This window comes from Caballeronia sp. J97 (genome assembly GCF_905220305.1).
GTDB lineage: Bacteria > Pseudomonadota > Gammaproteobacteria > Burkholderiales > Burkholderiaceae > Caballeronia.
Genome location: NZ_CAJMZL010000011.1, coordinates 56,776 through 169,429 on the forward strand (window position 1 = coordinate 56,776; position 112,654 = coordinate 169,429).

Annotated in this window: 107 protein-coding genes, 2 pseudogenes and 2 riboswitches (2 of these 111 running past the window's edge); of the genes and pseudogenes, 66 read left to right on the forward strand and 43 right to left on the reverse strand. The window is 61.8% G+C overall.

The annotated features are described in order from the left end of the window. The 4 genes from U4Y90_RS16210 to U4Y90_RS16225 all read left to right on the forward strand — a co-directional run. Positions 1-246, forward strand: partial view of an aromatic ring-hydroxylating dioxygenase subunit alpha gene (locus U4Y90_RS16210; RefSeq protein ID WP_321795923.1) — the 3' end only. The gene continues 789 nt to the left of window position 1, outside the view; the window shows 246 of its 1,035 coding nt (coding positions 790-1,035); the start codon falls outside the window, past its left edge; it ends in the stop codon at positions 244-246. Between the two features lie 3 nt (positions 247-249). Continuing rightward, complete coding sequence (locus tag U4Y90_RS16215; protein ID WP_321795925.1) at positions 250-1,038, forward strand: ABC transporter ATP-binding protein; 789 nt, start codon at positions 250-252, stop codon at positions 1,036-1,038. Positions 1,039-1,103: 65 nt separating this feature from the next. After that, the gene (locus U4Y90_RS16220) at positions 1,104-1,889 is read left to right on the forward strand and encodes an ABC transporter permease (protein WP_415749367.1); all 786 of its coding nucleotides are present in this window, start codon (positions 1,104-1,106) and stop codon (positions 1,887-1,889) included. A 13-nt stretch (positions 1,890-1,902) separates the two neighbouring features. Next, entirely contained in the window at positions 1,903-3,324 is a 1,422-nt protein-coding gene (locus tag U4Y90_RS16225) for an amidohydrolase family protein (RefSeq protein WP_321795928.1), read from the forward strand. A gap of 49 nt (positions 3,325-3,373) precedes the next feature. On the opposite strand, the gene U4Y90_RS16230 is transcribed toward U4Y90_RS16225, so the two are convergent. Then, positions 3,374-4,291, reverse strand: coding sequence for a LysR family transcriptional regulator (locus U4Y90_RS16230; RefSeq protein WP_321795929.1), 918 nt, complete (start codon positions 4,289-4,291; stop codon positions 3,374-3,376). Positions 4,292-4,395: 104 nt separating this feature from the next. On the opposite strand from U4Y90_RS16230, the gene U4Y90_RS16235 reads away from it, so the two are divergent. The 6 genes from U4Y90_RS16235 to U4Y90_RS16260 are packed head-to-tail and all read left to right on the forward strand — an operon-like array spanning position 4,396 to position 11,327. After that, positions 4,396-5,838, forward strand: a complete 1,443-nt coding sequence (locus U4Y90_RS16235; RefSeq protein ID WP_321795931.1) for an aldehyde dehydrogenase family protein — start codon at positions 4,396-4,398, stop codon at positions 5,836-5,838. A gap of 14 nt (positions 5,839-5,852) precedes the next feature. Continuing rightward, entirely contained in the window at positions 5,853-6,848 is a 996-nt protein-coding gene (locus U4Y90_RS16240; RefSeq protein WP_321795933.1) for a dipeptidase, read from the forward strand. Positions 6,849-6,894: 46 nt separating this feature from the next. Beyond that, positions 6,895-8,454, forward strand: coding sequence for a BCCT family transporter (locus U4Y90_RS16245; protein ID WP_321795935.1), 1,560 nt, complete (start codon positions 6,895-6,897; stop codon positions 8,452-8,454). After that, positions 8,451-10,193: a hypothetical protein gene (locus U4Y90_RS16250; RefSeq protein ID WP_321795936.1), complete on the forward strand. Its 1,743-nt coding sequence runs from the start codon at positions 8,451-8,453 to the stop codon at positions 10,191-10,193. The genes U4Y90_RS16245 and U4Y90_RS16250 overlap by 4 nt, the downstream gene beginning before the upstream one ends. Beyond that, entirely contained in the window at positions 10,190-10,918 is a 729-nt protein-coding gene (locus U4Y90_RS16255) for a DUF3726 domain-containing protein (RefSeq protein ID WP_321795938.1), read from the forward strand. The genes U4Y90_RS16250 and U4Y90_RS16255 overlap by 4 nt, the downstream gene beginning before the upstream one ends. Continuing rightward, positions 10,905-11,327: a RidA family protein gene (locus U4Y90_RS16260; protein WP_321795940.1), complete on the forward strand. Its 423-nt coding sequence runs from the start codon at positions 10,905-10,907 to the stop codon at positions 11,325-11,327. Before U4Y90_RS16255 ends, U4Y90_RS16260 begins: the two co-directional genes overlap by 14 nt. 49 nt (positions 11,328-11,376) lie before the next feature. On the opposite strand, the gene U4Y90_RS16265 is transcribed toward U4Y90_RS16260, so the two are convergent. Continuing rightward, on the reverse strand, positions 11,377-13,953 hold the full coding sequence (locus U4Y90_RS16265; RefSeq protein ID WP_321795942.1) for a penicillin acylase family protein: 2,577 nt from the start codon (positions 13,951-13,953) through the stop codon (positions 11,377-11,379). Positions 13,954-14,247: 294 nt separating this feature from the next. Here U4Y90_RS16265 and U4Y90_RS16270 point away from each other — a divergent pair, with 294 nt between their 5' ends. Further along, positions 14,248-15,021: an ABC transporter substrate-binding protein gene (locus U4Y90_RS16270; RefSeq protein ID WP_321795944.1), complete on the forward strand. Its 774-nt coding sequence runs from the start codon at positions 14,248-14,250 to the stop codon at positions 15,019-15,021. Positions 15,022-15,054: 33 nt separating this feature from the next. Here the strand turns inward: U4Y90_RS16270 and U4Y90_RS16275 are convergent, their stop codons facing one another. Continuing rightward, complete coding sequence (locus U4Y90_RS16275) at positions 15,055-16,005, reverse strand: LysR family transcriptional regulator (protein ID WP_321795946.1); 951 nt, start codon at positions 16,003-16,005, stop codon at positions 15,055-15,057. Positions 16,006-16,159: 154 nt separating this feature from the next. Between U4Y90_RS16275 and U4Y90_RS16280 the strand changes: the two genes are divergently transcribed. The 3 genes from U4Y90_RS16280 to U4Y90_RS16290 are packed head-to-tail and all read left to right on the forward strand — an operon-like array spanning position 16,160 to position 19,030. Beyond that, a complete protein-coding gene (locus tag U4Y90_RS16280; protein ID WP_321795948.1) occupies positions 16,160-17,323 on the forward strand; it encodes a M20 aminoacylase family protein in 1,164 nt (387 codons plus the stop codon). A gap of 45 nt (positions 17,324-17,368) precedes the next feature. Beyond that, complete coding sequence (locus U4Y90_RS16285; RefSeq protein ID WP_321795950.1) at positions 17,369-18,157, forward strand: ABC transporter substrate-binding protein; 789 nt, start codon at positions 17,369-17,371, stop codon at positions 18,155-18,157. Between the two features lie 33 nt (positions 18,158-18,190). Beyond that, a complete protein-coding gene (locus tag U4Y90_RS16290) occupies positions 18,191-19,030 on the forward strand; it encodes a phytanoyl-CoA dioxygenase family protein (RefSeq protein ID WP_321795952.1) in 840 nt (279 codons plus the stop codon). Between the two features lie 33 nt (positions 19,031-19,063). On the opposite strand, the gene U4Y90_RS16295 is transcribed toward U4Y90_RS16290, so the two are convergent. Beyond that, positions 19,064-20,038, reverse strand: a complete 975-nt coding sequence (locus U4Y90_RS16295; RefSeq protein WP_321795953.1) for a LysR substrate-binding domain-containing protein — start codon at positions 20,036-20,038, stop codon at positions 19,064-19,066. A 158-nt stretch (positions 20,039-20,196) separates the two neighbouring features. Between U4Y90_RS16295 and U4Y90_RS16300 the strand changes: the two genes are divergently transcribed. The 7 genes from U4Y90_RS16300 to U4Y90_RS16330 all read left to right on the forward strand — a co-directional run bounded on the left by U4Y90_RS16300 (position 20,197) and on the right by U4Y90_RS16330 (position 27,459). Further along, positions 20,197-21,276, forward strand: a complete 1,080-nt coding sequence (locus U4Y90_RS16300; RefSeq protein ID WP_321795955.1) for an aromatic ring-hydroxylating dioxygenase subunit alpha — start codon at positions 20,197-20,199, stop codon at positions 21,274-21,276. After that, positions 21,273-22,379: a 2Fe-2S iron-sulfur cluster-binding protein gene (locus tag U4Y90_RS16305; protein WP_321795957.1), complete on the forward strand. Its 1,107-nt coding sequence runs from the start codon at positions 21,273-21,275 to the stop codon at positions 22,377-22,379. The genes U4Y90_RS16300 and U4Y90_RS16305 overlap by 4 nt, the downstream gene beginning before the upstream one ends. A gap of 49 nt (positions 22,380-22,428) precedes the next feature. Next, the gene (locus U4Y90_RS16310; RefSeq protein WP_321795958.1) at positions 22,429-23,556 is read left to right on the forward strand and encodes a DUF2817 domain-containing protein; all 1,128 of its coding nucleotides are present in this window, start codon (positions 22,429-22,431) and stop codon (positions 23,554-23,556) included. Positions 23,557-23,608: 52 nt separating this feature from the next. After that, complete coding sequence (locus U4Y90_RS16315; protein ID WP_321796144.1) at positions 23,609-24,298, forward strand: histidine ABC transporter permease HisQ; 690 nt, start codon at positions 23,609-23,611, stop codon at positions 24,296-24,298. Beyond that, positions 24,295-25,008 (forward strand): ABC transporter permease, encoded by a 714-nt coding sequence (locus tag U4Y90_RS16320; RefSeq protein ID WP_321795960.1) that lies wholly within the window; start codon positions 24,295-24,297, stop codon positions 25,006-25,008. Before U4Y90_RS16315 ends, U4Y90_RS16320 begins: the two co-directional genes overlap by 4 nt. Positions 25,009-25,052: 44 nt before the next feature. Then, a complete protein-coding gene (locus U4Y90_RS16325; protein WP_321795962.1) occupies positions 25,053-25,820 on the forward strand; it encodes an ABC transporter ATP-binding protein in 768 nt (255 codons plus the stop codon). 193 nt (positions 25,821-26,013) lie between these two features. Further along, positions 26,014-27,459, forward strand: coding sequence for a Dyp-type peroxidase (locus tag U4Y90_RS16330; protein ID WP_321795963.1), 1,446 nt, complete (start codon positions 26,014-26,016; stop codon positions 27,457-27,459). Between the two features lie 190 nt (positions 27,460-27,649). Here the strand turns inward: U4Y90_RS16330 and aroQ are convergent, their stop codons facing one another. From aroQ to U4Y90_RS16360, 6 genes are read right to left on the reverse strand one after another with little or no spacing between them, the layout of a single operon-like run. Then, a complete protein-coding gene (aroQ, locus tag U4Y90_RS16335) occupies positions 27,650-28,093 on the reverse strand; it encodes a type II 3-dehydroquinate dehydratase (protein WP_321795964.1) in 444 nt (147 codons plus the stop codon). Positions 28,094-28,112: 19 nt separating this feature from the next. Continuing rightward, positions 28,113-28,946 (reverse strand): shikimate dehydrogenase, encoded by an 834-nt coding sequence (gene aroE, locus U4Y90_RS16340; RefSeq protein WP_321795965.1) that lies wholly within the window; start codon positions 28,944-28,946, stop codon positions 28,113-28,115. A gap of 7 nt (positions 28,947-28,953) precedes the next feature. Further along, complete coding sequence (locus U4Y90_RS16345; RefSeq protein ID WP_321795967.1) at positions 28,954-30,165, reverse strand: CoA transferase; 1,212 nt, start codon at positions 30,163-30,165, stop codon at positions 28,954-28,956. After that, positions 30,165-30,623: a MaoC family dehydratase gene (locus U4Y90_RS16350; protein WP_321795968.1), complete on the reverse strand. Its 459-nt coding sequence runs from the start codon at positions 30,621-30,623 to the stop codon at positions 30,165-30,167. The genes U4Y90_RS16345 and U4Y90_RS16350 overlap by 1 nt, the downstream gene beginning before the upstream one ends. A 2-nt stretch (positions 30,624-30,625) precedes the next feature. Further along, on the reverse strand, positions 30,626-31,018 hold the full coding sequence (locus tag U4Y90_RS16355) for a VOC family protein (RefSeq protein WP_321795970.1): 393 nt from the start codon (positions 31,016-31,018) through the stop codon (positions 30,626-30,628). Further along, entirely contained in the window at positions 31,015-31,965 is a 951-nt protein-coding gene (locus U4Y90_RS16360; protein ID WP_321795973.1) for a ketopantoate reductase family protein, read from the reverse strand. The genes U4Y90_RS16355 and U4Y90_RS16360 overlap by 4 nt, the downstream gene beginning before the upstream one ends. Positions 31,966-32,062: 97 nt before the next feature. Here U4Y90_RS16360 and U4Y90_RS16365 point away from each other — a divergent pair, with 97 nt between their 5' ends. After that, the gene (locus U4Y90_RS16365) at positions 32,063-32,968 is read left to right on the forward strand and encodes a LysR family transcriptional regulator (protein WP_321795975.1); all 906 of its coding nucleotides are present in this window, start codon (positions 32,063-32,065) and stop codon (positions 32,966-32,968) included. A gap of 253 nt (positions 32,969-33,221) precedes the next feature. Here the strand turns inward: U4Y90_RS16365 and U4Y90_RS16370 are convergent, their stop codons facing one another. The 5 genes from U4Y90_RS16370 to U4Y90_RS16390 all read right to left on the reverse strand — a co-directional run bounded on the left by U4Y90_RS16370 (position 33,222) and on the right by U4Y90_RS16390 (position 37,333). Then, positions 33,222-33,887, reverse strand: a complete 666-nt coding sequence (locus U4Y90_RS16370) for a glutathione S-transferase family protein (protein WP_321795977.1) — start codon at positions 33,885-33,887, stop codon at positions 33,222-33,224. A gap of 32 nt (positions 33,888-33,919) precedes the next feature. Further along, positions 33,920-34,801 (reverse strand): NAD(P)H-binding protein, encoded by an 882-nt coding sequence (locus tag U4Y90_RS16375; protein ID WP_321796146.1) that lies wholly within the window; start codon positions 34,799-34,801, stop codon positions 33,920-33,922. Positions 34,802-34,925: 124 nt separating this feature from the next. Next, a complete protein-coding gene (locus U4Y90_RS16380; protein ID WP_321795979.1) occupies positions 34,926-35,498 on the reverse strand; it encodes a TetR/AcrR family transcriptional regulator in 573 nt (190 codons plus the stop codon). Positions 35,499-35,594: 96 nt separating this feature from the next. Then, positions 35,595-36,125 (reverse strand): HPP family protein, encoded by a 531-nt coding sequence (locus U4Y90_RS16385; protein ID WP_321795981.1) that lies wholly within the window; start codon positions 36,123-36,125, stop codon positions 35,595-35,597. Between the two features lie 5 nt (positions 36,126-36,130). Further along, positions 36,131-37,333 (reverse strand): NAD-dependent formate dehydrogenase, encoded by a 1,203-nt coding sequence (locus U4Y90_RS16390; RefSeq protein ID WP_321795982.1) that lies wholly within the window; start codon positions 37,331-37,333, stop codon positions 36,131-36,133. Positions 37,334-37,625: 292 nt separating this feature from the next. On the opposite strand from U4Y90_RS16390, the gene U4Y90_RS16395 reads away from it, so the two are divergent. From U4Y90_RS16395 to U4Y90_RS16405, 3 genes are all read left to right on the forward strand, one after another. Next, complete coding sequence (locus U4Y90_RS16395; RefSeq protein ID WP_321795984.1) at positions 37,626-38,282, forward strand: M24 family metallopeptidase; 657 nt, start codon at positions 37,626-37,628, stop codon at positions 38,280-38,282. 29 nt (positions 38,283-38,311) lie between these two features. After that, positions 38,312-39,253, forward strand: coding sequence for a LysR substrate-binding domain-containing protein (locus U4Y90_RS16400; protein ID WP_321795986.1), 942 nt, complete (start codon positions 38,312-38,314; stop codon positions 39,251-39,253). 253 nt (positions 39,254-39,506) lie between these two features. Then, complete coding sequence (locus U4Y90_RS16405) at positions 39,507-40,736, forward strand: porin (protein ID WP_321795988.1); 1,230 nt, start codon at positions 39,507-39,509, stop codon at positions 40,734-40,736. Here U4Y90_RS16405 and U4Y90_RS16410 read toward each other — a convergent pair. Then, on the reverse strand, positions 40,724-41,560 hold the full coding sequence (locus U4Y90_RS16410; protein WP_321796148.1) for a TetR/AcrR family transcriptional regulator: 837 nt from the start codon (positions 41,558-41,560) through the stop codon (positions 40,724-40,726). The genes U4Y90_RS16405 and U4Y90_RS16410 overlap by 13 nt on opposite strands. A 180-nt stretch (positions 41,561-41,740) precedes the next feature. On the opposite strand from U4Y90_RS16410, the gene U4Y90_RS16415 reads away from it, so the two are divergent. The 7 genes from U4Y90_RS16415 to U4Y90_RS16445 are packed head-to-tail and all read left to right on the forward strand — an operon-like array spanning position 41,741 to position 49,236. Beyond that, positions 41,741-42,931: an alpha/beta hydrolase gene (locus tag U4Y90_RS16415; RefSeq protein WP_415749368.1), complete on the forward strand. Its 1,191-nt coding sequence runs from the start codon at positions 41,741-41,743 to the stop codon at positions 42,929-42,931. Between the two features lie 32 nt (positions 42,932-42,963). Beyond that, positions 42,964-44,658: an AMP-binding protein gene (locus tag U4Y90_RS16420; protein WP_321795992.1), complete on the forward strand. Its 1,695-nt coding sequence runs from the start codon at positions 42,964-42,966 to the stop codon at positions 44,656-44,658. 3 nt (positions 44,659-44,661) lie between these two features. Beyond that, positions 44,662-45,531, forward strand: a complete 870-nt coding sequence (locus U4Y90_RS16425; protein ID WP_321795994.1) for a VOC family protein — start codon at positions 44,662-44,664, stop codon at positions 45,529-45,531. Continuing rightward, positions 45,528-46,685 (forward strand): FAD-dependent monooxygenase, encoded by a 1,158-nt coding sequence (locus U4Y90_RS16430; protein WP_321795996.1) that lies wholly within the window; start codon positions 45,528-45,530, stop codon positions 46,683-46,685. Before U4Y90_RS16425 ends, U4Y90_RS16430 begins: the two co-directional genes overlap by 4 nt. Continuing rightward, positions 46,682-47,161 (forward strand): acyl-CoA thioesterase, encoded by a 480-nt coding sequence (locus tag U4Y90_RS16435; protein ID WP_321795998.1) that lies wholly within the window; start codon positions 46,682-46,684, stop codon positions 47,159-47,161. The genes U4Y90_RS16430 and U4Y90_RS16435 overlap by 4 nt, the downstream gene beginning before the upstream one ends. Next, positions 47,158-47,913 carry an Asp/Glu racemase gene (locus U4Y90_RS16440; RefSeq protein ID WP_321796000.1) on the forward strand — a complete coding sequence of 252 codons (756 nt, stop codon included), beginning with the start codon at positions 47,158-47,160 and terminating at the stop codon, positions 47,911-47,913. The genes U4Y90_RS16435 and U4Y90_RS16440 overlap by 4 nt, the downstream gene beginning before the upstream one ends. A gap of 54 nt (positions 47,914-47,967) precedes the next feature. After that, a complete protein-coding gene (locus U4Y90_RS16445) occupies positions 47,968-49,236 on the forward strand; it encodes an MFS transporter (protein ID WP_321796002.1) in 1,269 nt (422 codons plus the stop codon). Between the two features lie 169 nt (positions 49,237-49,405). On the opposite strand, the gene U4Y90_RS16450 is transcribed toward U4Y90_RS16445, so the two are convergent. Further along, entirely contained in the window at positions 49,406-50,308 is a 903-nt protein-coding gene (locus U4Y90_RS16450; RefSeq protein ID WP_321796003.1) for a LysR family transcriptional regulator, read from the reverse strand. Positions 50,309-50,552: 244 nt separating this feature from the next. Here U4Y90_RS16450 and U4Y90_RS16455 point away from each other — a divergent pair, with 244 nt between their 5' ends. Both U4Y90_RS16455 and U4Y90_RS16460 read left to right on the forward strand, forming a co-directional pair. Continuing rightward, positions 50,553-52,322, forward strand: coding sequence for an adenine deaminase C-terminal domain-containing protein (locus U4Y90_RS16455; protein WP_321796005.1), 1,770 nt, complete (start codon positions 50,553-50,555; stop codon positions 52,320-52,322). Between the two features lie 174 nt (positions 52,323-52,496). After that, the gene (locus U4Y90_RS16460; protein ID WP_321796007.1) at positions 52,497-53,207 is read left to right on the forward strand and encodes a YczE/YyaS/YitT family protein; all 711 of its coding nucleotides are present in this window, start codon (positions 52,497-52,499) and stop codon (positions 53,205-53,207) included. A gap of 81 nt (positions 53,208-53,288) precedes the next feature. On the opposite strand, the gene U4Y90_RS16465 is transcribed toward U4Y90_RS16460, so the two are convergent. Further along, the gene (locus U4Y90_RS16465) at positions 53,289-53,438 is read right to left on the reverse strand and encodes a hypothetical protein (RefSeq protein ID WP_321796009.1); all 150 of its coding nucleotides are present in this window, start codon (positions 53,436-53,438) and stop codon (positions 53,289-53,291) included. On the opposite strand from U4Y90_RS16465, the gene U4Y90_RS16470 reads away from it, so the two are divergent. From U4Y90_RS16470 to U4Y90_RS16490, 5 genes are all read left to right on the forward strand, one after another. Further along, a complete protein-coding gene (locus tag U4Y90_RS16470) occupies positions 53,374-54,450 on the forward strand; it encodes a porin (RefSeq protein WP_415749369.1) in 1,077 nt (358 codons plus the stop codon). The genes U4Y90_RS16465 and U4Y90_RS16470 overlap by 65 nt on opposite strands. Before the next feature lie 73 nt (positions 54,451-54,523). Continuing rightward, positions 54,524-54,589, forward strand: a riboswitch (Fluoride riboswitch). Between the two features lie 77 nt (positions 54,590-54,666). Beyond that, complete coding sequence (locus tag U4Y90_RS16475; protein ID WP_321796012.1) at positions 54,667-55,986, forward strand: voltage-gated chloride channel family protein; 1,320 nt, start codon at positions 54,667-54,669, stop codon at positions 55,984-55,986. 137 nt (positions 55,987-56,123) lie between these two features. Then, positions 56,124-56,185, forward strand: a riboswitch (Fluoride riboswitch). A 161-nt stretch (positions 56,186-56,346) separates the two neighbouring features. Beyond that, positions 56,347-57,954: a MutS-related protein gene (locus U4Y90_RS16480; protein WP_321796013.1), complete on the forward strand. Its 1,608-nt coding sequence runs from the start codon at positions 56,347-56,349 to the stop codon at positions 57,952-57,954. Next, the gene (locus U4Y90_RS16485; RefSeq protein ID WP_321796014.1) at positions 57,951-59,507 is read left to right on the forward strand and encodes a MutS-related protein; all 1,557 of its coding nucleotides are present in this window, start codon (positions 57,951-57,953) and stop codon (positions 59,505-59,507) included. Before U4Y90_RS16480 ends, U4Y90_RS16485 begins: the two co-directional genes overlap by 4 nt. A 214-nt stretch (positions 59,508-59,721) precedes the next feature. Next, entirely contained in the window at positions 59,722-60,879 is a 1,158-nt protein-coding gene (locus tag U4Y90_RS16490) for a branched-chain amino acid ABC transporter substrate-binding protein (protein WP_321796015.1), read from the forward strand. A gap of 15 nt (positions 60,880-60,894) precedes the next feature. Here the strand turns inward: U4Y90_RS16490 and U4Y90_RS16495 are convergent, their stop codons facing one another. Further along, positions 60,895-61,647 carry a GntR family transcriptional regulator gene (locus U4Y90_RS16495; protein ID WP_321796016.1) on the reverse strand — a complete coding sequence of 251 codons (753 nt, stop codon included), beginning with the start codon at positions 61,645-61,647 and terminating at the stop codon, positions 60,895-60,897. Between the two features lie 145 nt (positions 61,648-61,792). Here U4Y90_RS16495 and U4Y90_RS16500 point away from each other — a divergent pair, with 145 nt between their 5' ends. Beyond that, positions 61,793-62,716 carry a GntR family transcriptional regulator gene (locus U4Y90_RS16500; RefSeq protein WP_321796017.1) on the forward strand — a complete coding sequence of 308 codons (924 nt, stop codon included), beginning with the start codon at positions 61,793-61,795 and terminating at the stop codon, positions 62,714-62,716. A gap of 65 nt (positions 62,717-62,781) precedes the next feature. Here U4Y90_RS16500 and U4Y90_RS16505 read toward each other — a convergent pair whose 3' ends face one another. Then, a complete protein-coding gene (locus U4Y90_RS16505) occupies positions 62,782-62,988 on the reverse strand; it encodes a tautomerase family protein (protein WP_321796019.1) in 207 nt (68 codons plus the stop codon). A gap of 20 nt (positions 62,989-63,008) precedes the next feature. After that, positions 63,009-63,794 (reverse strand): SDR family oxidoreductase, encoded by a 786-nt coding sequence (locus tag U4Y90_RS16510; RefSeq protein ID WP_321796021.1) that lies wholly within the window; start codon positions 63,792-63,794, stop codon positions 63,009-63,011. 441 nt (positions 63,795-64,235) lie between these two features. Between U4Y90_RS16510 and U4Y90_RS16515 the strand changes: the two genes are divergently transcribed. The 11 genes from U4Y90_RS16515 (at position 64,236) to U4Y90_RS16565 (ending at position 76,316) form a co-directional block, all read left to right on the forward strand. Continuing rightward, the gene (locus U4Y90_RS16515) at positions 64,236-66,317 is read left to right on the forward strand and encodes a hydantoinase/oxoprolinase family protein (RefSeq protein ID WP_321796023.1); all 2,082 of its coding nucleotides are present in this window, start codon (positions 64,236-64,238) and stop codon (positions 66,315-66,317) included. Between the two features lie 16 nt (positions 66,318-66,333). After that, the gene (locus U4Y90_RS16520; RefSeq protein WP_321796024.1) at positions 66,334-68,049 is read left to right on the forward strand and encodes a hydantoinase B/oxoprolinase family protein; all 1,716 of its coding nucleotides are present in this window, start codon (positions 66,334-66,336) and stop codon (positions 68,047-68,049) included. 14 nt (positions 68,050-68,063) lie between these two features. After that, on the forward strand, positions 68,064-68,534 hold the full coding sequence (locus U4Y90_RS16525; RefSeq protein WP_321796025.1) for a RidA family protein: 471 nt from the start codon (positions 68,064-68,066) through the stop codon (positions 68,532-68,534). A 134-nt stretch (positions 68,535-68,668) separates the two neighbouring features. After that, complete coding sequence (locus U4Y90_RS16530; protein WP_321796027.1) at positions 68,669-69,436, forward strand: transporter substrate-binding domain-containing protein; 768 nt, start codon at positions 68,669-68,671, stop codon at positions 69,434-69,436. 134 nt (positions 69,437-69,570) lie between these two features. Next, positions 69,571-70,410, forward strand: a complete 840-nt coding sequence (locus U4Y90_RS16535) for an amino acid ABC transporter ATP-binding protein (RefSeq protein WP_415749364.1) — start codon at positions 69,571-69,573, stop codon at positions 70,408-70,410. Positions 70,411-70,417: 7 nt separating this feature from the next. Beyond that, positions 70,418-71,089 (forward strand): amino acid ABC transporter permease, encoded by a 672-nt coding sequence (locus tag U4Y90_RS16540; RefSeq protein ID WP_321796029.1) that lies wholly within the window; start codon positions 70,418-70,420, stop codon positions 71,087-71,089. A gap of 10 nt (positions 71,090-71,099) precedes the next feature. Further along, the gene (locus U4Y90_RS16545; RefSeq protein ID WP_321796031.1) at positions 71,100-71,765 is read left to right on the forward strand and encodes an amino acid ABC transporter permease; all 666 of its coding nucleotides are present in this window, start codon (positions 71,100-71,102) and stop codon (positions 71,763-71,765) included. A 45-nt stretch (positions 71,766-71,810) separates the two neighbouring features. Continuing rightward, positions 71,811-73,106 carry an NAD(P)/FAD-dependent oxidoreductase gene (locus tag U4Y90_RS16550; protein WP_321796033.1) on the forward strand — a complete coding sequence of 432 codons (1,296 nt, stop codon included), beginning with the start codon at positions 71,811-71,813 and terminating at the stop codon, positions 73,104-73,106. 64 nt (positions 73,107-73,170) lie between these two features. Further along, a complete protein-coding gene (locus tag U4Y90_RS16555; RefSeq protein WP_321796035.1) occupies positions 73,171-74,193 on the forward strand; it encodes a proline racemase family protein in 1,023 nt (340 codons plus the stop codon). Between the two features lie 82 nt (positions 74,194-74,275). Then, positions 74,276-75,166 (forward strand): shikimate dehydrogenase, encoded by an 891-nt coding sequence (locus tag U4Y90_RS16560; RefSeq protein WP_321796037.1) that lies wholly within the window; start codon positions 74,276-74,278, stop codon positions 75,164-75,166. 124 nt (positions 75,167-75,290) lie between these two features. Then, positions 75,291-76,316, forward strand: a complete 1,026-nt coding sequence (locus U4Y90_RS16565) for a 4-hydroxyproline epimerase (protein ID WP_321796039.1) — start codon at positions 75,291-75,293, stop codon at positions 76,314-76,316. A gap of 127 nt (positions 76,317-76,443) precedes the next feature. Here U4Y90_RS16565 and U4Y90_RS16570 read toward each other — a convergent pair whose 3' ends face one another. From U4Y90_RS16570 to U4Y90_RS16580, 4 genes and pseudogenes are all read right to left on the reverse strand, one after another. Next, on the reverse strand, positions 76,444-77,565 hold the full coding sequence (locus tag U4Y90_RS16570) for a tyramine oxidase subunit B (protein ID WP_321796040.1): 1,122 nt from the start codon (positions 77,563-77,565) through the stop codon (positions 76,444-76,446). Between the two features lie 18 nt (positions 77,566-77,583). Next, a pseudogene (locus U4Y90_RS36160) lies at positions 77,584-77,655 on the reverse strand (hypothetical protein); the annotation flags it as partial. A gap of 5 nt (positions 77,656-77,660) precedes the next feature. Then, positions 77,661-78,872, reverse strand: a pseudogene (gene eno / locus U4Y90_RS16575) (phosphopyruvate hydratase); the annotation flags it as partial. Continuing rightward, positions 78,872-80,281, reverse strand: a complete 1,410-nt coding sequence (locus tag U4Y90_RS16580) for a glycerate kinase (RefSeq protein ID WP_321796043.1) — start codon at positions 80,279-80,281, stop codon at positions 78,872-78,874. The gene U4Y90_RS16580 and the pseudogene eno, both read right to left, overlap by 1 nt. A 55-nt stretch (positions 80,282-80,336) precedes the next feature. Between U4Y90_RS16580 and U4Y90_RS16585 the strand changes: the two genes are divergently transcribed. The 4 genes from U4Y90_RS16585 to U4Y90_RS16600 all read left to right on the forward strand — a co-directional run bounded on the left by U4Y90_RS16585 (position 80,337) and on the right by U4Y90_RS16600 (position 84,477). Further along, positions 80,337-81,851 (forward strand): PLP-dependent aminotransferase family protein, encoded by a 1,515-nt coding sequence (locus U4Y90_RS16585; RefSeq protein WP_321796045.1) that lies wholly within the window; start codon positions 80,337-80,339, stop codon positions 81,849-81,851. 159 nt (positions 81,852-82,010) lie between these two features. Next, positions 82,011-82,856: a sugar phosphate isomerase/epimerase family protein gene (locus U4Y90_RS16590; protein WP_321796046.1), complete on the forward strand. Its 846-nt coding sequence runs from the start codon at positions 82,011-82,013 to the stop codon at positions 82,854-82,856. A gap of 34 nt (positions 82,857-82,890) precedes the next feature. Continuing rightward, entirely contained in the window at positions 82,891-83,094 is a 204-nt protein-coding gene (locus U4Y90_RS16595; protein ID WP_321796047.1) for a hypothetical protein, read from the forward strand. 57 nt (positions 83,095-83,151) lie between these two features. Beyond that, the gene (locus tag U4Y90_RS16600) at positions 83,152-84,477 is read left to right on the forward strand and encodes an MFS transporter (protein ID WP_321796049.1); all 1,326 of its coding nucleotides are present in this window, start codon (positions 83,152-83,154) and stop codon (positions 84,475-84,477) included. 241 nt (positions 84,478-84,718) lie between these two features. Here the strand turns inward: U4Y90_RS16600 and U4Y90_RS16605 are convergent, their stop codons facing one another. Continuing rightward, on the reverse strand, positions 84,719-85,117 hold the full coding sequence (locus U4Y90_RS16605) for a histidine kinase (protein WP_321796050.1): 399 nt from the start codon (positions 85,115-85,117) through the stop codon (positions 84,719-84,721). 18 nt (positions 85,118-85,135) lie between these two features. Next, positions 85,136-85,918, reverse strand: a complete 783-nt coding sequence (locus U4Y90_RS16610; protein ID WP_321796052.1) for a hypothetical protein — start codon at positions 85,916-85,918, stop codon at positions 85,136-85,138. Positions 85,919-86,163: 245 nt separating this feature from the next. On the opposite strand from U4Y90_RS16610, the gene U4Y90_RS16615 reads away from it, so the two are divergent. Further along, entirely contained in the window at positions 86,164-86,367 is a 204-nt protein-coding gene (locus U4Y90_RS16615) for a hypothetical protein (protein WP_415749365.1), read from the forward strand. Positions 86,368-86,443: 76 nt separating this feature from the next. Here the strand turns inward: U4Y90_RS16615 and U4Y90_RS16620 are convergent, their stop codons facing one another. Next, a complete protein-coding gene (locus U4Y90_RS16620) occupies positions 86,444-88,135 on the reverse strand; it encodes an alkaline phosphatase family protein (RefSeq protein WP_321796053.1) in 1,692 nt (563 codons plus the stop codon). 379 nt (positions 88,136-88,514) lie between these two features. Between U4Y90_RS16620 and U4Y90_RS16625 the strand changes: the two genes are divergently transcribed. Beyond that, positions 88,515-88,910, forward strand: a complete 396-nt coding sequence (locus U4Y90_RS16625) for a tautomerase (RefSeq protein ID WP_321796054.1) — start codon at positions 88,515-88,517, stop codon at positions 88,908-88,910. Positions 88,911-88,934: 24 nt separating this feature from the next. Here the strand turns inward: U4Y90_RS16625 and U4Y90_RS16630 are convergent, their stop codons facing one another. Then, a complete protein-coding gene (locus U4Y90_RS16630; RefSeq protein ID WP_321796055.1) occupies positions 88,935-89,882 on the reverse strand; it encodes a GlxA family transcriptional regulator in 948 nt (315 codons plus the stop codon). A gap of 176 nt (positions 89,883-90,058) precedes the next feature. Here U4Y90_RS16630 and U4Y90_RS16635 point away from each other — a divergent pair, with 176 nt between their 5' ends. Both U4Y90_RS16635 and U4Y90_RS16645 read left to right on the forward strand, forming a co-directional pair. Continuing rightward, complete coding sequence (locus U4Y90_RS16635; RefSeq protein WP_321796057.1) at positions 90,059-90,868, forward strand: SDR family oxidoreductase; 810 nt, start codon at positions 90,059-90,061, stop codon at positions 90,866-90,868. Between the two features lie 146 nt (positions 90,869-91,014). After that, on the forward strand, positions 91,015-91,158 hold the full coding sequence (locus tag U4Y90_RS16645) for a hypothetical protein (RefSeq protein ID WP_321796059.1): 144 nt from the start codon (positions 91,015-91,017) through the stop codon (positions 91,156-91,158). Between the two features lie 15 nt (positions 91,159-91,173). Here U4Y90_RS16645 and U4Y90_RS16650 read toward each other — a convergent pair whose 3' ends face one another. Then, positions 91,174-92,220, reverse strand: a complete 1,047-nt coding sequence (locus U4Y90_RS16650; RefSeq protein ID WP_321796061.1) for a LacI family DNA-binding transcriptional regulator — start codon at positions 92,218-92,220, stop codon at positions 91,174-91,176. Between the two features lie 186 nt (positions 92,221-92,406). Here U4Y90_RS16650 and hisD point away from each other — a divergent pair, with 186 nt between their 5' ends. Then, positions 92,407-93,720, forward strand: coding sequence for a histidinol dehydrogenase (gene hisD / locus U4Y90_RS16655; protein WP_321796063.1), 1,314 nt, complete (start codon positions 92,407-92,409; stop codon positions 93,718-93,720). 20 nt (positions 93,721-93,740) lie between these two features. Then, entirely contained in the window at positions 93,741-94,178 is a 438-nt protein-coding gene (locus U4Y90_RS16660) for a thioesterase family protein (protein ID WP_321796065.1), read from the forward strand. A gap of 11 nt (positions 94,179-94,189) precedes the next feature. Here U4Y90_RS16660 and U4Y90_RS16665 read toward each other — a convergent pair whose 3' ends face one another. After that, complete coding sequence (locus tag U4Y90_RS16665; protein ID WP_321796066.1) at positions 94,190-94,621, reverse strand: MarR family winged helix-turn-helix transcriptional regulator; 432 nt, start codon at positions 94,619-94,621, stop codon at positions 94,190-94,192. Positions 94,622-95,020: 399 nt separating this feature from the next. On the opposite strand from U4Y90_RS16665, the gene U4Y90_RS16670 reads away from it, so the two are divergent. The 3 genes from U4Y90_RS16670 (at position 95,021) to U4Y90_RS16680 (ending at position 97,746) form a co-directional block, all read left to right on the forward strand. Further along, a complete protein-coding gene (locus U4Y90_RS16670) occupies positions 95,021-95,392 on the forward strand; it encodes a tautomerase family protein (RefSeq protein WP_321796067.1) in 372 nt (123 codons plus the stop codon). Between the two features lie 71 nt (positions 95,393-95,463). After that, positions 95,464-96,807 (forward strand): MFS transporter, encoded by a 1,344-nt coding sequence (locus U4Y90_RS16675; protein ID WP_321796069.1) that lies wholly within the window; start codon positions 95,464-95,466, stop codon positions 96,805-96,807. 222 nt (positions 96,808-97,029) lie between these two features. Beyond that, entirely contained in the window at positions 97,030-97,746 is a 717-nt protein-coding gene (locus U4Y90_RS16680) for an SDR family oxidoreductase (protein ID WP_321796070.1), read from the forward strand. Between the two features lie 330 nt (positions 97,747-98,076). On the opposite strand, the gene U4Y90_RS16685 is transcribed toward U4Y90_RS16680, so the two are convergent. From U4Y90_RS16685 to U4Y90_RS16740, 12 genes are all read right to left on the reverse strand, one after another. Further along, positions 98,077-98,442 carry a response regulator gene (locus U4Y90_RS16685; protein WP_321796072.1) on the reverse strand — a complete coding sequence of 122 codons (366 nt, stop codon included), beginning with the start codon at positions 98,440-98,442 and terminating at the stop codon, positions 98,077-98,079. Positions 98,443-99,509: 1,067 nt separating this feature from the next. After that, positions 99,510-100,484 carry a ferritin-like domain-containing protein gene (locus U4Y90_RS16690; protein WP_321796074.1) on the reverse strand — a complete coding sequence of 325 codons (975 nt, stop codon included), beginning with the start codon at positions 100,482-100,484 and terminating at the stop codon, positions 99,510-99,512. A gap of 849 nt (positions 100,485-101,333) precedes the next feature. Continuing rightward, the gene (locus U4Y90_RS16695) at positions 101,334-101,726 is read right to left on the reverse strand and encodes a carboxymuconolactone decarboxylase family protein (RefSeq protein ID WP_321796076.1); all 393 of its coding nucleotides are present in this window, start codon (positions 101,724-101,726) and stop codon (positions 101,334-101,336) included. Positions 101,727-101,737: 11 nt separating this feature from the next. Beyond that, complete coding sequence (gene proX / locus U4Y90_RS16700; protein WP_321796078.1) at positions 101,738-102,760, reverse strand: glycine betaine/L-proline ABC transporter substrate-binding protein ProX; 1,023 nt, start codon at positions 102,758-102,760, stop codon at positions 101,738-101,740. A gap of 107 nt (positions 102,761-102,867) precedes the next feature. Then, positions 102,868-103,803 carry a proline/glycine betaine ABC transporter permease gene (locus U4Y90_RS16705; protein WP_321796152.1) on the reverse strand — a complete coding sequence of 312 codons (936 nt, stop codon included), beginning with the start codon at positions 103,801-103,803 and terminating at the stop codon, positions 102,868-102,870. Beyond that, positions 103,796-104,974 carry a betaine/proline/choline family ABC transporter ATP-binding protein gene (locus tag U4Y90_RS16710; protein ID WP_321796080.1) on the reverse strand — a complete coding sequence of 393 codons (1,179 nt, stop codon included), beginning with the start codon at positions 104,972-104,974 and terminating at the stop codon, positions 103,796-103,798. The genes U4Y90_RS16705 and U4Y90_RS16710 overlap by 8 nt, the downstream gene beginning before the upstream one ends. Next, positions 104,967-105,326, reverse strand: a complete 360-nt coding sequence (locus U4Y90_RS16715; protein WP_321796081.1) for an NIPSNAP family protein — start codon at positions 105,324-105,326, stop codon at positions 104,967-104,969. The genes U4Y90_RS16710 and U4Y90_RS16715 overlap by 8 nt, the downstream gene beginning before the upstream one ends. Next, positions 105,323-106,144, reverse strand: a complete 822-nt coding sequence (locus U4Y90_RS16720; protein ID WP_321796082.1) for an alpha/beta fold hydrolase — start codon at positions 106,142-106,144, stop codon at positions 105,323-105,325. Before U4Y90_RS16720 ends, U4Y90_RS16715 begins: the two co-directional genes overlap by 4 nt. A gap of 17 nt (positions 106,145-106,161) precedes the next feature. After that, positions 106,162-107,247 carry an LLM class flavin-dependent oxidoreductase gene (locus tag U4Y90_RS16725; RefSeq protein ID WP_321796083.1) on the reverse strand — a complete coding sequence of 362 codons (1,086 nt, stop codon included), beginning with the start codon at positions 107,245-107,247 and terminating at the stop codon, positions 106,162-106,164. Between the two features lie 31 nt (positions 107,248-107,278). After that, complete coding sequence (locus tag U4Y90_RS16730) at positions 107,279-108,790, reverse strand: aldehyde dehydrogenase (RefSeq protein ID WP_321796085.1); 1,512 nt, start codon at positions 108,788-108,790, stop codon at positions 107,279-107,281. A gap of 14 nt (positions 108,791-108,804) precedes the next feature. After that, a complete protein-coding gene (locus U4Y90_RS16735) occupies positions 108,805-109,785 on the reverse strand; it encodes a flavin reductase family protein (RefSeq protein ID WP_321796086.1) in 981 nt (326 codons plus the stop codon). Positions 109,786-109,878: 93 nt separating this feature from the next. Continuing rightward, positions 109,879-111,723: a helix-turn-helix domain-containing protein gene (locus tag U4Y90_RS16740; protein ID WP_321796088.1), complete on the reverse strand. Its 1,845-nt coding sequence runs from the start codon at positions 111,721-111,723 to the stop codon at positions 109,879-109,881. A gap of 228 nt (positions 111,724-111,951) precedes the next feature. On the opposite strand from U4Y90_RS16740, the gene U4Y90_RS16745 reads away from it, so the two are divergent. Together U4Y90_RS16745 and U4Y90_RS16750 are read left to right on the forward strand one after the other, a co-directional pair. Next, complete coding sequence (locus U4Y90_RS16745) at positions 111,952-112,542, forward strand: amino acid synthesis family protein (protein ID WP_321796090.1); 591 nt, start codon at positions 111,952-111,954, stop codon at positions 112,540-112,542. Positions 112,543-112,581: 39 nt separating this feature from the next. Then, positions 112,582-112,654, forward strand: the 5' portion of a protein-coding gene (locus tag U4Y90_RS16750) for a glyoxylate/hydroxypyruvate reductase A (protein WP_321796092.1). 872 nt of this gene lie beyond the right edge of the window; 73 of the gene's 945 nt are visible here — the first part of the coding sequence; the start codon lies at positions 112,582-112,584; its stop codon lies beyond the right edge, outside the window.

Genomic DNA, 112,654 nt, shown 5'->3' on the forward strand with positions numbered 1-112,654 from the left:
CTCTATCGCAACGACACCGAAGCGCAGTGCTCCACGCAGGCTCTGATCGACTGGGACCGCCCGATCACGGACGAGGACCGCGAGATACTCGAAGCGACGGATTACGACGCCTGCATCGACGTGCGTCGTCAACAGGAGTGTCACATGGTCTCCGATCAGCCCGGCCTGCTGATGCGGCGCATGCTGCTCAAGCTGCTCGAAGATCACGGGGAGAAGGAAGTGTTTCGCATCGACGCGGAGGCCTGAGCCATGAACGATCAACACGATACGGCGCTCAGCGTGCAGCGCGTCGACAAGATCTACGCGAACGGCACCACGGCGCTGACCGACGTGCGGCTCGATATCGGCGCGGGCGAATTCGTTTCGCTGCTGGGGCCGTCGGGCTGCGGCAAGAGCACGCTGCTCAAAATGTTCGCGGGCATCGAAACGCCCACGCACGGCCATATGCGCTGGTGGGGCCGGCCGTTCTCCACGGTCGGCACGCAAGGCCGCCGCATGTCGATGGTGTTTCAGGAGGCTACGTTGATGCCGTGGGCGAGCATCGCGGAGAACGTCCGCTTGCCGCTCGATCTGGCGCACGTGCCGCGCAAGGAAGCCGACGCACGCGTCGTCGATGCGCTCGCCAACGTGGGACTGACGGGCTTCGGCAACGCGCGTCCGCGCGAGTTGTCCGGCGGCATGCAGATGCGCGCGTCGCTGGCTCGCGCGCTCGTCACGGAGCCTGACCTGCTCCTGCTCGACGAGCCGTTCGGCGCGCTCGACGAGTTCACGCGCAACAAGCTCGACGCCGACCTGCGCGCGCTGTGGAAGGCGCGCGGCATGACGGTGGTGTTCGTCACGCACAGTATCTACGAAGCGGTGTATCTGTCGAGCCGCGTCGTGGTGATGCAGGCGCGCCCCGGACGCGTGATCGCCGACGTGCCCATCGACGGCACGCAGGCGCGCGACGATGCCTACCGGGTGTCCGCGCCGTTCCTCGAACACTGCAAGACGCTTTCGGATCTGATCTCCGACGCGCATCAACTGCAAGGAGCGTAACGATGATGAGCGAAACCATTGCCAGCAAGCCCGCCGCCATCGAACGGAAAGCGGTCAGCGCGCGCATGCCCTTGTTGCAGCGTCCCGGCGCGCTGAAGGCGCTTGCGCCCTGGCTGGTCGGCGCACTGATGCTGCTGATCTGGGAAGCGGCGTGCGCAGTCTTCGAAGTTCCGGTGTATCTGGTGCCCGCGCCGCATGACATTGCGCGCCAACTCGTCATCGATGCGCCGATGTTGTTCGCCGCGCTCTTCGCGACGTTGAAGATCACGCTGCTGGCCTTCGCGCTCGCGACGGTGCTGGGCGTGATGGTCGCGCTCGTGTTCGCGCAGAGTCCGCTCATCGAAGCGAGCTTCTTTCCCTACGCGATCCTGCTGCAGGTGACGCCGATCGTCGCCATCGCGCCCCTCATCATCATCTGGGTGAAGGACACGACCTTCGCGCTGGTGATCTGCGCGACGCTCGTCGCCCTGTTTCCGATCATCTCGAACACGGCGCTCGGACTGCGCAGCGTCAATCCGGGACTCGTCAATCTGTTTCGCATCAATCGAGCGACGCGCTGGCAGACGCTCGTGCGCTTGCGCATTCCGAGCGCGCTGCCGTATTTCTTCGGCGGGCTGCGCATTTCGAGCGGCCTGTCGCTGATCGGCGCGGTGGTGGCGGAATTCGTCGCGGGCACCGGCGGGACGGGATCGGGGCTCGCCTATCAGATCTTGCAGGCCGGCTTCCAGTTGAACATTCCGCGCCTGTTCGCAGCGCTGATGCTGATCACCGTCACGGGCGTGGTGCTGTTCGGCATCACCGTCTGGGTCTCGCGGCTGGGCTTGCGCGGCTGGCATGAAAGTGAACTCTGAGGAACGAGCCGATATGACGACTACCCTGATTCGAAACGCAGCGGCCATCATGACGGGCGGCGGCGTGAACCAGCCGGCGCGCCTGGCCGGTCCGGACATCCGTATCGGCGGCACGCGCATTCGGGCTATCGGCGCGCTTGCGCCCGAGCCGGGCGAATCGATCATCGACGCCACGGACTGCGTCGTCTATCCCGCGTGGGTCAACACACATCATCACCTGTTTCAGGCACTCCTGAAGGGCGATCCGGCGGGAATAAACGCATCGCTCACGCCGTGGCTCGCGGCTACGCCGTACCGGTATCGCGCAAGTTTCGACGAGAAGCGCTTTCGCCTGGCGGCGCGCATCGGCATGATCGAGCTGATCCGCTCGGGTTGCACGACCATCGCGGACCACAACTACGTGTATTACCCCGACATGCCCTTCGATAGTTCGGCCATCCTGTTCGAGGAAGCGGAGAAGCTCGGCGTGCGGTTCGCGCTGTTGCGCGGCGGCGCAACGCGCACGCGTCAGCTCGAAGCGGAACTGCCCGGCGCCATGCGTCCGGAATCGCTCGATGCCTTCATGACCGACCTCGAACGTCTCGCGTCGACTTTCCACGATGCCGCGCCACGCTCGATGCGCCGCGTGGTCGCCGCGCCGACCACGGTGCTGTTCTCGATCTCGCCGGCCGAAATGCGATCCATCGCGAAAGAGGCGCGCAGGCTCGGATTGCGTCTGCACAGTCACCTGTCGGAGACGGTCAACTATCAGGACAGCGCGCACGCGATGCATCGGCTCACGCCGGTCGAGTTTTGCGGCGAGCACGGTTGGCTCGGCGAAGACGCGTGGTACGCGCATCTCGTCAAGCTGGATGCGAGCGAGATCGAGCTGCTCGCCGCGACGAAGACCGGCATCGCGCATTGTCCGCAGTCGAACGGGCGTCTGGGCAGCGGCATCGCGCCGGTGCGGGAACTGGCGGACGCGGGGGTGCCGGTGTCGATCGGCGTGGATGGTGCAGCCTCCAACGAAGCCGCCGACATGATTTCTGAAGTGCACATGGCGTGGCTCGCGCAGCGGGCGCGGCGCGGCATGGCGGCGCAGCCCGAATATCGCGGCGGACGCTTCGAAGGCGGCGCGGACGCGGCGTCGGTGGAAGAGGTCGTGCACTGGGGCACGGAGGGCGGAGCGCGCGTGCTCGGCCTGGAAGGCGTCGGCAGGATCGAAGCGGGCGCGGAGGCGGATATCGCCGTCTACCGGCTCGACGATCCGCGCTACTTCGGCTTGCATGACATGGCGATAGGACCGGTCGTCTCGGGCGGGCGTCCCGAACTTGCAGCGTTGTTCTGCGCGGGCGAGTGCATCGTGCGAAACGACGTGCTGCCGAATGTCGATCTGACGGCGCTACGCCGCGAGGCCGCGCGAGAAGTCCGGGCGATGATCGAGGAAGCGGCCTGAAGCCGGGGCGCTCCGGATGACGTGCGCTGGCGCACGGCATGCCGTTGCATCACTCGAACTTCACGCGGCGAACCTGCTTCGGCAGAGTCGAAGCGTCGAGGTTCTCCAGGAAGGTCTCACGCAGCGCGAGCGCCGCGGGACTCAACGATCTTCCGATCGGCTCGACGAATCCCAACTTGCGTTCGACATGCGGTTCGTCGAGCGGAATGAATCGCAGTGTCTCCCGATGCCGCTGTTGCGCGAGATAGGGCAGGACTGTGAGACCGACATCGCCTTCGACGGCGGACAGGAGGGCGGTCGTGTTCGCGATGAAGATATCCGGCTTCCCGATGGCATCGAGCAGCGCGCCCGGCAGTCCGCGCATCGTGCCGTTGCCGATCAACTGATAGCCCGACAGATCCTTCCACTTGATCTTCCGATGCCTGAAAAGCGGATGGCCCGCCTTCACGACGACGCACATCACGTCGGACAGGAGCGGAGTGAAGTTCAACTCCGGTTCCCCTTCAGGCTCGCCGGCGATGCCGAAATCGATCGCGCCCGAGCGCACCCGGTCGTAGATATAGGCGGCGGTGCCGTCTTCCACGTGCAGTTCGATTCCGGGGTGGCGCAGCGCGTAGCGGCTGATCGCGCGGGGCAGCATTTCGTGAGCGATCGACGGCACCGCCGCCACGCGCACGCGTCCGTGCCGTGCCCTGACGACATCGACGGCCGAGACGATCACGCGCTCGTAATGCTCCACGAGCTTGCGTGCCTCGCCGTAGAGCATCGCGCCGAACGGAGTCGGAGACGCGTGACTGCCCTTCTCGAAGAGCGGAGCGCCGAGCGCGCTTTCCAGCTCCTTGATGGACAGCGATAGCGCGGGCTGGCTGCGAAACACGGCGGCCGCGGCAGCCTTGAAGCTGCGATGCTCGATAACGGCCACGAAATGACGCAACTGGGTGATTTTGACGTCGGGGAGGCGTTCCATCTATAGAATAAGAAAAGCAAATAAAAAGATAAAAATATTTGGCTTTGATTATCTTAGCCCGATTTTTAGAATCGCTCACAGGTCAATGAAAAGCGAGATCGGGCATGACGCAGCAAACCTGTTTGAATTACATCGATGGCCGCTGGCAGGCTGGCGAAACGTTCATCGAGAACCGTAGTCCGTCGGACACCGAAGACGTGATCGGCCGCTACGCGCAGGCTACGCCGGCGCAGGTGCGCGAGGCCATCGAAGCGGCGCGCGTGGCTCAGCCGCGCTGGGCGGCGAGCGGTCTGGAGGCGCGTCACGACGTGCTGCGCGCAATCGGCGATGAACTGATCGCGCGCCGCGAAGAACTGGGCCGGCTGCTGTCGCGCGAGGAAGGCAAGACGCTTGCGGAGGGCATCGGCGAAGTCGCGCGGTCGGGACAGTTCTTTCACTATTTCGCCGCGGAAGTGCTGCGCCAGCTCGGCGGCAAGGCCGATTCCGTGCGCCCCGGCGTCGAGATCGATATCCAGCGCGAGCCGCTCGGCGTCGTCGGTATCGTCACGCCGTGGAATTTCCCGATGGCCACCGCGAGCTGGAAGATCGCGCCCGCGCTCGCGTTCGGCAACGCGGTGGTGTTCAAGCCGGCCAACCTGACTCCGGCGAGCGCCTGGGCGCTGACCGAGATCATCAGCCGCCAGGCGCTGCCCGCCGGCGCGTTCAACTTGCTGATGGGACCGGGCGAGGCGATCGGCGGCGCGCTCGCAACTTCACCGGACGTGGACGGCATCACCTTCACCGGTTCGCTCGAGACCGGCCGGCGCCTGGCCGCCGCAGCCGCGCCCCAACTGATCAAGCTGCAGATGGAAATGGGCAGCAAGAACGCGCTCGTCGTGCTCGACGACGCCGACCTCGACCTCGCCGTCGATTGCGCCTTCAACGGTGCTTATTCCGGCACGGGGCAGAAGTGCACGGCATCGTCGCGTCTCGTCGTGACGCCGGGAATCCATGCGGCCTTCGTCGAACGGCTCGCGCAACGTCTGCGCAGCGTGCGCGTCGGGCGCGCGCTGGACGAAGGCGTGCAGATGGGACCGGTCGTCGATCAGCGTCAGCTCGAATCGAACCTGCGCTACGTCGCGCTGGGCCAGCAGGAGGGCGCCCGGCTCGTGTGCGGCGGCGAGGCCTTGCCCCGGCCGGAGCGCGCGTGGTGCATGTCGCCGGCGCTGTTCGACGCGGGCCGCAACGACATGCAGATCAATCGCGACGAAATCTTCGGGCCGATCGCATGCGTGATTCCGGTGCGCGACTACGAGGAAGCGCTCGCCGTCGCGAACGACACGCCGTTCGGGCTCACGGCGGGCATCGTCACGCAATCGCTGCGACACGCGACGCATTTCCGCCGCCACGCGAAAACCGGTTGCGTGATGATCAATCTGCCCACCGCGGGCACCGACTATCACGTGCCGTTCGGCGGCCGCAAGGCGTCGAGTCACGGACCGCGCGAGCAGGGGCCGCACGCGGCGGAGTTCTATACGACGCTCAAGACCGCCTATACACGGGCATGAACGGACGAGGAAACATGATGAGCCTGCACGACTCGCTGGTGGTGATCGACGGCACGCAGTATTCGAACTGGAACCGGCAGATTTTCGAGGAGATGCGCGAAGGCGGCGTGGCGGCTGTCAACGCCACCATCGTCTACTGGGAAAACGCGCGCGAAACGCTGTCGCGCATCGCCGAATGGAACGCGCGTTTCGAGCGCCACGGCGATCTGGTGATGCCCGCGCGCACCATGGACGACGTGCTGGTCGCGAAGCGGACCGGCAAGATCGCCATCCTCTACGGGCTGCAGAACTGCTCGCCGATCGAGGACGACATCGGTCTCGTCGAGGTGTTCCGCGACCTGGGCGTGCGCACGATGCAACTGACCTACAACAATCAGAGCCTGCTCGCGACGGGCTGCTACGAAGCGTGCGACGGCGGCGTCACGCGCTTCGGGCGCGCGGTGATCGAGGAGATGAACCGCGTCGGCATGATCGTCGACATGTCGCACAGCGCGGAGCGTTCGACGCTCGAAACGATCGCGCTCTCAGGGCGGCCGATCGTCATCAGTCACGCGAATCCTTCGTTCTTTCACGCGGCGAAGCGCAACAAGTCGGATGCGGTGCTGCGCGCGCTGGCGGAGCGGGGCGGTCTCGTCGGCTTCAGCCTCTATCCGTTTCACCTGAAAAACGGCAGCCGCTGCACGACGGGCGAGTTCACCGACATGGTCGCGCGCACGGTGGACATGATCGGCGTGGACCACGTCGGCATCGGCAGCGACCTGTGTCAGGCGCAGCCGTACAGCGTGCTCGAATGGATGCGCAACGGCCGCTGGAGCAAGCAGACCGATTTCGGCGAAGGCAGCGCCGACAACGCCGCGTGGCCCGAGCCCGTGAACTGGTTCCGCTCGAACGCGGATTTCCCGAAGCTCACCGAGGCGCTCGCGCGCGCGGGATTCGCGGACGCCGAGGTCGCGAAGATCATGGGCGGCAACTGGATGCGCATTCTGTGCGACGCCGAGCGCCGCGACTAGCGCGCGCGGTGCACTGCACGACACGACGATTCGAACTGGAGGAGACATGGAAATAGACACCACGCCCGCGCTCGCGACCGGACGCGACGAGCGGGAAGCACACGGGCGCAGCATCGACTGGCCCATTTTTCTCATCAGCGGCGGTTTCTTCGTGCTGTTCCTGGTGGCGGCGCTGTGCAATCTGTCCTGGCTGTCGACTGTCGTCGATACCGCCTTCGGCTGGGCGACGCGCGTGTTCGGCTTCTACTGGCAGGTGCTGATGCTCGCGACCTTCGCGGTCAGTCTCGCGATCGCCTTTTCGAAGCTGGGCCGCGTGAAGCTGGGCGGAGCCGCGCAGGTTCCGTCGAACTCGACGTTCAACTGGGTCGTCATCATCATGTGCGCGCTGCTCGCCGGCGGTGGCGCGTTCTGGGCCGCCGCGGAGCCGCTCATGCATTTCATGAGCCCGCCGCCGTTGTTCGGCGCGGCGCCGCGCTCGCAGGCAGGAGCCGTGGCGGCGCTCGCCCAGTCGTTCCTGCACTGGGGTTTTCTCGCCTGGGCCGTGCTCGGCAGCCTGCTCGCGATCGTGCTGATGCATCTGCACTTCGACCGCGGCCTGCCGCTCGCGCCGCGCACGCTGCTCTATCCGCTGTTCGGCGAGCGTGCGCTCAAGGGCCCGATCGCGACGCTCGCCGATGCCACGTCGATCATCGCGGTGGCGGCCGGCACCATCGGCCCGATCGGGTTTCTCGGGCTGCAGATCGCCTACGTGCTGCATTCGGTCTGGGCCGTGCCCGACACCGTCGTGACCCAGGCGCTCGTGATCCTCGCGGTGACCGTGATCTTCACGTCGGCCTGCATCGCGGGTCTGGAAGGGTTGCGCTTCGTCTGCAAGATTCACGTGTGGCTCATGCTCGGGCTGGCGGCGTATCTTTATGTCTTCGGGCCGACGGCCTTTCTGACGAGCGTGTTTTTCCAGGCGTTCGCGACGCATGTCGTCGATTTCGTTCAGACTGCGATGTATCGCGGCGACGACAAGTGGCTCAATGCCTGGACGCTCTTCTACTGGGGCTGGTTCATCGGTTATGCGCCAATGATGGCGATCTACGTCGCGAAGGTATCGCGCGGCCGCACGATTCGCGAGCTGGTCGTGCTGCTGTCCATTGCCGCGCCGGTGATCACGATGCTGTGGTTCACGCTGGTGGGCGGCGCGGGCATCGGCATCGAGCTTGCATCGCCGGGCACGGTCGTTTCGCATGGAAGCTTGCCCGAGGCGCTGCTCCTCGGCGTGGCGCAGGCGCTGCCGCTGCGCAACCTGATCTCGGCGCTGTTCCTGTTCCTCAGTTTCTTTTCGGTCGTGACCAATGGAGGCTCGATGGCTTATACGATTGCCATGGCGATGTCCGGCGATCGCGGCGAGCCGCGTCACTGGCTCAAGATTTTCTGGGCCATCGGCATGGGGCTGGTGGGCGCGGTGCTGATCACGATGGGCTCGGGCGGCGTCAGCGCGCTGCAGTCGTTCATCGTCATCACGGCGGTGCCGGTCTCGGTGCTGATCCTGCCCTCGCTCTGGGACGCCGTGCGCATTGCCCGGAAGATGGCGGTCGAGCAAGGAGTCGACCGATGAACGATGAGGCCATCATTAACGACGAAAGCGTGAGCGTCATGCCGAACACGCATCCCGCGCTGCGCAGCGCCGATCTCACGAACCGCACCGAGCGCCTCGGCGCGATGCACGGCACGCGGCTCAGCTTCGTGCGGGCGCTCGTCAGGCGCATGGCGCGCGACCAGTGGCGGATTCGCATCGCGCACAGGGAGCTGGACGACGAGGGCTACGGCGTCTGCATCTATTCGATCGAAGCCTACGGCGAACGCTACAGCCAGGTGATTTTCTCGCAGCACCTCGATGCGGCGGAGCGCACAGATCGCGTGATCGCGCAGAAATGGGACATCACGTCCGCGCTGATCTGCGGCGTGCCGCAGGCGAGCGACCTCGAACGCCTGCGCGCCAACGTGCCGCTGCAGGAGGCGGGCCGGCTCGATGCGAACGATCTCGTGCTGTGCCGCGCGAACAAGAGCGTGCGCAACTTCGACCAGGTGGTGAACTGCCTCGCCGAAGGCCATCAGCCGGAGCCATCCGTCTTTGAGCGGGTCGGCTATCTGATCCGCACGACCGCCGTGTATGGCAACGGCAAGTTCGGGATCGCCGACTATCCGCGGCTCAGCGGCACACAAGCGTTCCGCTCGGGATTTTCGGCGCAGATGTGCGCGGTGTATCTGCTGCGCGACTTCAGCGTGCGGCTCGTCGAGCATATCGCGGCGCGGCGCAACCCGCGCGCTGCCGTGAAACTTGCGCGGAACTGCCGCCGCTATCTCGGCGTCGGCAACGCGACCGGGCTCGGCATGGCGCCGTTCCTCGCGCGGCATCCGGTCCAGCTCGATCAATGGATACGCGGCCGCGAAACCGCGCTCGCCCGCGTGCTGGCGGTCCGGCGCATCGACGCCGCGACGCTGGCTCGCGCGACGGCGTTGCTGGCTCGCGCAGCCCGCCATATCGCGCAGGTGTACACGGATCATCCGCGCGAGGCCGCGCGCAACGCGCGCATCGTCGCGGAACTGCCGCTCGTTCAGGATGCGCTGCAGCGCCTGTCCGCGCAGTCGGACGTGTTCCGCTGGAGCGCGTTGCTCGAATGGTCGAACGAGCAGATTTCGAGCGCTGCGCAGGAGGTGCTGGTGTCCGTGCTGCTGGAACTGTATCCCGACCTCGTCGACTCGATCGATTGCGGCGCACCCGTTGACGATGCGCTGCGGCTCGACCCCGACATGCGCGTCGGCGAGTTGCTTCGGCTCGTCGAACGCGACTACGCGTGGGTGCTGCGCCAGTCGCCCGAGCGCCGCGACGATGCGCACTTCTTCTGGTATCGCTCGGCGGAGAAGGAGGAGCCGCGGCTCGGCATCCGCGCCGAAGAGCCGGGCGCGGAGCGCGAACTGCCGCTCGACATCGCGCGTCAGGTGGGACGGCTTCACGCGAGCTTGCATGCGCTACGAGACCGGGAGGCGAGCGTCGCGGGATTCGTCGGCGCGCATCCGGAGCATCGCGCGATCGTGCGCCGGGTGCAGACGCTCGCGGGCCGTCCCTATGGCGAGATTCGGGAGAACCTGCTGGCCCGCGACACGCTGCCGATCGATCTGATGCGCGCGAAGCTCTCGATGTTCGGCGCGAGCAAGTTCGACCCGAAATCGAATCTCTGGGTGCGCGTGACGCTGTTTCAGGGCGCGCCGACGCTCGACGAACTGGCGCCCGACATGAACGACGACTGGATCTTTCCGTGCCTGCCGGACGGAAGCGAAAGAGGAATGGCATGACCATGAAGATGGCGATGAACGAACTGATGTCGCTGTGCCGCGCTGCGCTGGAAGGCAGCGGATGGGCGCAAGGCGACTACGAGGATGCCGCCGATGCCGCCGTGTGGCTGCAGGCCATCGGCTTCGACGGGCTCGACGCGCTGAACGGCCTGCTCGGAACGCAGGCGCGCGAGCACTACACGGTCGAGGGCGTGGTTTCGGGTGCGGCGGCGCCCCGCCATGCGCCCGGGCTTGCCGGTTGCCAACTGGCGTTCGAGCTTGCCTGGGCGATGGCGACGAAAGAGGGAATGGGCATGGTGCGCGTGTCGAATGCGCTGGCGCCCCGTCTCGCGCTTCACGGGCTGAAGACGATGAGCGGGCGCGCCCGGCGCCTCGACCTCGCATGGCGCGATGCGCGCGGCCGGCATTACGCGCGCGCGGACGGTCGCGCTATCTACCCGGCTTATCTCGGATACGACGCGAGTTCGGCCGCGGCCATCGGGGACATCATCGTGTGCTGCAGGACGGACGATGCGATTACCTCGCCAGTCGAAATCACCTCCGGTCTCGCAGGCGCACTCGACCCGGCGGAACTCGAAGCGCGGCATCACGAGGCGATCTGGCGCGGCGTCGACGCGCAGCCCGCGCAACTGGCCACGCTGGCCGACTGGAAGAGCCGCGTGCTGGTCGCGGCGACCGAGGCATCGCGCGCGCACGGTGCAGGAGGTTCCGATGACGGTTTCTGACCGAGACGCATCCGGAGCGCGGCGAGTCGTGCCGGTCCGCACCGGACTGCCGCAGCGCGCCGAAGCGCTGTTCTCATGGGCCGTAGCGGCGAACGGTACGCTCTACACCGCGCAGATTCCCGTCGGGGCGGATGGCGAACTGGTGAGCGGCGGCATCGAGGCTCAGGTCGAACAGGTTTTCGCGAATCTCTTCACCACGCTCGAAGCCGCCGGCGCGACGGCCGCCGATGTAGCCCAGGTGCTCATCTACGTGACGGATCGCGCGTGGCTGCCGTTCGTCAACGCGGTGTGGCTGCGGCGCTTCAGTGCGCCATTCCCGAATCGCGCATCGGTGGTGGTGGCCGGTCTTGCGCGTGAGGAGATGCTCGTCGAAATCGTCGCGTACGCGTGTCCGGCGAATAAAGGCTAATGAGTATTCGCCGATATCGCCCGTCGAACGCGTGCTCGTACCGGCGCTTTCAACGGGTGTCCTCTACACGAAGCTTCGTGACTTGCCGCGTTTGCCGGGCGACATCCGCTTCATCGAACCAGAGCGGCTTGCGGCCAAAACCCGTATAGAGCGCGAGCTGATCATCGTAGTGAGGTGAGCGCGTTCCATCGGGGGCGACAAACCCGCTCTGGCCCGGCGCGACGACATCGAACGCCTGCACTTTGCCGCGTGCCGCCGCGCTTCCGAATACGATCAGATCGTTCTCCGTGCCGCGGTTCTGGTACTCCGGCACGCGAACAGCCTCCGATGCATCCGCCTGTGGCACGCCAAAGAAATTGTTCGCGCGAAACGTCAGGCGCACGGCGGGCGTTCGCCAGGCCGCGATGTCGTCGCCCTGCTGCGCGGAGAGCTTCGTCCAGACCTCGCCGAGCGCGGCGCGAATCGCGTCGTCGGGCTGCTCGCCCGCGAACAGGTCCACGCGCTGCGGCACGCCGGAGCGTTCGCCGAGCAGCGCCTCGTAGAGAATCTTGCTGCCCGTGCTGAGATTGAGCGAGCCTGTCGGACCGTCCTGTGTCGTTTCGTAGCCGCTCGCCGTGTACCACTTGTCGAACGGCGCGGGCACGGCTTTGGCAACGGTTCGGGTCAGCATCGCGCCGAGCCATGCGCTCATGATCGCCGAGCCGGGTTGCGCATAGTGGTCTGCGTCCTTCGGATCGTCGTTGATGCCGTTCCACTGGCGCAGCGTGCCGGCGATGCGGCGTCGCGGGTCGTCGGCGTTCAGCGATGCAGTGGCTCGCTCGATGAACGGAAGGAACAGCCGCACATTGAGATCGGCGCGGCTGGTGTCTTTCAGGACCTGCCAGACGTCGTCGCTGTCGAGGGTCGCATGCGCGTCGATGCGCGTGCCGATCTCGTCGACACGGTCGGCCGTGCCCCACAGAAAAGCGAAGAGATCCGAGGCGGGATAGCCCTTCTCCGGCGCGTTGTTCCAGTTCGCGATATAGCCGGCGCGCGGATTGTAGATCTGCGGATTGGTCGAGAAGGGCAGGTTGCCGCGCCAGTCCCACTCGCCGGTGCCGGGCACGGGCAGACGAGGATCGTGCCCGTCGCGGCGATGCGGATAGGCGCCCGTATGCGCGTAGCCGATGTTGCCGTCCCGATCCGCGTAGTACCAGTTGATCGTCAGCGCCTGACGTGCGGCCTGTGCGGTCCAGCTTTTCCAGTCCCGCGCCTGCGCCTGATGCGTCCACGCCAGCAGCGACTGCACTTCGAGACCGTCCCACGCGCGCGCTTTCGCATACGCCGTGTGCGTGGCGTCGTCGCGCTGCATGACGTTGCCGTGCACGGTGCGGTACACGTCGAGGACCACGGGTGCGCCGTTCTTCACGTGAATGATCTCGGTGCGCTTTTGCATCTGCACCCATCGGCCATCGTGCCAGTAGAAATCCGGACGCGTCGGGTCGACGCGCTCGGCATACATGTCGATATCGTCTCCGAAGCCCGCCGTCGAGCCCCACGATATCGTGCCGTTGTGACCGAAGAGCATGCACGGATAGGCGAACGGCGTATTGCCGACGATATCGAAGCCCGCGCCGTGCAGGCCGACGCCGTACGTGTACGCCGGCGCGAACCAGCCGAACTGCGGGCCGTTGAGCATGATCGCCTTCGCGCCGCGTGCGCGCGCCTTGCCGATGATCCACATGTTGCTCGTCGTCGGAAAGCCGGCGAGTCCGTTTGCTCCACCTTGCGCGTACTGTGCGAGCACGGCGTCGCGATTGGCCGCCGGGTCGAGCGCGAGCAGGAGGCCGTCGTCGCCGCGCGCGGGACGATCGGCCATCGGCGGCGCGCCGTCGTAACGCGGCAGCGCATACGCAAGCGATCCGTCCTGCCGCTGCGATCCGACCTTGATGGCATAGGAGCGCTCGCTCGCCGCGATGGTCGTGCGCGCGTTCGGATTCACGAGCCACTTCAACTGGTTGAACAGGTCCATGCCGCGCGTGTCGCCGTAGCGGTCCTTCAGCGCGGTGAGCAGAGCGAGATTGTCGACTTCGCTGGTGCTGTCGGAAAAGCGGTTCGCCATGGTGCCGACGAAGACCATCGCGACGTCGAATGCGCTCCACGTCGACGGCGTGAAGCCGAAGTCGTCGAACTGCTTCGGCATGAGCGTGCCGGGTTGCGCGCGAATCTGCGCGATATAGGCGTTCATGCCGGCCGCGTAGCCGTCGAGGATGTCGCGCTCGCGCTGCGGCAAGCCGGCGATCTGCTTCTCGATCGACGCGGGCCAGTAGTTGCCGCGCGTGGACTGATCGAACTTCACGAACTTTTCGCCGAGCACTTCGGCCACGATGCCCTGGGTGCTGCGCTTGGCCATCTCCATCTGGAAGAGACGGTCTTGCGCCACCGCATAGCCGTAGCCATAGAACAGCCGGTAGACGGAGCTGGCGTAGATGTGCGGCACGCCATACTCGTCCCGCTTGATGACGACTTCGTTCGAAGCGCCTGCCGCGGCGCCTGCGACGGCCGCATGGGCGGCGGGCACGAAGGCGGCGCAGGCGAGTGAAAGTGCGATGCGCGCGGCGAGCGAGCGGCGGATCAGGGCTGGCATGACGTCTCCGTGTCGTATTGGCTTCTGGTGCGCATCCTAAAATCTACCGTCCGGACGGTCAATAGTGTATTTCCGCCCGCCGCGCGGGAAAGCCCGTCAGACGGGCGTCTGCGGGTTCGGTTTAGAAAAACTAAAGGATCCCGCAGCCCGAAGCCCCTGTACGCGTCGATTTTGGGTTCTTACGCTCGACCTCGGACGATGAGACGAAGCGGGCGGCGTGTTTCGAAGCCCGTTCCACCTGTTTTCGTGCGTCGCGGGCAGCCTGCCTCGGGATGCACATGCAAGGGAGCTTCCATGAAGAAAGCGATTGCCTGCCTGACGTTGTCGATGCTTGCGCTGTGCGCCCACGCGAAGGATGCGGCGGAGTTGCGCTTCGGCGTCGATCCTTCTTACGCGCCGTTCGAATCGAAGTCGCCTTCGGGGCAACTGGTGGGCTTCGAGATCGATCTCGGCAACGAGATCTGCCGTCGCCTGAGCGTGCGCTGCGTGTGGGTGGAAACGGCCTTCGACGGCATCATCCCCGCGTTGCAGGGACGAAAGTTCGAGGCGATCCTGTCGGCGATGTCGATCACGCCGAAGCGCGAGACGCAGGTTGCCTTCTCGACGCCGCTCTTCAACACGCCCAGCCGCCTGATCGGCCGTCAGGGCGCCGATATCCGGCCGACGGTCGATTCGCTGAAGGGCAAGCGGATCGGCGTCGCGCAGGGCTCGACGCAGGAAGCCTATGCGAAGGCCTACTGGGCGCCGGCCGGGATCGAAGTGGTGTCGTACGGCAATCAGGAACAGGTCTATACGGACTTGCGCTCGGGGCGCATCGACGCCACGTTGACCGACATGATCTCGGGCAGCGAGGGCTTTCTCAAGACGCCGCAGGGCGCGGGCTATGCGTTCCTGGGCGACCCTGTGACGGATGCGAAGACCCTGGGCAAGGGCGCGGCCATCGGCTTTCGCAAGGACGACGCCGCGCTTCGCGAGAAGATCGACGGCGCGATCGAGGCGATGAAGAAGGACGGAACGTACCTGCGGATTCGCCAGCGCTACTTCGACTTCGACATATCGAGCAGCTGAGCGCGACGCCGATGCCGGGTGCGCCCGGCATCGTCAGATCAGCAGTTCGACCGAACGCAGGACATTGCGCGTCTGCTGCGAGGACGATTCCAGCCCGTCGCGAATCGTGCCGATGAGACAGTCGATGAAGCACTCGGACGCATCGCTCAGCGGATGGCCGCTTCGCGAGATGACGCTGACCATCGCGTCTTCGAGCTGCTCGCGCAGCGGAAACGCGCACAGGCGCTCGCGTGGCGCGCTCAGTTCCACGAGCGGCCACGGAAAGACGCTCACCATGTCGGTCTGCCGCAGCAACGAAATGGCGATCGAGAACGAATGCGCGAGGTGAATCTTGCGGGGCATCGGCACGCCGTGCCGCGAGAACATGTTCTCGACGAGCGGTCCGTCATTGGCCGGGTCCCATGTGAGCACCCAGTCGAGCTCGCGCAGATCCGCGAGCGAGTGACAGCCGAGCAGCGGATGACCTTCGCGGCCCACTACGGCGCAGGTGGAAGAGAAGAGCGGCCGGTAGTTGAATTCGACACCGGATGTGCCCGGCGCCGGCCGGCCGATGAAGAAATCCAGGCTGCCGTCGCGCAGTCGCGGATTGGCGATCGACAACAGGCCTTCGAAGAATTCGAGCCTCACGTCGGGCATTTTCTCGCAGAAGCGCGTGATGGTTTCCGGCAGGAACGTCATGGCGATCCACGGCGTCACGGCGACCGTGAGCTTGCCGCGCGCCGCGCCGCGCAACGCGCCCATTGCTTCGTGCGCGCGCGTCATCTGTCCCACCATCAGCCGCGCATGGACCAGCAGCGCCTGGCCCGCGTCCGTCAGCATGACGCCCGATGACGTGCGGTTCACGAGCGGCATCTGCACGTCTTCTTCGAGCTGGCGCAGGCTCTTCGTGATCGCCGCGGGCGATGCGTCGAGCAGGCGCGCCGCGCCGCGAATGCCGCCGGCATCGGCGACGGCCACGAGCGTTCGGAGTTGATGGAGCTTCATGCAGTCTCGTCGGGTGGGCTGCTGCGCCGGGGTGTTAGCCGTTGGTTGTCACGTTCACGATTCTAGCTCTCCCCCGGCCGATTCTGTCGCGATACGTTAGCGCCATTCCCGTGCTTCGCCTGGCGGATAACCCTGATAACACGAGACGCGAACGATGAATGCTCCAGACGACTTCCTTGCGGTCCGCGATGAAATGATCGCGTTGCGGCGCCAGATTCATGCTCATCCCGAACTCGGCTACGAGGAGTTCATGACGAGCGATCTCGTCGCGGAACGCCTTCGCGAATGGGGGTACGAGGTCCATCGCGGACTTGCGGGAACCGGCGTGGTCGGCACGCTGAAATGCGGCGACGGTCCACGTCGAATCGGCCTGCGCGCGGACATGGACGCGCTGCCGGTCCATGAGCGCACCGGTCTGCCCTATGCGAGCGTCACGCCGGGCAAGATGCATGCGTGCGGACACGACGGCCACACGGCGATGCTCCTCGCCGCCGCCAGGGAACTGGCCCGCACCCGCGCGTTCGACGGCACGCTGCACCTCATCTTCCAGCCGGCGGAAGAAGGGCTCGCCGGCGCGCGGCGCATGCTCGAAGAGGGGCTGCTGGAACGCTTTCCATGCGATGCCGTGTTCGCGATGCACAACATGCCGGGTTATCCCGCCGGTCATCTCGGCTTTCGCGCGGGGCCGTTCATGGCATCCGCCGATCAGGTGACCGTGCGGGTGATCGGTCATGGTGGCCACGGCGCGATGCCGCATATGACGGTGGATCCCGTCGTCGTGTGCTCGGCGATCGTCCTTGCGTTGCAGACCGTGGTGTCGCGCAACGTCGCGCCCCTCGACATGGCCGTGATCACCGTGGGCGCGATTCATGCGGGCGAGGCGTCCAACGTGATTCCCGACGAGGCGCGCATGAACATCTCGGTGCGGGCCTTGCGCCCCGCCGTGCGCGACGAACTGGAGCGGCGCATCACGCAGCTGATCGAGACGCAGGCCGCGGTGTACGGCGCGCGGGCCGAGGTGAACTACGAGGCGAGCTATCCGGTGCTGGTGAACGACGCGGAGATGACCGCATTCGCGCAGGACGTCGCGCGCGAGTGGCTCGGCGACGATCGTCTGATCGCCGATCTCCAGCCGTTCACCGGCAGCGAAGACTTCGCGTGGATCCTGCGCCAGTGCCGTGGCTGCTATCTGATCATCGGCAACGGCGACGGAGAAGGCAGTTGCATGGTCCATAACCCCGGCTACGACTTCAACGACGACATCCTGATGACGGGCGCGCGCTACTGGGTGCGTCTCGTCGAACGCTTTCTGGCCTGACCCGTATCGCGCTCGAGTATTCATCCCCACACTTCGGAAACCGCTATGAAACGTGCATTGCTTCCCGTACTGCTCGCGCTCGCCATGGTGCCCGCGAGCTGGCCCGCAATGGTGCGGGCGCAGGACCCCCAGACGCTGCGCTTCGGCGTCGATCCGAGCTATCCGCCGTTCGAGTCGAAGGCCGCGGACGGCTCGCTCGTCGGCTTCGATATCGAGCTCGGCAACGCGATCTGCGCGCAACTGAACCAGAAATGCGTCTGGGTTGAGCAGAGCTTCGACGGCATGATCCCGGCGCTGAAAGCGCGCAAGTTCGACGCGATCCTCTCCGCGATGTCGGCCACCGAGTCGCGCCGTCAGCAGATCGACTTCACGCATCGCCTCTATAACGGGCCGTCGGCGCTGATCGCGCGCGCGGGCACCAGGCTGCAGCCGGATGCGAAGGCCTTGCAGGGACAGCGCGTCGGCGTCGTGCAGGGCTCGACGCAGGAGAGCTTCGCGCGCACCGAATGGGCGACCAGGGGCGTGACGCTCGTGTCTTATCAGACGCAGGACCAGATCTACCAGGATCTCGTGACGGGCCGGCTCGACGCCGCGTTTCAGTCGTCCGTGCAGGCCGACTACGGTTTTCTGAAGACGCCGCGCGGCAAGGGCTTCGCGCTGGTCGGCGAGGCCGTGAACGACAAGCGCGTCGCGGGCGATGTCGCCATCGGCCTGCGCAAGGGCGACGCGGCGCTCGAAGACCGCCTCAATCAGGCGATCGACGCGATCCGCAAGAACGGCAGTTACCAGCGCGTGGCGTCGAAGTACTTCAACTTCGACATCTACGGGAACTGAGCGCATGACGGACCAACGCAAAAGGAGTGAGCAATGCACGAAAGCCTGAAGGAGCGTCTTGCCCGTGCCGTGACGCCGGCGCTGACGGAAGCGTTTCGCCGCGATGGCGCGGTGTGCGTGCGCAACATCTTCACGGAAGAAGAAGTGGCGTTGCTGCGGAACGGTATCGAGCGCAATCTCGCCACGCCGAGCGAGCGGGCGAAGGTCGCGAGCCGGCCCGACGACCCGGGCTGGTTCTTCGAGGACTTCTGCAACTGGCAGTCGAACGATGCGTACCGGCGCTTCATCGCCGAGTCCGCCGCGCCTGCCGTGGCCGGCGCGCTGATGGGCTGCGAGACCGTGCGGCTGCATCACGATCACGTGCTCGTCAAGGAGCCGAACACGCGCCAGCGCACGCCGTGGCATCAGGATCAGCCGTACTACAACATCGTCGGCGGCGACAACGTGAGCATGTGGATTCCCGTCGATCCCGTCGCGCGCGAGTCCACGCTCGAGTTCGTCGCGGGTTCGCATCGCGGGCCGTGGCTGATGCCGCGCACGTTCATGGAAAACGAGGCGAAGTGGTTCCCGGAAGGCAGTCTCGCGGACCTGCCGGATATCGAAGCCGATCGCGCCGCGTATCCGATCGTCGGCTGGGCGCTCCAACCGGGCGACATGGTGTGCTTCAACATGCTCACGCTGCATGCGTCGGGCGGCGTCGGGGGCAACGTGCGGCGGCGCGCTTTCTCGATCCGCTTCATCGGCGACGACATCCGCCATGCGCCGCGCCCGTGGCGCACGTCGCCCGAGTTCCCCGGACTCGCGTCGAGGCTGGCCGACGGTGCGCCGATGGATCATCCGCTGTTTCCGGTCATGTGGACCGCGCGTGCCTGATGCGACGTTTGCGGCGACCGGCGCCGATATGGCCTACATGTCCGCCGGCGCGGCCGTCTCGCCGATCACGCGCAGCAGACGGTCGTTGAGCCGCTGCTGTTCCTTCGCCTGCGTCAGGAGCCAGCGATGAAAGCTGCGGCAGTGCGCCTTGTCGAACGTGTGAGGCCGCCACGTCAGGAAGTACGGACCGGGCAGCGCGAGACCCAGCGCGAAGGGCATGACGAGGCGTCCGGCCGCGAGGTCGTCGCAGATCATCGACGATTGCGCGAGCACGAAGCCGTGCCCGTCGATGGCTGCCTGAATCGCCACACTCGACAGCGAATGCACCTGACGCGAGTCGTTGACGCGTCCGTTATCCGCTTCGTCGACGCCGTTCGCGCGAAACCAGTCGCGCCACGAAGGCGGCGACGCGAATTTGGGCTGCCAGTCCACGGCAATCAGCGGATAGGCGAGGATGTCGGCGGGTGTCGCGAGCGGCGCGTCCTCGCGCAGAAGATGCGGGCTGCAGACGGGCACCACGCAGTCGCGAAAGAGTTCGACGGCGTTGCTCACGTCGATCACGCGATCGCCGTAGCTGATGCGGAAATCGATCTCATAGCCATCCGGCGACGGCTCCGTATGCGTGCCGTCGAGATAGACGCTCAGATCGGGATGGCGTTGCTGCCACGCGGTCACGCGCGCGGCGAGCCATTTCGACAAGAGCGACGGCAGCGCGCTCACGCTGAGATTGCGCACGTTCCTGGAACGCTCGATCTCGGCGTGCGCGACACGCAGGCTTTCGAACGCGAGCGCGCAGCTTGCGTGGTAGCGCGCGCCGGCAGCGGTGAGCCGCAGCCGCTTGCCGTCCTTCTGCATGAGGCGCAGGCCCAGCGTGTCCTCCAGCAACTTCATTTGCTGGCTGACCGCGCCAGCCGAAATGCCGAGGCGCCGCGCGGCTTCGGTGACGCCGCCGCAGCGGCCCACGGCCTCGAAAACCTGCAGCGCGCGCAAGGGGGGAAGTGTCTGCATCCGCGTCTCCCGCAAGATCATTCTGGTTTAGAAACTCTAAACGAAACGGCAGATTTCCACACCTGTTCTTCGGTGTTTTGGCTCCTTATGCTTCTCACGTGCCCGAAGCGAAGCGGACGTCGGCATCGACCGGGCGAGACCGAACAGGAGGCAGTGCAATGTTCTTGAAGAATGCGTGGTATGTCGCGGCGTGGGATAACGAGGTCACGCAGGATCTCCTGCCCGTGACGATTCTCGACGAGCGGATCGTCCTTTACCGCAAGCAGGACCGCACGCCCGTCGCGCTGGAAGATGCGTGCCCGCATCGCAAGCTGCCGCTCTCGATGGGACGGCGCATCGGCGACGAGGTCGAGTGCGGCTATCACGGCCTGACCTTCGACTGTTCCGGCGCGTGCACGCGCGCACCGGGCGCGGCGCGTATCCCGACGGGCGCGCGCGTGCGCAGCTATCCGCTCGCGGAGCGCTACGGGCTCGTGTGGATCTGGATGGGCGAGCCGGACGCCGCCGACCCCGCCGCCATCGTCGAGGTCGACGAGTGGAACGATCCCGCGTGGGGTTCGAACCGGGGCGATGCGATGACCGTCGATTGCCATTACCTTTACGTCACGGACAATCTGCTCGATCCCTCGCATGTCGCTTGGGTTCACCGTTCGTCGTTCGGTAACGCGGCGTGCGAGGCGGAGCCGCTCCGAACGGAGGTCGCGGAGCAGGGCGTGACGGTGTCGCGCTGGATGCGCGATGTCGAGGTCGCGCCGTTCTATGCGAAATTCGTGCGCTTCGGCGGGCGCTGCGACCGCAAGCAGCATTACGAAGTGCGCTTTCCGTCGCACGCGATCATCAAGGCGGTGTTCACGCCGGCGGGCACCGGCGGCGACGATGCGCCGCTCCATCCGGATGTCTTTCTCATGAACTCGTATAACTTCATGACGCCGGTCGACGCTTCGCACACGCGCTATTTCTGGTTCCAGACACGCAACTTCGCGCCGGGCGACGAGGAGGTCTCGCGTCAGTTCGACGAGGACGTGCGCCACGCCTTCGAGGAAGATCGTGCGGTGTTGAGCGCCGTGCATGCGGGCATGGCGCAGCGGCGCACGCCGAACATCGATCTCGCGATCGACGCGGGGCCGCTGCGTTTCCGCCGTGCGCTCGCGAAGAAGATCGAGCGCGAGCAGGCCACCGCGATGGCGTCGTCCGCCGCGTACGTCGCGGGCCAGACGGCCAACGGAGTTGTTGCATGACGAGCGACGCCACGCCCGCGCCCGGCAGTTTCAGGCGGCTTCGGGTTGCACGGCGGGTCCGCGAGAGCGCGTCGGTCGTGTCATTCGAGCTTGTGCCGACGGACGGCGGCGCGCTGGCGCCGTTTCTCGCCGGCCAGTTCGTCGCCGTGCGTCTCGCGATGCCCGACGGCGAGCCGCTTCTGCGGACCTACAGCCTGTCCGGCGATCCCGCCGACACTTCGCGCTGGCGCATTTCGGTCAAGCAAGAGACGAACCCGCGCGGGCGCGGCTCCTGCCATCTCCACGAGCGAATCGCGGTCGGCGATGCGCTCGAGATCGCCGGACCGCTCGGCGCGTTCGTCTGCGCGGAAGACAGTGAACGGCCCGTCGTGCTGATGAGCGGCGGCATCGGCGTGACGCCCTTGCTCAGCATGCTGCACCGGCTGAGTTCGGCGAGCACGCGGCGCGTGCACTTCGTTCACGCGTGCGAGAACGGCGCAGTGCACGCGTTTCGCGACGAAGTGCGGCATCTCGCCGGGAGGCGCGCGGGCATCGGCGTGCATGTGTGTTATCGACGGCCGCGCGGACGCGAGGACCTCGATGTCTGCGACAGCAGCGGATTGCTGACGAAGGAGACCTTGCAGGCGCTGCTGCCGCTCGATAACTACGAGGTCTATCTGTGCGGGCCGCCTGCGTTCATGCAGGCGAACTGGAGTTTGCTGCGCAGCCTCGGCGTCGCGCGCGAGCGCATTCACTACGAGTTTTTCGGACCTGCGACGGTGATCGATGCCGACGCTTTGCGAGTCGAGCCGCCTGTCGCCGAGACAGTTGCATCGGCGATTGTGGATGCCACCGATGCGGCGCTCACCGTGCGCTTTCATCCGCACGACGCGCCGGTCGCCTGGGACCCCGCGTGCGGATCGCTGCTCGAGTTCGCGGAGCAGTCGGGCCATGCGCCGCCGTTCAGTTGCCGCGCGGGCATCTGCGGCAGTTGCGCGGCGCGTCTCGTCGAGGGGCAGGTGAGCTATGTCGAGCCGCCGCTCGATCCGCCGGCCGAGGATGAAGTGCTGCTGTGCTGCGCGAAGCCATCGACTTCCGTGACGCTGGCGCTTCAGTGCCCATGAGCGCCGCACCGGCACGCGGTTTCAACATGAACAACGAGACGAGGAGCGCATGACCATCGAATTTCCAGTCGAACCCCGGTACGCGAGCCAGCGCGAGCGATTTCTGCAGGCGGCGAGCGCATCGAATGCGGCCGTGGTGTCGTACGAACATCCGTTGCGCGGTCCGGCGGGCGAAACGCTCGCGACGGACGTCGCGTGGCTCGGCCCCTCCGACGCCCGCCGCGTGCTGCTCGCGATTTCCGGGACGCATGGCGTCGAGGGCTACTACGGCTCGGCGTGTCAGACAGCGTGGCTGCGCGAGCTCGGCACACGCGAATTGCCGGATGGCGTCGCGGTGATGATGGTGCACCTGATCAACCCGTGGGGCACGGCGTGGGCGCGCCGCGTCAACGAGGACAACATCGACCTGAACCGGAACTATCTGGATTTCGGCGTGCCGCTGCCGGTCAACGCGCGTTACGAAACCATCCACGAGATTTACACCTGCCGCGATCTGGACGGGCCCGTCCGCGAGCGCGCGGATGCGCAACTCGCCGCGCACGTGCGCGACATGGGCTGGCCGGAATATCAGGCGATCGTGGGCGCGGGACAGTACGCGCATGCGGATGGCCTGTTCTACGGCGGCACGAAGGCCGCGTGGTCCAACGAGACGCTGCGCGCGATCGTCGATCGGTTTCTGACGCCCGCTCAGGTCGCGATCGCGTTCGATCTGCATACCGGCGCGGGTCCGTTCGGCCATCCGATGCTGATGGCGATCGCGCAGGCGCGCTATCCCGCGCTTCTCGATGCGCAGACGCTCTACGGACCCTGGCTGCATACGCTCGTCACGGACGCGCACGCCGCGGTGAGCGATACCGGCGTCGTGGCCCGCGCGACCGGCTATACGTCGCAGGCAATGCTCGATGCGTTGCCCGCGACGCATCTGATGCAGCTCGTGATCGAGTGCGGCACGTACGCCGAAGCACCCATGCACGAGGCCTTGCGCAACGATCACTGGCTGCACCTGCACGGCGACCCGCACGATGTGCGCGGCAGGCAGATCAGCCGCGCGCTGTTCGATGCCTTCCTGCCCGCCGACCAGGACTGGCGCGATATCGCGTGGCGTCGCACGCGGCAGGTCTGGGAACGCGCATTGAAGGCATTGCCCGGACTGGATCGCACGACGCGCGACGTGTGATCCGCGCCCGCCTGGCAAGACGCCCACGAGAAACCCACAAAGGAGACACGCCATCATGCTGGACGGATATGGACCGCAACTGATCGCGGGAACCTGCAGGACACTGGAGCTTGCGCTGTTGTCGCTCGCGGTTTCGTTCGTGCTGGGACTGATCGGCGCGGCGGCGAAACTCTCGGGCAGGCGCGCCTTCGTGAGCATCGGCACCGCTTACACGACGCTGATTCGCGCGGTGCCCGACCTCGTGCTCATGCTGCTGTTGTTCTACAGCATTCAGATCCTGCTGAACCGCGCCACGGATGCGATGGGCATGGAGCAGATCGACATCGATCCGTTCATCGCGGGAGTGCTCACGCTTGGCTTCATCTATGGCGCGTATTTCACGGAAACATTCCGCGGCGCGTTTCTCGCGGTCGCGCGCGGACAGATCGAAGCGGGGCACGCCTACGGCATGACGCGCTGGCAGGTGTTCCGCCGGCTGATGTTCCCGCAGATGATGCGTTTCGCGCTGCCGGGCATCGGCAACAACTGGCAGGTGGTCGTGAAGGCGACGGCGCTGGTGTCGATCATCGGTCTCGCGGATATCGTCAAGGTCACGCAGGATGCCGGCAAGAGCACACTGCGGTTCTTCTTCTTCACGCTGGCCGCGGGCGCGATCTATCTGGCGATCACGTCGCTTTCGAACGTGCTGCTCGCGTGGCTCGAAAGGCGCTATTCGGTTGGCGTGCGGAGGGCCGCGCTGTGATCGACATCGTTCGCGAGTACTGGCAGAACTATCTGTTCACCGACGGCTACCGCCTGACCGGTCTCGCCATCACGCTGTGGCTGCTGGCGGCATCGATCGGGCTGGGCTTCTGCCTGGCCGTGCCCCTCGCGGTTGCCCGCGCCTCGCACAACCGGTTCATCTCGACGCCGGTGTGGCTCTATACCTACGTGTTTCGCGGCACGCCGCTCTATGTCCAGCTTCTGCTTTGCTACACGGGCCTCTACAGCCTGCAGGTCGTGCATTCCCATGCGCTGCTCGATACCTTCTTTCGCAACGCGATGAATTGCACGCTGCTCGCCTTCACGCTCAACGAGTGCGCCTACACGACCGAAATCTTCGCGGGCGCGATCAGGGCCACCGCGCATGGGGAAGTGGAGGCCGGCATGGCCTACGGCATGTCGCGCTTCACGCTGTATCGACGGATCATTCTGCCCTCCGCGCTGCGCCGCGCGCTGCCCAACTACAGCAACGAAGTGATCCTGATGCTGCATGCGACGACGCTCGCCTTCACCGCCACCGTGCCCGACATCCTGAAGGTCACGCGCGACGTCAACTCCGCGACGTATCAGTCGTTTCAGGCATTCGGCATCGCGGCGCTGCTGTATGCGGGCATCGTGTTCGCGCTGGTGTTCGCTTTCCGCAAGCTGGAGGCGCGCTGGCTCGCATTTCTGAGGCCGCGTGCGCTCTGACGGGCGCGCGGCATAACCGTCATCAGGCAGGAGAGTTCGAACCCATGTCCAAGCTGGCCGTGCATGACCTGCACAAGAAGTATGGTGAAAACGAGGTGCTCAAAGGCGTATCGCTCGATGCGAAAGCCGGCGATGTCATCAGCATCATCGGGTCGAGCGGTTCAGGCAAGAGCACGTTTCTGCGATGCCTGAACTTTCTCGAACAGCCCTGCTCGGGCAGCATCGCGCTCGATGGCGAGGCGATTCGCACCGGGCGCGACCGGCGCGGCGCATTGCGTGCATCCGATCCGAAGCAACTGCGCCGGATGCGCGCGAAGCTTTCGATGGTGTTTCAGCATTTCAATCTCTGGGCGCACAAGACCGTGCTGGAGAACGTCATCGAAGCACCGGTGAGCGTGCTGGGTCTGAGCCGCGCCGATGCGATCGAGCGTGCGCGCGGCTATCTTTCAAGGGTGGGGCTGACGCCCGCGATGGAGAACCGCTATCCCGCCCATCTTTCGGGCGGCCAGCAACAGCGCGTGGCGATCGCCCGCGCGCTGGCGATGGAGCCGGAAGTCATGCTGTTCGACGAGCCCACTTCGGCGCTCGATCCCGAACTCGTAGGCGAAGTCCTTCGCGTGATGCAGTCGCTCGCGGAGGAGGGGCGCACGATGATCGTCGTCACGCACGAGATGGGCTTCGCGCGAAACGTATCGAATCACGCGGTGTTCCTGCATCAGGGACGCATCGAAGAGCAGGGCTGTCCGCACGACATCCTCGTGAATCCTCGAAGCGAGCGGCTGCGCGGGTTTCTGTCGGGCAGTCTCAAGTGATGTGAATTTCGGCAGACAGGCCTCGGCAGCGCGAAATGATCTCGTCGCGACCGGTGCGACGCGAAAGTTATCGCGCGTCTTTCAAATCAGCGACTCCATAATCGTCTGTCATCCGGGCGCGTTCCGATTAGCGCGTTGCATTCCGAATGCATCGTCGGAGTGAATCGATCAATCGCTACAGATGAGGGGTCTAATGTCTACTGTCCTTTCCAATCAACTCGAATGGTTGTCGAAGCCGCTCTCGTGGACTGACGCCCATTCCGCCGCAACGCCCGAAGCGGCGGCGCAACTGGCCATGCTCAACGACCTGCAAGGAAACATACTCGACGGGCACGGCCGCGATCACACCAGCAATCTGTTCCTCCGATTCGACCCTTCGAAGAAGAGCGAGGCGCGTGCGTTCGTGGCGCGCATCGGCGGCACGATAGTGTCGGCACTCGACCAATTGCTGAAGGCGCGGGCTTATAACGAGCAGAAAATGGACGGCGGAACCTTCATCGCCCTGATGTTGACGGCGAAAGGGTATGACGCGCTCGGCGCGCCGGACGCAAAGCCGGCGGACGCGGCGTTCAACGCGGGCATGAAAACCCGCGATCTCGGAGATCGCCTCGACGAATGGGAAGCGCCGTTCGCCGGCGAAGTGCACGCGATGATTCTCATCGCGAACGATGACGCGAACGTGCGCAACAGCGATCGCGACGACATGATCGCCGCGATCGACGCCACCGGCGGAACGGTTACGCTGCTCAATCGCGATCACAAGGAAGACGGCAACGCGCTGCGAAACAAGGCGGGCATCGGCATCGAACATTTCGGTTATGTCGATGGCCGCAGCCAGCCGCTCGCGTTGCTCGAACAGGTGAAGAAGGAACTGCCGGCAGGCGGCGCGAAGTTGATGTGGGATCCGACCATTCCGCTCGCGCAATTGCTGCTGCCGTGCCCCGGCGGGAAGCACGACGTGAGTTGCGGGAGCTACTTCGTGTTTCGCAAGCTCGAGCAGAACGTGAAGGGCTTCAAGACGCGGGAAGAAAACCTTTCCCGCCTGCTCGAAACCGATTACGGCAGACCTGCGAACTCGATCGATGCCGGCGCAGCCGTGGTGGGGCGGTTCGAGAACGGCGTGCCCTTCACGAGCACGCAGGACGAAGACGATCCCGCTTTCGCGGGGCCGGTCACGAACAACTTCAATTTCGACGGCGACGCCGGACTCAGATGCCCGTTCGCCGCCCATATCCGAAAGAGCAACCCGCGCACCGACACACCCGATTCGAAGACGCATTTGATGGCGCGTCGAGGTATTCCGTTCGGCACGCGCAGCGACGATCCGAATGACGATCGGCTCGACAACAAGCCCGAAGGCGGCGTCGGCTTGCTGTTCATGGCGTATCAGAGCGACATCGGGCAGCAGTTCGAATTCGCGCAGCAGAAGTGGGTCAACAATGCGTCGTTTCGTCATCCCGGAACGGGCATCGATCCGGTGATCGGTCAGCCCGCGAAGCCGTCGGGGCAACGCTGGCCCGTCGAGTGGGGCGCACGTCTGAGTGACGGCAAGGACGATGAGAGCTTCGCGGGCTTCGTGACAATGCGCGGCGGGGAGTATTTCTTCGCGCCATCGATCTCTTTTTTGAAATCGCTTTGACAGCGTGATTCGCGGTGTTTGGGGCTCGGCCTGTGGACGCAGGCCGAGTCCTGTTCACTGTGCGAAACGAAGCGTGGAGCAGAGCTTCCGGAAAGATGAAGACGGTCCTCGCGTGACCGCTTCGCCCTTGCGAGCAGCGTCGAGCAAGACTATTCATCTTCCGCGGCCGTCTCCCTCACTTTCGTCTCCCTCACTTTCGCTTGATCCGAGCGACCGCCGCCCGCAAGGCCAACAAATAGCTTTCCAGGCCAAAACCGCAAATCTGGCCGTCGACGACCTCCGCGAACACGGAGTGGTGCCGAAACGACTCTCGCGCGTGGATGTTCGACATATGCAGTTCCACGACCGGGCAAGTGAGAATCGCCAGCGCGTCGCGGATGCCATAGCTGTAATGAGTCCATGCGCCGGCGTTGATCAGCACGGCGTCACAGCGTTCCTCGAAGGCTTGATGAATGCGCGCGCACATGGCACCTTCGCTGTTCGTCTGAAACGATTCCACCTGTACGCCGAGTTCAGCGCCGAGAGCCTGCAAACGACCGTCGATTTCGGCGAGCGTGATCGTTCCGTACTGCACCGGATCGCGCTTGCCGAACATGTTGTGGTTGACACCGTGAAGCATCAGGGCATGTTTCATTCGTCTCTCCATCGCACGATCAATCGAGCGGCACCGTGAGGCGGTCGATCAGCGCCCGCGTCGCCGGGCGCACGCCGCGCCACCAGTCGAAGGCTTCCGCCGCCTGTTCGACGAGCATCCCCACGCCGTCCGCGATGTCGCGCACACCCGCGTTTCGCGCGAGGCGCAGGAAAGGGGTCAATCGCTTCCCATACGCCAGTTCGTACGCCGCGCCCTCGGGGCTGAAAACGCTTGGTGGAACGGGCGGCAGATCGCCCGTGAGACTGGCCGACGTCGCGTTGACCACGAGGTCGAAGCGTCCCATTGCTTCCAGATCGCCGTATCCGCAGGCAGAGATCGGGCCACGCGCGCTCACTTGCGCCGCGAGCGCACGGCCATTGACGATGTCACGATTCGCGATGACCATCTCGGCCGGTCGCGCGCCGAGGAAGGGCAGCAGCGCTCCCCGCACGGCTCCGCCCGCGCCGAGTACCAAGACGCGCTTGCCGGCCATCGGCAGGCCGAGATTCACCTCGATATCGCGCACGAGTCCGAGGCCGTCGAAATTCTCGGCGATGATCCGGCCGTTCTCGAACTTCATGGCATTGACCGCTCCCGCAAGCTCTGCTCGTTCGCTGTGCTCGTCGGCCATGGCGAATGCCTTCAGCTTGAACGGAGCCGTGACGTTCATGCCCTTGCCGCCTGCTTCAGCGAAGGCGCGCACGGTGTCAGCGAAGGCCTGCTCGGGTTCCAGCGGCCCTTCGATGGCCGTATAAGCCATGTCCTGCTGCGTTTCCTCGGCAAAGAGCCCGTGAATCAGGGGAGATCTGGTGTGTCCGATCGGATTGCCGATCACCGCGTATTGGTCGGTCATGGTGATCTCACTTCGAAAAGAGTACGCCGTCGGTTTGCATCGCGTCTATCTCGGCAGGAGCGAAGCCCAGCGACTGCGCCACTTCCGCGTTGTGCTGACCGAGGTCCGGCCCGACTTCGCGAATCGTCGTGTCGCAGTCGGAAAAGCGAAACGGCAGGTTGGGCAGGCGCAGCGTCCCGAAGCGCGGATGCTGCTGTTCGACGACCATGCCGCGCGCGATGATCTGGGGATCGGCCAGCACTTCATCGATGCGCTGCACCTTGGCGCAAGGCACATCCACACTGTCCAGCAGTTCGAGCACCTGCGCGACCGGTCGTGCGGCCACCCAGGGCTTCGCCACTGAAAGAATCTCAACGCGATTGGCGTTGCGGCCGTTGAGGTTATGGAAGCGTGTGTCGGTGCCGAAGCCCGCCGGTCCGCCGTTCGCCTCGACGAGCGTGGCGAAACGCTTCCACGCATCGTCCACCTGCGCGGCGATGACGAGATCGCCGTCGGCGGCGCGAAACACGCCGTAAAGCGTCGACGTCGGCATGTCGTGACCCGTCTGTTCGGGCAGGATGCCTTGCATCGTGTAGCACTGCACCGCGTACTCATGCATCGACACGAGCGTGTCATAGAGCGCCATGTCGATGTGCTGGCCCCGGCCGCTCTTCACGCGACCGAGTAGCGCGGCGTTGATCGCGGCGACCGCGTGGATGCCGGTGTACATGTCGCCGAGGGAAATGCGCATCAGGGGCGGCGGCGATCCGGGCTCGCCGATCATCTGCATGATGCCGCTCTTCGCTTCGGCGATCAGGCCAAAGCCCGCGCGATGCGCATCCGGCCCGGTGTGTCCGTATGCCGAGATCGAGCAATAGACGAGACGCGGATTGCGCGCCGAAAGCGCTTCGTATCCGAGGCCGAGCTTGTCGAGCGCGCCCGGCCGATAGTTCTCGATGAACACGTCGGCCGAATCGCAAAGACGCTGCATGAAATCCTTGCCGCGCGGGTCCTTCATGTCGACGCTCACGCCGCGCTTGCCCATGTTGAGCTGCAGAAAATAGGCGCTTTGCTGGTCATCGAGCACGGTGGCGTGCTGCCTGCCAGCGTCGCCGCTGCCGGGACGCTCGACCTTGATGACCTCCGCGCCGAGCGCCGCGAGGCAACGTCCCACATAGGGGCCAGCAAGGAAATGGCTGTAGTCGACGACGCGCATACCTTCGAGAGGGCGGGCTTGCATCAGAACGCTCCCGGACGGCGCGGCACCATCAGGCGATGCTCGCCGCGCTGGACGATCTGGCCATCCTGATCGATCAGCTCCGACGGCAACACGACGATGCCCCATTCCGGACGACTCTTGCTCGCGCGCATCGCGCCCACGCGGAATTTCACATGCAGCACGTCGTCGACCTTGATCGGCAGCAGGAAGTCCCACGTCCACCCGAGCGACATGCCCGGCAGGAAGCGATATTCGCTTTGTGTCTTGAGCCCGTCCGCGATCGACAATCCGAACAGACCGTGAGCGACGATCGAGCCGAAGTGGCTGGCGTTGGCATAGGCCTCGTCGACATGCACGGGCGTGTGGTCGCCCGTGAGGTCGGCGTAGGCCAGGATGCGTTCCTTGGTGACCGTGTAGGTCGGGCTCAGGCATTCGTCGCCTTCGCGGGCGTCGTCCCAGTATTTCCCGATGATCGTCATGGTCACGCCTCCGAGCGTGGGTTGATCGCCAGCGCCTGCGTGACGCATGCTGCGGGTTTCGCCTGAATCAGTTCAAGCGCGAGTCCATCCGGCAATCGCAGCCAGTTGCGCCCCTGCGGCATTTCAGTGACCCCGAACGCTTGCGCTGCAGTGAGCGCGGCTTCGAGGTCTTCGCACATCACGCCCAGATGGGCGAGCCGGCCTTCAGGGCCTTCGTAACTCGAATCGCCGATGAATTGCAGTCCGCCAAGCGTCCAGTACTGACGCGGTGCTTCGACGGTGCCGTCGACTTCGCGCATGGTCATGCCGAGGACTTCTTCGAAGAAGCGAATGTGCCAGTGGATGTCCTTCACCCGGATAGCCACATGTTCCAGATACGCTTTGGAGCTGCTCATGCTGTCGCTTCCTCTCGTTGCTGGTCCGTCATGGCGCGCTCGATGCCCTTGATGCATGCGACCAGCGTCGAGTTGACCGGTGTCGGCACGCCGAGCCGTTCACCCCAGCGCACGACCGCTCCATTGATGAAGTCGATCTCCGTGACCGAGCCTTTCTCCAGGCTTTGCAGCATCGAAGTCTTGAACGCGGGCGGAAGCCCTTCGGCTGCGAGATTCCACGCCTCATCCGCTTCGATCATGGACAGTTCGATGCCGGCCGCCTTCGCGACGGCCATCGCCTCGGACACGGCGGCCAGCGCGGTCGCCTTGAGAATGGGCTCTTTATAGAGTTGGCCGTAGGCAAGACGCGTGATGCCGGTCAGCGCGCCTGTCGCGACGTTGATCAGCAACTTGTCCCACATCGTGCCGAGGATGTTGTCGCTGACCCGGGTTTCCAGATTCGAGGCGTTGAATTCTTTCGCGATCGATTGCGCGCGGCTCGTGATCTGGCCGTCCAGTTCGCCGATGTACGTGAGTTTTCCACTCACGCCGCGCTGGATATGGCCGGGCCCCCGAAGCACGCCTCCGACGTATGTCTTGCCGGCCAGCACGCGGTTTCGGCCGACGATTTCGGCGAGGACATCTTCGTGCCCGAGGCCGTTCTGCAACGACAGCACGAGCGTGTTCGGCCCGATCAGCTCCAGCGCGCCGCGCATGGCCGAATCCGTGTGAAAGGATTTCACCAGGACGACGATCAGGTCAGTCGCGCCGACGTCAGCGGCATGCGTCGCCGCGCGGACCTCGATGCGCCGGGAACCATCGGCGTCGTCAACGAGCAGGCCATCGCGACGCATGGCGTTCACGTGCGCCGGCGAACGGTCGATTAGCCAGGTTTCGTGGCCACCTTCGGTCAATGTGGAACCGATCGCGCAGCCCAGCGCGCCAGCCCCCAGAATCGCGATCTTCATTTGCGTCTCCAGATGTGTTGACGCAACGATAGAAGTCGCCGCTCATGTTGACAATGCAATGGCTACAATGAGCTCATTGCGAAACATAATAATGGTCATGAACCGCGCCGAACTGCCCGACCTGAAGCTGTTGCAGCTTTTCGACCTTCTGTACGACACCCGGAGTGTCACCCGCGTGGCGGAGCAGCTCGGACAGAGCCAGCCAACGATCAGCATCTGGCTCGGACGGCTGCGTGAATTCCTGCAGGATCCTTTGTTCATCCGCACGCCCGGCGGCATGGCTCCCACGCCGCAAGCCGACGCGCTGATCGGGCCGTGCCGCGAGATTCTCGAATCGCTGCGGCGCTTCGCTGCGTGGGAGATCGCGTTCGATCCCGCCACCGCGAAGCGCCGGTTTCGCATCTGCATGACGGATGCGAGCCACATCACGCTGCTTCCTCGAATGCTGGCGCACATTCGGGCGCAGGCGCCAGGCATTCGCCTCGAGGCGGCGAGGATCGATGGAAACACTGAACGGGCGCTCGAGTCAGGGGAGGCGGACCTGGCAATCGGCCATGTGCCGTGGCTCAGCGGCGGCATTTACCAGCAGCAGTTGTACACGCAGGACTGGGTGTGCCTGACCAACCGGCATCATCCTCGGGTACGCTCCAGGCTTGGGTTGAAGCAATACCGCACGGAGGGACATGTCGCCATCGCGGCCGGAACGGGCGCCCAATTGCTGGAACAAGCGCTTTTGCGCGAACAGATTCAGCGCGATGTTGTGTTGGAACTGCCGGGATTCCTCGGATTGGGCGCGATCATCCAGACGACCGACCTGATCGCCACGCTGCCTCGCCACATCGGCCAGACGCTTGCGCAGGTCAACGATCTGTCAGTTCGTGCATGCCCGGTTCCCGTCGAGGAATTTGCTGTGCGCCAGCATTGGCACGCGCGGTATCACCATGAGGCGGGCAATCGCTGGCTGCGGGAGACAGTGGCGCAGTTATTCAGCAGCATGCGCTGAGGCGTCGCTTTCGAGCGGAGCGGCCAGAGTTCACTTTTCGGCCGCGAGATTGTTTCTGACCGTTCGAAGCAGGGTGCCGAGCTGCTGCATCTACTCTGGAAAGAATCATCTTGAGTAGCGGCGTTGTCGAGCATCGAGGGTTTCCCATTCTAGAGTTAGCCCGTGCTCTGAACAGATGCTTAAGCATTTATCGATTGCGTCACGCATGGAATCCAGGTTCATGCGTTGTCTTTGAAGCGCCGACCATGCGCTCTCAGACATCGAATGCACGAAGGCCGCGCGTGACTGCGGGCCTTGCCTCGACCCGTTCATACCAGCGACGCAGATTGGGCAATTGATTCCAGGGCAGATGTTCCTTGACCGACGAGGTGATCGTGAACGCCGCAATGTCCGCGATAGAGAACGCCTCGCCGGCTATGTATCCATTCGCGTCGGGATACCGCTCGGCCGTCGCGACGGTCGCGAGCATGCGCTCGATCAGAAGCGCCCGCGCGTCTGAAGCGCCTGCTCGTCCGAGAAAAAAGGCGGCATGACTCGGAGCGATCACGTCGGTCACGAAGAAGAAGAAGCGCTCATACGCGACGGCGCGCGCTCGGTCGTCTCCCGGCAGCAGGCGACCCGGCCGCTGTTCCGCTGCATAGAAGACGATTGCGTTCGACTGGGTGATGACGAACGGTGCTTCGTCTGTTTTCCTTTCGACCAGAACCGGTACTTTTCCCGCCGGGTTCAGCGCAAGATGCGCGGATTGCTTTTGCTCTTGAATCGCGAGATCGACGAATCGAACCGTGTAGGGCAGTCCGGCTTCTTCCAGAGCGATCGCCGCGCGGATGCAGTTGCCGGTGGGGGCGCCGTGAAGCTCTAAGCTCTTGGTCATTTCAGGATCCCTTGCGCCTATCGCTGAATTTGCGCGAGCGATCATCGACGGGCATGAAAGTTTGCGGACTCACGCAATCATGCGCCAAAAAATCGCCGGTTCGCGCGAACGAATTCCTCGACCGTCTGTGGCGCCTTTCCCGTGACGCGCTCGATGATGTTATCGACGCCTTCGAACACGCCGTTCCGGTAGTCGATGGCTACTTCGATGAAGTGCTGGATCGTGAACTCGGGAAGATCGTATTTCCGCAAATGCTCGCGATAACCGTCGAGCGTGTCCGGGCTGTACGTGATCTTCTTGTCGATGACCTGGCTGATCTTGTCCGCGATTTCGTGGTAATCGTGCTCCGCCGGTCCGCAAAGCTCGTACGTCTTGCCGATGTGGCCGGACGGCTTCGTCAGCACCGCGGCGATGAAGCGAGCCTGGTCCTCGGCCGCGATCGGAGCGTGACGTCCGTTGCCGTAGGGGAGCGCGATCTTTCCATCGTTGACGATCGTATCGCGCACCCACGGGAAAATAAGCCATTCGGAAAAGAACGTCGGGCGGATATGAACAGTCGGTACGCCCGACCAGTCGAGAACGCGTTCTGCAATCCAGTGATCGCGTGCGGCATTGCTCTTCGAGTCTTCACGGGCAGAGATCTGTGACATCTCCACGACGACATCGAGACCGGCGCGCCGCGCGGCATCGGCAAAGTACGCCGTTCCCTGAATGAATCCGGGACGCACCGGGTAACAAAGGTACGCGCCCGACACACCCGCGGCGGCGCGAATCAGATCGTCATGCCTGAGCAGATCGCCCACGACTACTTCCGCGCCCGCGGCACGAAGCGCGGCGCTGCGCTCGTCTTCCGTGCGGACCATCGCGCGGACGGCATGGCCCGCCTCCAAAAGGTTGTTGACCGTATGTACGCCGGTTTTCCCTGTAGCGCCGGTGATCAGGAATTTGCGTTGTTGCATGACGAAGCCTCCAATCGATAAGTAAATGCACCCGCGAAGGTGAGGAAATTTCTTTGCCCAGTGGTCGAAATGTGCATATGCACAATTAGATGCGAGTTTTTCAGTCTCGAATTGCCGGTGAGACTCAAATCGCAGCGACGTGTCGCCTGACGTCTTCCAGCAGCGCTGCCGACGCCGCGGGGTCAGCAATGATTCGGGACATGGTCAGCGCGCCGATCATGGCCGATAGCGCAAACACGGCCTTCGAATGGTTCGGCTCGTCCTCCGAACTTCGAATGCGCTTTGCCAGCATGTCGACAAACTCGTCGAAGCCGCGCGATGCGGCCGCGCGCGTGGATTCGTCCGCCCGCGCGAGTTCGCTGCCCATGCTTGCAAGGGGGCAGCCGCTCGCCGGACTGTCCCGGTGCGACGTCGACATGTAGGTATCGACGAGCGCCCTGAACCCTTTCTTGCCAGTGGCTTTCCCGGCTGCGGCCTCGAGTGCACCGACGATGTCGGCGATGGCCGCTTCACAGGCTTCGGCGACCAGATGCTCCTTCGACCCGAAATGCCGATAGAACCCGCCATGCGAAAGGCCGGCGGCGGCCATCACGTCGGCGACGCCGGTGGCGTGGATGCCGTTCGTCCTGAGTTCTCCCGCTGCGATTTCGACGATGCGGCGTCGGGTCTCCGCCGTTTCGAGTTTGGACTTCTTCATGGTTCTGCTTGCAGTGTGATCGAATTTTTTAGATGATAGACGTCATCTAAAAAGAAATCAAGGAAAGGAATGACATCGCTTGAAACAATGCGCGCGTCATCGATTTCCCTGATTTTTCACAATGCGATGTGGCCATGCGCCACGCTTGACGACTGCCCAATAGAGCCAACCGATCAGCACCAGCGCCACGGCCCCGAACATCGTTGGCAAGGCGAGAAAAGACCAGCCCCGCTGCGTTGCGAAAATGATGACCGGATTGCTGCCGGCCGGTGGATGAACCGTTCGCGTCAGCATCATCAGCATGAGTGCGGACGCTGCGGCAAAGGCCATGGGCATGTACCCCGGGCCGAATAACTGCAAACAGACGAGGCCTGTCAACGACGTCAGGACGTGCCCGCCGATGATGTTTCGCGGTTGGGAGAACGGGCTCGATGGAAAGCCAAACAGCAGAACACAGGTGGCCCCGAACGAACCGAGAATCCATGGTTCCGAGGTTTTCTGTGCCAGCATGCCGACGAAAGCCAAACCAACGAACGCGCCCACGCCAGCAAGCACAATGCTGCGAGTGTGAGCGCGTCTCGTCGAGGCCCCGTTGGCGCCGGCGGAAGCGGCAGACGGGGTTGTCATCGAAATCAGGCCTTCTTGAAGCGGGCCGCTTCTTCCGAGCCCTTCGTCGCGTTGCCGGCACTGTAGGAGTGTGCGCCGACGCCCGCGAGCTTGCCGCCCTGGACAATCAGGTATTCATCGCGAATCGGGCGACCTTCGAAGTAGCATTCGAGAATCTCGCGCGTTCCCGCTGCGTATCGCGCCTGTGCGGAAAGGCTGGTGCCTGAGATGTGAGGCGTCATCCCCTGATGGGGCATGCCGCGCCACGGATGGTCAGCCGGTGCGGGCTGAGGGAACCAGACGTCGCCGCCATAACCTGCGAGTTGACCGCTCTTGAGCGCGTCGACGATCGCGTCGCGGTCGCACAGCTTGCCGCGAGCGGTATTGATCAGGTAAGCGCCGCGCTTGAAATTCTTCAACGTCGCCGCGTTGATCATGTGCTCGGTTTCCGGGTGCAGCGGGCAGTTCAACGTCACCACGTCACACACACGGGTCAGGCTTTCCAGATTCGAGTGATATGTGAGATTGAGCTCCTTCTCAACCGACTCGGGGAGACGATGCCGGTCCAGGTAGTGCAGCTTCATGTCGAATGGCTGGAGCAGTCGCAACACGCGCAAACCGATCCGGCCCGCGGCGACCGTGCCGACGTGCATCCCTTCGACGTCGTATGAACGTTCGACGCAGTCGGCAATGTTCCAGCCGCCTTCGTTGGCCCAGTTGTGCGATGGAATGTAGTTGCGTACGAGAGCGAGTGTCGTCATCACGACATGCTCAGCCACGCTGTTGCTGTTGCAGTAGGTGACTTCGGCTACCGTGATGCCACGGTCCATGGCTGCTTGCAGGTCGGTGTGATCCGAACCGATTCCGGCCGTGACGATCATCTTGAGTTTAGGCGCCTTCGCAATGCGCTCGGCCGTCATGTAGGCAGGCCAGAACGGCTGCGAAATCACGATTTCGGCGTCATGCAGCTCTCGGTCGAGGACGCTATCAGCACCGTCCTTGCTGGACGTCACCACCAACTGATGGTCGTTCGACTCCAGATATTTCCGGAGGCCCAGCTCGCCGGAGACGCATCCCAGCAAGTGGCCCGGCGTGAAGTCGATTGCCTTGGGCGTCGGAGTGGTCTGGCCGTCGGGATAACACGTGATTTCCGGAAGGCTGTCACGGGCGTACTCCTTCGGCATACCGTTGACCGGATCGTCGTACAGCACACAAATAATTTTTGCCACGATATCTGTCTCCACTCTGATGGACGTTTTGTTCCGGGGCCGTTGGCGCCACCGGCTCTTCGATCGCGCTCCTGTGGCGGATCGATGGACAGAGTGTTGACGATAAGAGCAATAGCGATCCAATCGTTTCGCCGAATCACTTGATAAGCGTGGCTTATCACCCTTTTCGACGCCGCCGCTATTCTGGCGTATATCACCCAATCTACTACTAGATAGGCGGCGCACCACTATACGAACTTGGACGCCGGACCAAGTTATCGTTATATTGATGCATATATAACGAGGAGTGGGAATGGCGATGAATCAGCAGCGGGTCGGAGAAAACTTTGTACTCGATTCAATGAGGTTTGCGCGCGACAGAACGTGGGACGTCGTCAATGAGATGAGCGCGCGGGTGCGGCCGGGGATGCTCGAATCCGAGGCGATCGCCGAATGCAAAAACGTCATGACCGCGCTCGGCATGGAGCGGATCTGGCATCCGTCGCTCGTGCGATTCGGTGCGAACACCCTCAAGACGTTCAAGGAGCGCTCGGAGGGCGATCCACGCCTGGCCGAGAACGATATCTTCTTCATCGATCTGGGGATCGTCTGGAAAGGTCATGAAGGCGATGCCGGTGCGACCTTTGTCGTCGGCGACGATCCGGAGATGATCGAATGCGCCGTGGCTGCTCAGCGCCTGTTCGATGAAGTCGAGGCGCACTGGCGCAAAACAGGAACGACCGGCATATCGCTTTACGACTACGCGGAGTTTCGCGCGAACGAAATGGGCTGGCGACTGAACCTGGACATAAAAGGCCATCGTGTGAGCGATTTTCCGCATGCCGTCTACAAAGCCGGCAAGCTCGGCGATTTCGATGCGTGTCCGGATATCGGATTGTGGATTCTCGAAATTCAGATAGCGCACCCGACACGGCCATTCGGCGCGTTCTACGAAGACTTGCTTGTCTGATCATCGTTCAATAGCCCGACACCCACTGAATGTTCATCAGACAACTGAAGTATCTCGTCACGCTCGCAAAGGAACAGCATTTCGCGAAGGCGGCCGAGTCGTGCAACGTCTCGCAGCCGGCGTTGTCGTCTGCGATCCGAAGTCTCGAGTCTGAGCTCGGTCTCGTGATCGTGAAACGCGACCGTCGCTTTATTGGATTTACGGAGGAGGGCGAGCGTGTGCTCGGTTGGGCACGTCAAACACTGGCCGCGCTCGAACACATGCGGCAGGACGCTTCCGCCTCGCAGGTGCGGTTGACGGGCACTCTGCGCTTTGGCGTCATCCCGACGACGATGCCGATCATCGGCCTTCTGCTCGGGGCGTGCCGTGCGAAGCACGACGCAATCCACTATTCGGTGCGCTCGCTGAGTTCCGACGCAATCCTGCGGCAACTCGACGACTACGAGATCGATATCGGCTTCACTTATCTTGACGAACACGTGCAGGCGGGTTTCGAAGTATTGCCGCTTTATCGCGAGCGCTATTTCCTGTTGTCTCCGGCCGACGCAGTGATCGGAACGGCCGCGAGTGCGGGGCCGCGCGCGGCGCGCTGGTCTGAACTGGGCAGCTTGCCATTCTGTCTGCTCAGCACGGCGATGCAGAATCGTCAGGTGATCAGTGCGGCGTTCAGACGAGCAGGTGTCCAGCCGACCGTCGTGCTTGAGACCGACTCGCTTCTTGCATTGCATTCCAACGTGCAGCATGCCGGACTGCACAGCGTCTTGCCGCATAGTCTGCTCAGCGTGCTCGATGCTCAGGCAAGCAAGGCGCGCACCGTTCCGCTTGAACCCGAACTCACTCGTGAAATAGGCTTCATCGCACGTCGCGCGCCGACGATGCCGCCGCTGATATCAGCCATGTGGAGCGCGGCCACTGAACTCGATCTGCAACGGCGCTTCGACGCGCTATTGCCGAATGCCGGTGAAGGTTGATTAGCCTGAAGAACCGGCATACGGGCGTGAATCCTACCTTATTGTCCTCGCCCGGATCTGCGGCGGGGAGCCAACCGCGACATGCGCGGGTAAACGCCAGCACTCGTTGTTGAGCGTATTTATTGACACCCCTAGCAAATCTGATAGATTTCGCATTGATCGACGGCTTAACAGTCCTTCGTGCCAGAAAGATCCACACGCCCGAATGAGGCGAAATCAATCAATTAGTATAACTATGTATGGAGATGCAACGATGAAGAGGAGACATGCGGCAGCTTTCTCCGTTGCTGGCGTGATGGCGGTGCAGGCGCATGCGCAAAGTACCGTCACCCTATACGGCATTGTCGACTTGGGTGTGCAGTACACAAACAGCGCGCAAACTTCACGTGCAGGCGGCGTTCCGCGAGGTGCGTCGCAGTTTGCATTGACGGATGCGCACGCTACCGGCTTGAGCGGTAGTCGCTGGGGTATAAGAGGCGCTGAGGACCTGGGAGGCGGGATGAAAGCGATCTTCGCCCTGGAAAACGGCTTCCTCGCCAATACCGGAGCGCTTGCACAAGGCGGCGCCGAATTCGGACGTCAGGCGTGGGTTGGCATATCCAGTCAATGGGGAACGGTAACCGCGGGCCGGCAATACGATCCGCTCGTCAACTACGTACAGCAGTTCGCGGCCTCTGGAACGTTTGCCGGCTACATGGGCGCGCATCCGGACGACCTGGATAACCTGACCAACACGAACCGCATCAATAATTCAGTCAAGTTCGAGTCGGCCACCTATGGCGGCTTCAGAGCCAGCGCACTTTACAGTTTCGGCGGTGTCGCTGGCAGCGTCACTCAGAACCAGATCTGGGGGTTGGGCGCAGGCTATACAGGGGCAAGTTTCGCGGCAGCGGTGGGATATCTGAACGCGCGCGATCCGAACGTCTCGTTCTACGGCAACACGCCTAACAAGGGCACAGCAACCGCAAACAATCTCGGTTCGGCGGGAAGCGCGACTTCGCCTGAGTCCAATCCCGTCTATGCTGGCTACGCGTCGGCCAAGACGTTGCAGATCATCGGCGGTGGCGCGTCATACACCTTGGGTGGCGCAACGGTCTCGCTGGTCGGCACCAATGTCCGGTTTGATTCGCTAGGCTCGTCGTCGGGCCCGAATCCGCTCGGCTATACGGGCGACGCGATATTCACGAGCATCGATCTCAATGCGCGCTATTTCCTGACCCCGTCATTGCAGTTGGGGGCGGGAATCGACTATACGCATCGCAACTCCGTCAAGGGCGACGAAGGCGCGAAATACCTCCAACTGGATCTGGGCGCCGACTACAGTCTGTCGAAGCGAACCGACGTCTACGCACTGACAGTTCTGCAGCGCGCCATGGGCCGCGATTCGCTCGGACAACCCGCTGTCGCCTCGATCGCAGGGTTTAGCCCGTCGTCGACTGACAAGCAGATCGGCGTGCGCCTGGGCATCCGTCACAAGTTCTGATTTTGACCGGGCTGCGCCGCGCGCTTGCGTCCTGCAGCGCGCGGCGCCGTCTTGTCAGACGCTTTCGCCGGCGCAGCAAGCCACCGTTCGAAGCCCTCCAGAAGCACACGCAGACCTTCATCGAAGGCGCGGTCCGCGCTCAACTCGGAAAACGCCTTGCCCACGAGCTTTGCTGCGGGATACCTGTCGTCCGAAGCGGCCTCGAACTTTCCGCGAATATACGCCGAGTGCTCTGCGGGTGACTGGCGTCCCGCAGCCGAGATGCTCGACGACAACAGGAATTGCGCGAGAAGGTGATAGGCCAGCGCCGTCTGATCCGCCGAAAATCCGCCCTGAAGAAAGCAGGACATCGTGTGATTGAAAAGCGCGAGCCCGTAGTCGATTTCGCCGGGAGCGACGGATTGGAACAGTCGAAATCGGTTGTGCGACGCGATATACAGGCTGATGCCGGGGATATCGAGCGCAATTGAATAGGAAATCCGGGCGATCTTTTCGATGTCCGAACGCCAGTTTCCGGTGAGCGCCGGCAGGGCTTCGAGCCGTCGACGGTAGTGGCTGTTCAGTACGCCGGAGATGAGATCGTCTCGACTGCCCAGGTAGTAGTGAATCAATCCCGGCGCGACCCCCATTTCCTTGGCGATCTGAACCATCGACACCTGATCGAGCGGCATCGTGCGCGCCATGTCGGTCGCACGATCGATGATCACGTTGCGCGACAGGATCGGTTCGGCGCCAATGGCCGAAGCAGCTTTCGGCGGCCGGCCGCGTCGTCGCGGGGCAGTTTCAGCGATCACCTTATCTGTTTTTTTGGATGCAGCCGTCATGGTGTGCAAGCGGTCTCGGGAAAGTACTGACAGTCTACCTAGAAAATTTAATTGACACCCATCGCAATTAAATCCTACCATGCCTCCAACATCTCAATATTTGCAGGAGGCAACGTGGCTGAAATCGAGAGGGCGGAGGTTACCGCGGGACTTCGGGGGGCGAATTGGGACCCCGCGCTGATGCGCCGCCCGTACAAAGTGGTGCCTTATTCGCTTCAGACGTCCGACGGCCAAAAGACGCTTGGTTTCCTCTTCACGAGGTCCGGGAAGGAAAAGACGGTCGTTTCGATCATGCACCCCCGCGAAATGTCGGTGACGCACTACCTCGTTCCGTCGGTGCTCGATGCCGGCTGCGCCTGCTGGGTGCAGGGTCCGCGCTCCATCGGCAACGATCTTCGTCTGGAGCATGAGATTGCGCTTCTCGACGTCGCGGCCGGAATGAACCATCTGCGCTCGCTCGACTTCGAGAACATCGTCCTTCTCGGAAACTCCGGCGGTGGCGCGCTCTATGCGTTCTATAACCAGCAATCGAAGCTGGCACCGGAAGATCGTGTCCGGCGTACGCCCGGAGGCCGCCCGACGGGTCTGCATGAAGCGCACATGCCGCTCGCTGACGGCCTCGTTCTCGTCTCGCCGCATCCGGGGCAAGGGGCCATTCTTCTGAACAGCCTCGACCCGAGCGTGGTCGACGAGAGCGATCCGATGTCCGTCGACCCGTCGCTCGATCCCTTCAGCGCAGAGAACGGATTCGACCTCGATGCTCGTGAAGGACATTACTCACAGGAATTCGTGGAACGCTATCGAGCAGCACAACTCGTTCGAGCACAAAAGCTGGATGCCCACGCGCGTGAGTTGATCGGCCGTAAGCAGGAAGCACGCAAGAGGGTCAAGGAAGGCACCGCCGGCGGTGTCGATCGACGCGTTGCGGGCTATGCACCGATCTTTCAGGTTTGGAGGACCGATGCCGATCCGCGCGCCTGGGACATCTCTATCGACCCCTCGGACCGCAAGGTGGGTTCGCTGTGGGGAAGCGACCCCTTTACTTCGAACTGGGGAAGTGTCGCCTTCGGTCGCGTGGTCACACCGGAGTCGTGGCTTTCGACGTGGTCGGGTGTGTCGAGCAACGCTTCTTTCGCGAAGTGCGCGTCATCCATCGAAGTTCCGACTTTGCTTCTCGAATACACCGGCGATCAATGCGCGTATCCGCAAGACTTCGATCGCATCTACGCCGACATCGCCGCAAAGGACAAGACAAGGGCCAAAGTGCGCGGTAATCACCATGGAATGGCACTGACTCGAGATGAGCCATCGGGTCGCGAGGCGGCGGGTGAGCATATCGGCGCCTGGCTCAACAAGCACTTTGCCGGTTGATGCTGCATTCACAGACAAATACGGAGACGCAATTGAACGAGACGGAATTCAGGCCAAAGGAACTCCTGAATGGAGTTCGATATCCCGATGCCGATCGGCTGGCCCGTTACATGGAAGAAGGTGTACTCGGAAAGCAGTCCCTTCGCGCTGCGCTGCGCGAATCGTTCCGCAACAATGCGAATCGCAATGCGCTGGTAGGCCCCGAAGGAGAATTCACCTACGCCCGGTTCGATGACCTCACAGACAGATTTGGCGCTGCTTTATTGCAGCAAGGGGCACGTCCGTTCGATCCGGTGATTCTCCAGTGCGGCAACTGCAATGAACTTCTGATTGCGTTCATCGGATGTCTGAAGGCCGGGCTGATTCCGCTGTGCGCATTGCAGGCGTTTCGCAAGCACGAGATCTCCTATCTGGGCAATCTGTGCGAAGCCGTCGTGCATGTCGTGCAGGGCGACGATCCGAAATTCGACGACGTTGCGTTTGCAGAAGAAATGCTCGAAAGCGTTCCTTCGTTGCGCCTCATCGTGCAGGCACGCGGAGAGCAGCGCGGCAAGGCGAATACGCTGTGGTCGCTGATCGAAGGTATGGATCGCGCGCAAGCTCGCCGCATGTTAGACGCCATCCCGGATGACCCGTTTCAGGTCGCGGTCTTCCAGTTGTCGGGCGGCACGACCGGCGTACCCAAAATCATTCCGCGCTTTCAGAACGAGTATCTGCTGAACATGCGCGAGGTCGCGAAGTGGAACGGATATCACAAGGACGACGTGCTGTTCATGCCGACTCCGTTCATGCACAACATGAACATGGCCTGCTTCTTCGGACCGATGATGCTCGTCGGCGCGAGCATCACGGTCTCTCCCGACATCCGACAAGAAACGCTTTGCGGTCTTATCGAACGTTACGACCCGACATGGTTTGGTCTGGCGGGGCCGATCTTGTCGCGGGTGACCGACCAGATGCGTCTGGCCTCTGAAGAGGGCAAGCAACGCCGCAAGCTGATGGGGCCGAAAAACGCATCGCGTCTGCGGGAAATGCTGGGCTCACCCTGCTATCACATCTTCGGGATGACCGAGGGCGTGATTATGTTCACTCATCCATCCGACCAAGAGTCGATTCTCGATGAATCGGTCGGACGGCCAGTCTGTGCTTATGACGAGGTGCGGATCGTCGAGCCCGGGACCGAGACCGACGTGCCCGATGGAGAGATCGGAGAAGCATTGTTCCGCGGCCCTTACACGATCCGGGGCTACTACAAGTCGGAGAAAGAGGACGTGCATCGTTTTACTGCTGACGGGTTCTATCGCTCAGGCGATCTGATGATGGCGAAAATCACCGACGGCAAGCGCTATTTCTATTTTCGCGGGCGCACAAAGGACGTGGTGGACCGTGGAGGGGAAAAGATCAACGCTGAAGAGCTCGAAAACGTCATCAACACTTGCCCGCAAGTGCATGCATCAGCGGTTGTAGGCATGCCTGATCCGATATACGGCGAGAAGGTCTGCGCATTCATCGTTCCGATGCCGGGCCACGCTTCCATCACGCTTCCTGAATTGACGAAATTCCTCGAAACCGAGGGGCTCGCGAAATTCAAATGGCCGGAGCGGGTGGAAATCGTCTCCGAGTTCCCCCTTACCGCATCGGGCAAGCTGAGCAAAGTTCTGCTGCGCAAGCAGGTGATGGAGCGCCTCGACGAGGAGCGCGCTCAATCGACCACTACTCAAGGATAAGTCATGAATCGCCCAGAAAAAGCGACCTTCCTCTCCCATCCTGTCCTTCGTGGCGTACATCACACGGCTCGTCCGACCTGGAAGCTCGAAGATACCGTGCATTTTTATCGCGACTTGCTCGGACTGCCGCTTGTCCACGCGATTTCCGCTAAAGGCTGGGGACCTGCAAACCATGCCGACTTCCTCCACTTCTTCTTCGACAGTGGGAACGGCAGCACGATCGCATTCTTCTACTACATCGGTACGGAGCAGCCCGAAAAGCACATTCCGACCGATGACTATCAGGACCGGGCTACTCATACTGCGTGGCTGGTCTCCGATGCGAACGAGCTCAAGGAATGGCGCGCCCGAGTGGAGCAGGCCGGCATCCCGCTGCGCTATCAGGTTCGTCATGAAGTGATCGAGTCGATTTATTTCAACGACCCGAACGGCTATCCCATCGAAATCACTTACCAGACGCGGCCGTTCGAGGAAAAAGACAAGGGCGATGCGATGCGGACCCTCGAGGCAGCGATCGAACTCGAGCGCGCGAGCCGTGATGGCGCGACGTTCGACAGCATAGAGCCCGTCTGGCAGCGCAAAGGCGATCGTCTCAACGATTCCGAACCGGTGACAGTCGCTTCCGTTTTCGTTCTCGACGTGCCCGAGTTCAGTGCGCTCGTAGAAGCAGCGGACGCGACCGATGGCTATAAAACCACGCGCCTGAACGACGGTTACATTCGGATCGATGGAGCGCCGGGCATCACGTTCGAACGCAAGGCGCTGGGATTCAAGCCGGCGGTCTGGTACGGCGCGTTGACCGGAGGACTGGTCGGATCCATCAAGCAGTTCGACACTGACAAGCTGGTAATCAATCCCGCGGTGCATTCATGAAAATAGATATTGTCGGAGGCGGTCCCTCCGGGCTTTTCCTCGCGATTCTTCTCGCGCATCAGGCTCCGCATGTCGAAACGGAGGTGATCGAACAGAACGCGGCTGATGCGACATTCGGTTTCGGCGTCGTTCTTGCCGATACTGGCCTTTCGCGCCTGAGCGACGCGGCACCGGAAGTCTGCGCGGACCTCATGAAAGCGATGAAATTCGGCGCCCAGCAGAACATCGTCCATCAGAGGAGTACGCTTGCCGTCAAGCGCCCGGGACAAGGCGGCGGCGCGATCCCGAGACTGACACTGCTCGATATCCTGCAAGATCACGCAGCGCGCCTCAACATCCCCGTGACCTATTCGTCACGCGTCAACGATATCGATTCCTTGACCGGCGATATTGTCGTGGGTGCCGACGGCGTCAATTCGCTAGTGCGGGCTAGTGACGAAACTGGCTTTGGCACTACTAAGCGATATTTGACGAATCACTTCGCGTGGTATGGAGTGGGAAAGGCGTTCGAATATCCCGCACTCGTGTTTCGCGAGTATCAGGGCGGCTACTTTGTGGCGCACTACTACCCGTATTCCGAGACGATGAGCACCTTCGTCGCGGAGTGTGACGACCAGACCTGGAACCACTTCGGTCTCGAACAGTTATCGCTGGATGAACGGCAGAAGCTTTTCGAAACAGTCTTCGCGTCGGAGCTCGACGGTTTCGGCCTGATCTCGAACAACTCGGTATGGCGACAGTTCCCCGTCATCCGCAACGCCAACTGGTTCAGCGGCAACCGCGTTCTGATCGGCGATGCCCTCGCGAGCGCGCATTTTTCCATCGGATCGGGCACTCGTATCGCCATGGAGGATTCGATTGCGCTCGCTCAGGCGATCGCCACCAGCGGCGAAGACGTTCAGCGTGCATTGTCAGCGTACGTCGAACTGCGCAGGGAATCGAAGGATCGTCTGATCCACGCATCCGAGGCTTCATATCTCTGGTACGAGAACATCCGCGAGTGGATGACGACGTTTTCCTCGCATCAGTTCGTCTACCAGTTCATGACGCGCACGGGCCGGATAGATGCAGCACGCTTGCGGGAACAATATCCCGAACTCGTTCGAGAGCTTGAACGTGCTGGCGCGATACCCGCCAACGAGGCACTCTTATGATCGGCAGTTACGAGTATGTTCTGAGTGAAGTTCCGTTCACCGTGCGCCGCACGGCGCGCTGGGCGGACTGCGATCCCGCTGGAGTGGTCTACACCGGAAAGTTCAGCGAATACGTCCTCAGCGCCGCGGCTCTGTTCGAGCAACACATCGCCGAGGCAACTGGCGGGTCGGGGAAATCGCTCGGCGAACTCTTCAACGTCGGATTGCCTTGCCGTGGCATGACATTCGACTTTACGGGGACCCTGTGGCCGAACGACAGCATCGATATCCGGTGCGGCATCGGGGAGGTCCGTACTCGATCCTTCGACATTCATTTCGACGCCCGCTCGCCGGATAACAAGCCGATTTTCACCGCGACATTCTCGCCCATCTGTGTACGCATCGACGCGCGCGTAGGAACTGACATTCCCGCTGCAATGAAAGAGGCGCTCAAACGATTTGCAAGCAAGCCGCTTCAACAAACGGAGTTGACATGAATTTTCGCATCGGGCAGATCGTGCCCAGTTCGAACATCACGATGGAGAAAGAGATTCCAGCGTTGTTCGCATCCTATATGCAGGCTCACCCCGAGCATCAGTTCACCTTTCACGCGAGTCGCGTGAGGATGCACCGGGTCGTTCCGGAGGAACTGGAGCGGATGAATCGTGATATGGGACGTTGTGCTGTCGAACTGGCCGATGCCCGCGTGGACGTGCTCAGCACCGCCTGCCTCGTCGCGATCATGTGCATGGGTCCTGGATACCACCAGACCGCCGCGCAATCGCTCACTGACGCGCTGATCGAGCATCCCGCGTCGCCGCGCGTCATGACGTCGGCAGGCGCGCTCGTCGATGAGCTAAAGAGCTTCGGCGCCAGGCGTATTTCGCTGATGGCGCCGTACTCGGATGCACTCACGAAGCGTGTGATCGACTACATCGAAGCGGAAGGCATCGAAGTTCACGACGCGATCAACTTTTCGATCGAGGATAACCTCGACGTCGGTGCGCGCGATCCGATGCTTCTGCTCGACGACGTCAAGAAGCTCGATGTGAAGGGCGTCGACACGGTGGTGTTGTCAGCGTGTGTCCAGATGCCGTCTTTGCCGGTCATCCAGAAAGCGCAGGAGATGCTCGGCATTCCTGTCACCTCGACTGCCGTATGTACCGTCCGGCAGATGCTGAAACTGCTCAACCTCGATCCTTCCGCTCTTGGCGCGGGCGCATTTCTCGGGGATACACGCGGGCTCTAGACCTCGTCGAAGACCACCGTCCACGCACGATATAAAAGACATATGGAGACACCCATGGAAAACGCAGAAGTCGCGAGCAGGTCGAAGAGCACTTACGTCCGGAATGTTGTCGGCGCGGCTTTGGGGATGGCAGTCGGCTTTGCTGCCATATTCATTGCCACCAATGGTGTCTTTATCCCATCGATTGTGCGGGACTTTCATTGGGGACGAGCTCAAGCCTCGCAGTCGTATTCCGCATCGATGTTAGGCCTCGCTCTGGTAAGCCCGCTCGTCGGCGTGCTGATGGACCGCTTCGGTGTCAAGAGGGTCGTATTCGTGTCGGCACTCGCATTTGCGATTGCGATGGCATGCATGGCGTTCCAGACCGGCAATACCGTAAGCTGGATCGCACTGTCCCTCTTGATCGGCATGGCCGGCGCCGCTACGTCCGTCCTCGGTTACCTGACGATCCTTCCGCAATGGTTCGATCGGCGGCTCGGACTCGCAATCGGACTCGCGATGGTGGGTCTCGGTAGCGGAACCGTCGTCATGCCGGCGTTGTCGGCCTATCTGATTACGCAGGTCGGTTGGCGCCACGCTTATCAGGTGCTCGCTGCAATCTCGCTCGCCGGTGCGCTCGTCGCGTTTCTACTGCTGCGCGAGAAGCCGGGCATTCAGCGCAAACTTCGGAGGCACACCGGTTCCGGTACTTCGCTGGCCGGTGTTGGTCCGGTACGCCGTCGCGCGCTGAAGGTGTTCCTGATTTTTGCGGGTGCGCTTTGTGCATCGACTGCGGTCCTGTCTCTGGTGCCTCATCTTCCGGCGCTGCTGATGGATCGAGGATTCAGTGCTTCCGAGGCGGCACGCTGCGCATCGCTTGTGGGACTCGGCATTCTGATCGGTCGACTCACCTCCGGCCTTCTCGTCGATCGCATTCATGCACCGCTCGTCGCGTGCATGTATTTCGCGTCGGGTGCAATTGGTTTCGTCTTGCTGCGACAGATCGAATCTTATGAGGGTGCGCTGCTTGCATCGGTTCTCGTCGGCCTGGCTATTGGGGCAGAAGGCGATCTCCTTTCTTACTTGACGCGTGCCTATCTCGGGATGGAGAAGTTCGGACTGTTCTACGGAATTGTCTTTTCCGGCTATTCGCTCGGTGCGGTGTTCGGTCCGATGGCCACCGGCCATTATTTTGACGCCACCAGGTCCTACGTGTTGCCGATGCAGATCGCTCCGATTCTGTTGCTTGCGGCGTGTCTGTTCCTCCTGAGTCTTGGACGCTATTCGAAGCCCGGCACTCACGGAAGCGGATCCTTGAATGGCGTTGCTGTTGCGAGCAAATGAACCGTTGTCGAGGCAAAGCCGAAGGAGAAGAAGGCGAAGCTCGCGAGCAAGAAGAGCACGAAGGCGTCCGCCGGGAGCGAGTCCTGAACTTGTGCGCGTCCGTGTAGTAAAGGTGCCGGGCAGTCATGTCGGCTGCCCGGCTCCGACAAGCGGTGTTCGTCGTGTGGCATCAACCGCTCATCCCACCCAATACGCTCATGATTTCCTCGGCGAGCAGCCGGCTCGCCAGACCGTGCCCCTGCTTTTCGCGGCGCACGAGCGAGAGCACGTTCTTGCTGAAGACACGGTCGCGAATCGGCCGATAGGTGAGCACTTCCTGACGATGCTCCTCCACGATGTCGTACTTGCTGAGGAACGCGATGCTGTCGCTCGCGGCGGCGAGACGCTTCATCGTTTCGATCGAGTTGGTCCGGAAAGCCGGCTCGATATCGAGTCCCGCTTCCTCGAAGGTATCGGCGACGATGCCGTGCATCAGCATGGAGCGATCAGCAAAAATCAGCGGATAAGAGGTGCAATACGCGAGCGGGATCGAGTCCATGCGCGCCAGTGCGTGGCCGGGCGCGATTACCGCGCCGAGGCTCGTGTCCTTTTCCCAGAGGCTTTCCAGTTGTGGAGACGCAGGCAGGTTGAAACCCAGACCCAGATCGGCCTCGCCGCTGGCGAGCGCATCCGCGATGTCTCGCGCGAACATGACTCTGATCGAGATCTTGATGTGCGGATGGTTCGCACCGAATGTCGCCGCCGCCGTCGATGCGATGCCGCTGGCGAGGCCGGTCAGCGTGGCGATGATCACCTCGCCTTTCTGCAACGTCTTGAGGTCGCGGATTTCGGCTTCGACCTGACGGTAGTCGAGGATGGTCTTGCGCACGTGGGCAAGCAGGATCTCGCCTGCCGGCGTCGGCCGCAGCCCCCGCGGCAGGCGCTCGAACAGCGGCTCGCCGATTTCCTCTTCGAGCTGCAGCAAATGCTTGTTGATGGCCGAAGGCGCGATGTGCAGCTTCTCGCCGGCCGCGCGGATCGAGCCGGAACGCGCCACCTCGTCGATATAACGCAGCAACCGTGAATGAAGCATCGTCGCCTCCGTGTCTGGCGCTGATCGTACTCGAAAAGTGCACGCTCCGTGCAAAAAACACTGCTTTTTAGAATCGCTCGATTCGGACTTAATGGCACCAGTCGCAGTCGCCGACGATCGCCTCGAAAGCGCGCCGCTCATGGAATATCCGCGCGGCCCTTTCAGGCAATCGACCCTGACCACGTGTCCGGTTGCGGCGCGGCAATACGCAGGGCTCAGACCAATCGATGAAAGAGAGACAACCATGTACCAGGAAGTCAGCGAGAGAAACGTTCCGGCAGCGGCACAGAACGGCCAGGTGAATGCCCATTACGACCAGGTGAGAGCGATCTTCGACGTGCTCAACGGCAAACGGGAGGCCGATCTGCTCCTGAAGAATCTGAACATCCTCGATGTACACAGCGAGACGGTCTATCAGGGCTCGCTTCTCGTGTATGACAAGCGCATCGTCGCGCTGAATCCGGACGAGGCGGCGATCAGGGTGCGCGAGGTTTTCGATGGTGAAGGCCTGTACGCGATTCCCGGACTGATCGACGCCCACGTGCACTTCGACGCACAACTGGCGCATCCGGCCGCCTTCGGCGAGGCCATCGTCCCCTGCGGCACGACCACGATCTTCTCCGAGTGCCTCGATTTCGTGAGCGCGGCGGGCGCGGACGCGGTGCAGGCCACGGAGCAGCTCTTCAGCAACCACGAGCGGCTGCCATATCGAGTGTACGCATTTGCGCCCGGAAAGAAGACCTCGGTCGAAGTCACGGACGCGCTGCTGAAGATGGACCCGGTGATCGGCCTCGGCGAACTCGCACACCTCACTTACAGCGTGGGTAACGACGACGACTTCCGCAAGTCGGCGCTGGGCCGCGCGAAGGGCGGTTTCATGAACACGCACTGGGGCGTCACGACGCTCTCGGAGATGATGTTGAACTACATGCCCGCGATCGGCGCCTTCGCCAATCACGACGTCTGGAAGGAGGACGACATCGAGAAAAGCGTGCGCTACGGGCTTCAGACGCAGATCAAGTTCGGCGTCGGCAGCAGCGAGGTGATCAAGATCATGTTGCGCGCGATCGTCAAGCGCAAGTGGCCCGCCGAGAACTTCCAACTGTGCGCCGACAACATCTCGGTGGACCGCCTGTTGACCAGGGGCCACATGGACTGGATCGTTTCGCTGTGCGCCGAGATGGGCATCGAGCCGATCAAGGCGATCAAGATGGCGACCCTCTACACGGCGCGCGCCTTCCGCATGGACAACCGCATCGGCTCGCTGACGCCGGGCCGCTTCGCGGACATCGTGCTGACGGACAGTCTGTCGAAGATCAATCCGCGCTTCGTGTTCAAGGATGGCGAACTGGTCGCGAAGGATCGCAAGCTGCTGAAGCAGACCGACATCGACTATTCCGGCATGGTGACGAAGCCGGTTCCCGGTCTCGGCGATCTGACGGCGGAGCAACTGGATCTCGTGCCGCTCGAGATCTCCGCGGATGGCGCGCAGGCGAAGGTGTACCTGTTCGATGTCTATGGCCGCGGCCACGAAAAGTTCTATCAGGAAGTGTGGGTGCCGTATCGCGACGGGAAGGTCGTCGCCGAATCGGGCGGCCTGAAGCTCAACCGCATTTCGGTCGTGCAGCGCCATGCGAACGGCGAGCGTCATGTCGTGAATGGTCTCTTCAAGGGGGTTCATATCGATCGCGGCGCGGTGGCGACTTTCTGGCCGGCGCCCAAGGCGTACTTCGTCGCGGTGGGTCAGGACAGCGCGGAAATGTGCCATTGCCTCCGGGAAGTCGATACGTATGCGGGCGGCTGTGTCGTCACCGACAATAAGGAGGTCAAGGCGGTGTTGCGGCTGGACATCCGCGGCGTGCTCGCCAACATGAGCCTGGCCGATCTGCTGAGCGCGACGCGAGCGATCGATGCGTCGCTGGAAGAGATGGGCAACCGTAACGAAGGCGAGCCCGTGGTGAACAAGCTGCTGACCTTGTTCATCTCGCTCGACCGCTTCGGCTTCATGGTGTGACGCGAACGCGGTAGCCGGACGCGGCCGACGTGCGCCTCGGGCCCGCCGGCCGCGGCCGGCGCGTCGAGAGCGCAAATCCGCGCGCATCCCGGAGGCGCTCCACCACAGCGCGATGCCGCTCAACGACCAGTCGACGGCAACGCATCGAGGCACACAGACAACCAAGGGACAGTAATGGCGCACCACGCAAGGGAAGCTGAAGTCATCGATACCGGAAGTCTGAAACGGCGTTGGGCCACGTATGTCGCCGGTATCTACATTCTGACCATGGGCATCAGTCTGGCGATACGCGCGGGCATCGGCATATCGCCGCAGAGCAGCCTGACCCGAACGATGACGCTCGTCTACACGCCTCTGAGTCAGGGCACATACAACTTCATCCTTGAGTTGTTCATGCTGTTCCTGACCTATCTCGTCGCGCGCAAGGACTTCACGCTCAAGAACTTCGCGTCGCTGATTCCGGCTTTCGTGCTGGCTACGTGCCTGGATCTGAACCTGATGCTGACCCGCTCGATCGGCTTTCAGGACTATTACCTGAAGTTCCTGCTGCTTGCCTTCGCGGATGCACTGCTCGCATTCGGCTTGTTCCTGATGATTCGCGCGAATCTCGTGTTGATGCCCATCGACATGTTCGTCAACACGCTTTTTAAACGCACGGGACTGAAGTGGGGGGACATCAAGACGAGTTTCGACTGCACGTTATTGATCGTCAGTGCGGTGATCGGGTTCACGTTTCTCGGCGGGCCGAAGTTTATCCGCGAAGGCACGTTCATGAACGCCATCCTGGTGGGTCAGTACATCAAGCTCTATTTCTTTCTGTTCCGCAGAATCAGGACGGCCGTCGCATCGCATCAAAGAAGGATTCTGGAACAGCGTCCTTTCTAATCGCAACCGGCTGCTCGCGCATAACACAGTGATCTGACGAAGCACAGCCGGCCTGCGCGACCGGCTTCCTGTCCGCTGCATTCACAACATTTCCACTGCGAGATGTCGATCGACGACGTCGGCATCCACTCGCCATTCGAAAAGCAAAAGAGATCGAATCATGTTCATGGAACGTGCCCGCACGGCTTTGCCGAAAAAGAAATGCCGATTAGCCGCAGCCATCTTCTGCATGGTAATCGGCGCCGAAACACACGCGCAATCGAGCGTGCAGTTATACGGCATTGTCGATAGCTGGGTCGGCATGCAGAAGTATCCGGGCAAGTCCGCAAGCTGGCAGGAAGGAGGCGGCGGTCTATCGACTTCGTTCTGGGGCTTCGGCGGCAAGGAGGATCTGGGCGGCGGCTACAAGACGGTTTTCGCCATCGAGGGATTCTTCCGTCCGCAGAGCGGCGCGTACGGTTCCTTTAACGGCGATCCGTTCTTTTCCCGCAATGCCTATGTCGGACTCGCGACGCCGGCGGGCACGATCACGCTCGGGCGCCAGAGCAGCCTCCTGTATCTGCAGGCATGCCAGTTCAATCCGTTTTATGCGTCGTTCACTTTTTCGCCGACCATCGTGCAGATGTATGCGGGGCTTGGTACTTATCCGGCATATAGAACGGATCAGGGTATCGTCGGCGGGACGGCGTGGAGCAACGCGGTCCAGTATGCGACGCCCGATCTGCACGGCCTGACAGGACACGCGATGTATGCGTTCGGCAGTGGCGGCCCGGATAACGGAAGCCGGCAATATTCGGCGCAGGCGACGTACCGGATCGGTTCCTTCACCGCGGGTGCAGTGTATCAATACGCGAATTTCAATTCGACGGCGGGCGATCTGAATTCGCTGTCGCGTGGATTTCGGAATCAGATGGCGGCACAGCTTGCGGCCTCTTACGAGTTCACCGCGGCCAAGCTGTACGCCGAATACACGTACACCGGCAACGATGTGATCAACAGGAACTTCCACGTCAACATGGTCGAGGGCGGGGCGACGATCGCGGCCGGAAACGGCCGGATTCTGGCGTCGTACGCGTATTCGCGCGATACCGGCGGGCTCGATCAAACTCGTCAGACGGCGTCGCTCGGTTACGACTACACCTTGTCCAAGCGCACCGACATCTATGCCGTCTACATGTACGACCATTTCACCGGTTTGTCGTCCGGGGAGACTGCGGGAGTGGGCATCCGCACTCGATTTTAGGGGCTTCGGTTCGCTGAAGAGCGTGGCCGGCGAGAATGACACCGTCACGCGAAGCAATGCTACCGTGCTACACTGAAATCAAGGAGATGGCATTCCTCCTTCAACCGCCAAAACATCGGCTGATGATGCCTACGAGTTCCTGGGTGCAGGAGGTCGTAGGCTGTCCATATGTGGCGCCTGCCACCCAGGTTTGATGTTCGATCGAATCTGGAAATCATGAAGCGTATTCAATCTGTTGAGCAGTTTGCCATGCTGCCTTACCTGGCACGCTGGCTTTTGCTTTCGTCCGTCCTCGGCGTAATGGCAGGGTCGGCGTCGGCGCTGTTTCTCTACGCGCTGGACTTCGCCACCGACACACGTATCACCCATCCGTGGCTGCTCGGGTTGCTTCCGGTCGCGGGACTCGCGACGGGCTGGATCTACCATCGGATCGGCAAACCCGTGGAGGGCGGCAATAACCTGTTGATCGACGAGATTCACGATCCCCAAAAAATCGTGCCGAAGCGAATGGCGCCGCTTATCCTCGCCGCGACCGTCGTCACACATTTGTTCGGCGGTTCCGCGGGGCGCGAGGGCACCGCCGTGCAAATGGGCGGTGCACTCGCCGATCGCGTGACGCACCTCTTCGGTCTCGACAAGGCCGAGCGCCGGATCTTGCTGATGGGTGGAATCGCCGCCGGTTTTTCCTCAGTGTTCGGCACGCCGCTCGCCGGAGCGATCTTCGGGCTCGAAGTGCTTGCCATAGGAAGATTGCGCTATGACGCACTGCTCGCGTGTCTGGCCTCCGCCATTGTTGCGGACGAAACGTGCCGCCTTTGGGGCATTCACCACACCGTCTATGCGATTGCCTTCACGCCGCCGGTCACGGCACTCGGACTGGCTTCCGCTTTGGTTGCGGGCAGTGTCTTCGGTGTGGTCGGCATGCTCTTCGCGGACTCGACACATGCATTGTCGGCGTTCTTCAAGCGCAAGATTGCGTGGCCGCCGTTGCGTCCCTTCGTGGGCGGCGCAATCGTCGCGATCGGCGCTACTTTGCTGGCGACGCCACAGTTCCTGGGTCTAGGCATTCCGACGATCGAAGCGGCGTTTCGCGGCGACTTGCCGGTGTACGACTTCGCCGGCAAATTTGGTTTCACTGTCGTCACCCTGGCGTCCGGTTTCAAGGGTGGGGAAGTCACGCCGCTCTTCTACATCGGCGCGACGCTAGGCAATGCGCTGGGACACGTTCTTGCTTTACCCGTGCCAGTCCTTGCAGGGCTCGGGTTTGTCGCAGTATTCGCAGGCGCGGCCAACACGCCGATCGCCTCGACCGTCATGGCAATGGAACTTTTCGGCACGCACATCGGCGTTTATGCCGCGGTGGCTTGCGTCGTGAGTTATCTGTTTTCCGGGCACACGGGCATCTATCGCGCGCAGCGAGTAGGACATGCAAAACACCTCGTCTTGCCCGAGGGCATTCGTCTTGCCGACATTCCGGCGCTCCGGCGCGCTCGAAAAAAGCCGGCAACGACGGTGCCTCCTGCCGTGCAATCATAAGATTCTCAATTCTGTTTCGACATGAGCAACCTCGTTTCTCTACGTCTTTTATTTCATGAAGCTGGACCGGTTCTTGCGCTGAGGTTCTCGCAACGTGACGCTTGCTTGTTAGGGATTCGACGCGGCGTCAAGATGCGTTGACTGGTGGAGATGGCATTCTCCCAAACCGCCCGCTCGGGCTGATGATGCCTACAGGCCTGGAAGCAGGCGCTGTGGGCTCGTCCACCGGCCTCGCAGTTCAACGGCGTCGATCCTCAGTGGCGCCTTCTTCCAGTGTTTTGTCGTCGGTGGTCGATTTTTGCCGTGCGAAGTCTCGCACTCAGGCAAACGTCGATTGTCGGCGTGCACGGAAGATCTCCCATGACACAGATCATCGACTCGGTCGAATCACGACACTTGCGCATTGAGCCTGAGCAAGCTGGAGTGTGCCAGACGACGTTCAAGAGCGTTCTCTTTCATGATGGCCGTTCCTTGAAGGAGATCGAGCAAGCGACGCAGCCGGACGTCTTCATCGACCTCAATCTCGATCAGGTAATCGATGCTTTGCTCCGCGGGCGCGATGAATACGAGCTCAGACCGTATTTCAATGTTCCCCTGAACGACACGCGAGCGATTCTTTATCGGCACGAGGTCATGCGCGATCTCGAGCGCACGGAGATCATGTCGGCGGTCGTGGCTTTCGCAGATGACATGAGGCTCGTGCGTCGCCAACTGGCCGTTGCTGCAAAAATGCACTATCGCTGGCAAGAGCGGCGTTACCTTCTCGATGGCGCACGCCACTACGGGGCGTGTGTCGACGCCTTTGCCGACGCGCTCAAAAAAGCAGAACCGCGATCCGCGGGCTTAAGGGCGTTCCTCGATGTGCTCATCCAGTACGCACAGAGTCCGGTGTTTCGAGCGCTTGTCGCGGACGAGTCCACGATCCGGAAAGCCCTGGACGACGTTCGCTACAGCGTGCTCATCAAGGGCAACGCCGTAACGGTCAGGCGGTACGCGGGAGAAGTGGACTACAGCGAAGAAGTACGGCGCGTCTTCGAAAAATTCAAGCAGGGCGCGGTAAAGAAGCGAGAGATCGAAAGCAAAGACTACCCCGACATGAACCACGTCGAAGCGACCGTGATGGATTTCGTTGCGCGGCTGTATCCAGAGGTCTTCGATCCATTCGAGACGTTCTGTGGCTCGCATGCCGACTTTATCGACCCGGTGATCGCGCGCTTCGATCGGGAGATTCAGTTCTATGTTGCCTATCTGGAGCACATGACAAGCACCAAAGCTATCGGATTGTCGTTCTGCTATCCGGTGCTTTCATCGACATCAAAGGGCGTGCGGAGCGTGCAGGGATTCGATATTGCGCTTGCCGAGAAGCTGCGCGCCGCGAAGAAGCCTGTCGTTTGCAACGATTTCCATCTCGAAGGCGAGGAACGGATCATCGTCATCACCGGGCCCAATCAGGGCGGCAAGACGACCTTTGCCCGCGCGTTCGGGCAGTTGCATTACCTCGCTGCCGTCGGCTTGCCCGTGCCGGGAAGTCAGGCGCAACTCTATCTGTCTGACCGAATCTTTACTCATTTCGAGCGGCAGGAAGACATGAAGAACCTTCGTGGCAAGCTGCACGATGACCTGTTTCGCATTCACGAGATACTCGGCGGGGCAACTTCCAGAAGCATCATCATCATGAACGAGATATTCAGTTCCACCTCGCTGAAGGACGCGCTCTATCTGAGCCGAAAGGTGATGGAGCGCATCATGGAACTCGATGCGCTCTGCGTCTACGTCACGTTCATAGAAGAACTATCCACGCTAAGTCCGCAGACGGTCAGCATGCTCAGCGAAGTGAAGCCCGACGCCATTGCATCCAGGACCTTCAGGGTGGTACGCCATCCCGCCGACGGCCGATCTTATGCGATGACCCTCGCCCGACAATACGGCCTCACGTACGAGAGACTGAAGGAGAGGATCGGATCATGAAAGCATATCTGCTCTATCCCGACGCGGACTTCCAGGTCGACGATGAATTGCCGTGGGGTTCAGACGTGCTCACCGCCGATCTCGAGCTGGAGACGCTCTTCGCGACCATGGCGCAAGGTGACGGCTTTCTTCTCGACATTGCTAGACAGACTGTACTCAGATCGCTCGCGACGCCTGATCTGATCTTCTACCGCCAGGCTATTTTGGGCGATTGCGAGAAGCATGTGGACGCAGTCAGGCTTCTTTATGACATTGCTGTCGAAGCTGTCGAGATCGAAAAGAAGACGTACTTTGGAATTTACTCGCATTATCCCGCTGCAATCCTCAGTAGCTCGCGCGACCTGATGCAGTCGTTCATTGCGGTGCTCCGCAAGCTCAGGAACGTTGCAGACGCATCGATCGGCGAGTTTCGCTCCGAGGGCTTCACGCGCTTTTTCGCAATGATCCGGCAAGAGCTATCCGACGAGTATTTCGACACGCTCGCGACGCATCTCAAGGAGCTCAAGTTCGGCCATGGCACGCTGATCAGTGCATCGCTTGGCCGAGGCAACAAAGGTGTCGGCCATACGCTACGCAAGCTCGATGAAGCGGATCGAAATTTTCTCAAACGACTGTTCGAGCGTCACGCACCATCGTACACGTTCCATATTGCCGACCGTGATGAAGCGGGCGCACGAGCGCTGTCTGAACTCGAAGGACGTGGCATTGGCCTCGCTGCAGATGCGGTGCATCAGTCTGCCCAGCACGTGCTGAGCTTCTTTCAGATGATCCGGGTCGAACTGGCGTTTTATATCGGCTGCCTGAACCTCATAAATGCGCTGGAAGCAAAAGGGCAGCCGACGACGTATCCGGTTCCGATGGATGCCGCAGATCGTCAGCACGGTTTCGAAGGCTTGTATGACGTCTGTCTGGCGCTTCGTGTAGAGAAGCCGGTCGTGCCCAACGATGGCGATGCGCCTCAGGCTGAGATCTTTGTGATAACCGGGGCTAACGAAGGTGGCAAGTCCACCTTCTTGCGCAGCATCGGAGTTGCGCAGATCCTGATGCAGGCCGGGATGAAAGCAGGAGCACGGACCTTCAGCGCGAATGTTGCGAACGGCGTCTTCACGCACTATAAGCGAGAGGAAGATGCCTCGATGACGAGCGGCAAATTCGACGAGGAACTCGTACGAATGAACGCGCTTGCCGACCACATCAAGCAGGATTCGATGGTGCTCTTCAACGAGTCCTTTGCCTCGACCAATGAGCGTGAGGGATCGGAGGTGGCGCGCCAGATCGTCCGCGCGTTGGTAGAGCAGCGCGTGAAAGTCCTGTTTGTCACGCACATGTACGACTTTGCTCACAGTTTGTTTGAATGCATGCGTGGACGAGGGGTCTTCTTGCGCGCAGAGAGGTACGAAAGTGGAGAGCGGACGTTCAGGGTCGCACCTGGAGAGCCGCTTGAAACGAGCTATGGCGAAGATCTGTACAGAGTTATCTTCGATGAATCCACGCAGCCGGATGGGAAAGACGAACGCCGTTTTGAAAGCGCGGAGATCCCGAGCGGCAGATGAAGACGTTGTGCCGCTGCGTGGAATTGACTGGTGGCAACTCGTGACCGCGTTGTTCGGAGTCGCGCTGAGCGTCACGGGGTACCGAAGCATAGTGATGTCGCGGCACGCGGCTCGGTCGCTCAAAAGGTAAGAAATCGTTCGGGAAGGAATCGTGGATCGAACTAAAATCGCAGTCTGACGATTGCAGATCCTACCGAGAGTTCAAGAGAACGACATGCCAGCCTCCCGATTCCTCACGCTTGCCGTCGCAGTGGCAAGCGTCAGCCTGTTTGTGATTGCAGATGTGCAGGCCGCCGACGTAAAGACCGTGAAAATCGGCATTGCAGGGCCTTTGACGGGTTTTTCCGCGTCGTATGGAAAAGACGAAGAGAACGCGGCGAGACTCGCGTTCGAAGAAGCGAACAAGCAAGGCCTCGTCATCGGCGGACAGAAGGTCCAGTTCGAAGTCGATGGCCAGGATGATGCCGGGGACCCGCGAACGGCCGTGTTGATCGCTCAACGTTTCGTCGATGAAGGTGTCAGCGGCGTGATCGGTCATCACAATTCCGGATGCTCGGTGGCGGCCTCCGCCATCTATCGGCGCGCCGGGATTGCGCAGATCTCGCCGGCATCCAGTTCGCCCACGTACACGGGGCAAGGCTTCGAGAACGTATTTCGCACGATCAGCAACGACGATCAGATGGCCTTGGTCGCGGCAAGATATTCGGTCCGCGTGTTAGGGGCGAGGCGCGTCGCCGTCATCGATGACAGCAGCGCCTACGGAACGAATCTGGTCACCGAGTATGCGAAGGCGGTACAGCAGGAGGGCGCATCGCTGGTTTCGTGGCAGTACACGACGACGCAGTCCATCGATTTCCGCGCCATTCTCACAGCGATCAAGGCGCAAACACCCGATCTGATCTTCTATACCGGGCAGGACATCCAGGCCGCGGGCGTTGCCAAACAGATTCATCAGCTTGGCATCAAGGCAAAGTTCATGGGCGAAGGAGGCTTCACCAATGACAGTTTTCTCAAGCTGACGGGCAAAAGTTCCGAAGGCATGTATAGCTGGGAATACGGCCTGCCGTTGAGCCGGCTTCCACGCGCCGCCGAACTCGATCAGAAGATGAAGACGCGGTTCGGCGTGGGTATCGTTCAGTTCGCGCCGCTCGCCTACGACGCGGCCTGGGCGATGATCAACGCCATGAAGAACGCGGACTCCACGGAGCCGAGGCGATACTTGCAGGCCTTGCGCGAGCTTCATTTCGACGGCGTCACGGGACCGATTTCCTTTACTTCGAGCGGAGACCTCAAAACGGCTTCAGCGACGCTCTATCAGCAGCAAGGCGGCAAGTGGATCGTGCTCGGAGTCGAACAAACGCAATCGAAGTGAACAAAGCCTGGCCGATCAGGGTTGCTTGCGGCCGCGCGCATTGAGGTTCTTGAGCCGGCCCGTCGATCCCTGCGTTTCACTCGCCGGCGTTTGCGATTCGATGAGTAGCAGATGCGATGTGAGCTTGCCGCCCTCGGTCATGTTGTGTGCTTCCGATAACCTTCCGGCTTCATCGGCATCCTTTGCGAGCAGCGCCTGCAGGATCGGGCGATGCTGATCGACGAGATCTTGTCCATCGCTCGCGAGTTCGTCGCTCGTACGGATAAAGATACGGATTTGCCTCTCGACGATCTCGTATTGCGAGCGGAGCCGACCGTGATCTGACAGATCGATAATGGCCTTGTGGAACGCGAAGTCTGCTTCGGCAATGGCTTGCGCGTCGGAGCCCGCACAGCACTTTTCGAGCGTGGCGAATCTGGAAGCGATTGCCTTCTGCTTGCGCCTGTCGAGTTTCGAGGCGACGAGTTGAGCGGCCAGTCTCTCCAGGCTGGACCTCAACGTGTAAAGCTCCCATGCGTCTTTCGCGGTCAGTGCTACAACCGTCCAGCCTGTGTAGGGCACGAGCTTCGTGAGCCCTTCTTTCGCCAGTTGATGCAGGGCGGCTCTGACCGTCGCGCGTGACAGATCCAGAAGCGCGGACAACTGCAGTTCCGTGATGCGCGAGCCAGCCGGAACGTCGCCTCGCGTGATGGCGTTTCGAAGCACATCCACGGCTTGCGCGCCCATCGATTGCTTGACGATCTTCGGAATGGCAAGTGGGGTTGACATAGTCGGGAGTCAGCCGGGACACAGAGAACAGACTGTCCTCGCAGGCAAAAACGCCGTTGGATCGAGACTGAAATCATTGTAGCCAATATACTTCCCGTGTCGAAAAGCCCGTCTCTCGGGGTCTTCCATAGTCGGCGCAAGCCACATGAGTGCGTTTCGAAGGAGTAGAATTGTCGGCAACATGTCGACAATGCTCCGGCCCCGGAATGCTTCGGCAGGCACACAGGATTTTTTTATGGCAAAGGCAACAGAGCAGCCCGTGGATGCAACCAAGGAAACGGGAACGGCCCGCGTGTACGTGACACTGCGAAATGAAATCCTGACGATGAAACTCGCGCCGGGCACTCACCTCGACGAGCTGGGCGTGGCGGAACGGTTTTCTGTTTCGCGTTCGCCGGTACGCGAGGCGCTCGTCAGGCTTTCCGCCGAAGGCCTCGTCACGATTCTCCCGAATCGCGGCAATGTCGTCACGCCGATCGATTTCCAGCGTGTTCCGGAATTTCTCGACGCACTGGACCTGCTTCAGCGCGTGACGCATCGCCTGGCGGCCGTTCATCGCACGGCCGACGACATCCGTGCGATCCATGCGACGCACAAGGCGTATCTGAAGGGCGTTGCCGAGAGCATCAAAACTGGCGACAGCCTGCCGATGATCGAGCGCAACTACGACTTCCACATGAGCATCGCCAAGGCCGGCCGCAATACGTATTTCGCGGACCTCTATCGGCGTCTGCTCGACGAAGGGCGGCGTATGCTCCACCTGCATCTGAAGTACAAGGCGCTGGACCCGGACATCACGCCAGAAAGCATGGCGGCGCATCACACCGAGTTGCTGCAGGCAATCGAAGAGGGTGACGCCGACCGCGCGGAGGCCTGCGCGCATGAACACGCGACGCAGTTCAAAGGGCGTTTCATGGAGTATCTCGACCGTAATCTCACTGCGCAAATTCCGGTCAAGTTCGCTGCCAAGGGCACATCGCGTCATGCAGCGGCTTCGAACGATCAGCAAGACAAGAGACGGTCGCGAGCGACCCGGGCAACAAAAGAAACGAGTTCGTCGCTCAACTGAACTCTGGCGCGATGCGCCAGAGATGTCGCGCCGATCGGCCGGAAAGACCCGCCGACCGGCCTTTTTCAGCTTCCGCTATTCAATGCTTCCTTGCGCGACGCCAGCTTCCCGCCCACCGCCCAACTGGAGCGCGGCACTTCGCTGAAAACGATCTGCACATCGTGAAGCGCGCACTTTGCGATGCGCGCGGTTTCGCGAGTCAGCACTTCGGCGAGTTCGATCTTCTGTTCTTCAGTTCTGCCCGAAAGCATTTCGAGTGTGAGGATAGGCATTTCCGTTCCTTTTTCAACGTTCACGCGGGTTGCGATGCATAAGCCTGATACGCCGTGCTGACGAGCCACCCGCAGTCGATCGGCAGCGTGACGCCGGTGATGGCGGCCGCCTCGGGCGAACACAGGAAATAGATGGCGTCCGCGACCTCGGAAGGCTTCACGAAGCGGCCCAGCGCCGACTTGCCGGTGACGGCTTCGGGATCGCGCTGGCCAGCGTCGATCCGCGCCTGCATGGCCTGAGTCAGCGTGTAGCCGGGCGCGACGGCATTGACGCGGACGCCCTTGGGGCCCCACTCCGCCGCGATGGTTTCGGTCAGCAGCTTGAGCCCCGATTTGCCGACGGCATAGCCGATCTGCGCCGAGGCACGAAACGTCGTCAACGAACAAAGATTGACGATGGACCCTTGCCCGGCTTCGCACATGTACTTCCCGAAAGCGCGTGACGCGATCAGCGTGCCACGCACGTTGATCTGAAACAGCCGGTCGAATTCGGCCAGTTCGAGATCGAGCAGCCGGACAGCGTTCTGCAGAATGCCGCCCGCGTTCACGAGAGCGACCGGCACGCCCTGTTCCCGGATGACCGCATTGGCGAAGCCGGTGATAGCCGATTCATCGGCCAGGTCCACTTGATAGAACCGCGCATCCGCGCCCGCTTTGCGCAGCGATGCCACCACCTTCTCCCCACCCTCGGCGTTCACGTCCGCGACGGCCAGACGCCAACCGGCTCGCGCGAACCGCTGTGCGGTCGCCTCACCGATTCCGCTCGCGCCTCCAGTCACCACGATCAGGTTCGATTCGTTCGTCATAGATGTCCTTTATCTCGATGGAAAACGACCGCGCCGAGCGAGCTTGTCGGCGTGAAGTCGATCTTATGTCGACAATATTTTCACGATCATTTGTGCCTGTCAAGCGTGTGCTTCTCCAGTTTTTTCCGATCAGGTTAACCACCTATAAGGCGCTGAAACCCTTTTGCGTAAAGGCTCTTGGCACGGCATCCTCCGAAAACAATTTTTTTCGGCTTTGACTTTGTCGTCATTTGATCGACAATGCAACGCATGGATCGGCGACGCGAAGATCATCGGGAAAGAGGATTTTCGCCAGGCAGATTATTGGCGCCAATCATCCATTACTCGTGAAAGCGCGTGTCGCTGTGACGGGCTTCGCGAGATCCGCTGTGGTCTTTCAACTAGGTAACGAGCGCTTCGTCCGGAATCCGGCACGAGGACTCGAGAACATCGGGAATCGATATGGCAAGCGCGAGAATTGGCGTCGACATCGGCGGTACTTTCACGGACCTTGTTTTGCTCGACGACAAGGGCAACGTTCATTTCACCAAGGTCTCGTCCACGCCCAAGGCGCCGGAAGAGGCCGTGCTGACAGGCGTCGAGCGCATCCTCGAGCAATCGGGACTCAAGACGGCCGACGTGAAGGAAGTGCTGCACGGCACGACCGTCGGGTCGAACACGATGCTGCAAAAGGTCGGAGCGAAGTGCGGCCTGATCACGACCAAGGGCTTTCGTGACGTGCTCGAAATCGGCCGCGTGCGCACGCCCACGATGTTCGATCTGTCCTGGGACAAGCCTGTCCCGCTCGTCGAGCGGCGCTATCGCCTCGAGATCGATGAGCGTGTGCTGGCTTCCGGCGACGTGCTGCGCCCGACGCCGGTCGACGAAGTCATCAGGGCGGGCGAATTCTTCCAGAAGGAAGGGATCGAGTCCGTCGCGATCTGCTTCATCAACTCGTACAAGAACGGCGCGAACGAGGCTGCGGCGCTCGAAGCCTTTCAGCGCGCGTTCCCGGACATCAGCGTGACCGCTTCCATTTCCGTGCTTCCGGAGCTTCGCGAGTACGAACGCACATCGACGACAGTCGTGAACGCGTATGTGCTGCCGGCGTTACGCACCTATCTGCAACGGCTGGAATCGGGTCTGAAGCGAATCGGCGTGAGCGCGCCCTTGCTGGTGAGCAATTCGAATGGCGGTCTCTCCAGCGCGCGCATCGCGCAGGACACGCCGGTGTTCTTCATCTCGTCGGGACGTTCGGCGGGCGTGGTCGGTGCGGGTCGCCTGGGCGATGCGCGCCAGGACAAGGATCTCGTCGTGTTCGACATGGGCGGCACGACGGCATCGGCATCGCTCATTCACGACGGGCAACTCGCCCGCACCAACGAATACGAATTCCGCGCGGGCATTTCCACGCCGAGCCGCTTCATCAAGGCGGGCGGCTACATGATGCGCGTGCCGACGATCGACGTCGCGGAAGTGGGAAGCGGCGCGGGTTCGATCGCGTGGATCGACGCGGGTGGCCTGCTGAACGTCGGACCGGTGTCCGCGGGCGCGTTCCCGGGACCGGTGTGCTATGGCATCGGCGGAGAGAAGCCGACGGTGACGGACGCCAACGCGATTCTCGGCTTTCTGCCGCAACGTCTCGCGGGCGGCACGATGGAACTCAAGATCGCCGCGGCGCGCGACGCAGTCGATAGCTTGCTCGCAAAACCGCTCGGCATCGAAGTGGAAGAGGCGGCTGTCGGCATCCGCGAAGTAGTGAATGTCAACATGGCGCGCACGATCAAGGCCGTTACGGTCGAGCGTGGTGTCGATCCGCGTGACTTCACGCTCGTTGCATTCGGTGGATCGGGTCCGGTGCACGCTTGCGATCTGGCGCGCGCGCTCGACATGAAGAAGGTCGTGTTTCCGGCCGCACCCGGCGTGTTCACTGCAATGGGCATGCTGGCGGGCGCGGTCGAACGCTACTTCGTGAAGCCGTCGCTCAGTCTGCTGGATTCGCTCGACATCGACGCGCTGTCGGAACAGGTCGCGCAGATGCGCGAGGACGCACGCCGTGCGCTGGCGGACGAAGGCTACTCGGCGAATCGTATTCAGTATGTCTTCGATCTGGACATGCGCTTCAAGGGTCAGGACTACGAAATTCCGGTCGCGCTGCCGGAACAACTGAACGAATCGACGCGCGAGACGCTGCGCCAGGCCTTCCGCGATGCCTATACCGGCATCTACGGCTACGCATCGAACGATGCGATCGAGTGCGCGAACGTGCGTCTGCTGGCACGCGGCATCGCGACCAGCACGCTCGATTTCAACGATATCCGCAGTTCGAAAGCGGCCATCGTCGAACAGTCGGGAGACACGCGGCGCGTCTACTTCGATCGTCAGACAGGCTGGATCGACACGCCGATCATGCCGCGTTCGAAGCTCGACAAGAGCATCACCGGTCCGGTCATCCTCGAAAGTTCCGACACCACCATCGTCATTCCGCCCGGCTGGCGCGTGAGCACCGACAAGGTAGGCAGTGTCATCGCATCGATCGAATGAATTGAACGGAGCCATCATGACCCAACGAAACGTTGACCCCATTACCTTTGCCGTCGTCAAGAACGCGCTGGACACGATCGTCGACGACATGGCGTTCGCCGTGATGCGTACCGCGCGCTCGCCGATCATCCGCGACGTGCTCGACTATTCGGTCACCATGTGCGACGCCACGGGCCGCATCCTTGCGCAGGCGAAGACCGTCGCGCTGCATCTCGGCGCGGTGCCGGATGCGGTGGACGTGATCATCAGAAAGTTTGCCGCGACGGTCGAACCGGGTGACGTGATCATCCTGAACGATCCGTACGAAGGGGGCATGCATCTGCCCGACATCTTCATGTTCAAGCCGATCTTTCACGAGAAGCGGCTGCAGGGATTCTCCGTCGTGATCGCGCATCACTGCGATGTTGGCGGACGCGTGCCGGGTTCGAATGCAGCGGACTCGACAGAAATCTTCCAGGAAGGGCTGCGCATCCCGCCGACCAGGCTATACACGCGCGGCGAGCCGAACGAGACGCTCATCGACATCATCAGGAAGAACGTGCGCCTGCCGGATCTCGTTCTCGGCGATCTCGACGCGCAACTGGCGACCTGCAATATCGGCGAGCGTGAACTGCTGCGCCTCATCAATCGATACGGCGAGGCCAATCTCCAGGCCTATTTCGACGAACTGCTCGACTACGGCGAACGGCTGACGCGCCGCGCCATCGAAGCATGGCCGGACGGCGTCTACGCTTTCACCGATTACATCGACAACGATGGTTTCACCGACGACGCCATTCCGATCAAGTGCGCCATCACGGTGGAAGGCTCGAAAGTGAAGGTGGATTTCGCGGGCTCGTCGCCGCAAGTGCGAGGCGCGATCAACTCCACGTTGTCGTTCGTGAAGTCGGCCACGTATCTGAGCGTGCGCTGTGCGCTCGATGCCGACGTGCCCAACAACGCGGGCGTGTATCGCTGCATCGAGATCACGGCGCCCGAAGGTTCCATTCTGAATCCGCGCATGCCGGCGCCGGTCGCCGCACGCGCACTGACCGGCTATCGCGTGGTCGACTGCGTGTTCGGCGCGCTTGCGCAGATCGCACCGAAGAAGGTGATGGCGGCAGGCGAGGGCGGCAACACGGTGATCGCGTTGAGCGGCTACGACAAGACGTCCAGCGAGCCTTTCATTCTCGTCGACATGATCAACGGCGCGTGGGGCGGACGCTTCGACAAGGACGGCATCGAAGGCGTGACCAACCCGTCGCAAAACATGTCGAACATGCCGATCGAAACGCTCGAAGCGCGTTATCCGATCGTAATGGAAGAGTACGGCTTCGCGGCCGACTCGGGCGGCGCGGGTGAATATCGCGGCGGCCTCGGCCTCGTTCGCGAGTACCGGATCGAGGCAGAAGAAGTCGTCGCGCAGATTCGCTCCGACCGTGCATCGCATGCGCCGTACGGACTATTCGGCGGCGCGCCGGGTGCGTGCTCGGCCAATTACCTGCGATCGGAGAAAGGGCTCTCGCCGTTGCCGAGCAAGTTCACGCGCACGCTGCATCGCGGCGCGATCATCCGGCACGAACAGGCCGGCGGCGGTGGCTACGGCGACCCGGCGGCCAGAACGCTCGAACGAATCGAAGCGGATCTCGCGAACGGCAAGATCACACGCGAATACGCGGAGCGTCACCACAAGGTCGTGTTCGACGGTGAGCGCATCGACCGGGCGCGCTCGAAAGCGAACGGCGCGCATTGACGCAGGAGTGAGAGATGAGTGAAAGCCTCAAGGATCGCCTGAAGGAACTCGGCATCGATCTGCCTCAGGCCGCGCCCAGGCCCGGCGCGAATTTTCTGCCGGTCAAGCGTGTCGGGAATCTTCTATACGTGTCGGGACAGGTCCCGGTGCGCGATGGTGTCGATCAATACGTCGGCAAGCTGGGACGTGACGTATCGATCGAGGACGGGCAAGCCGCTGCGCGCCTTTGCGCGGTGAACCTGCTCGCTCAGGTCGATCGGGCCGTGGAAGGCGATCTGAGCCGGATCGCCGGATGCGTGCGGCTGGGCGGTTTCGTCAACGCAACCGAAGCGTTCACCGAGCATCCCAACGTGATCAACGGAGCGTCCGATCTCGTGGTCGCCGTGCTGGGCGACAGCGGCAGACATACGCGCGCCGCCGTCGGTTGCATCTCGCTGCCACGAAACGTCGCCGTGGAACTCGAAGGCGTGTTCGAGCTGAAATGACGCGCGCAAGCCAGCGATATCGATTGTTTGCATCTCCTTCTTACCTAACTTCTCAGAGGTCGATCATGCTCCAGATGTCTCGCTTACTTGGTCGCGCGTTGGTCTGTGCGACTGCCCTGGGTGCGCTCGCTGCCATGCCGGTCACGGCACATGCGCAGGACGATGCGACGTGGCAAAACGTCAGGAAGGCCGGCGTGCTCCGGTGCGGTGTGGCGACTTCGCCGCCGTGGACGATGAAGGACCCGAAGACGAACACGTACAGCGGCGTGTTCCCCGACCTCTGCCGCGACTTTGCGGAAAAAGTGCTCAAGGTGAAGGTCGAATATGTGGACACGACATGGGACAACATCGTCGCGGGGCTGCAGTCCGACAAGTGGGACGTGTCGCTTTCGCTGAACGATACGCCCGAGCGTAGAAAGGCGATCTCCTTCACGCAGCCGGTCGTCGACTACAGCGTGGACCTGACCTACAACAAGAACAACCCCAAGCTGCCGAAGCCCATCAAGTCGCTCGCGGATATCGACAAGCCCGGTGTGACGGTCACGGTGATGTCGGGCACCGCGCAGGACAAGGCGATCTCGGCCGCGCTCAAGCAGGCGACCATCATGCGGCTGCCGGGCTTCGACGAAACGCGCCTCGCGCTGATGTCCAAGCGCGCGGACATGCTGGCCGACGACAGCATGACGAATCTGTTGCTCGCGCGTTCGCATCCGGACTGGGCCGAGACCTTCAAGCCGAATCCGGTTCTCGCGCCGCAGGGGATCTGCTTCGGCATTCGCAAGGACACGCCCGCAGCGGATGTCGCGTTGTTCAACCAGTTCATCGAGAAGCAGAAGCAGACAGGAACGGTGAATGCCTATGTCGATACGTCGGTGAAAGAGACGTTGGCCCAGGCGAAGTAATCCATTGAGAGTCGACGGAACTGTGAAACTGCAGTTCCGCCATCGGGTTCGATTTCGGACGTGCGCTCCGGCGCGCTCTTTCATCCGCATGAAGTCGCGAGCGCCAGCGTTGCGCTCCGCTGGAGAAAGTCCTCATGTTTCTATCTCAGACACAAGCACAACCGTTGGCGACCTTGGACACCCCTGCACACATCCCCGTTCGATCGGTTGTTTCGAGCGACTTCGTACAGTTGAGGAAAGTGTACAAGTCATACGGCGAGAACCTCGTCGTGATGGACGGCATGAGCCTCGATATGCGCGCGGATGACCGGCTGGTGGTGATCGGTCCGAGCGGCAGCGGCAAGAGTTCGCTGCTTCGAGTTCTCATGGGACTCGAAGGAGTTCAGGGCGGCGAGATTTCGTTTCAGGGGAAACCTTATATTCGCGGCGCCGACACCCGCGGCTCGAAGCGGATCGATCCGAAGCTGCAAAAGCAGATCGGCATGGTCTTCCAGCACTACACCTTGTTTCCGCATCTGTCGGTGCTCGGCAATCTCATCCTCGCGCCGGTCAGGGTGCACGGCCTGTCGAAGGCGGACGCCACCGAACGCGCGCGCTTGTATCTCGCGCGCCTCGGGCTCGAGAACAAGCTGAATGCTTATCCGAGTCAGCTCTCGGGCGGCCAGAAGCAGCGCGTGGCGATTGCGCGCGCGCTGATGCTCGAGCCCAAGCTCATGCTCTTCGACGAAGTGACATCCGCGCTCGATCCCGAAATGGTGATCGAAGTGCAGAACGTGATGCTTCAGCTCGCGGAGCAGAAGATGGCGATGATCATCGTGACGCACGACATGCATTTCGCGCGCGATATCGCAACCAGAGTGGTCTTCTGCGCGAGCGGCAAGGTGGTCGAAGAGGGCGCGCCGTCAGAGATGTTCAAACGCCCGAAGGAAACGCGCACGCGCGAATTCCTCGAAAGAGTCCTTCATCTGGATTGAGGTCGTCATGGGCTATCACTTCGATTTCGGGTTCCTCGACGGAAGCCTCGATACGTTGCTCAAGGGATTGAAGGTCACGATCGAACTGGCGCTCGCCGCCAATGTCATGGGACTCGTGCTCGGCTTTCTTCTCTGTCTGATGGTCATGAGCCGCTGGTCGCTGGTCCGCTGGCCCGCGCAACTCTTCATCGAATTTTTCCGCTGCACGCCTGCGCTGCTGCAGATCGTCTGGTTCTTCTACTGCATTCCGATGATGATCGATGTATTCATCGATCCGGTGCTGATGGGCATTCTCGCGCTCGGGCTGAATCTGACGGCGTTCAATGCGGAGGCTTATCGCGCGGGCGTGCAGGCGGTTCCGAAGGAGCATCTCGATGCCTGTGTCGCGCTGGGCCTGAGACCGTGGCAGCGCACGTTGTTCGTGGTCCTGCCGCAAGCATTGCGCAGCGCGCTTCCCGTGCTGATGACCAATGGCATCGGCACGTTGCAACAGAGCGCGCTCGTTGCCATCGTCGCGGTGGCGGATCTGATGTATGTTGCAAAGAGTCTCGCGACCGAAGCGTATCGCCCGCTCGAAACCTATTCGATCGTCGCGCTCATTTACTTCGCGCTTTCCTTGCCGGTGTCGCGTCTGGTCCATGTGATCGAGCGCCGGCAGGACGCGGCCGTGCAGCGTTGAGGAGAATGACATGAGCTTCGATGTGTCTATTGTTGCGTCCTACTGGCTGGTGCTGCTCAAGGGTCTCGCGCTGACGATCGCATTCACGAGCGGATGCGCGGTGCTCGGAAGTCTGCTGGGTTTCGTGCTCAGCCTTCTGCGGATGTCGCCCTCGCGCTGGCTGAAACCATTGACGACGCTGTACGTGGAATTCTTTCGCGGAACCCCGTTGCTGATCCAGTTATTCTGGGTGTTCTTCTGCTTCCCGGTCGTCTTTCATCTGCCGATCCCGCCGTATCTTTCGGTCATCATCTCGCTCACGTTGTACATGACGGCCATCACGAGCGAGACCTTTCGCGGCGCGCTCAAGTCGATCTCTTCGGAGCAACATGATGCATGCATCGCGCTCGGGCTGACCGCCAACGTGAAGATCGTGCATGTGATCTTTCCGCAGGCCTTGCTGCGCGCGATCCCGCCTTTGCTCTCGAACATCATCAGCCTGTTCAAGGAGAGCGCGCTGATCTCTTCGGTGGGCGTGGCCGACCTGATGTATGTGGGACAGAGCGCCTCCAATGCGACGGCGAAACCGCTCGAGTTCCTGACCACCGTAGGGATCATCTACTTTCTCGTCGCCTTCCCGCTGACGCGTCTGGTCGGCGTGGTGGAATCCCGATTCCTGCGGCGCTTTGCGTATTGAGCACCAACACAACAAGATCCACCTGAAGCACGGACGACAACCAAGATGAATTCTGTACCTCGCGAGCAATACTTCACCACGCAGGCGGCGCCTGCCACGCGGCGGCATGCGATCGTCATCGGCGGCGGCATCGTGGGCACCTGTTGCGCGCTTTATCTTCAGCGAAGCGGCTTCGCAGTCACGCTCGTCGATCCCGCGCCGCCAGGCGACAGCACGGCGAAATGGAGTTGCGGCCAGATGTCCGTGGGCGAAATCATTCCCTTGTCGAAACCCGGCATTCTCCTGAAGGTGCCCGGATGGCTCCTCGATCAGGAAGGTCCGCTCGCATTGCGGCCCAGCGCGTTGCCGGGAATCTTGCCGTGGTTCATGCGCTTCTTGTCCTGCGCGCGGCAGAAGAAGATCGCCGACATTGCGACGGCCATGGCGTCGCTGACGAGCAACGTCTTCGCGGACTACGCCAGCCTGCTCGAGTCGATCGGCGACGATGCGCTGATCGGTCAGCGCCCGATCATCGAAGTGTTCGACAGCGCCAAAGGCATCGAGCATGAGCGCCCTCATATCGAGCTCAGAAAGTCGCTCGGCTTCGACACGCAGATCATCGGACGCGCGGAAATCGACGACCTCGAGCCCGCGCTGAAAGGTCGCTTTTCGCACGGCTTGCTGCTGCCGCAATGGCGCTTCGTCAGCGACACGGAGGGCTTTCTGAAGGCGCTCACGAATCATTTCGTGGCGAACGGCGGTCATCGCGTGCAAAGCGCCGCGACGCGGATCGAAGAACACGCGGGAAAGGCCACGGGCGTGACGCTCGCCAACGGCGAAAGCCTGCCGGCGGAACATGTCGTGCTCGCTGCGGGCGCGGCTTCACGGCGCTTCTTTTCGCAACTCGATGTCAGTGCTCCGCTGGAAGGCGTCGCAGGTTATCAGGTGCTGGTGTCGAATCCGAATGTCGAATTCACGCACTCGGTGATCTACGCCGACGGCGGATTCTGCTTCACGCCGATGACGCGCGGGCTGCAAATCGGCGGCACGATCGAGTTCGCGGGCCGCGACGCCAGGCCGAACTTCAGGCGCGCGGAAATCATACTGGCGAAGGCGAAGAAGGTGCTGCCTGAACTGAACACGACGAAGCATGAATTCGGCGTGGGATATAGACCGTTTTTGCCCGATACCAAACCGATCATCGACCGCTCGAAGCGTCTGCCGAACGTGCTGCTCGCGCTCGGACATGGACAGCTCGGGCTCACGCTGGGGGCCACGACCGGACGCCTGATCGCGGAGCTGGCTTGCGGGACAACGCCCAGGCTGGACCTTGCGCCTTTCAGCGCGCAGCGATTCGGTTAGCAAGCGGCTTTATCGAAGCGAAGGTTTGCGTGGCTGACGGTCAAGATCAATCGAGAGGATAAGCATGCGCTGGAAAAAAAGTCTGCAACTGGTCGGTGTCCACTGCGAAGGGGAAATCGGCAAGGTCATCACGGGAGGCGTCGTCGATGTTCCCGGCAAGACCATGCTGGACAAGATGAACTACATCAACGAGGTCGACGACAGCATTCGACGGCTCGTGGTTTTCGAGCCGCGCGGATGCCTGCAGATGTCGGTGAATCTGCTCCTGCCGCCGACGCGCCCGGAAGCGCATGCGGGGTTCATCGTCCTGCAATCGGACAAGGCTCATCCAATGTCGGGCAGCAATTCCATTTGCGTCGTGACCGCGTTGCTCGAACTGGGCATGGTGGAAATGCAGGAGCCAGAGACGACGGTCGTGCTGGACACGCCGGCCGGTCTCGTGACCGCGCGCGCGGCATGCAAGGATGGCCGATGCATCGGCGTCTCGCTGGACATGGTTCCCGCGTTCGTGGAGCACCTCGACCTGCCTGTCGAGACCGAAGCGTTCGGCACGATCACCGTCGATATCGCGTTCGGCGGCGTCTATTACGCGCTCGTCGATGTGGAGCAGGTTGGCCTCACGATCGTGCCGCAGAACGCCCGCCAGCTCGCCGATCTCGGCGTGAAGCTTCGCGCGTCGATCAATGAGCAGGTGAAACTGCAGCATCCCTTGTATCCGCAGATCGATCAGCTTGCTTATGTGATGTTCCGCAGCCGCGTGTCCGACACGGAGTATCAGACCTGCACGACATTGCCGCCCGGACGGGTCGACCGTTCGCCGTGCGGAACGGGCAGTTCCGCCAACCTGGCGACACTCGCGGCGCGCGGCAAGGTCGACGTCGGCTCGAAGTTGAAGTCGCGTTCCATCATCGGAAGCGAGTTCAAAGTGGAGATGCTGGGCCGCACTGAAGTCGGCGCGCGAGCGGCCGTCCTTCCGCGCATTCAGGGCCGCGCGTGGATTTATGGCATCGAGCAGATTGGCGTCGATCCCGACGACCCGCTGAGCGCGGGATTCATGTTGAGCGACACGTGGGGCGAAGGATTCTGACCGCTTCAGTTCCTTCCATGACGCTGGTTTTTCATGGGAAGGACGAAGCCTCTATCTCCTCGAAATGAAATCAGGATTGCAAATGAAACATAATTCGATTACCGGAAAGACCAGCGTTCTTTTCATGGTGGCCGATCCGATCGAACAGGTCAGAACGCCCGAGATCTTCAACAAAGTATTTCAAGCGTGCGGACTCGATGCCGTGATGGTGCCGCTTCATGTCGAGCCGGCGAATCTGGAAAGCACGATACGGTCGTTGTTCAAGTCGAAATCGACGCGCGGCATGGTCCTTTCGATTCCCCACAAGACCGCGGCGGCCGGCATCGTCGAGCGTCGTTCGAACGGGGCGATCACGGCCAATGCGGTGAACGCCATCCGCAGGGGCGACGACGGGAAACTGGAAGGCGATGTCTTCGACGGCACGGGCTTCGTCAAGTCGATGGACCGCTACGACATGCAGTATCGTGGCAAGTCGGTGCTGTTGATCGGCGCAGGCGGCGCGGCGAGCGCGATTGCAGCGGCGCTCGCGGAAGGCAAGGCGGCGAGCATCGCCATTTACGATGTCGATGCAGCGAAGGCGCAAAGCCTGGCGCGGTCCGTTGGCGAACGCTATGGCATTGCGACATCGGCGCAACGGACGAACGACCCTTCCGGCTTCGAAGTCGTGATCAATGCGACGCCGCTCGGCCTCAAGACCGATGATCCGCTTCCCACGGCTACGGACCGCATCGAGCGTTCCGCCATCGTGTGCGACATCCTCATGAAAAACCAGCCCACGCCGCTGCTGCGCGCGGCCATGTCGAAAGGCAACACCGTGCTTCCGGGCTTCGATATGCTGATCCTGCAATCTCCGTTGTTCCTCGAATTTTTCGGCCTGCACGAAGCGGCCGATTCGTTGAAACGCGACGACGCCGTTGCGCGCGACATGCTGTTCCCGCCCGAGTTGCGCAATCTGGTGCCGGGCGGCGTGTGAGACGTGTGTTCCGACCGCACTGCGTAGTGTTCACCCGTGCTCCGGCACGGGTTCCCTATTTGGTAATGAACCGAGAGACGTCGTGGATTTATTGCTCCGGCGTCTGATTTTCCAGGAAACGTCGATGACAAAACATACTTTTGCATGCATTGAAGGGCACACGGAAGGCATGCCGGTTCGAATGGTGGTGAGCGGTGCCCCTGAATTGCAGGGCGCGACGATGAATCACCGACGCCTGTATTTCGTCGAAAAGTACGACTGGATTCGTCGTGCGTTGACGCTCGAACCGCGCGGGCACGGCCAGATGTCGGGCACGATCTTTTATCCGCCCTTGAGCGCCAATGCCGATTTCAGTCTGCTCTTCATCGAAACGTCCGGTTGCCTGCCGATGTGCGGCCACGCGACGATCGGCTCGGTGACGTTCGCACTCGAAGCAGGACTGATCGAGCCGAAAACGCCTGGACAGGTGGTCGTCGATGTGCCGGCGGGTCAGGTGACGGCCAAGTACGTGATGAACGGCGACAAGGTCGAATCGGTGCGCTTCACGAACGTGCCGAGCTTCCTGCTTCACAAGGATGTGGAAATCGAGGTGTCGAAGCTCGGCAAGCTCAAGGTGGATATCGCATATGGCGGCAACTTCTATCCCATCGTCGAAGTGCAGGAGAACTTCCCCGGCTGCGAGCATTTCTCGCCCGAGCAACTGCTGGAAATGGGCCGCGAGGTTCAAAAGCAGGTGAATCTCGCGCTCGACGTGGTTCACCCGGACAATCCGCAGATTCGCGGCGTCAAGCATTGCATGTGGACGGGCCGCGCCATTGCCGAGGATTCCCATGCGCGCGCCGTCGTGATCGCGGGTGATCTGATCATCGACCGGTCGCCTTGCGGAACCGGCACATCGGCGCGCGTCGCTCAGCGAGTCGCGCGCGGGCTGTTGTCGGAAGGCGAGGCGTTCCGGCACGAGAGCCTGATTCTCAGCCGTTTCGTCGGCCGCGCCGAATCGACGACGAAGCTCGAAAGCGGTCTGGATGCGGTCTATCCGAGCGTGGAAGGCCGCGCGTACATAACGGGCCGTGGTGAGCACTACGTCGATGATACGCAGCCGTATGCACAAGGCTTCACGTTGTCGGAGTTCTCGAACGCAGGCCTTTGATTTCAGCAGGACGCCCGATTCGTCGGGTGTTTCCGCGCCGAAAGCGCATCGCCCCATGACCGAACCGGCTCGGCATGGGGCGATTGGCTTTGACCCCGGCCGGGCCGGGATCCTTCGCAACGAAACATCAAAGTCCGGCGGGTTTCTCCCACAAGTTCAGCGTCTGGCCGATGCCTTTATTCCGTGCGTTTTCGACCATCTCGAAGCCCCAGCTGATATCGAACACCGCCATGCCGCACGCGATGAAGATCACTCGCTCTTGCGCGTTCTCGCGGCCGGGCTTCGTACCGTTGACCACGTCGCCGAGCCCGGTCGAATCGTGAAGCGCGGGCAGCCTGCCTGCATCGATCAGGCGATAAAACGGGCCGCCGATCACGCCGCTGTAATAGCCTTCCTTGTTGCCCGACGCGATGGCGTCCTCGACATAGGCTTCCTGCAACGGCGTGTGATCGTAGACGATCTTGCAGTGCGTGAGGAAGCGCTCGTCGGTGTTGAACGGGCCCGACACCAGAATGGTCGCGCCTTCCTTGATCCATTCGTCCTTGAAGTAGAGCGGCTTAAGACGTGAAGCGGCAACGGTGATGACATCGGCATCGCGGAATCCTTTCTCGGCGTCATCGACACCGATCGCGCGCACGCCATACTGTTGCTCGACCCAGCGCGCGAATTCATTCGCCTTGTCGATGAACACATCGAAGCATACGACCTGCTCGATCGAGCCGAGCTGGGTCATGATGGCCGTGAAGCACGCCTTGTTGATCGGACCGCAGCCGATGACCGCCGCGGTCTTCGCGTCCTTGTTCACGAGATGCTTCGCCGCGACGCCCGGCACCGCGCCCGTGCGCGCCGCGCTCAACAGGTTCGCGGACATGAGCGCAAGCGGCGCGCCCGTGTCCTTGTCGTTGATCATCATGGTGAGGATCGAGCGCGGCAGGTCTTTCTGCGCATTCGCATGATTCGAGCCATACCACTTGTTGCCGCACACGTCGAAACGTCCGCCGAGATAGCCGGGCATCGCGGCGAAGCGCCGGTCCGGTCCCGCCACCGGCATGTTGGGGAACTTCGTTTCCTTCGGGAAGACGATGTTCATGCCGTGGTTGTTGTGATTGGCGCCGCCCATCAGATAGTCGCCCTTGCCGAGCAGGCTGAAGGTCTCTTCACAGACGGACACGCAACGCGCGGCGTCCAGAACGCCGGCTTCGATCATGTCGGGTTCGGACAGGTAAAGAAAGTCGATCTTGGGGTACATGACAGTCCCTTATTGAGGTCAAGGTGTTCGATTCAGAAACGCAGGAGCGGCGTGATGTCGTAGAGCCGGCACGCGGCACTCCGCGCATTCGCGCGCATGAGGAAATTCAGCTTTTCGATGCGCTCGCCGGAGCGCGGCGCACCGTTCTTCTGAAAAGGCACTTCCAGTCCGACAGAAAAGTCCATGACGACGTCATCGACCACGCCGCCGGAGCGGCCCGAGGGCACGGCGATCATTCCGTGCGCCTGCGCGAAACGATAAGCGTCCATCGCTTCGGTGATCGTGCCGACCTGATTCGGCTTGAGCACGAAGCCATCGACCGCGCGCGTGTCGTGCGCCTTTTGCAGGAGTTCGAGGCTCGTCACCGTGAGATCGTCGCCCAGCACGATGGTGCGTTTCAGGTCGCGCACGGCCTTGCTATAGCCGTTCCAGTCGTTTTCATCGAGCAGATCTTCGATGAAGACCAGATTGAACCGTTCGGTCAGATACTTCGCGTAGGCGATCAGCTCGTCCGAGGAAACCTGCTCGCCTTTTAGCTGATAGCGTCCGGTCGTTTTGTCGTACATTTCGCTCGATGCGCAATCCAGCGCGAAAGCGATGCGATCCGTATAGCCGCATTCGTCGATGGCCTTCTGCATCAACGTGAGGATGAGCTCCGGATCTTCGGACGGCGCCGCATAACCGTATGAACTGGCGACTTGCGGCTTGTGCCCGAGATACGCCGTCAGCACGTCCGCGAGTTTATGAAATACGGCCACCGCCATTTCGATCGCGAAATCGATGCTGTCGGTGCCGTACGGCACGATCAGGAACTCGTTGAACGCCTGCGTGAAGCCCTCGTAGCGGCCACCGTTGACGACGTTGAAGCAGGGCACCGGCACGGTCCAGATGTCGCGCCCTGCAATGTGCTCATACAGGGGAAGGGCGCGTGCGTCGGCGGCCGCGCGAAAGGCGGCGATGGAAGCCGAATAGATGGTATTGCCGCCCAGACGATGCTTGTCCGGCGTGCCGTCGAGCGCGATCATTTTTTCGTCGATGGCGCGTTGATCGAATACATTCATGCCGACGAGTTCGGGACCGATCACCCTGACGGCGTTTTCCACGGCCTTGTGCACGCTCAGGCCTTTATACGTCGAGGGATCGCCGTCACGCAAAACGAAGGACTCGTGCATGCCGACCGAGGTGCCGGTCGGCGCCGCGCCGCGTCCGCTCGCGCCGCTCTCGGTGCGAATCTCGACTTCGACCGCGGGACGGCATTTACAGTCGATGATCTGTTGCGCGCGCACGGAAACGATCTTGTCTTCCATTACTGGTTCTCCTTGAGAGCCGGCACGTAGAGGATGTTCAGGTCGCACAGATTGGTGCCCGTGTTGCCGGTGTAGACCGCCGCGCCAATGGACGACAACGCTTCGAAGCAACTGTGCTCGCGCAACGCCTGGAAAAGACTGATACCTTTCGCGGCGGCCGCCTTGAAGCTGCTCGAATCCGTGATGCCGCCGGCGACTTTCGCGGTGCCGTCCGTGCCTTCGCTGTCGATGGACAGCAGGCACGCGCCCTTGGCCTTTTCCGCCGCGATGGCGAAGCCCACGGTCATTTCCTGTCCCGGGCCGCCGTGTCCCTTGATGACGCTGTTGTCGCCGATATGCGTCGTCACCTCGCCTGAACTGAGCAGCACGCAGGGCGGCTTGACGGGATTGCCATAGGTCTGGATCTCGCGCGCCATCGACGCGAAGAAAGTCCCCGCATCGCGGCTTTCGCCTTCGAGAAACGACGAGACGATCATGGCCGGAATGCCCATGTCCGCGCAGATTTCCTTCGCGTAGATGCATGAGTCCGGCAAGGTGTTGAGCAGAAAATAGGTGTTCTCCGGAAACGCTTTGGGCGTCTCCGCTTCGGGACCGGCGTTCATCAGATAATCGACGACGCTTCTGGGCAGACGGTCCGCCACGTTGCGGTTGACGATGGTCGCGCGCGCATCGTCGAGCGTCGTCATGTCGGGGCCGATCGGCGTGCTCTTGTACGCCGCGTAGGGCACGGCGATATCGCCTGTGGCGGGGGAGCCCACCGCATCGCTGATGCCGAAACCGATCAGCTCAGCGCCGACGGCCTGGATGCGTTTGGCGAGCATGCCGCCGTTGAGCGCGGAAATATGCCGGCGCACCGCATTGATTTCGTAGATGCCCGCGCCGGATTTCAACAGCACGTCGGTCGTGTCGATCTCGTCCTGAAGCGTGATGCCATCGATCGGGCAGGACATGAGCGCGGAACTTCCGCCGCTGATCACCGCGATGAAGAGATCGTCCGGTCCCGCCTGATCGACCAGTTCGATGATCTTGCGCGACGCGCGATGTCCCTCCTCGTTCGGCAGCGGATGACCGCCGACGAACACTTCGGTCTTATTGAAACGGTCTGACTCTTCGTGGATCTTCACGATGGCGATGCCATAGGTCAGCCTGTCGCCCAACGCGTGATCGACGGCCATCGCCATGTGATTGCACGCCTTGCCCGCGCCGATCAGATACACGTTGCGCTTCTTCGACAAGTCCCACGAACGCGTGCCGATATGCAAGGTATCGCCGTCGAGACGCATGAGCGCCTGAATGCGCCGATAGCTGTCCAGTCGTTCGAGCGTACGGTCCGCGATTTCGAGGACGATGCGCCGGGATTCCGCCTCGCCGTGCGAAAGAATCTCTGCTGAATTACGTATCTTCTTCATACGAGTACCGGTGAAAGGGTTGCCCTGTCGCCGCTTTCGAACGGCGGCAGCGTAGGTGCAATTTAGGCAGATACCCTGCACAGATACATGTACACTTTCCGAAGCCGGCGGATTGCTGTATTGGGTCCGTCACCTATACACGCGAACTTGCGCTCCACGACCCGCCATGAAGCCTGTCTTTTCACTCGATCCCGGTTCCGGGATATCGCTCACCATGCAGATCGTCGCGGGCATCGCGCTAGAGGTCGAAGAGAAGCGCTGGCGGCCCGGCGCACGCGTGCCGAGCATTCGATCGTTCGCGAATGCGCACGGTGTGTCGACGTTTACGGTGGTGGAGGCTTACGACCGGCTGGTCGCTCAAGGCGTGCTGGTGGCCCGGCGCGGGTCTGGCTTTTATGTGTCGGAACGCCGCCCTGGCGGCCCGCATAAAGGCGCGGAAAAGCTCGACGAGAAAGTCACGAACGGATGGCTCGTCCGCAATTTTCTGAGCGTCAACGAAGGGGCCATTCACGCGGGCGCGGGATGGCTGCCGGAAACATGGTTCGATAGCGAAGGGATAGCGCGATCGCTCAGGCAACTCGCGGCCCACCCTGAGCAGTTGCTGGGCTATGGCGATGCGCGCGGCTTCGACCGGTTGCGTGAACAGATCGTGCGCCAGCTCGCGGATTACGAAATCGAGACCGACATCGGCGGCGTGATGACCACCCTCGGCGCGAATCAGGCGCTCGATCTGGTGATTCGCCGGTTCACGCAGCCCGGCGATACCGTCATGGTGGACGAGCCTTGCTACAGCGATCTGCTCGTCGCGCTGCGCATGCGGGACGTCGAGACCATCGGCATTCCGATGACGCCCACGGGACCCGATATCGCAGCGATGCAGAGCGCACTGCAAACCCGTGGCCCCAGGCTCTATTTCACCAATAGCCGGCTGCACAATCCGACCGGCGCGAGTTACAGCTCGGCCGCCGCCTACAAAGTGCTCAAGATCGCCGAGCGGCACGATTGCCTGATCGTGGAAGACGATGTGTCGGCGGATCTCGTGCAGGGTGCGCATTTCACGCTCGCATCCATGGATCAACTGCGCAACGTCATTTACGTCGGCAGCTTTTCCAAAACGATCGGCGCGGGTTTGCGCGTGGGTTTCGTCGTCGCGGATCACGACGTGATCGAAAGCCTGCTTTATCAGAAGCTCGTGTCGGGCATGTCGACGCCGACCGTCACCGAGCGCCTCGTCAGTGCGATCCTGTCGGAAGGGCATTACCGGAAACAGACCGAGCAGTTGCGCGACAGGCTCGCGGCCGCGCAGGAGAAGACGTGCCGAAGGCTCGAAGCGAGCGGCTTCGAGGTATTCTGCGAACCACGCTCCGGCATGTTCGTCTGGGCGAGGCCTTCCGATGCCGATGTGGATTCGTCCCGCCTTGCCGAGCTTGCCCTTCAGCAAAAAATTCTGCTCGCGCCCGGACACCTGTTCTTCGCCGGGCGCGTCAAGACGGGCTGGCTGCGGTTCAACGTGGCGCATTGCAACTTCGACCGCCTGTTCAGTTTTCTATCGGATGCAGCCGACCGCTGAGAACGGCGCGCGATCGAGTGTGCAGCCGTTCCCGCCTGTACAGGTATCGCGATGTGTACATGTCGCGCATGTTTTCGGCGGGCGAGCATGTTCGCAAGCGACAACGAATGCATGAGCGCTCGCGCGCCGAGCGCGGGACACATTGGAGAGAGCACACGCATGAGCTACGATCTTTCGCGCTTTGCGATCAATCAGATCACGACGCCCAAATGGACCATGGCCGAAGCCATCGACGGCTATAAGCGGCAGGGCGTCAACGGCATTGCGGTCTGGCGGCATTTCATGGAGGAATACGGTGTCGCGCAAACGCGCCGGCATCTCCGGGAACTGGATATGTGGGTTCCGTCGCTGTGTACGAGCGAATGGTTCAACGCGAGCGTGGGCGAAAGCATGACGGCGGCGATCGACACGAACAAGCGTCTGCTCGATGCGGCTGGCGAAATCGGCGCGGCGTGCCTGATGATGGTGGTGGGCGGCATGCCGCCGGATAGCAAGGACATCGCGGGCCAGCGCGCGCGCGTGCGCGACGCACTCTTTACCTTGTTGCCGCATGCGCGAGAGGTCGGCGTGAAGCTCGGTCTCGAACCTCTGCATCCGATGTATGCCGGCGACCGCAGCGTGCTGAATTCGATCAAGATCGCCAACGATCTCTGCGACGAACTAGGCGAGGGCGCCGGTCTGGTGCCCGATGTTTACCACTGCTGGTGGGACCCGGTCTTCGAGGCGGAGATTCGCCGTGCGGGACCGGAACGCATCATCACTTTTCACTATTGCGACTGGCTGGTGCCGACGCGCAACCTCCGTGACCGGGGCATGGTCGGCGACGGCGTCATCGATATTCCGCGCATCAAGGGATGGCTGGATGACATCGGCTATACCGGGCCTTTCGAGCTGGAGATTTTCTCCGAACTGGACTGGTGGGAACGTCCGCCGGAAGAAACGGTTCGCGTGGCGGTCGAACGATGCGGGCCGCACGTCGGCAAGCTCGCTCACACGAAGGCTTAAGCGCCGCCATTTTCATTTCGATCCGGAAGAGACCATGAATAGTCTGTTCTTTGAGAACAGCGCGCGGGACGGCTCGCGCGCAGAAAATGCGAGCAAGTCTTCGGCCGTGTCAGTGTCGGTGGACGCGCGCAACAACGGCGCGCTGAATGAACGCGATGGCGCACGCACGCGTTATCAGGTCGCTTCGCAGTATGACTGGATGGATCATCACTCGACCTTTGCAACGAGCGAATGGTGAGAATCGTGCAGCACACGCGAGCCTTGAAAATCAATCTTTCGATCATCAGCGAATACCATGTCGTCCGGTCCCGTCACTCCAGTCGATCGCTTCTCCGCAACCAGTCACGCAAGCCATGATGCCCTGTATGCCAAGGTGACGGTGCGCCTGCTGACGCTGTTCTTTTTCTGTTTCTTCGCGGCTTACCTCGATCGCGTGAACATCGGGCTCGCAAAACTCCAGATGCTCGATGCGCTCGGCTTCAGCGATCGCATCTACGGTCTTGGCGCGGGCCTGTTCTTCGCCGGATACATCGCTTTCGAGATTCCGAGCAATCTCGTTCTGGAGAAGGTGGGCGCCAAGGTGTGGATCGCGCGAGTAATGATCACCTGGGGCGTGCTCTCCGCTGCAACGATGTTCGTCAAAACGCCATTGCAGTTCTACATCGTTCGATTCCTGCTCGGTGCTGCCGAAGCCGGATTCGTGCCGGGCGTTTTGCTGTATCTGTCGCAATGGTTCCCGTATGAAAGACGCGCTCGGATCGTCGCTTTGTTCATGATCGCCATGCCGATTTCCAGTCTGCTCGGCAATCCGTTGTCCGGCTGGCTCATGAGTGCTATGGACAATGTGCACGGGTACGGCGGGTGGCAATGGCTCTTTCTGATCGAGGCGTTGCCGTCGGTGGCGCTCGGCGTGTTCGTGCTTCTGTGGCTGCCGAACAGCATCGAGAAAACGCAATGGCTCACGAGCGAAGAGAAGCGCGTGTTGCTCGCGCATCTCGATAGCCATTCACATGTCGAAAAGATTTCGTCGCTCAAGAAGGTATTCGTCGATCGGCGGCTCTGGATTCTGGGGCTTGTCGACGCCTGCATCATGATCGGCGTTTATGCGACCAGTTTCTGGCTGCCGTCGATTCTTCACGATACCGGCGTGCGCGATCCGATGACCATCGGCTTGTGGATGATTCTGCCTAACGCGGCAGCCGTGTGCGGCATGCTGTGGTGCGGGCGCAGCTCCGATAGAACGGGAGAACGCCGGTGGCACATGGCTCTGCCATGTCTGATCGCGGGTTGCGGGCTATTCGTCGCCGCACTCACATCGCATACCACGCTCGCCACGGTCATACTTTTCTCGCTCATCAACGCGGGCGCATCGTCGACCATACCGGTCATCTGGACGCTCCCTCCCACGTTCCTCAAAGGCACGGGCGCTGCCGCGGGTATCGCGATGATCACGTCACTTGCCAACCTGGGCGGCTTCTTCGGCACGTATCTTCTCGGCTGGCTAAAGGACGAGTTTCAATCGCAGCGAGCCGGGATGCTCGGGTTTGGCGTGTGCATGTTGATCGGATGCGCACTGGCGCTCGCGTACCCGAAGGCTGAAGAAGGCGCGGCGGAGTCGTGATGCATCGAAAGGTGATGTGTAGCCGGTCTCTCACCTTTTTGGAGACCGCCGAAACTACACCACCGCACCTCCTTTCATCCGGCGTCGCCCGCGACGGCTCATGCTCGCATTGACTACGGCCTACGCGCATTCTTTTTGCGGTGCTACGCGCCGAATTCGAGACTGTCGCGATTCGATTGCCGATCTTTCTCAAGTTGACCACCACGACGCAAGGGTGGGCTCGCCTTGCAGTCGCGTCGTCTTATCCGTCCAACTTGTCCATCGTCGCAAGCAGGTCGGATAGCGCCTTCTTGCAGGCGGATGGGTCCGGGGCTTTTGAACGTAACGCGTCGAGCGCCCGGTCGATGGCCTTGTCGACCAGGTGCCAATCGGCCGCTGCGCGCGGCTTCAGGGCGGGTTCGGCCTCGTCCCATGACGTTTCAAGATCCTTGATTCGCGTCCTGGCGCCGGCGAGGTCGCCTTTGTCGACCTTGGTCGCCGTATCGACCACGATGGAGCGGAACGGCGACAGGTCGCCAAGCCTCGACGCCGCCTGGACGGAAGCGACCAGTTCGAATCCCGAGGGCGAGAGCGAGGTAAGAAACGCCGCACTGCCCAAAGCAAATGTTGCACTGACCACCAACAGCCGATGTGCTCGCATGATCCTTTCCCCCTTTATTTACGATTGAATCGATGATTCGTTGTTAGCAGGCCTCCGAACGCTCACGAAGACCACCAAGGCGACGATCACAGCGAGGAAGCTTGCGCTCGTGTACACCGTGCCGAGCCCGACACCACCGTAAGCACGCGATTGCGAGAGCAAGTCGCCCAACGAGGCGCCGAACGGACGAGTGAGGATGTAGGCGATCCAGAACGCCAGCACACGGTTCATGCCGAGAGACGCGCCGGCAGCAGTTGCGGCGATGAGCGCGCTGAAGACGACTACGCCCCACGAAAAACCGAGCCCGAGTGCTTCTGTAGCGAGATCGCCCGCGGCGGTGCCCAATGCGAACGTGCAGAGAATCGTCACCCAGTAGAAGAGTTCTCTTCGCCGCGTGTCGACATGCCGGATCGACAGCGTTTTCTCGGACCGGTGCCACGACGCGAGCACGATTGCGAGCAGTACGGTGAAGCATGCTGTGCTGACGTACAAGCTAACGCCTGCTCCGTCTGTGAGGGCATCGGTTAATTGAGTGCCCGCCACGCTTATCAATAGGACGCTTAGCCAATACGCCCACGGAACGAATCTTCGAAAGTGCAATTGGAATCCGAGTGCTATCGCAAGGAGCATTGCAGTGATTGCATCGGTTATCAAAGTGCCGAGTCCGACATTGACCGCAAGATAATCAGCCGCTGTTTCACCGACCGTGGTCGACAGAATCTTGATGAACCAGAAAGTTATCGTGACCTCTGGCACTTTATTGTCTGCCCAGGTGACATTGGGAATTCGTGAATTGTCCATGAACGGGCTCCAGAGATTGGCGCCACAAGAAGGAAGATTCGAGTGATGTGGCGCTTTCCTGGACGCAACTCTGATGAGACAGACTTAGCCATCCCTTAGCGGCGACGCGGAATGCTTATCCATGGGCCGATGCCTTTTCCTAAGGCGAGGTCATGAATATGAGCAACCCGAGGACAACGAAGTTATAGGGACGGCGCAAGGCCAGTCTGGCGATCCAAACGGGTATTCCCGATTTGGGCGCGCAGGTGGCGAGCGGAAGCAAACCGCTGATCGGTTTGTCGATCGTCGGCGAAATGCTGCATGCGCTCGTCGACTATACCGCCCGGCCGGCGGGCTCGCAGATCGTCGCTTACCTTCTGACCTTCTGCGTCATCGTCGGACTTTCGAAGATCGCGAGCAATCGTCAGCAGGCTCTCCAAACCGGCGGACCGGCCAGGGATCGAGGATAGCGGTCCCGGCATCGTGCCGGAAACGTGCCCGAACCGATTGGAGTTCGACAGGTTCGAGCGCGCCGAAGCTTGCTTGTCAGAACGTGTTGCGATCGAATCCGGGGAGCGCTTGCGTGCCTTCGACCCTGACGGAGTTGAGGTTGCGCGAGTCGACACCGAGCAAGTTCAGAATGGTGGGCGCGACTTGCGTGGTGAGAACGCGATCGCTGACTGTCTGACCACCGTTTCGCACGTCGGGCACGTAGATGACGAGGCCCAGATGATTGTCATCGGGTGCGTTTCCGCCGTGTTCCTCGTCCTTCGTCGTGCTCGACGTATAGATCACGCCCGGATTGGGTTGCACGACGATATCCGGCGTGCGACCTTCGCGTGGATCTCCGAACGATGCCGCGAGACGCGGTCCATAAAGCAGGTACGCGCGCGGACCGTCCGCGCAGATTCCCGGCGCATTGCAGCTCAGATTGTCTTTCAGCGTGGTGACGACCTGTGCGAGTTGACGTTGATCGCGCAGCCAGATAAGACCGATGTCGTCGGTCTGCACGAACCCGGTGCCTGACAAGCCGGTGCCGTCATTCAGATTGCCGCTCTTCGTCGCGTTCTGGCCGTAGTTGCCGTCCGGATCGAGATAGGCATTCGCTTGCAGCAGCTTTCCGAGCGTATTTCCGTTCTTGACGAGCTTCGAATGATCGGCCGGCGACTGTCCGTGTTTCGACGTCACGATGATCGCCGTCGAACGGTACAGATTCCGCTGCTTCAATTCGGCGACGATGCGCCCGAGCGAAGCATCGATGTAGCCGATGGCATCGCTCACTTGCGGGCCGGGCGTGAAGCTGCCGTCGAGATATCCGCCGCCCGAACTGACGACGGCCTTCTGCGCCACACTCAGCGTCTGGAAATTCGCGCCGAAGATTGTCGGCACGCCGGGCGATGCGTCACCGTTCGAGTTCTTGCCATCGATCTGATTGATGAGCGCCTGCACATGCAGATCGTCGAACTGTTCGGTGTGCGTGTAGATATCGGTGAAGTCGGCTTTCGTGCTCGAATTCGGATCGATCGAGTTGATCTCGGTGCGCGCGAGATCGTCGACGCCTCTACCGGAAGGACCGTTCAGCCAGTCATAACCCCATGCGTGCTTGTCCGACCATGCGGTGCGGGAATGCGGAATGCGTTGCTTGACGACCTCGAAAACCGTGTTGGTTTTCACGTAGTCGTGCGGATACACGGGCTTGCAGACGCCGTCCACCTTCGCGTTCGGAATGGCTTGCGGATTGAACGCGCCGCCGCCATCGAGATGAACGAGCGCGCCGCCGTCTTTTGCGTCGATGCCAGTGGTTTCGTCGAACACCACGTTCCATCCTTGCGTGCCGGTGCAGCCAGTGTCCGACGGCGCGTAGAGCGTGCGGTCATACGACACGTCGTAGAACAAGCCCGTGGTTTTCGGCGAGCCGCCGGTCACGAGCGCCGCGAGACCGGGAAACGAGTCGGAGAGGCCCGGCGTATGCGCGTTCGTATAGGTGATGCCGGATTTCGCAAGCAACGCGAGATTGGGGCACGCGTTGGACGCGATGCATCGCGCGACGTCCTGCTCGTGCAGACCGTCGAAGCTGATCAATAGAACGTGCTGAACCGCCCCGCGGTGCTCGCGTTCGCGCGACGAATGATCGTCCTCATTTCGCGCAGCGGCGCTTGAAGTGTGAAGGAAGGCAACCGCGATGACGGCGGCGATTGCGCTTCGCCCAAGAAGCACCCGCTTGTTTGTTCTCTTCATTGTCTCGTCCTGATCAGTTGATGGTTTAACGCTGCATGAGGCGTTCACCAATGTGCAACCGCAGTGAGACGAGTCCATGAACGCGGACTTTCGTTTGGCTGTCTTTTGGAAGATTTATTTTCGATGAAGAAGCCTGTTCTGAAGCATCTCCTAAGGCTTCCTTAAGCTTTGCTGTGTCAGCCGAAAATGCGTGCGCGCGCTGCACGGCTCAGTGATGGCTAAGTTGGAGGAAGCGCCCGCGCAAGCCATCTCGCGTCGTCCGGAAAGTGATTGCAGGAGAAAGGCACCAGTCAGGTGCATGGCCGGAAACCTTGTGCATGTGACATTGGAACGGCTCCGCGTTCGATCAAGAATGGGGCTTTCGAGGAGAGCGACAAACATGCCCTACCTGCAACTGGATGTATGCGGCCACTATTCGGTGGAAGACAAGCAGCGCCTGGCGCTGAAGATGAGCGAGACCTACGCGCAGATGATGTCGGTGGACATCCGGCGGATCAGCGTCGCGATTCGGGAACTGGGTGACGGAGGCGTCTGGCGGATTCCGGAGGCCGGCGAAGAGCCGGTCCCGGTCGCAGTCATGATGCTGGACATCAGAAAGGGAAGGCCGCCCGAGTTGCGTATGGATGTGGCCAAAGCGCTGTGCGCGCATTGCATCGACATTCTCGGCCTGCGTGAAGAGCGGCTCAATGTCGAATTCACGCAGCATTCCGGCGATGAGATGTATCACCCGGCGCTGGGTGGCTACAGCCCGGAATGGACGCCCGGCGAGCAGTAACGCAAGAAACAAGGAGAAGGGCGCTCAAAGCGCAAGCGGCGTGACCCCTGACGCCCGCTGGATGGTTTGCGGCGGCTGACCGAATGCACGCAGGAATGCCTGACGCATGCGTTCACGGTCGCCAAAGCCCGTTTCTCGCGCGACGACCTCGATCGGATGACGCGTCGTCTCCATCATCAGCCGGGCGGCTTCCACGCGAAGCCGCTCGACTGCCTTGGCGGGCGATTGCCCGGTTTCCTCACGAAATACCCGGCTGAACTGGCGCGGACTGAGCCGTGCTGCTTCGGCCAGCCGCTCGACCGACAAGTCGCTCGCGAGGTTTTCACTCGCGTAGGTCAGTGCCATCTGCACGCGGTCGGACCGTGCGCTCATCTCCAGCAGCGCCGAAAACTGCGACTGTCCACCCCCGCGCCGCTGATAGAGCACGAGCTTGCGCGCGACCATGCGCGAAGTTTCCAGCCCGAAATCGCTTTCGACGATGGCGAGCGCGAGGTCCACGCCGGCGCTCATGCCCGCCGACGTCCACATCTGTCCATCGACCACGTAGATGCGGTCTTCCTCGACCTGGATGTCCGGATACTGCATCTGGAAGGCGCGCGCGTGGAACCAGTGCGTCGTGGCCCGCTTCCCTTCCAGCAGACCCGCTGCAGCTAGAACGAACGCGCCCGTGCAGATCGAAGCGATGCGCCGTGAATGGCGCGGCGCCTGCCGAAGATAGTCGATAAGCGCTGTCGAAGGCAGGCGGCATTCGTTGTCGCCCGCGACGATCAGCGTGTCGTAACCCTCCTTGGCCAGCGGTTCGCTATGAATCGAAAACCCCTGCGACGATGCGATCGGTCCGCCGTGCTCGGACACGATGCTGAATCGGTACGACGTCTCGTCGCGCAGCAGGTTGGCGTATTCGAACACGCTCGCCACGGCCAGCGCGAGCGACTGGAAATTCGGATAAACGAGAAGTCCGACGGTATGCATGATGTTCCCCGTTTGATGGCCTGATTCATTGAAGTTAGCACAAAAGAGACAGACGCAACGGGGGGCGGATGGCTCGGATCATTGCATATATGACATTGAGGTCATGAGCCGAGGAGGTCAGAATTCACTCCATGAACCGGCACCCAGTTGGTTCAACCCCACTCAAAGGAACGATCATGACTGCTTCTACGAAAGGTTTCGCACTGGTCACGGGCGCATCGGCCGGCATCGGCGCCATCTACGCGGACCGTCTCGCCCGGCGCGGCTTCGACCTGATTCTGGTGGCGCGCAACCAGTCCCGACTTACCGCGCTCGCAGACCGACTCACGAAAGAAACGGGCCGCGCCGTCGAGACCGTCGCCGCGGATCTCAACGACAAGGCGGCGCTCGCGAAAATCGAAACCCTGCTCCGCGAAGACCCGCGCATCACGATGCTGGTGAACAACGCGGGCGTCGGGTCGGTTGCATCGGTGCTCGACGGCAATGTCGACGCCATGGAATCGATGATCGACCTGAACATCACGGCGCTGACGCGCCTCACCTATGCGGCCGCGCCCGCGTTCGTCGCGAGAGGTACGGGCACGATCATCAACATCAGTTCGGTCGTCGGCATTGCAGTCGAACTGCTGAACGGTGTCTACAGCGCGTCGAAATCGTATGTCCTGAGCTTCGGCCATGCGCTGCAACGCGACCTCGCGGGCAAGGGCGTGCGCGTGCAGACCGTGCTGCCCGCTGCGACTGCAACCGAGTTCTGGGATGTCGCGGGCTATGCGAAGCAAAAGGAAGCGGCGAGTACGATGACCGCAGACGATCTGGTGGATGCCGCTCTCGTCGGCCTCGATCAGGGCGAAATGGTGACCATCCCGACTCTGCATGACGGCGACCAATGGACGAAGTGGGAAGCGGACCGCCGCGCGCTGACGTCCCAGTTCGCCAATGCCAAGGCTGCTGCGCGCTACGTGTCGACCGTCGAGACGGCCGAGTAAGCCCCGTCACACGTCCAAGGGGTCCGGCGCAGTCGTCGGCGTCGATCGCCTCAATGGCGGAATGCCGCTCGTTGGTGAACATCATCGGCAACGCAGCGGCGGTCGTCGTGGTGTCGGCGTGGGAAGGATAACTCGACCGGGCGAAGATGGAGGCGCTGCTCAACGGTGAGCCGGGCCGGCAAATCCCGGCCGAAGGATCGGTCACGCTGAACGGCCCGGCTTCCGTCGATGGCGAGGCGCGTCGATTCCGGGCCGCGGACGCTTACGCCGAATCGGTGCAAGGTTTTTAGCACAGGTGACTTCGATTAGCTCAGCGGCCCCGTTGTGTCGCGACGAACGAGTTGGATGGGCAAGACATCGTGGACGGGCGCGCCCATCCCTCCGGCTCGAATGCGATCGACGAGGCGACGTGCGGCGGTGCGCGCCATGGCTTCGACGGGCTGTCGAATCGAAGTCAACGCGACCAGCGGCGATCCGGCGAGGGGCATGTCGTCGAAGCCGATGACCGAGAGTTGCTGGGGCACCGCAATGCCTTGTCGCTTTGCCGCTTCGAGCACGCCGAGGGCGATCGTGTCGTTTCCGGCGACGATGCCCGTGACCCGGTTATCCTCGCCCAGCATGGCGATGGCGCTGGAGTAGCCCGCCTCGCTGGTGTAATCGCAATAAATCAAAGGCACCGATGTCGGCGCTATGCCCACGCCCTCCAGCCACTGCAGTGCGCCTCCGACCCGGTCTCTGCTGGTCGACGTGTTTTGCGAACCCATGACCAGCCCGATCCGGCGATGCCCCAGTTGATAGAGATGCTCCACCGCAAGCGCACCGGCGTGGATGTTGTCGATTTCGACGGTGTCGACCCGCACGTCGTCGACAGACCGAACGACGAGCACCAGAGGAATGCCGCGTCTTTGCATCTCGGCCACCACGGGTGAGTCGAGCGTCGCGGTGGCGAAGATCATCCCGTCGAGATAGCCGTCGATCAGCGGGCGAAAAGCGAGCAGGTTCTCCGGGTCGTTCATCGAGTCGATCATCAGCGTGATCTGGTAATCGAACTCCTGCAGCGCGTCATGGAGATGCGTGAGCAACAAGGTCATGAACCGGTTATGCAGCGCGCCCACCACGACGCCGATCAGCTTCGTGGCTGACTTGCGCGTGGATCGGCCTTGCGACGGAATCCGGTAACCCATCTCGGCGGCCACCGCTTGCACGGCGCCGCGGGTCTCGCTGCTAATGGCCGGATGTCCCGCCAGTGACCTGGACACCGTGGACACCGAAATGCCGAGGCGCTCGGCGACATCTTCGAGACGGACTTTCGACACCTTCGCGCGAACGGCTGAACGGGATTTGGTTTGCATAAATTTGCATGAACGGATCGTAAGGAAGAGGCCATTAAGACCTTTGAATTCGGCCCTATAGGGTAAGTATCGAGCATTTGCACAATATTTGCAGAAGAAATTGCGATAAATTTGCATCAACGCAGCGAGCCTTTTAACTCTCCGGTACACGCTGCTTTTCGCTCACCCCGCAAAAAGGAAACGCAAATGGCAATCCACTATTTGAAGCATGGTCGTAGCGCGGAGGCGTCCTCGCAAGACGCCGCCAAAGTTCGCGACGTGGTCACGGGCATTCTCGCCGACGTGGCATCGCGCGGCGATGCAGCCGTCGCCGAACTCTCGGCGAAATTCGACGACTGGTCGCCCGAGCGTTTCCGACTGTCGGAGGATGAGATTGCGAGCTGTGTTCGCACGCTGTCATCGGGCCAACTCGACGACATCAAATTCGCGCAGGCTCAGGTGCGCAATTTTGCACAGGCGCAACGCGATTCGATTCGTGATGTCGAAATCGAGACCTTGCCCGGCGTGGTGCTGGGTCACAAGAACATGCCGGTCGACAGCGTGGCGTGTTATGTCCCCGGCGGCAAGTTTCCTCTGGTTGCATCGGCGCATATGGGCGTCGTGACGGCCAAGGTAGCAGGCGTTCCCCGCATCATCACCGCATCGCCGCCTGTCGGTGGCAAGCCGAATCCGGCGGTCGTCGCCGCGATGCACCTGGGCGGCGCTGACGAGATCTACACGTTCGGCGGTGTCCAGGCCATTGCTGCAATGGCGCTCGGCACGCAGACCATCGATCCGGTTGCCATGGTGGTCGGGCCGGGCAATGCCTATGTCGCGGAAGCGAAGCGTCAGCTGTTTGGCCGCATCGGCATCGACCTGATTGCAGGGCCTTCCGAAACCCTGGTGATCGCCGACGACAGCGTCGACGCGGAACTGTGCGCGACCGACCTTCTGGGTCAGGCTGAGCACGGCTTCAACACGCCGGCCGTTCTTCTCACGAACTCGATGCAACTGGCGAAGGACACGATCGCCGAAGTCGAACGCCTGCTCGACATTCTTCCGACGGCCAACACGGCGGGGGTTTCGTGGCGCGACTACGGCGAAGTGATCGTAGCGGACACGCTCGAAGAGATGGTCTCGGTGGCCGATCGCATTGCATCCGAGCACGTGCAGGTCATGACGCGCGACCCGGATTACTTCCTGACGAACATGAAAAACTACGGCGCGCTCTTCCTCGGTCCGCGCACCAATGTCGCCTACGGCGATAAGGTCATCGGCACGAATCACACGCTGCCGACGGGCAAGGCCGCGCGCTACACGGGTGGTCTGTGGGTCGGCAAGTTCATCAAGACCTGCACGTATCAGAAGGTATTGACGGACGAGGCGAGCGCGTTGATCGGCTCGTATTGTTCGCGGCTATGTGCCATCGAAGGCATGATCGCGCACGGCGAGCAAGCCAACATCCGCGTGCGTCGCTTCGGCAATCGCGATGTGCCGTACGGCACCGCCGTTCCCGCGTAATCGCCGCTGAGGAGGCGCTCATGTCACGAACCAGGCCGCGGCCCCGCAGCGACTTCCACTGGTTTTGTCAGGTCAACACCCAGTGGAAAGACATCGACATTTACGGGCACGTGAACAACGCCGTTCACTACACGTGGTTCGATACCGCGGTCAACGGATGGCTTGTTGATCGAGGTCTGCTCGATCCGGTTCGCGGCGAGGCGGTCGGTCTGGTCGTGCGAACGAGCTGTGAGTACTTCGATGAGGTCGTTTTTCCGGACGTCGTCACCTGTGGGCTGTGTGTCAGCCGGGTAGGGACGACCAGCGTGACGTACGAAATCAGTCTGTTTCGAAACGAGCGTGACCCGTCGTTCGCGCATGGCACGTTCGTTCACGCCTACGTCGACCGTCTCACGCGCAGGCCGGTGCCGCTCTCCGAGGCGCTGCGGCATGCGGTCATTCAGATTCGGGGAGCTTGAACCGAAGTGGTCTATCGTTCGCCGCCCACGTTCTGCAGTGTCTCGAGTGCTTCCAGGAGCACATTCCTGGCCGGCCCCTTGAGGTACTTCTTGAGTTCCTTCTCGACCTGAGTCTGCGCGGCGCGCCAGTGCGGCTCGGCCTCTTTCAATACGCGGGTGCCGGCAGGGCTGAGCTTCGCCAGTTTGTAGCGCGCATCGTCGTCGCTGGAGACTTCGACCCATCCCGCATCGATCAGTAGTTTGATGTTGCGCGAGATCGTTGTTTTGTCGAGCGACAATTCGGCTGCAATTTCGTTGTAGGTTGCCGAGCCAAGACGGTCGAGGCCGCGAAGGAGCGTGTGCTGCGTGATTTTCAGGCCCACCGGGCGCAAGGCCTCGTCGTAGATGCTGGTCAGCGCATTCGCCGAGCGCCTGAACTGGGTGCAATAGCATTCGGTGAACATCGGCAATCCCTCGTGAAAGATTGATCAGTGTATATGCAACTATCGTAGCACCTCCTGACGAGACATGTAGAAAGCGATAGGTTCGGGTTCTCACCAAGTTGAAGAAGCATCGATTGTTACTAGACTGTTGCATATACATCGGTTGTAGATGCATCTGTTTTCTGGGTCGGCACCGTCATGGGTTCGGAGCAGCAGATGGCGACCGGCGAGGAGCCGAGGCAAGGTATGAATCGTTGTGCGCATCGGCTTCTCCTGGATACGCTGCGCTCATATAGATGCATATGCAACAGATTATCGGGCGGGCAGCGATCCGGCGGCGCTGCCGCTCAAATATCGCATACGTAATCACGCTGGACCGCAACACCGCATCCCCAACAAACTTCGAAGGAGTTCCTGGAAATGCCCATCATCGTTTGCAACACGCGTGCCGGACTGGACGTCGACATCAAGCGGAAGATCGCCAAAGCGATCACTCTCGCCGTGAACGAGACCATCAAGTCCCCGCTCGAAATCATCAGCGTCGTCTTCAACGACCTCGCGTCCGAAAGTAGCTACGTGGGCGGAGAGCCGGGCGGCGACACCCTCATCATGTGCAACATTCGGGCGGGGCGATCGGAGGACGCGAAACTCACGCTGGTCAGGAAAGTGAGCGCCATTTTCAGTGACTATGCGGGAATTTCGGAAGACCGTATCGAGACCGGTCTGCTCGAATTCAATCCTAAATTCATCATTCGCGGCGGCCGGCAGTTGCCCGATCCTCCCTACGCGTGATAGACGATCACGCGATACGGACAGTCGATAAGTTCATACACATTCGCATACCTATGCATCAGGAGACAGGCTTGAACATCAAGGACTCGACGGCGGCAGAGCGATCGTCACCGAAGATGGTGACGATCGCCATCGCCAGTTTCATGGGAAGTGCCATTGAGTGGTTTGACTTCTTTCTATACGGAATCACCTCGGCACTCGTTTTCGGCAAGCTGTATTTCCCCGGTGGAGATCCGCTGACGGGAACGCTTCTGGCGTTCGGCACGTTTGCGGTGGGGTTCATCGCACGGCCGTTCGGCGGCATCGTCGCGGGCCATCTCGGCGACCGTGTCGGGCGCAAGTTCGTGCTGGTGACGACGCTGCTGGCAATGGGATTGTCGACCACGCTGATTGGTCTCGTGCCGTCGTACGACAGTATCGGAATCGTTGCGCCGGTCGTGTTGATCTTGCTGCGCATCGTGCAAGGTCTGGCGGTGGGCGGAGAGTGGGGCGGAGCAGCGCTGATCGCAGTCGAGCATGCCAGCCCGAAACGGCGCGGACTTTACGGCAGTTTCCCGCAGATGGGCCTTCCTGCCGGCCTGTGCATGGCAGTGGGTGGGATGGAGTTGGCGAGCCGCCTGCCTGAGGCGGAGTTTCTCGCTTGGGGCTGGCGCATTCCGTTTCTGTTCAGTGCGGTGCTCGTCGCAGTGGGTCTCGTGATTCGACTTCGCATCGAAGAGCCGCCTGCCTTCAGGAAGGTGCTCGATACCGACTCGACCGTCAAGCTGCCTATTGTCGAGGCGGTTCGCAGATTTCCGAGAGCGATTGTGATGTCCGCCGGTCTTCGTTTTGCCGACAATATTCTGTACTACGTATTCACGACCTTCGGCCTGACGTATATGACGAGCCATCTCGGCTTGCCTCGAAAGACGGTGCTGGTCGCCATCCTGATTGCCGCCGCGCTCGAACTACTGACGAATCCACTCTTTGGTGCGCTATCGGACAAGTTCGGTCGAAAGCAGGTGGTGATCTTCGGCGCACTGGTTGCGGTGCTGGCGCCATATCCGTTCTTCCGGATGGTAGGCACCGGGAATCCGACGATGATCCTGCTTGCCGAGATCATGGTGATCACGATTGCACATGCTGCCGTGTTCTCGCCGATGGCCGCATGGTTCGCCGAGATGTTCAGCCCCGAAGTCCGCTATAGCGGCGTAACGATAGGTTTCCAGTTGGGCGCATTGCTCGCCGGCGCGCCGACGCCGCTGATCGCCACGGCGCTGCTCGCGAAGTACGGCGACTACACGCCCGTAGCTATCTTCGCGATGATCGCGGCAGGGATCACCCTCGTTTGCGCACTGTTCGCGAGGGTTGCTCAGGAGCGCAGGGCGCCGTCAGCGGCGAGTCTGATTCCGGCCGGCACCCCGCGTGAAGGCTGATCAGACTTGACGAGATCATGAAGACGAAGCGGCCGCGGGAGTTCAGGCGTCTCGTGATCGTGCTCGTACGCGACACCGCTCGCCTGCCTGCAATCGGGCCTGTGTAAGCGGGCGGCCGCAAGGCGTGGACGTAGCCCGCGAAGGAATCGATCGACCAGATTTGAATTAACAGAGAGACATATGTCTGACGGACTTTTTAATCTCGAAGGAAAGAGCGCTGTCGTGACTGGCGCGGGCCGTGGCCTTGGCGCGGACATCGCTTCCTTGCTCGCACGATCCGGAGCACACGTTCATCTGCTCAGCAGGGATCGACGGGAACTCGATGAGGTCGCTGCTCGTATTCGTCGAATGGGTGGCGCGTGCACGCCCGTCGTGTGCGACCTCCTGAAAGACGATCAACTGGAGCGGGTGTTCGACGAGCTTCCCAGGCTGGACATCCTCGTCAACAACGCCGGCACCAACATTCCCGCGAGACTTGCGGACGTCACCACTTCGGACCTGGACTTCGTGATCGGTCTGAACGTCCGTGCGACGTTCCTGGCGACGCGAGCGGCCGTTCGCAAGATGCTCGAAGGTGAAGCAACCGGTGACCGCGCCATCATCAACATTTCGTCGCAGATGGGGCACGTGGGCGCGCCTGAACGATCCGTGTACTGCATGACGAAGCACGCGATGGAAGGTCTGACGAAAGCAGCCGCTGTCGAGCTCGCGCCCGGAATACGTGTGAATTCGGTCGCACCCACATTCGTCGATACACCGATGACGCAGCCGTTTTTCGAGAACGAGCAGTTCAGGAACTGGGTATTCGAACGAATCCCGATGGGCCGCCTGCTCTCGAGCGACCAGGTCGCCGCAGCGGTGCTGTATCTCGCGTCGCCCGCCGCCGCAATGATCACGGGTACGAGTTTGCGTATCGACGGCGGATGGACAGCGCAGTAGGCACAGCGTTTCGTACACGGCCTGCAGGACGTGCCTGCGTGCGCGGGCCGGCCGCTTATCGGCGCGCATCGACACGGCTTCATCAGGCTTGTTTATCGAGTCGGGCGACCCTGGCATAGACTGTCGTCGAGACGGAGGTAGGGGCTGGCAGTCGCTTTCTGGCGCTCGATGCGACTGCGGCCGTGCCTTTGAGGGTATTGTTCCCGCCGTTGTCTCCGCTCGTAGCGCCTCTCTGGTGTCGTTCGGTTGATCACTCTGACATCCATGCCTGCGGGCGCCACGCACTGGAGTACGCGCACGATCAAGAGCTGGCTAGCGTACAAGCAGCGACTAGTCCAATCCTGCGGCTACTCGCCATTCTTCCAAAACGTGGTCGAGCACGTCGTAGGTCACAGGCTTGCGGAGGTAGCCATCGAAACCTGGGAAATCGTCGTCCTCGAGGTCACTACGACCCGTCACCGCGATGATATACGCGGCTTGCGACGCGCCATCCAAGCGCAAGATGCCGCATGTCTGTCGGCCGTCTCCGTCGGGTAAATCGACGTCCGCCAAAATGACGTCGAATGGCGTGGTATCAGCGAGGCTTCGGGCCGTCGCGCACTTGGTCGAGACGGTCACTGTATGTCCCATCTTTTCAATCAGCTGAGCAATCGAAACAGCGAAGTCTGAATCGTCATCTAGCACAAGGATGTTCATTCGAGTCCCCGATGATGGTTGATGGCTGATCAGGCGTGGTTTATGCAAGGTTGATGCCCATTTGATCGGCTCATGCGCTGCCCACACCGCCGCGCCATCATCGATCTCTCAGAGGATGCGTTGAAGAGATTACTCCACGAGAGAGCAGCTTTTTCGATCGGAACTCTTTGGCCGAGTGCTCCCGAACGGAGTCAATCGTCCGCTGTGTGCCATCGGTCAGCACGCCGCGTTGATTGCCAGTCCTTGGCAGCGTATCCGAATTCCTTGTGTTATTAGCGGTGCGAGGACGCGTGTGATTTGTCGCGCCGTTGTGTGATCCGGCGATGTCGCGATGACTTTCATTTCGGGCCGGCATTGCATCGTCCCTCTCCTTGAAAGCCGGCCTCGTGTCGATTTCGACATCGCTCGCCGATACCGCTGCCTGCCTCTCCTCGGGCAGGTGGTCGGATCTGGATGAGTCTCTCAGCGCCACTTCCGGCGTCTGACCGCTAACTTTGCCGGTTACGACGGAACTGAGGTAGCGAGATGACCAGCCTTCTCCGTCCGTTCAGCGCTCCCCATGATTAGACAAAAGCGAGAAGACGCCAAGCAAACACACGATCGCGGCCAGTCCAACGACGAACGAACGGTTGTTAAAGTTAGTCATCGAAGTATTTTCTTCTGTCAGTTGATTGTCGGTGCTATGCCGGCGACGTCGCGCGGTGCCTGGGTCTTGCTCGCGAAACAAGCTACGACCGATCGATCCCCCGAGAGGTTCGAAGCGTCAGAGCAGATTCGCTTTCTGCGCCCGTTCGATCGTTGCGAGCAAGAAGTCTGGCTTCTGATGCACTGATCGATGGTTCTTTGGGTTGTGTCGGCCTGAAATCACGTATGGAGCAGTGTCAATGCACAGCCTACCGCAATGAATAACGCTGCCAGCATAAGTTTCAGGCGAAACCGCCAGGCACCTGCAGATAAAGCGCGCACTTGAAACTCCTTGTTGGAAGCAATAGAGGTCGCGAGGCGAAAAACTGCAAGAGCCTCGCGACTTTTGTCGCATGCGACGGGACGCTATCAATGTGAATGGATCACATGAAAGCGCTGCTCATATGGAGCGTGCCATTTACTCCGGCGGGGAAGAAACCGCCTTGGCTGACGGCCCCCTTGTTGAGATAGACGATGTTGAGCACGTCGTCGTAGCTTCGACTGAAGGCGATCCCGTTGTTGTCGAGCGGAACAATGTTGGAGATGTCGTTTGTTGCGCCAGCGATACCCTGATCGACGTCGCTCGAAGCATCGAGTGAATCTCGCGCGTTCGAAATGGCTTGGGTTGCAGTCACGAGGCTCGGCGTCTGAATGCCTTTGCTATAAAGCACTGTCCGGACGAGACCTGCGTGGTAAGCCTCAGCCGCGAGGATACCCGCGGCCGCTTCAAGGTAGGTCTTGTTCGCAATAAGCGGTGAAGCACCCTTATACGCGGTCACACCTACGTCTTCGAAGATGAACGCGCCCAGAAGGAAGTTATTGTCATTCAGGTAGGGATTGAATGCGGTGCCCGCCGGAGCAAGGCCAGCAACCTGAGCGGCAAGTGAAAACGCTCCGTTGGGGTCGGTTCCGCCGACATCCAGCGCCGGCATGGCTACCGCCGAGGAGCCCAGCGCTGAACGGAGAAATGCGACGTGTTCGAGTTCGTCCTTCGCGATCTCTCTTGCATAGGCGGCCACGACAGGATCGGAAAAAGGCACCTGTTGACCTGGAGTAACCTTGCCCATAGTGCCGGTTCCGCTCATGAGGCTCGTTGAGAGGCCCGCACCCGTCGTCGCATACGCGTAGAACGTCGCCTCGAGATATTCGAGATTGAGCGCAAAATTCAAGATCTCTGCATCGGTCGGACCGCTCGCTGCGTTGGCATTGTCGCCGGAGCTTCCTCCACACGCGCCGAGGATCGTTCCTCCGATCAATCCGAGGCCCAACCCGCCCGCATTACGGAAAAACTGGCGCCGCTTTTCCCGGCGCCCGGCACGCCGCTCGAGCACCCCTGCCATCACGATATCTTCGCGCATGTCTATCTCCTTTATCTCGATCAGATAAATGACGAACGGCCGTACAAGACGAGGCCATCGACTTCGCCGTTCTTTCGATTGGAATTAGCAGGTGGTGAGCAGACCGCAACCGACTATCTGGCAACCACACCAAGCGGTACGAAGCGGCCCCGCGCGGCAGATGCGAGTGGTAACAGACGCTTTCACTTCGACGCAGAAGCGCTACCGAATTACGTCATCCGATCAGCAGAGTCGGAAATAAACGTCACTCAGGGCATGCCTGAGAAAGACACCCGCTCAACCACGCGCCGTGTCGCGCGGCGGGAGAGCCAGGGCGATCAGGCAAAGAGATCAGAGCGCCAATGCTCATGAGGACGCGGAAGCGTCGGCGACGATTGAACATCACGATCACCGGCGACTTTAACGGCAGCCGCTAACGCTGGTTGAACAGAAAGGTCGCGCAACGTGCCTGTTCACGCGGCTGGGGAGTTCAACGCCAAGACGATGCACTTTGGCCGATGACGCTCCAATCGGCCTTATCGGTCATCTCAGGGTGGTAACTACATCTATAGAGATGTCTTCACACAAGGTGGTCCCCTCGCACCGCATGGACGTGGCTGTTTGCCAGAGATACGCAGGAAACCCGCGCGCGGATGCATCGATATTCGAAGATTTCGAAAGCGCTGACGCGAACTCTCATACCGGGGCCGGCCGATCTGCTCGTGCGATTGCGGCACGCGATGGAAACGCGTGGTCACGTGGGCGCGCGTTCCGGCCATTGCCCGAGACCGATGCCGCAGCGACGCGCTTCGCCTTCAGATACCGGCCGACGATCCGATGCAGCCGCGCGCGCATACGTGTGCAGCTTACTCACGAAGTCTCCGTGACCTCGTCGATCTCCGAAAATGCGGCCTTGGCGATACGGAAACTGTCGATCGCCGCAGGGACACCTGCATATATCGCGGCCTGGAGAAACACCTCGCGGATCTCGTCGCGCGTAACGCCGTTTGTCAGGGCGCCCTTCACATGCAGCTTGAGTTCATGGGGGCGGTTCAGCGCAGTCAGCAGGCCCAGGTTCAGCAGACTGCGCGTGCGTCGGTCGAGCCCGGGGCGGTTCCATATCTCGCCCCAGCAATACTGTGTCACCAGTTCCTGCATGGGCAGGCTGAACGGGTCGGCATTGGCCATGGCGGCATCGACATAGCTGGCTCCCAGTACTTCGCGTCGAGTGGCCAGCCCCTTTTCAAAGAGTGCGTTGTTCATGATGTCCTCGGTCAGTGAGCCTTGCTGGCGTTGGCGACCCATTGGCCTAGTTCCGCCTTGTTCGCCGCGACCCACTCGTCCGACAGTTTCGAGACCAGCGCCGGCGAGCCGCCTTCCTTGCTGATAATGGCTTCCCAGCGCGACCAGGTCGTGCCCGGGAAGCGAATCTGTTCGACAAGCGCCCTGGCGGCAGGATTGGCGGCAATGAACTCCTTGTTGGCGACGGAACCCCAGTTCCACGACGCCATCGCCATGTGGCAAGGGTTGGCGCCGCCAGCGCATCCCTCGACGTTTTTGACCAGAGCCGATCCCTTGTTGGGAACGTTCGGCGGCAATGCATCGGCCGGCGTCGGGAGCCAGACCACATCGACACCGGGCACCAGCGCATTGGTCACCCACGACGGACTCCACGCGTAAAAGAAGGCCGGCTTGCCGCTCTTCACTTTCGTCACGGCTTCGACCATCAACGCCTCATATTTGCCGCGCACGGACTTGACGGTCTGCTTCAGACCGAACTTGTCCAGTTGATAGTCGACTACGTCGCCGCAACTCCAGCCCGGATCGCAGCTGATCAACTCCGCCTTGCCATCCTTGCCGAAGAGCGCGGCAATCTTCGGATCCTTCAGTTGCTCGAGGCTGGTGATGTTGTAGGCCAGCGCGGTCTTCTTGTCGATGAGATAGCCGTTGATGCCGTCTCCGGCGATCAGCCCCGAGCCCACGACCGTCGCCTGGTCGGCGACCGCACGGAATCCCGGTTCCCGCTGCGGAAAATTCACGTCGGTCGCCAGATCCACGTCGCCCTGGGCGACCGCCTGAAAGAACAGGGTCGTATTCATCGTGCTGAGCTTGACGTCGTAGCCGAGCATCTTGAACGCCTTGCTCACGATCTGCGCGACGACATAATTGCCGCCGAAGCTATCGCTCTGCGCGTAGCGGATCGTTTTTCCGCTGCCCGGCAAGGTCTGCGCGTTCACGGTCATGGTCATCGTCATCGACACGGCCAGCATCGCGACGGACTTCAGAATTTCTTTCATTTCATCCCTTCGGAGTATTCACGGCCCTGACGACCGCGGGGTGTACGGGGCGCCACTACGAGCGCCGTCGGCGAAGATTCTCGAAAAGGGCTGGACGCGCGCGAACGTCAGAGCGCGCGTTCGGGGTCGCCACTGGCGTGCGGCGCGTCACGCCCTCCGCGGAAAAAGCGGGAAATCACGGCTCGGAACGTAGGCTGATTGCGCGCTCGAGTGCGGGCGAGTTTCTGCGTGAAGCGGTCGAGCATCATCGCCAGCAGCACAATGGCGATCCCGCCGACCGCCGCGCGACCGACATCGAGCCGTCCCAGGCCTTGGAGCACCACGAGCCCCAGGCCTTCGGCGCCGATCATGGCCACGACCACGGACATGACCATGGCCGTGAGGACGGTCTGGTTCAGCCCGCCCAGAATGGTCGGGATCGCCAGCGGCAATTGCACTTCCCACAGCAGTTGTCGCTTGTCGGCGCCGAATGCGAGCCCGGCCTCGACGATCTCGTGCTCCACCATGCGAATGCCGAGATGCGTAAAGCGGATCAGCGGTGGCATCGCGGCCGTGACCACGGCGACTTCGCCGGGCACGTTGCCCACACCGAACAGCATCACGACGGGCACGAGGTACACGAACGTCGGCGTCGTCTGCATGATGTCCAGCAGGGGACGCACGATCATCCAGACTCGCTCGCTGCGCGCGCTCCATACGCCGATCGGAATGCCGATGACGGCGCAGAACAGGATCGCGGTGATGATCAGCGACAGCGTCGTCATGGCTTCGCTCCACACGCCGAGCATCGCGATCACGACGCACACGACCACGCTGAACGCAGCGACACCCACGCTGGCCAGCCGCCAGAAGATCAGGAACGCGACGAGCACCATGACGGGGAAGGGCACGGCATGGAAGACGCCGTCGTTGAACGTGAGCAAACGCTCCACGGGCCATTTGATCAACAGGAAGAGCGGTCGCATGTGCATGGCCATCCATCGCACGCCCTCCTGAATCCATTGATCGAAGGGGAAGATCGCAAGTTGGTCGGCATTAAACATGTTGAGCTCCCGCGCCGACGCCGGCGCCAATTCGAGCGAGCACCTGCTTCGCATCCAGTACGCCGATCAGCTTGCCGTCATCGTCGGTGACGCCGATCGGATGTTCGCCACCGCACCTGCCCGCGACGTCGATGAGCCGCATGCTCGCGCTGACGCTGGTGAACTGTCCGTTCGCTTGTGGAACGGCCTCACCCCGGCACGCGCTCGCGACCTGGGCGCCGTCCAGCGTGCCGAGAACACGTGCCTGCGCATCCAGCAGAAAGCCGGGCGCGCCGGCGTTCGACGCCATGACCGTTTTCCCCTGGCCCTGCCACAAGGGCGAGAGCGCCGTCATCACCGAGCGCGCGTCGAACAGGCGGGCGCGATCGACGTCTCGCGTGAAGGCGGCCACGTAGTCGCTGCCCGGCTCCATCACGATGTTCTGCGGCGTGCCTTCGCGAACGAGGCGGCCGTCGGCCATGATGGCGATGCGCGTGCCGAGCCGCAGCGCTTCCTGGAAATCGTGGGTGATGAAGAGGATGGTTTTGTTGAGCGTCTTTTGCAGGCGCAGCAGCTCGTCCTGCATTTCGGTGCGGATCAGCGGGTCGAGCGCGCTGAACGCCTCGTCCATGATCAGCACGTCGGCCTCGGTCGCCAGTGCCCGTGCAAGACCGACGCGCTGACGCATGCCGCCGCTCAGTTCCTGGGGCATGTGATACGCCCAGCGCGCAAGGCCGACGATCGACAGCACTTCTTCGGCGCGACGGCGTCGTTCCGCGGCCGGCATGCCGCGCAGCTTCAGACCGAACTCGACGTTTTCGATGACGCGCCGATTCGGCAACAAGGCGAAGTGCTGGAAAACCATCGAGATGCGATTGCGCCGCACTTCGCGAAGCCCGGGCTCATCGAGCGCGCAGATATCGTCACCGTCGAGCAGGATGCGGCCGGCGCTGGGTTCGTTCAATCGATTGATGCATCGTGCGAGCGTCGATTTTCCCGAGCCCGACAGTCCCATGATCATGTAGATCGCCCCGGACGGCACCCCGAGCGAGACATCGTCGAGCCCGACGACCTCGCCGAGCGCTTCGAGCACGTCCGCCTTGCGCCGGCCGGCCTTGAGCATGGCCAGCGCCGGCGCCGGCCTGTCGGAGAAAACCTTGTACAAATTTTCGATGCGGAGACGTTCAGTCACGGCGAATCTCCTCATGCGCGCCGCACAGCGGCGCAAACGCGGTCATTGGGGAAAAGTCGGTCGGCACGAGGATGCGGTTCTCCGCGTGCTCGATGAGTTCCGACAGTTGCGGAACGAACGACTGCCAGCGGGAATCCTGTGCCAGGCCTTGCCGACGACGCGCGCGCTCGTCCAGGCTCGGGTATGCCCACAGATGCGTCACCTGACTCAGCACGCCGATCTCGGTGGTGAAGTAGCCGATCAGGTGTCCGAGGATGGGCTGCTGAATTTTCAGACCTTCGTCCCGGACGAGTTTCAAGTACCGCGCCATGCAGCCGTTGCGGATGCGATAGATGCGCTCTTCGAGAATCATGCGCTTGCCTCCGATACGTCGTTGGCGAGAAATGCGCGCAACAGCGATGCGACGCGCTCCGGCGCCTCTGTGAGGATCGAGTGGCGCAGACCGGGCAGAATTTCCAGTTGCGATCCGGTGATGCATTCGTGCATGAACTGCGCCATGCGCGGATTCGATCCTCGATCGTCTTCCCCCGTGACGATCAGCGTCGGCATGCGGATCTGATCGATGAATCCGCCGAAGTCCGTCTCGGCGAGCACGCGGTACGCGGAGGTGTAGCAATCGGGATCGTTCTGCGCGTTGCGTCGACGCAGATACGCGATCCGCTCCGGGTTGCGTGCCTGGAAGTCTTCCGTGAGCCAGCGCGACAACGATGCGTCGTAGTGAGACCCGCGCTCGCCGTTTTTCAGCGCAGCGAGGCGAGCGAGCACATGCTCGCGTTCCTCGCGGGTACGCCCGGACACCGTGGCGAGCAGCACGAGCCGCCGCAGCCGCCCGGCATGAGACAGGGCCATGCGCTGCGCGATGAGTCCGCCGAGCGAGAAGCCGGCCAGGTGGAACCGGTCGAAGCCGACGTGGTCGGCGAGCGCGAGGGCGTCGCCGACGAAATCGTCGATCTCATACCGCCCCCGCACGCGGGACGATGTCCCATGTCCGCGCAGGTCGAACGTCAGCACGCGAAAATCGTCGGCAAGCCGGCTGACGACATCGTCCCAGGCCTCGAGGTATGAACCGACGCCGTGAATACAGACGAGCTGTCGCGGTCCGCGCCCCTGCAGGCGGTAATGCAGCGAGACGTCGCCGACTTGAATCGTATCGTCGAGGAAATCCTTCATGTCGAGGGCCTCTGGGCTCAGCGCCCTGCGACGGCGAGCGCCGCGTGGCGATCCGCGCGTTCGCGGCCGGCGAAGTGCGGCATGACTTCGTCGATGAACAGCCGAAGCGTCTTCGCCTGCAACTCGAAGGGCAGGTTGAACGACAGCCCGAGGCAAAACTGGTCGACGCCCTGCGCTTCGTAGACTTCCAGCTTGCGAATGATCTCGTCCGGAGTGCCGAACATGAGGTTCTCCCTGATGGCCGCGGGATCGTAGCTGCCGCGATTGACCACGGCCTCGTATGGAACGGCCTCCGGGAAGCCGTTGTGCACGGCGCCGATGTTCTGCATCAGGTTCTCGAAGTAGCGGCCATAGTCGACGCTGTGCCGCACGGCCGTTTCCCAGTCCTGCGGGCGGTCGTACACGCACGTGCGCCGTTGCATCATGAAGCGCGGGCGCGGGCGTTCAGGATGGTCGGCGACCGCCTTGCGGAACTTCTCGCCGAGCACGGCGATTTCCGACGCGGGGGCCGACAACGGTGTCGACAGAATATTGGCGCCGATACCGACTGCCCAGTCGAAACTTCCCGGATCGCGCGTGGCGACCCAGATCGGCGGATGCGGTTGCTGGAGCGGCTTCGGCACCGACGTGGCCAGCGGAAACTTCCAGTAGTGGCCGTCGTGCTCATAGTCGCCTGCCCAGAGCTTCCTGACCGCCGGCACCAGCTCCTTCATATAGGCCACGCCCTCCTGTTGGGGCATTCCGCCCGCCATGCGATCGAACTCGTATTGATACGCGCCGCGGGCGATGCCGAATTCGAGCCGGCCGCCGGTCAGGTGATCGCACATGGCGGCTTCTCCGGCGAGCCGGATCGGCGACCAGTAGGGGGCGACCAGCGTGGCCGTACCGAGGCGGATCCGCTCGGTGTGCTGGGATAGCCACGTGAGCGTCATGAACGGATTCGGTGAAATCGTGCACTCGATCGTGTGATGCTCGGCCGTCCAGAGCGTCTCGAATCCGCCCTGGTCGGCGAGGCGGGCGAGATGAAGCAGGTTTTGCTTCGCCTGTGTCATCGAGTCGTCGGGCGAAAAGCGTTCCATGCTGAGCGAAACTGCGAATTTCATCGTTAATCTCCGGGATTCAGTTGGCGATGGTTCAACGCAGGCGGATCACGAACGGGTCTTGCATCGCACCCGAGTAATCAATGACGACGTTCTTGACGCGGGAGAATTCGCGCATGACTTCGAACCCTCCGCGACGTCCATAGCCGCTGTGTTTCATGCCGCCATTTGCCGACATGTAGGCAGCCGAGCGATAGGTGTTGATCCAGACGGTGCCCGCGTCGACGTCCCGGGCGAAGCGCATCGCGCGATCGATGTCCCGCGTCCAGATGCCGGCGGCGAGACCGTAATGGGTGGCGTTGGCCAGCTCGATGAGCTCTTTCTCGTCGCTGAACGGCATCACGCCGACCACCGGGCCGAAAATCTCCTCCTGCATGAAGCGCATGTCGTTACGTGCCTTCGACAGCACGGTGGGTTCGTAGTACCAGCCGCCAGCCAGGTCGCTGCGCGCGGGGCGTTGCCCGCCAGCGGCGACCCTGGCGCCTTCCTGGATGCCGGACGCGACATAGGTCTCCACCTTGTCGAGCTGTGCGGCGAGCGCAAGCGGTCCGATGTCGGTGTCTTCGTGCGTCGGGTGGCCGACGCGCACTCGATTCGTGCGCTCGACGAGAGCCTCGACGAACCGGTCGTGGACCGAGGCTTCGACAAAACAGCGCGAGCCGGCCACGCAGGTTTGTCCCGCGGCCGCGAACACGCCGGAGACCACACCGTTGACTGCACGCTCGATGTCGACGTCGCCGAAGACGACGTGCGGAGACTTGCCGCCGAGCTCCATCTGGCACGGCACCAGATTCTGGGCAGCATTGCCCGCGATGCGGCGGCCGGTGACGGTGCTGCCGGTGAAGACGAACTTGGCGATGCCCGGATGCTGGGTCAGCGTGTCGCCGGTTTTCCTGCCGTCACCTGTCACGACGTTGACGACCCCGGGCGGGATGCCTGCCTGGATGACCAGTTCGGCGAGCGCCAGCGTCGACGCCGTGGCGTGTTCGGACGGCTTGACGACGATGGTGTTGCCGATCGCGAGGCACGGCGCCAGCGTGCCCGTCAGCATCATGAGCGGAGAATTCCACGGGATGATCATCCCGACGACGCCGAGCGGCTCACGCGTGTTGAAGTTCAGCGTGTCGAGCTTGTTTACCGGAATCGTGTCGCCTTGCAACTTGTCGGCCATGCCGGCGAAGTAGAAGTACGAATCCGGGATGGCGCGCATTTGGGCGCGCATCTCCTTGAGCAGCTTGCCGTTGTCGCGGCATTCGATGGCGGCGAGCGCATCGGCGTTTTCGAGCACCAGTTCACCAAGGCGGCGCACCAGCTTGCCGCGCTCGGTCTGCGTCATGCGGCGCCACGTCGGGTTCGCGAAGGCCGCCTGTGCCGAGCGCACGGCGCTATCCACATCGACTGCATCGCCCAGCGCGAATTCGTACCAGGGCTTGCCCGTGGTCGGGTCGAAGCTTTGCAGATACTCGCCGTCATGCGGCTCGGTGAAGTCGCCGTCGATGAAGTGTCGTTGGCGTGAACCTTCCAGTGACTGCAGCGTTGTGCGCATCGAGTTGCTCCAATTCAAACGTGAATGGGTTGATCCCACGGCTGGGCGTCGCCGACCCTCGCGAGGCGACCTCCGTCGTGCGAATCCATGTAGATCGTGAAATTTCCGCCGCCCGTTTCGCGCACATAGCGACGCAGCATCGACCGGATTTCCCGCGACGGGATGTCGTCGAAGGGCAGGTGATCGAAGGGGAAAAAGCGGAACGGCGGCGGCAGCGTGGCCAGGGCCGCCGGCTGGGCCAGCCGGGCCCGGTACACGAGATAGCCCGGATCGTTCTCGGCCGTATCGAACACGGAGTACAGGAACGTGTCGTCCGGCAGCAGCGCCAGTTCGCCGCCGCCAGCCAGCGGCAGGCGCCCCTGCGTGACGCGGCGCGGAGCGGTAGGTAGAACCCAGCCGCCCTTGCCGTCCTGCGCAAGGAGCAGGCTGCCGCCCGCATCGATGAGATAGCCGACGATCATGTCGTGCGACGACAGCCAGCCCGGCGGCAGCGGATCCTTGACGTGTGCATATCGTCCGCGGCAGAAGCCCAGCGGTGCGGCGGGACTCGTGCCGAATGCATGGATGCGGCCGATCAGGATGGCGTGATCCCCGGCATCGACCCGATCGTGAACCGAGCAGTCGAACCACGTCAGGCAGTCGGTAAGCACCGGAGCACCGGTGTGCACTGTGTCGTGACCGACGTCGGAAAACTTGTCGGGGGACTTGGACGCGAACAGATTCGACACGTCCGTCTGCCCGTCATGCAGCAGATTGACGGCGAAATGCCCGGCTTCCTGGAAGGTTGGGTAGCTCGCGGCGCCTTTGCCGATGCAAACGAGCAGCAGCGGCGGGTCCAGCGACACCGACGTGAATGAGTTCGCAGTCATGCCGCGGGGACGCCCGTCGGCGTCGCGCGTCGTCACCACGGTCACGCCGGTCACGAAAGTGCCGAGCGCGCGGCGCAGCGCGACCGGGTCGATGGCGGCGAGTTCGCCTCGGGCCGGGAATTGCATATCGATCACCTCGAAACGTCGTTACGTTGAGGTCAACGATAGGCGACCGATTTTGCGTCGGCTTCCTGCGATCCGTAGGAGAGGATCGCCTGATTAATCTCGATTGCGCGGCAGGGTTTTCCTTGATGCGGCCGGGCCGGCCCCAACATTGGTGAGGGTGTGGAGCTGGATGGCGAGTTCGACCGCGAAGCGCCGTTCCGGTGACTCGACATCGATGCCGAACAACTCCTGAATGCGCGACAGCCGATAACGCAGCGTGGTGACGTGCAGACCCATTGCGTCGGCGCAGGGCTGGCTGCGGCATCCAGAGCGCAGGTAGGCGGCGAGCGTGTCGAGATACGGCGTTCCCGACGAACGGTCGTGGTCGACGAGACCACCGATGGTGCCGTCCACGAAGCCGTGCACGTCGGCCGAGTCGGCGGCCCCCATCAACATGGGCAACGGGCCGAGCCCCTGAATATCCAGCGGCCCGCTTCGCCCGAATTTGCGCGCGACGCGGATCATTCGCCAGCAACGCTCCCATTCGCTCGCCAACGGCTCGATGCCCTTGAAAACCTCGCCAATCGCCACGATCGGCTCGCGGCCGAGCGAACGGGCAAGCGTCTCGGAGATGCGCTTCGCCAGCCGCGGCAAAGCCGACACGTCGCGCAGACCGTCTTGCGGGATCAGGCAAACGAGACCGCTCCCCACCGTGACGATATGAATGGGGACGTGCGATTGACGCGCGAGCAACTCGACCGTGCCGTGGCTTTCCACCGAGAGATTGCTGGCTGCGCGGGCTGCGTCCGCGGGAATCCGTTGATCGGGAAAGTCGACCACCAGCATCCGCAATGGCGAGATCAACGAAAGGCCGAGGCGGCGCCCGCGGTGCAGGATGTCTTCCTCGTCGCGCCAGCGGCGCTCGACGATCTCGAAGAAGAGTTCGGTCAGCGTTCTCGTCTCGAAGCGGAACCGGACCACGCTGCGCATCATCTGTACGCTCAATGCGAATCGGGCGCTTTCGAGCATGAGCTGATGCAGGTCTCCAGATCCGGTGACGCCGAATGTCAGCAGTGCGCCGACGAGTTCTTCGTCCACCTTCAGAGGCGCGATGGCCGCTTTCACGTTGAGTCCGCGATGCAGCGGAAGGTCGACGGAGGTCTGCTGGAAGCGCTGGATGCTCTCGCGCACCAAGGTGACGGTCTCCCGCCCGAAAGCGCCGGCGAGCCAGCGTTGCCATTCGGCATCGCCGATGCTGGCCGGGGCCGGGGATCCGGCGCCCACGAGATGGTTGGCAAAGAAATCGATGACCAGTACGGGGCCGCCGAGCAAATCGGCCAACGTCGACGTGAGATGCTCGACCGACCCGCCGGCGAGCACATCCCGCAACAGACGTCGTTGGGCTTCGAGCGCGTTCTGCAGGCGCAAGTGGGATTCGTGCTGGGCGCGTTGCCGATGCGCGCGCTCGATGGCGATCGAGCCGAGATGCACGACGGTGGCCATGAACGTGAGATCTTCCTCGCTCACGTCACGCACCGAACGCGATGCCACCGTGAGCACCATCGGCCGGCCTTCCGAGTCTTTCGATGACATCGGCAAAACCAGCACGGTGCGATAACCGCGTTCCTTCGCTTCGCGCCGATAGCCGGGAAACTGCGTCGATTCGAGGGCGTCGCGAATATAGACGGGCTCGTTATTTTGCAATGCGATCAACGACGGGCTGGTCGCCAGTTCCCAGCGGTCCTCGGTGTGCTGCGGCAGGATGCTCGTCTCGAATCGCGTCACCACGAGACCGTATCCGTGCGCCAGGTCGATGCTCATCACCGATCCGAGGTCCCAGTCGTCTTGCTGCACCGCGGAACGCACGAGATCGCGCAACAGGCCGTCGAGGTCTTCGTCTGAGCTGATCTGACTGGCGACGTAGCGCAACGCCATCAGTCGTTGTTTTCGTTCGGGCATTCGGTGTCTCCTCCGCTGCGGGCCAATCTACACCAAAGCAACGGAAGAAAAAAACGATCTTCCTCCGAATCGGAGGAAGACGCCTCGATGAACCGTCCTTAGCATCGGTATCAACGGGCATGGACGACATCGTTCTTCGACATCGCGTGCCTTGTCCTCTCCCATTCAGGGTTCCTTCGCCGGGACGTGATCCGCAGGCCACGACCGGTCCGCCATCTGGAGACGCATATGCTTAAGGAAGTACGCAAGATCGCCACTTTCGTCGAGACGACCTATCGCGAAGGCGGCAAGACCGCCGGCACGCCCATCACGACCGTCATCGTTGCTGCTGTCATTCGCAACCCTTGGGCAGGGCAGGGTTTCGTCGAGAACCTGCGCCCCGAAATTCTGCGCGTCGCGCCCGAACTGGGCGAGATCATGACCCGTCGGCTGGTGGAGGTGATGCCAGGCGAGCAGGTGCAGGCCTACGGCAAGGCCGCGGTCGTCGGCGTCAATGGCGAGATCGAGCATGCGTCGGCGATCATCCACACCCTGCGATTCGGCAATCTGTTTCGTCATGCCGTGAGCGGCACTGCATTCCTGAGCTTCACGAACACGCGCGTCGGTCCCGGCGCGCTGTTGTCGGTGCCGATGATTCACAAATCGGAGACGGGCAAGCGATCGCACTTCATCACGGGCACGTTCCAACTGGCCGACGCGCCGTCGGCAGACGAGATCCTGCTTGCCATCGGCGCCGCCGACGGCGGTCGCGTGCATCCGCGTATCGCCGATCGCTTTCAGGACATGCAGGAAATGGGCCTCGACCAGACATCGGCCTGACGGGCCATTCGAGCATCGCCATCCACGATCGCACGCACCATGTCGTCGACCATCGCCTTTTTGAGCCGCATGTCCGCCGAATACCAGGCGCCGTATCTCGCGTCGTTACGGT

What these genes read in the sequence shown, in the direction of transcription:
- U4Y90_RS16215 (WP_321795925.1), top strand. Translation starts at nt 250, where the DNA reads ATGAACGATCAACACGATACGGCGCTCAGCGTGCAGCGCGTCGACAAG.
- U4Y90_RS16220 (WP_415749367.1), top strand. Translation starts at nt 1,104, where the DNA reads ATGCCCTTGTTGCAGCGTCCCGGCGCGCTGAAGGCGCTTGCGCCCTGG.
- U4Y90_RS16225 (WP_321795928.1), top strand. Translation starts at nt 1,903, where the DNA reads ATGACGACTACCCTGATTCGAAACGCAGCGGCCATCATGACGGGCGGC.
- U4Y90_RS16230 (WP_321795929.1), bottom strand. Translation starts at nt 4,291, where the DNA reads ATGGAACGCCTCCCCGACGTCAAAATCACCCAGTTGCGTCATTTCGTG.
- U4Y90_RS16235 (WP_321795931.1), top strand. Translation starts at nt 4,396, where the DNA reads ATGACGCAGCAAACCTGTTTGAATTACATCGATGGCCGCTGGCAGGCT.
- U4Y90_RS16240 (WP_321795933.1), top strand. Translation starts at nt 5,853, where the DNA reads ATGATGAGCCTGCACGACTCGCTGGTGGTGATCGACGGCACGCAGTAT.
- U4Y90_RS16245 (WP_321795935.1), top strand. Translation starts at nt 6,895, where the DNA reads ATGGAAATAGACACCACGCCCGCGCTCGCGACCGGACGCGACGAGCGG.
- U4Y90_RS16250 (WP_321795936.1), top strand. Translation starts at nt 8,451, where the DNA reads ATGAACGATGAGGCCATCATTAACGACGAAAGCGTGAGCGTCATGCCG.
- U4Y90_RS16255 (WP_321795938.1), top strand. Translation starts at nt 10,190, where the DNA reads ATGACCATGAAGATGGCGATGAACGAACTGATGTCGCTGTGCCGCGCT.
- U4Y90_RS16260 (WP_321795940.1), top strand. Translation starts at nt 10,905, where the DNA reads ATGACGGTTTCTGACCGAGACGCATCCGGAGCGCGGCGAGTCGTGCCG.
- U4Y90_RS16265 (WP_321795942.1), bottom strand. Translation starts at nt 13,953, where the DNA reads ATGCCAGCCCTGATCCGCCGCTCGCTCGCCGCGCGCATCGCACTTTCA.
- U4Y90_RS16270 (WP_321795944.1), top strand. Translation starts at nt 14,248, where the DNA reads ATGAAGAAAGCGATTGCCTGCCTGACGTTGTCGATGCTTGCGCTGTGC.
- U4Y90_RS16275 (WP_321795946.1), bottom strand. Translation starts at nt 16,005, where the DNA reads ATGAAGCTCCATCAACTCCGAACGCTCGTGGCCGTCGCCGATGCCGGC.
- U4Y90_RS16280 (WP_321795948.1), top strand. Translation starts at nt 16,160, where the DNA reads ATGAATGCTCCAGACGACTTCCTTGCGGTCCGCGATGAAATGATCGCG.
- U4Y90_RS16285 (WP_321795950.1), top strand. Translation starts at nt 17,369, where the DNA reads ATGAAACGTGCATTGCTTCCCGTACTGCTCGCGCTCGCCATGGTGCCC.
- U4Y90_RS16290 (WP_321795952.1), top strand. Translation starts at nt 18,191, where the DNA reads ATGCACGAAAGCCTGAAGGAGCGTCTTGCCCGTGCCGTGACGCCGGCG.
- U4Y90_RS16295 (WP_321795953.1), bottom strand. Translation starts at nt 20,038, where the DNA reads ATGCAGACACTTCCCCCCTTGCGCGCGCTGCAGGTTTTCGAGGCCGTG.
- U4Y90_RS16300 (WP_321795955.1), top strand. Translation starts at nt 20,197, where the DNA reads ATGTTCTTGAAGAATGCGTGGTATGTCGCGGCGTGGGATAACGAGGTC.
- U4Y90_RS16305 (WP_321795957.1), top strand. Translation starts at nt 21,273, where the DNA reads ATGACGAGCGACGCCACGCCCGCGCCCGGCAGTTTCAGGCGGCTTCGG.
- U4Y90_RS16310 (WP_321795958.1), top strand. Translation starts at nt 22,429, where the DNA reads ATGACCATCGAATTTCCAGTCGAACCCCGGTACGCGAGCCAGCGCGAG.
- U4Y90_RS16325 (WP_321795962.1), top strand. Translation starts at nt 25,053, where the DNA reads ATGTCCAAGCTGGCCGTGCATGACCTGCACAAGAAGTATGGTGAAAAC.
- U4Y90_RS16330 (WP_321795963.1), top strand. Translation starts at nt 26,014, where the DNA reads ATGTCTACTGTCCTTTCCAATCAACTCGAATGGTTGTCGAAGCCGCTC.
- aroQ (WP_321795964.1), bottom strand. Translation starts at nt 28,093, where the DNA reads ATGAAACATGCCCTGATGCTTCACGGTGTCAACCACAACATGTTCGGC.
- aroE (WP_321795965.1), bottom strand. Translation starts at nt 28,946, where the DNA reads ATGACCGACCAATACGCGGTGATCGGCAATCCGATCGGACACACCAGA.
- U4Y90_RS16345 (WP_321795967.1), bottom strand. Translation starts at nt 30,165, where the DNA reads ATGCAAGCCCGCCCTCTCGAAGGTATGCGCGTCGTCGACTACAGCCAT.
- U4Y90_RS16350 (WP_321795968.1), bottom strand. Translation starts at nt 30,623, where the DNA reads ATGACGATCATCGGGAAATACTGGGACGACGCCCGCGAAGGCGACGAA.
- U4Y90_RS16355 (WP_321795970.1), bottom strand. Translation starts at nt 31,018, where the DNA reads ATGAGCAGCTCCAAAGCGTATCTGGAACATGTGGCTATCCGGGTGAAG.
- U4Y90_RS16360 (WP_321795973.1), bottom strand. Translation starts at nt 31,965, where the DNA reads ATGAAGATCGCGATTCTGGGGGCTGGCGCGCTGGGCTGCGCGATCGGT.
- U4Y90_RS16365 (WP_321795975.1), top strand. Translation starts at nt 32,063, where the DNA reads ATGAACCGCGCCGAACTGCCCGACCTGAAGCTGTTGCAGCTTTTCGAC.
- U4Y90_RS16370 (WP_321795977.1), bottom strand. Translation starts at nt 33,887, where the DNA reads ATGATCGCTCGCGCAAATTCAGCGATAGGCGCAAGGGATCCTGAAATG.
- U4Y90_RS16375 (WP_321796146.1), bottom strand. Translation starts at nt 34,801, where the DNA reads ATGCAACAACGCAAATTCCTGATCACCGGCGCTACAGGGAAAACCGGC.
- U4Y90_RS16380 (WP_321795979.1), bottom strand. Translation starts at nt 35,498, where the DNA reads ATGAAGAAGTCCAAACTCGAAACGGCGGAGACCCGACGCCGCATCGTC.
- U4Y90_RS16385 (WP_321795981.1), bottom strand. Translation starts at nt 36,125, where the DNA reads ATGACAACCCCGTCTGCCGCTTCCGCCGGCGCCAACGGGGCCTCGACG.
- U4Y90_RS16395 (WP_321795984.1), top strand. Translation starts at nt 37,626, where the DNA reads ATGGCGATGAATCAGCAGCGGGTCGGAGAAAACTTTGTACTCGATTCA.
- U4Y90_RS16400 (WP_321795986.1), top strand. Translation starts at nt 38,312, where the DNA reads ATGTTCATCAGACAACTGAAGTATCTCGTCACGCTCGCAAAGGAACAG.
- U4Y90_RS16405 (WP_321795988.1), top strand. Translation starts at nt 39,507, where the DNA reads ATGAAGAGGAGACATGCGGCAGCTTTCTCCGTTGCTGGCGTGATGGCG.
- U4Y90_RS16410 (WP_321796148.1), bottom strand. Translation starts at nt 41,560, where the DNA reads ATGACGGCTGCATCCAAAAAAACAGATAAGGTGATCGCTGAAACTGCC.
- U4Y90_RS16415 (WP_415749368.1), top strand. Translation starts at nt 41,741, where the DNA reads ATGCGCCGCCCGTACAAAGTGGTGCCTTATTCGCTTCAGACGTCCGAC.
- U4Y90_RS16425 (WP_321795994.1), top strand. Translation starts at nt 44,662, where the DNA reads ATGAATCGCCCAGAAAAAGCGACCTTCCTCTCCCATCCTGTCCTTCGT.
- U4Y90_RS16430 (WP_321795996.1), top strand. Translation starts at nt 45,528, where the DNA reads ATGAAAATAGATATTGTCGGAGGCGGTCCCTCCGGGCTTTTCCTCGCG.
- U4Y90_RS16435 (WP_321795998.1), top strand. Translation starts at nt 46,682, where the DNA reads ATGATCGGCAGTTACGAGTATGTTCTGAGTGAAGTTCCGTTCACCGTG.
- U4Y90_RS16440 (WP_321796000.1), top strand. Translation starts at nt 47,158, where the DNA reads ATGAATTTTCGCATCGGGCAGATCGTGCCCAGTTCGAACATCACGATG.
- U4Y90_RS16445 (WP_321796002.1), top strand. Translation starts at nt 47,968, where the DNA reads ATGGAAAACGCAGAAGTCGCGAGCAGGTCGAAGAGCACTTACGTCCGG.
- U4Y90_RS16450 (WP_321796003.1), bottom strand. Translation starts at nt 50,308, where the DNA reads ATGCTTCATTCACGGTTGCTGCGTTATATCGACGAGGTGGCGCGTTCC.
- U4Y90_RS16455 (WP_321796005.1), top strand. Translation starts at nt 50,553, where the DNA reads ATGTACCAGGAAGTCAGCGAGAGAAACGTTCCGGCAGCGGCACAGAAC.
- U4Y90_RS16460 (WP_321796007.1), top strand. Translation starts at nt 52,497, where the DNA reads ATGGCGCACCACGCAAGGGAAGCTGAAGTCATCGATACCGGAAGTCTG.
- U4Y90_RS16470 (WP_415749369.1), top strand. Translation starts at nt 53,374, where the DNA reads ATGGAACGTGCCCGCACGGCTTTGCCGAAAAAGAAATGCCGATTAGCC.
- U4Y90_RS16465 (WP_321796009.1), bottom strand. Translation starts at nt 53,438, where the DNA reads ATGCAGAAGATGGCTGCGGCTAATCGGCATTTCTTTTTCGGCAAAGCC.
- U4Y90_RS16475 (WP_321796012.1), top strand. Translation starts at nt 54,667, where the DNA reads ATGAAGCGTATTCAATCTGTTGAGCAGTTTGCCATGCTGCCTTACCTG.
- U4Y90_RS16480 (WP_321796013.1), top strand. Translation starts at nt 56,347, where the DNA reads ATGACACAGATCATCGACTCGGTCGAATCACGACACTTGCGCATTGAG.
- U4Y90_RS16485 (WP_321796014.1), top strand. Translation starts at nt 57,951, where the DNA reads ATGAAAGCATATCTGCTCTATCCCGACGCGGACTTCCAGGTCGACGAT.
- U4Y90_RS16490 (WP_321796015.1), top strand. Translation starts at nt 59,722, where the DNA reads ATGCCAGCCTCCCGATTCCTCACGCTTGCCGTCGCAGTGGCAAGCGTC.
- U4Y90_RS16495 (WP_321796016.1), bottom strand. Translation starts at nt 61,647, where the DNA reads ATGTCAACCCCACTTGCCATTCCGAAGATCGTCAAGCAATCGATGGGC.
- U4Y90_RS16500 (WP_321796017.1), top strand. Translation starts at nt 61,793, where the DNA reads ATGAGTGCGTTTCGAAGGAGTAGAATTGTCGGCAACATGTCGACAATG.
- U4Y90_RS16505 (WP_321796019.1), bottom strand. Translation starts at nt 62,988, where the DNA reads ATGCCTATCCTCACACTCGAAATGCTTTCGGGCAGAACTGAAGAACAG.
- U4Y90_RS16510 (WP_321796021.1), bottom strand. Translation starts at nt 63,794, where the DNA reads ATGACGAACGAATCGAACCTGATCGTGGTGACTGGAGGCGCGAGCGGA.
- U4Y90_RS16515 (WP_321796023.1), top strand. Translation starts at nt 64,236, where the DNA reads ATGGCAAGCGCGAGAATTGGCGTCGACATCGGCGGTACTTTCACGGAC.
- U4Y90_RS16520 (WP_321796024.1), top strand. Translation starts at nt 66,334, where the DNA reads ATGACCCAACGAAACGTTGACCCCATTACCTTTGCCGTCGTCAAGAAC.
- U4Y90_RS16525 (WP_321796025.1), top strand. Translation starts at nt 68,064, where the DNA reads ATGAGTGAAAGCCTCAAGGATCGCCTGAAGGAACTCGGCATCGATCTG.
- U4Y90_RS16530 (WP_321796027.1), top strand. Translation starts at nt 68,669, where the DNA reads ATGCCGGTCACGGCACATGCGCAGGACGATGCGACGTGGCAAAACGTC.
- U4Y90_RS16535 (WP_415749364.1), top strand. Translation starts at nt 69,571, where the DNA reads ATGTTTCTATCTCAGACACAAGCACAACCGTTGGCGACCTTGGACACC.
- U4Y90_RS16540 (WP_321796029.1), top strand. Translation starts at nt 70,418, where the DNA reads ATGGGCTATCACTTCGATTTCGGGTTCCTCGACGGAAGCCTCGATACG.
- U4Y90_RS16545 (WP_321796031.1), top strand. Translation starts at nt 71,100, where the DNA reads ATGAGCTTCGATGTGTCTATTGTTGCGTCCTACTGGCTGGTGCTGCTC.
- U4Y90_RS16550 (WP_321796033.1), top strand. Translation starts at nt 71,811, where the DNA reads ATGAATTCTGTACCTCGCGAGCAATACTTCACCACGCAGGCGGCGCCT.
- U4Y90_RS16555 (WP_321796035.1), top strand. Translation starts at nt 73,171, where the DNA reads ATGCGCTGGAAAAAAAGTCTGCAACTGGTCGGTGTCCACTGCGAAGGG.
- U4Y90_RS16560 (WP_321796037.1), top strand. Translation starts at nt 74,276, where the DNA reads ATGAAACATAATTCGATTACCGGAAAGACCAGCGTTCTTTTCATGGTG.
- U4Y90_RS16565 (WP_321796039.1), top strand. Translation starts at nt 75,291, where the DNA reads ATGACAAAACATACTTTTGCATGCATTGAAGGGCACACGGAAGGCATG.
- U4Y90_RS16570 (WP_321796040.1), bottom strand. Translation starts at nt 77,565, where the DNA reads ATGTACCCCAAGATCGACTTTCTTTACCTGTCCGAACCCGACATGATC.
- U4Y90_RS16580 (WP_321796043.1), bottom strand. Translation starts at nt 80,281, where the DNA reads ATGAAGAAGATACGTAATTCAGCAGAGATTCTTTCGCACGGCGAGGCG.
- U4Y90_RS16590 (WP_321796046.1), top strand. Translation starts at nt 82,011, where the DNA reads ATGAGCTACGATCTTTCGCGCTTTGCGATCAATCAGATCACGACGCCC.
- U4Y90_RS16595 (WP_321796047.1), top strand. Translation starts at nt 82,891, where the DNA reads ATGAATAGTCTGTTCTTTGAGAACAGCGCGCGGGACGGCTCGCGCGCA.
- U4Y90_RS16600 (WP_321796049.1), top strand. Translation starts at nt 83,152, where the DNA reads ATGTCGTCCGGTCCCGTCACTCCAGTCGATCGCTTCTCCGCAACCAGT.
- U4Y90_RS16605 (WP_321796050.1), bottom strand. Translation starts at nt 85,117, where the DNA reads ATGCGAGCACATCGGCTGTTGGTGGTCAGTGCAACATTTGCTTTGGGC.
- U4Y90_RS16610 (WP_321796052.1), bottom strand. Translation starts at nt 85,918, where the DNA reads ATGGACAATTCACGAATTCCCAATGTCACCTGGGCAGACAATAAAGTG.
- U4Y90_RS16620 (WP_321796053.1), bottom strand. Translation starts at nt 88,135, where the DNA reads ATGAAGAGAACAAACAAGCGGGTGCTTCTTGGGCGAAGCGCAATCGCC.
- U4Y90_RS16625 (WP_321796054.1), top strand. Translation starts at nt 88,515, where the DNA reads ATGCCCTACCTGCAACTGGATGTATGCGGCCACTATTCGGTGGAAGAC.
- U4Y90_RS16630 (WP_321796055.1), bottom strand. Translation starts at nt 89,882, where the DNA reads ATGCATACCGTCGGACTTCTCGTTTATCCGAATTTCCAGTCGCTCGCG.
- U4Y90_RS16635 (WP_321796057.1), top strand. Translation starts at nt 90,059, where the DNA reads ATGACTGCTTCTACGAAAGGTTTCGCACTGGTCACGGGCGCATCGGCC.
- U4Y90_RS16645 (WP_321796059.1), top strand. Translation starts at nt 91,015, where the DNA reads ATGGAGGCGCTGCTCAACGGTGAGCCGGGCCGGCAAATCCCGGCCGAA.
- U4Y90_RS16650 (WP_321796061.1), bottom strand. Translation starts at nt 92,220, where the DNA reads ATGCAAACCAAATCCCGTTCAGCCGTTCGCGCGAAGGTGTCGAAAGTC.
- hisD (WP_321796063.1), top strand. Translation starts at nt 92,407, where the DNA reads ATGGCAATCCACTATTTGAAGCATGGTCGTAGCGCGGAGGCGTCCTCG.
- U4Y90_RS16660 (WP_321796065.1), top strand. Translation starts at nt 93,741, where the DNA reads ATGTCACGAACCAGGCCGCGGCCCCGCAGCGACTTCCACTGGTTTTGT.
- U4Y90_RS16665 (WP_321796066.1), bottom strand. Translation starts at nt 94,621, where the DNA reads ATGTTCACCGAATGCTATTGCACCCAGTTCAGGCGCTCGGCGAATGCG.
- U4Y90_RS16670 (WP_321796067.1), top strand. Translation starts at nt 95,021, where the DNA reads ATGCCCATCATCGTTTGCAACACGCGTGCCGGACTGGACGTCGACATC.
- U4Y90_RS16685 (WP_321796072.1), bottom strand. Translation starts at nt 98,442, where the DNA reads ATGAACATCCTTGTGCTAGATGACGATTCAGACTTCGCTGTTTCGATT.
- U4Y90_RS16690 (WP_321796074.1), bottom strand. Translation starts at nt 100,484, where the DNA reads ATGCGCGAAGATATCGTGATGGCAGGGGTGCTCGAGCGGCGTGCCGGG.
- U4Y90_RS16695 (WP_321796076.1), bottom strand. Translation starts at nt 101,726, where the DNA reads ATGAACAACGCACTCTTTGAAAAGGGGCTGGCCACTCGACGCGAAGTA.
- proX (WP_321796078.1), bottom strand. Translation starts at nt 102,760, where the DNA reads ATGAAAGAAATTCTGAAGTCCGTCGCGATGCTGGCCGTGTCGATGACG.
- U4Y90_RS16705 (WP_321796152.1), bottom strand. Translation starts at nt 103,803, where the DNA reads ATGTTTAATGCCGACCAACTTGCGATCTTCCCCTTCGATCAATGGATT.
- U4Y90_RS16715 (WP_321796081.1), bottom strand. Translation starts at nt 105,326, where the DNA reads ATGATTCTCGAAGAGCGCATCTATCGCATCCGCAACGGCTGCATGGCG.
- U4Y90_RS16720 (WP_321796082.1), bottom strand. Translation starts at nt 106,144, where the DNA reads ATGAAGGATTTCCTCGACGATACGATTCAAGTCGGCGACGTCTCGCTG.
- U4Y90_RS16725 (WP_321796083.1), bottom strand. Translation starts at nt 107,247, where the DNA reads ATGAAATTCGCAGTTTCGCTCAGCATGGAACGCTTTTCGCCCGACGAC.
- U4Y90_RS16730 (WP_321796085.1), bottom strand. Translation starts at nt 108,790, where the DNA reads ATGCGCACAACGCTGCAGTCACTGGAAGGTTCACGCCAACGACACTTC.
- U4Y90_RS16735 (WP_321796086.1), bottom strand. Translation starts at nt 109,785, where the DNA reads ATGCAATTCCCGGCCCGAGGCGAACTCGCCGCCATCGACCCGGTCGCG.
- U4Y90_RS16740 (WP_321796088.1), bottom strand. Translation starts at nt 111,723, where the DNA reads ATGCCCGAACGAAAACAACGACTGATGGCGTTGCGCTACGTCGCCAGT.
- U4Y90_RS16745 (WP_321796090.1), top strand. Translation starts at nt 111,952, where the DNA reads ATGCTTAAGGAAGTACGCAAGATCGCCACTTTCGTCGAGACGACCTAT.